Here is a 101,911-nt window from a genome sequence, read left to right as displayed (position 1 = left end):
CCCCACCCCCCCCCCCCCCCCCCCCCCCCCCGCCCCCCCCGCGGGCGCCCCCCGGCCCGGGGCCCCCCCCCCCCCCCCCCCCCCCCCCCCACAGCCGTGTCCTGGGGAATGCTCGTGCGGTGGGCACGGGAGAGGTGCGAGCATCCGGACATGACTCGCGTGCGGCCCACCTGGCCCGAGCTGCCCGAACCGGTGCGGGAGGCGATCGAGGAGCGCCTCTGCTCCACCGTCACCGGCTGGACCAGCCACGACGGCGGCTACTCGCCGGGGCTCGCCTCCACGCTGCGCACGGCGGACGGGTCCCTGTTCGTCAAGGCGGTCGCCACCTCGCACGAGGTGTCCACGCGCTTCTACCGCGACGAGGCGGTGCGCGCCGCCGCGCTGCCGGAGGGCGTCCCGGCGCCCCGCTTCCGCTGGCACCTCGAGATCCCGGCCGACGGCGGCTGGGTGGCCGTCGCGTCGGACGCGGTCGAGGGCCGCCCTCCGCGGACCGATCCGTGGGACCCCGACGACCTCGCCGAGCTGCAGTGCCTCGCCCGCCGGATCGCTGAGCACGAGGTCCCCGCGGGCGGGGCCTTCCCCGAGTTCTGGGCGGGCTGGGGCGACGGCGCACGGCTCGCCGACGAGCGGCCCGCCGGCCTCGCCACGTACGACCCGTGGCTCGCCGCCAACCTCGACCGGATCGCCGGGGTGACCACGCCCGACCGGCAGGCGGAGGCGTTCGGCGGCCCGCGCCTGGTGCACGGCGACCTGCGCGGCGACAACGCCGTCCTGCTCACCGCGCCCGGTGCGGCGCACGCGGGCGCGCACACGGGGGCGCACACGGGCGCGAGCAGCGTGGCCGTCGACTGGCCGAACGCCGTGCGCGGGGCAGCGTTCCTGGACCAGACCGGCATGCTGCCCGCGGTCCAGGTGGAGGGCGGCCCGGCGCCGGAGGAGGTGCTCGCGCGCCACCCGCTCCCCGCGGGCACCGACCCGGAGGCGCTCACCTGCTGGGTGGCGGTGCTGACGGCGTACTTCGTGGCGAGGTCGGTCGAGCCGCCGCCGCCCGGGATCCCGCATGTGCGGGCGTTCCAGCGCGCCCAGGCCGAGGCGTGCATCCCGTGGTTGCGTCAGCGCCTGGCCGCGCGAAGGGGGTGAACTCGGCGCGCCGGAACCGGAAGGCCCCCGAGGTCCCGGCTACCGAGAGGGCGGGGTGGTTTGCCCGGTGTCTCCCGGTTCAGTCATCATGCAAGCATGAACGCACAGCCGCGGCCGGGCTGGGCCGACCTGCCGCCGGTCGTGCGCGCGCGTATCACGGAGAACCTCGGCGGCCGCGTCATCGCGTGGACGAGCTACGACCACGGCATGATGCCCGGCTATGCGATGCACCTGCAGACGACCGAGGGCCAGGCCTATGTCAAGGCGTACCACGCCCCGGACCCGCTGACGAACTACGGGTTCCGCTCGGAGGCGGAGGTGACGGCTCACCTGCCCGAGGGCGCGCCGGCACCGCAGCTCCTGTGGCTGATCGACGAGGAGTTCGAGGGCTCCGGCTCGTGGACGGTCGCGGCGTACTCCATGCGCCTGCTGCGGAGGCCGGCCGACCCGTGGGAAGCGGACGACATCGCGTCGGCCGTCCGGCTCGCGCGGCGGATCAGCGAGACCCGCGCGCCCGCCCACGAGCCGTTCCGCGATGTGGCGGCGTACTTCCAGGGGGACGTGTGGGCGCGGGTGGCCGAGGAGCACGCGGACGGGCCGCCCGGCTTCACGCCCTGGATCGCCGAACGCTACGCGCTGCTCGACTCGCTCGCCGTGCAGGTGGGCGACGCGACGCGGGGCGACCGCCTCGTGCACGGCACGCTGCGCCGCGACACCGTCCTTCTCGACCCGCGACCTGGCGGGAGCGACGGGCTCGTCGTCGACTGGATACACGGAGTGCGCGGCGCGCCCTTCCTCGACCAGGTGATGATGCTCCCGTCGCTACAGATCGAGGGCGGCCCGCCGCCGGAGCGCGTCCTCGAGAGGCACCCGTTCCCCGCGGGCACCGAGCCGGACGCCGTGAACGCCTATCTCGCGGCGATCGCGGGGTATCTCGTGCACCAGTCGAGCCAGCCGCCCCCACCGGGGCTGCCGCACCACCGGCCCGCCCAGCGCGCCCACGCGCACGTCTGCGTCGACTGGCTCCGCCGTCGGCTCGGCGGCTGAGCCGACCCGTCCGCGCGGCATCACCGAGCCTGACCTGTGCCGCTGCGGCAGACTGTGCGCCATGACGTTGCCCGACGACGCAGGCTCGCCTCCCGCCGCCGGTTCGCCCGACGACGGGGCAGACCAGGCGGTGCGGTCGACTGTCGCTCCGGGGAGCGGCCTGCCCGCGGACGGGCTGGTCGACGCCCTGGACACCTTGCGGGCGCGCCTCGGCGCGCTGCGGCTGCCGCTGGAGGCGCCGGGCGCCGGGGCAGCCCGCACCGACCTGCGGCGCGCGATCGACCAGCTCGACGACTACCTGCTCCCGCGCCTGCGCGCCCACCGCGCGCCGCTGCTGGTCGTGGTCGGCGGTTCGACCGGCGCCGGCAAGTCGACCCTCGTCAACTCGGTCCTGGGGGAGCGGGTCAGCCGCCCCGGCGTCCTGCGCCCGACCACGCGCGCCCCGGTGCTCGTGCACAACCCGCTGGACGAGCGGTGGTTCTCCACCGACCGGGTGCTGCCCGGACTTGCGCGCGTGTCGACCACCGGCGGGCACGGGTCGATCGTGGCAGGCATCGCGGGCGGGGCGTCCCGGCCGGGCACAGCGGGCGTCGCCGACCCGGACGCCCCGACGCGGACGCTCCGTCTCACCCCGAGCGAGGCCCTGCCGCAGGGTCTGGCCCTCCTCGACGCACCCGACATCGACTCGGTGGAGACCTCGAACCGTGAGCTTGCCGCCCAGCTTCTCGGCGCGGCGGACCTGTGGCTGTTCGTCACGACGGCGGCCCGCTACGCGGACGCGGTGCCGTGGGACCTGCTGAAGCAGGCGTCGGCCCGCAAGGCGCAGGTCGCGATGGTGCTCGACCGCGTCGACCCCGGCGCGGAGGCCACCGCGGACGACCTGCGCGCCATGATGGCGGAGCAGGGTCTGGGCGACTCACCGCTGTTCGTGGTCCCGGAGACCGCGCTGGAGGACGGCTACCTGCCGGAACGCGCGGTCGCGGAGATCTCCACGTGGCTGACCGGCCTCGGCGGCGACCCCGGGGCGCGCGACCGGGTCATCGCCGCCACCCGCGACGGGGTGGTGGACTCGCTCGTGGACCGGGCGCTCGCCCTGGCCGACGCCGCGGACGCCCAGGAGACCGCCGACGCCCGCCTGCGGCACAGCGTGACGCGCGCCTACGAGGATGCCGTCGCCCACGTGACCGCCGCGACGTCGGACGGCGCTCTGCTGCGCGGTGAGGTCCTCGCACGCTGGCAGGACTTCGTCGGCACGGGCGAGTTCTTCCGCGCCGTCGAAGAGGGCGTCGGAAAGGTCCGCGATGCGATCGGCGCGTTCTTCCGCGGCAAGCCGCGCCAGGCACCGCAGGTGGAGCAGGCGATCGCGCACGGCCTCGAGTCCGTCGTGCTGGACGCGGCCGAGGAGGCCGCCGAGCGCTCCTACCAGGCGTGGCGCGGCGACGCCGCGGGCGAGCCGCTGCTCGAGGGGCTCGGCCTGTCGCGGGCCCCGGCGTCGCTGCGCGGTCAGGTCGGCGAGCAGATCCGCGGCTGGCAGGGCGACATCCTCGAGCTCGTGCGTGACCAGGGCGCCGCCAAGCGCGGCACGGCGCGTGCCCTCTCGCTGGGCGTCAACGGGCTCGGCGTGGCGCTGATGGTCTTCGTCTTCGCGTCGACGGGCGGCCTGACCGGCGTGGAGGTCGGCATCGCGGGCGGCACGGCCGTGCTGGCGCAGCGCCTCCTCGAGGCGGTGTTCGGCGAGGACGCCGTGCGGCGTCTCGCGGTCCAGGCGCGCGAGCGGCTGCGGGTACGCGTCCAGGCGGTCATGGACGGGCAGGCCGCGCGCTACACCGCCCAGCTCGACGCCCTCGGTTCCGCCGACGCCGGCGGCCCCGGCCTGCGCGCCGCCGCCGCGGAGGTCGAGGTGGCGGCCCGGCTCGAGCGTGCCGGGCGCCTCGTCCCGTCCGACGACGGTGGGCAGCCCGGTGTCCTCGCCCGGCCGCTGCGCGGCGTGGGGTCTGGCGGTGGGCGTCCGCACCGGCCGGGAGCGGGGGCCGTGCCGGTCGGGCGGGGCGAGGCGGCCGTGGGGATGGCCGAGGGTGGCCGCCGCCCGGGCTTCTGGGCGCGCCTGCTCGGCCTCTTCTCCGGCCCGGAGGACGCCCGGTGAGCCGGCTCGACCTCGTCGACCGAACCTCCGCCCTGGAGACCGCAGCGAGCGAGGCAGAGGGCCGGCTCGCGCAGGCGCTCGTCGACGACGCGCGCGCCGTGATCAACCGCGCCCGGGAGCGCGGCGGGCTGTCCGCCGAGCACACGGTGGTTGCCCTGGCGGGGGCGACCGGGTCGGGCAAGTCGTCGGTGTTCAACGCCGTCGCCGGCCAGGACATCGCCGTCCCGGGGGTCCGCCGTCCGACGACGTCGCACGCGCTCGCCGCGGTCTGGGGCGATGGCGCCGACCCGCTGCTGGACTGGCTCGACGTGCCACGCCGTCACCTGATGGCGGGCGGGGACCTCGCCGAGGCCGAGCCGGCCGCGTCCGGCACTGCTCCGGCACGTTCTGCCTCGCCGGGTTCTGCTGCGGCCGGTGACGACCCGGGCGACGGGGTGCACCCGGGTGACCGGCCGGCGTCGGGCAGCGTGGGCAAAGGCCTGCGCGGGCTCTTCCGCCGCAGGACGCCCGCGGGCGACGTGTCGGGACTGGTGCTGCTGGACCTGCCCGACCACGACTCCGTCATGACCGACCACCGGGTGCGGGCCGAGCGGCTGGTGGCGCGGGCGGACCTGCTGGTGTGGGTGGTCGACCCGCAGAAGTACGCGGACGCAGCCCTGCACGAGGGCTTCCTGCGGCCGCTCGCGGGCCGCGCGGACGTGGTCGTCGTGGCGCTCAACCAGGTGGACAGGCTCGCGTCCGACGAGACCGAGGCGATGCTCGCCGACCTGCGGCGGCTCCTCGCCGACGACGGGCTCGCCGGGGCGCGCGTGATGGCGCTGTCGGCCCGGACGGGGCAGGGGGTCGACGCGCTGCACGGTCTGCTGGCCCAGGCGGCGGCGAAGCGGGAGGCCGCGAACGCGCGGCTCGGCGCTGACGAGCGGTCTGTCGCCGCGCGGATCGTCGACGCCTGCGGGGCGCCGCCCCCGCAGCACGCCGGCGACCGCGCGCAGACCGCGCTGCTGGCCGCCCTGGAGGACGCGGCCGGCGTGCCTACCGTGGTCAGCGCGGTGCGGGAGTCGGCGAAGCGGGACGCGCACGCGGCGACCGGGTGGCCCCTGACCCGCTGGGTCGCGGGCCTGCGGCGCGACCCGCTGCGCCGGCTCGGCCTGCGTGCCGCCGACCGTCGCGTGCCCGCGGACAGACCCGACCTCGTCCGCACGTCGCTGCCGGCTCCCCGGCCGGCGGTGCGGTCCGCTGCGTCGTCCGCGGTGCGTCGCTACGTCGAGGAGATGACCGACGGCGTCGCCGACTCCTGGGTGCTCGCCGCGCGGTCCCGCGCGCAGGACGGGATCGACGAGCTGCCCGGTGCCCTCGACCATGCCGTCGCGCTCACGTGGCTCGAGACCGTGCGCAGGCCCTGGTGGTGGCAGGCCGTGAACGTCCTGCAGTGGGCGCTCGTGACCGTCGTCGTCGCCGGGCTCCTGTGGCTCACGGCGCTGTTCCTGTTCGCGTACCTGCAGCTCCCCTCCCTGCCCACCCCGGTGTGGACGCCGCCGATGTGGACCGGTGGCGAGGACGTCGTGTTTCCCGGCTGGACGCCGCCCTCGTCCGGTCCCGGCGAGGCGGTGGACCCGTTCCAGGTGCCGTGGCCCACGCTCATGGTGCTCGGCGGGCTCGTGCTCGGGGTGCTCGTCGCGCTCGTGTCCCGCCTGTTCGCGGCGGTCGGGGCTCGCCGCCGCGCCGCTGTGGCCCGACGTCGGCTGCGCGAGTCCGTGGCGGGAGTCGCAGACCGGCTCGTGCGGCAACCCGTCGGCGAGGAGCTCGCCGCGCTGGAGCGGTGCCGCAAGGCGGCCTCGGCCGCGGCGCGCTGACCGGTCCGGGTCAGTAGTCCGACTCGTCGTAGGCGTCCAGGGCGAGCAGCTCTCGGATGGTCGCGGCCTCGTCACCGCCAGGTGCGGTCGCCGCCTGTACCGCGGCGACGAGCGTGTCCTGCGTGGTGGCGCGGCTCGCCTCCTCCCACAGCGGGACCGCCTGCTCGGAGGCGTCGGCGAGAGCGTCGGCGTGCGGCTGCACGTCGGCCGGCCAGGTGGTGGCCCGCAAGCCGTCGATCTCCGCGCGGAGAGCTCCCGCCGTCGCGGCGGCGAGCCCGGTCTGCTCGTCGAGCGGACGGCCCTCGTTGATCGCCGTCTCGAGCTGCTCGAGCACCTCGTTGTACGGGCGCACCATCTCCACGTACCGCTCGCCCGCCTCCGCCTGGGTCAGCTCGGCCGGGCTCGCCGTGGCGCTCGCGGCGCTCGGACCGCCCTGTGAGCCAGGGGCGCAACCCGCCACGCTGATCGGCAGGGCCAGCACCACCAGGACCACACCCGCGACGATGCGGCGCATCGTTTCCTCCCACCGTCGGAACCGGACAAATAACCGGACGAATCAGACGCGGACCGTAGCACGGTGGCGCGCCCCGGCTCCCGACCCGTAACGATTAGGCGAGCACCCGGCCGAGCGACCGGCGTCGGGCCGAGCGACCGGCGTCGGGCCGAACGACCGGGCCAGGCCCGCCGGTGGGCGAAGATGGTCGCATGCGTCTGCACATCCCCGTCTCCCTGCGCTGGTCCGACCTGGACGCGTACCAGCACGTCAACAACGTCGAGATGCTCGGGCTCCTCCAGGAGGCCCGCATCACCGCGTTCTGGCACCACGAGGACGCGGAGGAGCCCTGGCCCACGGCCGTCATCGCGACGGGGCCGGGCGCGCCGAGCCACACGTTCGTCGCACGGCAGGAGATCGAGTACCTGCGGCCGCTCGCGTACACGCGCACGCCCGTGCGGGTCGAGATGTGGATCGGCCACATCGGCGGGGCGAGCCTGGACGTCTGCTACGAGGTGCACGACGGCGGGCACCGCTTCGACCGGGTCGCCCCCGCGACCGGCGGTGAGCCGTACGCGCGGGCGGTCACGACGATCGTCCTGGTCGACGCCGAGACGGGGAACCCGCGCCGCATCTCGTCCGAGGAGCGGGCCGCGTGGGAGGGGTTCGTCGGGGAGCCGCCGAAGTTCCGTCGGCGCTGAGCCGGCGGGGCGGTCCGCCGTCCCGGCGGACCCGCGAGGACCCTCTTCCACGCAGCGGCGGTCAGGCGGGAAGGCGGATCATGCCTTCCTGCGCGATCGACGCGACCAGCGTGCCGTCCTCGCGGAAGACCCGCGTGTGTCCGAGCGCTCGGCCGCCCTGCGCGGACGCCGAGCCCTGCACGTAGAGCAGCCACTCGTCGACGCGCACGTCGCGGTGCCACCACATCGCGTGGTCGAGGCTCGCCATGGGCACCGTCCCGCCCACGTCCATCCACGACTTCCCGGCGACGCGCAGGGCGGGCTCGAGCATGAGCTGGTCGCACGCGTACGCGAGCAGGGCGCGGTGCAGGAGCTGGTCGTCGCTCGCGAGCGGGCGCCGCGAGCGCATCCACACCATCTGCGTGTCGGGGGCGGGCCGGCCGTCCCGCACGGCGGCGTCGGGCCCGAGATACAGCGACCCCCCGACGTGGCGCAGCTCGAACGCCGAGGCGTCCGTCCAGAACTTCGCCGCGGGGTGGTCGATGCCGGCGAGCTCCTCGAAGGCGGAGCGGACCTCCGAGGGCGGCGGGACGTCGTCGGGCATCGGGGACGTGTGCTCGAAGCCGCCCTGCTCCTCCTGGAACGACGCGATCATCGACAGGATCGGCTTGCCGAACTGGGAGGCGTGCGTGCGGCGCGCGCTGAACGACCGGCCGTCACGCAACCGTTCGACGGCGAAGTCGATCGGCACCTCCAGCGACCCCTCCCGCAGGAAGTAGCCGTGCAGGGAGTGGATGTTGCGACCCTCGGGCACCGTGCGGCCTGCGGCGACGATCGCCTGGGCCAGCACCTGCCCGCCGTAGACGCGCCGGGCGATGCCGGGCACGCTGTCGCCGCGGAACGCGTCGTCCTCGCCACGGGGGCCCCAGCCCTCGAGGTGGCGCAGGTCGAGGACCGTCAGGAGGTCGTCGAGCGCGTCGGGCTCGCTGCCCGACGGCGTCGTGACGCCCAGCGGCGCACCGGCGGGGGCTTCGGTCAGGTTCTCGGCAGGTCGGTCCAAGGCTTCGTCATTCCTCGAAGGTTCTGGTCGGGATGATCCTGCGCTCCGCTTCGGGCGGGTGCCCCGTTCCTCGGCCCTCACCCTCCGCTTCGCTACGGATCATTCCTCGAACGTGTTGATCATGGAGAACGCCGCGCGCTCCAGGTAGTCCCAGAGCTGCGCCTCGTTCAGCGGGGCGAGCCCGAGGGTGCTGACCGCGGCGCGCATGTGCGTGAGCCAGCGGTCACGCGCGTCGGGGTTCACCTTGAACGGTGCGTGGCGCATCCGCAGCCGGGGGTGCCCGCGCTGCTCCGAGTAGGTGCCCGGCCCGCCCCAGTACTGCTCGAGGAAGAGGGTCAGGCGCTCCTTGGCGGGGCCCAGGTCCTCCTCGGGATACATCGGGCGCAGGACCGGGTCTCCGGCCACCCCGTCGTAGAACGCGTCGACGAGCCGGACGAAGGTCTCGTGCCCGCCGACGGCCTCGTAGAACGAATCTGTCACCGGGACATCTTCCCACTCGCATGTGACACTCGGTCGCGTGCAGGCCGCTCAGGGTTGTGACCCCGGCTACGTGCCAGACCCCTTGCGCGCACCGATAGGGTGGTGGCAGACCTGCAAAGACGCACGGATCGGAGATGGCACATGACCAAGGCGAACCAGATCCTCGCGGCCCTCGGCGGCACATCGAACGTCGTCGACCTGGAGCCGTGCATCACCCGTCTGCGCGTCGAGGTGAGCGACCCGGCGCTGGTGGACGAGCCCGGGCTGAAGTCGTCCGGCGCGTTCGGCGTGGTGCGGTCCGGTCGCGTGGTCCAGGTGATCGTGGGTCCGGAGGCTGACAACCTCGCCGCCGAGATGGACGTCCTGCGCGCGTCGTGAGACCCGATTCCCCGGAACTCTTGCGGGGATTGTGAAGGTGGCCTGACCTGCACGTACCACGCCGCCGCCCCCGGTAGCGTGGTGTGACGTGATGTCTTCCTTCGCCATGCAGTTCTTCGAGAGTGCCGAGGACTTCTGGCAGTGGTTCCTCGACACCCCGCTCCGGATCATCCTCATCCTCGTCTTCGGGTTCATCCTGCTCGCCGTGGTGCGCCGGGTGATCTCGCACGTCGCCGAGCGGATCGCTGCCGGTATTCCGAGGCCGGCCCGGTACGGCGAGCACGCGGCAGGGCCGGGCGGGTCGACGGACCCGGGGGCCGCGGCCCAGGTGGCGGCGAACCCTGTCGCAGCGCCCGGCACCCTCCCCGGGGGCCCGGGGGCGGGCCGCCCTCGCCCTCGCCCTCGCCCTCGCAAGGGGTTCACGCCGCAGTTCATGGCCGACGCCTTCGCGATGGCCAACCCGCTCACGACGCAGCGGCGCGCCCAGCGCGCCCGCACGGTCGGCTCGGTCCTGCGCTCGACGGCGAACGTCGTGATCGGCGCGCTGATGGTGCTGATGATCCTGGGCGAGCTGGAGGTGAACTACGCCCCGATCCTCGCGTCGCTGGGCGTGGTGGGCATCGCGGTCGGCTTCGGCGCGCAGGCCCTCGTCAAGGACGTGATCTCCGGGCTGTTCCTCCTCGTCGAGGACCAGTTCGGCGTGGGTGACAACGTGGACCTCGGCGGCGGCGTCGTCGGCACGGTGCAGGAGCTGGGCCTGCGGCTGACGCAGGTGCGGGCCTTCGACGGCACGCTCTGGTACGTCCGCAACGGCGAGATCGTGCGCGCCGGGAACCGCACGCAGGAGTGGAGCCGCGCCCTGGCGTCGGTGCAGGTGCCGGTCGGGTCGGACGTCGACGCCGTGCGCACGGCCCTCGGCCGGGCGGCGGACCGCGTGCGTACCGACCCCCGGCTCGCCGAGTTCCTCCTGGAGGCGCCGTCGGTGCGGGGGATCGACGCGGTCGACACTGCCGCGGTGACCTTCACCCTCCACGTGCAGACGCGGCCCGCGAAGCAGTGGGAGATCGAGCGCGCGCTGCGCAGCGCGGCCCACGCCGAGCTCCTGGCGTCCGGGATCGTCGCGTCGTCCGTCGTCGAGGTGCCGGGCGTGCAGTGAGGGGCGCGGACCGGGTTCCGCGGCTTCGGGCTCTTGGGATGGCAGGATCTTTCCTGTGAGCGACGAGACGACGACACCCCCGGCCGGCGGGCCCGGCCTGGCCGAGGGTGCAGCCGCCGGCGCGGGCGTGCCCGGCGAGCTGCTGGACCTGGCCGCCGCGCACGGGGTGCTGACCGGGTACACCGACCACTACGGCGTCGCTCAGCAGGTGCGTGCCACGACCCTCGTCGCGGTGCTGGAAGCGCTCGGCGTGCCCGCTTCGACCCCTCAGGCGGTCGAGGGCAGCCTGGAGCGGTCCCGGGACGACGTGTGGCGCACGGTCCTGCCGCCGACGGTCGTGGCGCGCCACGGCGTCGAGCAGCAGGTGTCGGTGCACGTCCCGGAGGGCGCCCCGTTCGACGCCTGGGTGGAGCTCGAGCCAGCCGACGGCGCGCTGTCGCCGACAGCCACGCCCTGGCGCGTGACGGCGGCGGGCACCCTCCACGGAGAGCGCGAGCGTCGCGCCCTGGCTCGGGCCGACGTGCCGGCCGAGACCCGCACCGTGGATTCCCGCACGCTCGAGCGCGCCGTCGTCACGCTTCCGGAGGACCTGCCGCTCGGCTGGCACACCCTGCACGCCCGGTGCGACTCGCTGGAGGCGAGGGCCACCCTCGTCGTGACGCCGCAGCGCCTCGAGCTGCCGCCGGAGGTGGCCGGGCGCCAGGCCTGGGGCTTCCTGGTCCAGCTCTACTCCGTGCGGTCGCGCGACTCGTGGGGGCTGGGTGACCTCGCCGACCTCGCCGACCTTGCGTGGCTGACCGCTCACAACGGCGGCGCGGACTTCGTGGCGGTGAACCCGCTGCACGCGAGCGAACCGGTGGTGCCGCTGACGCCGAGCCCGTACCTGCCGGTGTCGCGCCGCTTCCTGAGCCCGCTGTACATCCGGGTGGAGGACATCCGCGAGACGGCCTACCTCTCCGCCGCGGACCGGTCCCTCGTGGAGTGGGCCGCCGAGCCGGTCCGCGAGCTCTCGACGGACCCCGGTCCGATCGACCGCGACGCGGTGTGGGAGGCGAAGAGGGCGGCGCTCGAGGTGGTGTTCACCGCGCCCCGCTCGGCATCGCGACAGACCGCGCTCGACGAGTTCGTGCTGGAACAGGGCCGCGGCCTGGTCGACTTCGCGACGTGGTGCGCGATCGCGGAGCACCTGAACGGCCGGAACTGGCCGCCGGAGCTCGCCGACCCGACGTCGCCCGCCGTGGGCGTGCTGCGCCGGTCCCTCGCCGAACGTGTGCAGTTCTTCATCTGGCTCCAGTGGGTCGCCGACGAGCAGCTGAAGGCCGCCCAGCGCATCGGCCGCGAGGCGGGCATGCGGATCGGCCTCGTGAAGGACCTGGCGGTCGGCGTGCACCCGGAGGGCGCCGACGCGTGGGCGCAGGCCGCCGTCCTCGCCCGTGGTGTCTCCGTGGGCGCCCCGCCCGACATGTACAACCAGCAGGGACAGAACTGGTCGCAGCCGCCGTGGAACCCCGGCGCGCTCGCGCGGGCCGGTTACGCGCCCTACCGCGACATGCTCCGCACCGTCTTGCGCCACACGGGCGCCCTGCGCGTCGACCACGTCCTCGGGCTGTTCCGGCTGTGGTGGATCCCGGGCGGCGCCCGCGCGTCCGCCGGCGCGTACGTCACCTACGACCACGAGGCCCTCATCGGCATCCTGTGCCTCGAGGCGCATCGCGCCGGCGCCATCATCATCGGGGAGGACCTGGGCACCTTCGATCCGTGGGTCCGCGAGTACCTCGCGTCCCGCGGCATCCTCGGGACGTCGGTCCTCCTTTTCGAGCGGTCCGACGACGGAACGCCGCGTGACCCCTCGTCCTTCCGGCACCTGGCGCTCGCAACCGTGACGACGCACGACCTGCCGCCCACCGCCGGGTACCTCGCGGGGGAGCACGTGGACCTGCGCGAACGCCTCGGGCTGCTCACCGCGGACCCGCAGGTGCTGCGGGCGAAGGCCCGGGCGGAGCGAGAGTCGCTCGTCGACGCGCTCTCCAGGCGGGGCCTGACGACGTTCGACCCGTCCGAGCGCGAGCTCGTCGAGGGGCTGCACCGCTACCTCAAGGACACCCCGGCCGCGCTCGTCGGCGTGCACCTGACCGACGCGGTGGGGGAGCGCCGCGCCCAGAACCAGCCGGGCACCGACACCGAGTACCCGAACTGGAAGGTGCCGCTCGCCGACTCGGCCGGGGCCGTCGTCATGCTCGAGGAGCTGTTCGACAACGCACGCCTGCGGTCGCTCGTCGCGGTGATGAACGAGGCGCCGCACCCGGAGGACCTCCCGGGACCGGGCGGCTGAACCTCGCGAAGCAGAACCGGCCGAAGGAGGAGGGAGCGGAGCCACCGGCTCCGCGCCCCCCCCCATAGGGCGGGGGCGGCGGCCCACGGGGGGGTGGGTGGGGGACCCCCCCCCCCCCCCCCCCGCCCCCCCCGCCCCCCCCCCCGGGGCGCCCCCCCGCCCCCCCCCCCCCCCCCCCCCCCCCGGCACACGCTCTGCTTGGGCCCGACCTCTTCGGCCACGTTCAATGTCGGGGCCGAGGCCCGTCAGGCGTCCGCGGCCTGGGCCTTCAGGGCTCGCTCCGTGCCCGCCAGCGCCTCGATCACGAGGCGGCGCAGCGCGGGAGCGGCGTCCGCGTGGGCGTCGAGCCAGGACTGCGTCGCGTCGCGCAGCTCGGCGGAGGCGACCGGCGCCGGGTAGAAGCCCTCGATGATCTCCTCGGCCATGTGGTACGTGCGCTCGTCCCAGACGCGCAGCACGGCGTCGAGATAGGGCTGTACGAGGCCGGCCAGCACCGCGGGGTCGTTCACGTGCACCGTGCCGAGGCCCGTCTGCCGGATGATCGCGTTCGGCAGGTCGGGGGAGTCCACGACCTTCGTGAACGCGGCGACCTTCGCCTCCGTCGTCGGCACGGTCGCCCGGGCGCGGGCGGCGGACTGGCGGCCGGTGGCCGTGTCGTCGTCGGCCAGCGTGGCGTCGATCTCCGCGTCACCGGCGGCGCCGTTGAGCACGAGGCCCTCGAGCAGCTCCCAGCGCAGGTCGGTGTCGATCTCCAGGCCGCTGAGCGCGACGGACCCGTCGAGCAGGCCGGACAGCGCCGCGACGTGCGCGGGCGTGGACGCCAGGTGCGCGAAGAACTTCACGAGCTGGAACTGCAGGTCGGAGCCCGCGGGCGCCTGCTCGGCGAGCGCCCACAGCGTGTCGCCCACCTCGGCGAGGGTGGCGGCGCGGCGCTCGGGCGCCACGTACTGCTTGGTCGCCAGCGCGAGCTGGTTGAGCGTGGTGCGGATCGTCGTCGACTCGGTCTCGGTCGCGATGTTCCCGAGCACGAGGCGCACGTAGTCCGACGCCGGGGTCTCGCCGTCGCGCACCGCGTCCCAGACGGAGCCCCACACGAGGGAGCGGGCCAGCGGGTTCGCGATGCTCGCGAGGTGCTCCAGGGCGACCGGGAGCGACTCGGCGTCGAGCCGGATCTTCGCGTACGCCAGGTCGTCGTCGTTGATGAGGACGAGCGCGGGTCGGTCGAGCTCGCAGAGCTCCTTGACCTCCGTGCGCGCGCCGTCCACGTCGACCTCGACGCGGTAGGTCCGTACGAGCGCGTCACCGTCGAGAGAGTAGAAGCCGATGGCGAGGCGGTGCGGGCGCAGGGTCGGCCACTCGGCGGGCGCGGTCTGCAGCACCGTGAACGAGGTGATGCGGCCGTGCACGTCGGTCTCGATCTCGGGACGCAGGGTGTTCACGCCGGCCGTCTCGAGCCACAGGGCGGACCACGCCGACAGGTCGCGGCCGCTCGTGACCTCGAGCTCGGAGAGCAGGTCGGACAGCTCGGTGTTGCCCCACGCGTGCTTGCGGAAGTACGCGGAGACGCCGGCGACGAACGGCTCGCGGCCGACCCAGGCGGCGAGCTGCTTGAGCACGGAGGCGCCCTTGGCGTACGTGATGCCGTCGAAGTTGACCTGCACGTCCTCGAGGTCGTTGATCGACGCGACGATCGGGTGCGTGGAGGGCAGCTGGTCCTGGCGGTAGGCCCAGGCCTTCTCCATGGCGGCGAACGTCGTCCAGGCGGCGTCCCACTCGGTCGCCTCGGCGGTGGCGAGCGTCGACGCGTACTCCGCGAACGACTCGTTCAGCCACAGGTCGTTCCACCACTTCATCGTGACGAGGTCGCCGAACCACATGTGCGCGAGCTCGTGCAGGATCGTCACGACGCGGCGCTCCCGCACGGCGTCGGTCACCTTGGAGCGGAAGACGTACGACTCCGTGAACGTCACGCAGCCCGCGTTCTCCATGGCGCCCATGTTGTACTCGGGCACGAAGAGCTGGTCGTACTTGGTGAACGGGTACGGCACGCCGAACGTCGACTCGAAGAACTCGAAACCCTGGCGGGTCTTCTCGAAGATGTACCCGGCGTCGAGGTGCTTGGCGAGCGACTTGCGCGCGAACGCGCCGAGCGGGATCTCCCGCCCGTCGGACGACGTCAGGGACGACCGCTCCACGGAGTACGGGCCGGCGACGAGCGCCGTGATGTACGAGGAGATGCGGGGCGTGGGCGTGAACGTCCAGGTCGCTGCCCCCACCGCCGGGTCGCTCGCGTGGGTCGCGGAGGCGGGCTCCGGCGTCGGCTCGTTGCTCACGACCTCCCACGCGGCGGGCGCGGTCACCGTGAACTGGAACGTCGCCTTGAGGTCGGGCTGCTCGAAGACCGCGAACACCCGGCGTGAGTCCGGGACCTCGAACTGCGTGTAGAGGTACACCTCGCCGTCGACGGGGTCGACGAAGCGGTGCAGGCCCTCGCCCGTGTTCGTGTACGCGCAGTCGGCGACGACGACCAGCTCGTTGGAGGCGGCCAGGCCGTCGAGCGTGATCCGCGAGTCGGCGAACACCTCGGCCGGGTCGAGCTCGCGCCCGTTCAGGACGACGGACCGCAGCGACGGTGCCACCAGGTCGATGAACGTGGCGGCGCCCTCGGTCGCCGCGAAGCGGACGGTCGTGGTGGATGCGAACGTCGTCGGACCCGTCGTCAGGTCCAGCGCGATCTCGTACGACTCGACGGACACGACACCGGCGCGCTCGATCGCCTCTGCGCGCGTCAGGTTCTCTCCGGGCACGGACCCTCCACTCGTCACGGGCGCCAGGCGCCCCCTGTGAAACCAGGGTCGATCATGCCACGCGACTCCGACGCTCCCCTCGGCTTTTCCCCAGGCCTCTACGGCTCTGTCAGGCCGTACCGGTAACGTTGGGCCCACGTGGTCGATTCGTGCTCGCCGGTGACCAGTTCGTCCCGGATGCGATGGAAAAGATCCGATCCTGGTTCGACCAGTCCCCGTCCGACGTGACATCCTGCCCGATGGCCTTGGGCGCGCCGCGGGCGGACCCGAGCCAGACCCGAGGAGCGAGGAGTCGAGATGTCCGGCGCAGTGCCACCGCCGCCTCCGCCAGGGGCCGCACCTGGCAGGCCCGCGTACCCGTACGACGGGGCACCCGGCGAGGAACCCCGTGAGCCCACGTCGCCGACCCCGGCGCAGGAGCCGGCGCAGCGGACGCAGGCGCAGCCGACCGTGCACGCGCCCGTGCCACAGCCGCCGGACGCGGAGCCTGTCGCGCCCGTCCAGGCTGCCGGGCAGCCCGCGACGCCGCCCTCCGGGCAGCCTCCGGTACCGCCTCAGCCGCCGATGGCGTCCCAGCCCACGGGGCCGTCTCAGCCCATGGCGCCCGTGCAGCGCGTCTCGGCCGCGACGCGGATGCCCCCGGCGATCTCGCCCGCCTCTCAGTTCTCCCAGGCCGTCACGCCGGCGCCCGCCCGTCCGGGCCAGCCGGTGGTGCAGTCCCTCCACAACCATGCCCAGCCGCAGCCTCAGCAGTCGTACGAGGACGCGAGCCTGCAGCAGTACTTCCCCGAGCAGGGCGGCTATGCGCCTGCGCCCTCCCAGTACCCCCCGGCCCAGTACGCGCCGCAGCCGGGTTACGCGCCGCAGCCGTACGACCCGCAGTACTCAGGGCAGTACGCCGCGGAGCCGGCGGCCGGGTACCAGCAGGGCTACGCTCCCGCCCCGGCGCGCCGCAAGCTCACCCCGGGCTGGATCGCGTTCATCGCGATCGACGTGGTCCTCGTGGTCGCCGCGCTGATCTTCGCGATCAACCTGATCGGCAGTTCCGACGAGACGCCTGGCGGCTCCGACCCCACGTCCGTGGCGTCGGGCGGCACAGCCCCTGCCACGGGCGGACCGGAGGCCGGCGAGCCGTGGGCGGTCCCGGCAGGGTCAGCCGTGTTCGCGGCGCCCAGCGGGAACATCACCTGCTACATCACTGCCGACGAGGCCCGCTGTGGCATCGCCAAGCTCAACAACCAGCCGGCGCCCGTCGACACCTGCGCAGGCACCGTCGGCTACGTCGCGACGGTGGACGCGCAGGGCAACATCGGCTATCCGTGCATCGCGGCGGACAAGCAGCCCCAGGTGGCCGCGGCGGACGTGCAGAAGCTGGCGTACGGCCAGAGCACGTCGGCGAACGGCTTCACCTGCAGCAGCGCGGACACCGGCATGACGTGCGTCGCCGACGCCACCGGCCGGGGCTTCACCATCGCGAAGGCCGGCATCAACAGCAACTGACCGCCACGCCTGCCGACGTGGTCGGTCGGTCAGGACGGACCGACCACGTCGGCGAGAAGCCTGGACATGCGAACGGGTCGCCTCCTGCGGGAGGCGACCCGTTCGCCGTCGGGCGGCGTCACCAGATCCGGACACGCTCCTCCGGGGCGAGGTACAGCGCGTCCTGCGCACCGACCTCGAACGCCGTGTAGAACTCGTCGACGTTGCGTACGACGCCGTTGCAGCGGAACTCGTTCGGCGAGTGCGGGTCGGTCGCCAGACGGCGCACGACCTCCTCGTCGCGCCCCTTCGACTGCCACACCTGGGCCCAGCCGAGGAACACGCGCTGCAGCGCCGTGAGGCCGTCGATCACCGGCGCCTCCTCCAGCGGGCCGCCCAGTGCGATCCGGTAGGCCTTGATCGCGATGGACAGGCCGCCGAGGTCGCCGATGTTCTCGCCGATCGTCAGGCTGCCGTTGACGTGCGGGCCGTCCTGCGCGAGCTGGACCGGGCGGAACGCGTCGTACTGGGCGATCAGCGCGGAGGTGCGCTTGTCGAACTCCGACCGGTCGTCGGCCGTCCACCAGTCCTCGAGGCGCCCGTCGCCGTCGTACTTGGAGCCCTGGTCGTCGAAGCCGTGGCCGATCTCGTGCCCGATCACGCCGCCGATGCCGCCGAAGTTCACCGCGTCGTCGGCATCCGGGTCGAAGAACGGCGGCTGCAGGATCGCGGCCGGGAAGACGATCTCGTTCATGCCCGGGTTGTAGTAGGCGTTGACCGTCTGCGGCGTCATGAACCACTCGTCGCGGTCGAGGGGCTTGCCGATCTTGCCCAGCTCACGGTCCTGGTCGAACGCGTTGGAGCGGCGGACGTTGCCCAGCAGGTCCGCCGCGTCGACCTCGAGGGCCGAGTAGTCGCGCCACTTCACCGGGTAGCCGACCTTCGGCGTGAACCGCTCGAGCTTCGCGAGCGCCTTGGCCTTCGTCTCGTCGGTCATCCAGTCGAGGCTCTCGATGGACTCCCGGTACGCCGCCACGAGGGCCTCGACGAGCCGGTCCATCCGCTCCTTGTGGGACGGCGGGAAGTGCCGGGCCACGTACTCGGCGCCCACGGCCTCGCCGAGCGCGCCCTCGACGAGGGAGACGCCGCGCTTCCAGCGCTCGCGCACCTCCTGCGCGCCGGTGAGCGTGCGGCCGTAGAAGTCGAAGTTCGCCTCGACGATCTCGTCCGCCAGGTACGGAGCGCGGGCCGAGACCAGGTGGTAGGTCAGCCAGAGCTTCCAGTCCTCCAGGGGCTCCGACTCCCACAGGCCGGCGAGGCCGACCGCGTAGTCCGGCTCGCGGACCACGACGTCGTCCAGAGCACCCTCGGGAGCGCCGAGGGCCGCGACCCAGGCGGCCCAGTCGAAGCCCGGCGCCTTCTCGGCCAGCTCGGCCAGGGGCATCGGGTTGTAGGTCAGGTCGGCGTCGCGGCGCTTCACCACGTCCCAGTGGTGCTCGGCGAGGCGGGTCTCCAGGGCGACGACGCGCTCCGCGCCCTCCGTCACACCGGCGAACGCCAGCATCCGTGCGACGTGCGGCGTGTACTTCTCCCGGACCCGGGCGTACTGCTCCTCGCGGTAGTAGGCCTCGTCCGGCAGTCCGAGGCCCGACTGCACCAGGTACACCACGTACCGCTCGGGGTCCTTCGCGTCGTTGTCGACCCAGAAGCCGACGGCGTGCGCGCCGCCCGTGCGCTGCAGCGCCCCCAGGGCGGCCGTCAGCGCCGCCTTGTCCGACGCGCCCTCGATCAGGGCGAGGTCCTCGGCCAGCGGCTCGGTACCGAGCGCCTCGATGCGCTCGGTGTCCATGAAGCTCGCGAACATCGCGCCGACCTTGGCGTTGGTGCTGCCGGCCTCGGCGCCGCCGGCGGCCAGGTCCACGATGATCTCGCGGACGTGCTCCTCGGCCTGGTCGTGCAGTGCGCGGAAGGCGCCGTCCATGGCGCGGTCCGCAGGGATCTCGTGGCCGGCGATCCACGTGCCGTTGACGTGGCGGTACAGGTCGTCCTGCGGGCGGACGGCGGGGTCGAGGGCGTCGAGGTCGATGCCCGACCGGAGGCTGGCGTCGGTGGTCATGCCGCCCAGACTACGACCAGCCGCCGACACCTCCCTGCGGATGGGGGAAGATGGCGCCATGCGCCTGCACATCGCCGCCGACCACGCCGGGTACGAGCTCAAGACCCACCTGGTGAAGCACCTGATCGCCGACGGGCACGACGTCGTGGACCACGGTGCCCACGACTACGACCCGCTCGACGACTACCCCTCGTTCTGCCTCGAGGCCGGCGAGGCGGTCGTTGCCGAACCGGGGTCGCTCGGCATCGTGATCGGTGGCTCGGGCAACGGCGAGCAGATCGCGGCGAACAAGGTCGCCGGCGTGCGGGCAGTCCTTGCCTGGTCCCTCGAGACCGCGCGCCTCGGCCGCCAGCACAACGACGCCAACGTCATCGCCGTGGGCGGGCGCATGCACACGGTCGAGGAGGCGACGTCGTTCGTCGACGCGTTCGTCGCCGAGCCGTTCTCCGGCGACCCGCGCCACCAGCGCCGCATCGACCAGCTCGCCGCCTACGAGAAGTCGCGTGCCTGAGGGACACACCGTCCACCGCCTCGCGCGGACCCTCTCCACGCTCTTCGACGGCCAGACCCTGGCCGTGTCCAGCCCGCAGGGCCGGTTCTCCGACGGGGCCGCGCTGCTGAGCGGGCGCGTGCTCGTCGCGTCCGAGGCCTGGGGCAAGCAGCTCTTCCTCGGCTTCGGGGGAGACCAGGACGACGTCGTCTGGCTGCGCACCCACCTCGGCCTCTACGGGGCGTGGACGTTCTCCGGTGACGGCTCCGCGCCGGTCGCGCACGCCATCGGCGCCCCGCGGCGCCGGATCGGCGAGCGGGAGACGGTGCTGCCCGACGAACGGGTCGCCCCGGGCGCTCCTGGCACCTCTCCCTCCCTCGCGTCGCGCGGGGTCGCGGAGTGGGAACCGCCGGCGCCGCGGGGTGCCGTGCGCGTGCGCCTGCTCGGCGACCACGCCGCCGCTGACCTCACCGGCCCCGCTGCCTGCGAGGTGATCACCGGGGCGGAGAAGGTGGCGGTCGAGGAGCGCCTCGGCCCGGACCCGATCCGCGCCGACCCCGGTCCTGACGCCGGCGGAACCCCTCAGGGCGCAGCGCGTTTCGCCGCCGCCGTCGGCCGGTCCCGCGTCACGATCGGGCAGCTGCTGATGGACCAGGCCGTCGTCGCCGGGGTGGGCAACATCTACCGCGCCGAGGCGCTCCATCGCGCAGGCCTCGACCCGCTGCGAGCCGGCCGCGACGTCCCGGCGGCCGCGGTCCGCGCGCTGTGGGACGACCTCGTCGTGCTCATGCGCGACGGCGCCCGCACGGGGGCGATCGTCACGACCCGGCCGGAGCACCGGGACGCGGCGTCGCCGGCCACGGCCGTGCGGGGCGGTCGAACCCGCCAGAACACCGACGGCGAGCCCGGCTCCGTCCCGGCCGACGACGCGTTCTACGTCTACCACCGCGACGGGCTGCCGTGCCGGGTGTGCGGCTCGCCCGTGCTGGTCAAGGAGCTCGCGGGACGCAACCTGTTCTGGTGCGGCACCTGCCAGGTGTAGGGCGGACGCAGCCGGGCCGCCGTCGGAAGCCCGCGCTCAGAAGACCCAGCTGCAGACGGGCTTGACCGGCCACGCGAAGGCGGCGCTCGCACGCGCGAGCGCGCCGGGCGTGTGCTCGGCGACCAGGCCGGCGGCCGCGAGGGAGGCGAGCGTCATCCCGCCGAGGTAGGCGGCGCCGAGCTCGCGCACGTCGAGGGAGATCGCGGGGTCCTCGAAGACGCGCTCGGCCTTCGCCGGGCCCCAGGCCGTCGCCTGCAGCCGCCACGTGCCGGCGTTGCCCGGCAGGCGCATGTCCGTCACGGCGATCGTGACGTCGACGTCCGCCGCGTAGGTGCGGCCGGCGAGGGCGGCAGGGACGTCGACGATCCGCACCCAGACGTTGTCGGGTGTGCGCGGGAGTGCGGCCCGCGGGTCGAGGAGGAGGTGCTGGACCGGGTCGTCCACCGGGAGGAAGGCGATCGTGACCTCGGCCATGAGGTCCAGGTCCACGAGCACGCCCCACAGGGTGCGCGCAGCCGCTCCGTCGAGGGCGACCGCCTCGCCGACGAGCACGGTGCCGCGCGGCCCCGCGTTCTCCCAGGCGTGCTTGCGCCGGAACGTCGCGTACCCGCGCGGCTCGCCGTCGAGCTCGACGACGGCGATGCGCCGCGGCTCCCGGCCGCCCCGGTACATCGGCGGGTCGGCCCAGTACGACGCCTGCAGCTCCTCCGTCTCCCGCTCGGCCCACCCGGGGCGGTTGAGGCCCGGCGCGCCCGTGGGGGCCACACCCGCCGCACGGTGCAGGGCGTCGACCAGGGCCCCGTGCCGGTCGCGCGACGCCGCCTCGATCCGCACCGTGTGCCGCTCCGCGCCGGGGACGTGGCGCAGCTCGGCGCCGCGCGGGATCTGCAGGCGCAGGTCGTCCGCGGCGCGGCCGTACCCGAACCGGCCGTAGATGGCGGCCTCCGCGGCGAACAGCGCCGAGAGCGGCTCGCCCCGGTCCATGCAGTCGGCGAGGTGCTGGTCGATCATCGCGCTGAGCAGCCCACGACGGCGGTGCTGCGGGTGCACGCCCACCCAGGTGAGCCCCGCCGTCGGGAGCGTGCCGCCCGGCACCTGGAACCCGGTGAACGGGTAGGACGCATGGAGCGCCGCCAGGCCGTCGAACCCGTCCGCCTCGATGCCGGTCGTGCGGTCCCAGCTCAGCGGGGACGGGACGCCCAGGACGTCGTCGGTCTCGGAGGACGTGGGGAACGCCCACGCGTCGAGCTCGACGACGAGCCGCCGGTCGTCCTCGGTGAGCGGGCGGAAGCGGTAGCCGTCGGGGAGCGTCATGGGGTCGATCGTCGCCCCGGCACCACGTCCGCGCCACCAGATATCGGCCGTGGCTACGATGCCCGGGTGGCCCCTGAGCTGTCCGACGCCGAGGAGTACGTCACCGCCGTCCTCGACCTCGTGCGCAGGATCCCGCCCGCCCGCGCGATGACGTACGGGCTGGTCGCGGAGATCGTGGCCGAGACGCTGCACCGCGGCGGCCCCCGCCAGGTCGGGGCGGTCCTCGCGGGCTCCGGCGACCGGTACGCCCACCTCGCCTCCGACGGCGACCTCCCGTGGTGGCGCGTCGTCAACGCGGCGGGGTCGCCGCCCGCGCACCACCTCACCGAGGCCCTCGACGCGCTGCGCGCCGAGGGCTGCCCGCTCTCGCGCGACGGCCGCCGGGTCGACCTGCGCCGAGCGGTCTGGTTCCCGGACCAGACCTGATCCGGGTCAGGCGCGGGCGCGCTCCAGGCCGTCCAGCAGGAGGTCGAGCGTGAACTCGAACTCGGTCTGGCTGTCGCACCAGCCGAGAACCGGGTCGGTGGCGTCGTGCATCTCGGTCGTGATCATCGCCGCCGTGTACGGCAGCGCATCGACGATCGCGGCGAGCCCGGCCTCGGCGAGCTCGGGCTCGAGGCTCCCTCCCGCCTCGGCCGGGCGGAAGACCTCCTGCGTGAAGCCCAGCACCATGCTGCCGAGCGCGTGGAGCGCTCGGTGGGCCAGGCGGTACGAGAGTCCGCCACGGACCATCGCCCCGACGACGCCCTCGTAGAGGCCGTACACGACCGGCGGGACGGTCGAGCGCGAGCCCATCAGCCCCGGCGCCCAGGGGTGGCGCAGCATGACCGTGCGCGCCGTGAGGCAGCGGGCGCTGACCTCCGCGCGCCAGTCCTCGGCAGGCAGGTCGCGCCCTGCGATCTCCGTCGCCACCTCGGCCGCGACGACGTCGACCAGCCCGTCGAGCAGGTCCGCCTTGCCGGGCAGGTGGTGGTAGAGCGACATCGCCTCGACGCCGAGCTCGCCAGCGACGCGCCGCATCGTCACGGCGGCGATCCCCTCGGCGTCGGCCAGCGCGACCGCTGCCGCCAGGACGCGCTCGCGGGTCAGCGGCGCCCGCGTCGCCCTCATCGACTCGATGTTCGTCATCCGGTCCATCCCTTCCCGTGGGCCACTTTACGTCGTAAGGTCGCCTTACAACGTAAGGTTGAACCGAGAGGACCCCCATGAACTCGCTCCACCCACGCACGGCACGCACCACCGGGCTGCTCTACCTCGCGATGGCCCTCGTCGCGATACCGGGGTTCCTCGTCATCCGCCCGATGCTGTTCGACCCTGACAGCCCGGCGTCGACCCTCGCCCACATCGTCGAGAACGAGGCCCTCGCACGCCTGGGGATCGGCCTGGAGCTCACGCTCGTCGTCGTCCAGGCGCTCGTCGCCCTGTGGTTCTACAGGCTGTTCCGTGGCGTCGACGCGTTCGCGGCGGGCTCGCTGGCCGCCTTCGGGCTGGTCAACGCGGTCGCGATCCTGGCGAGTGCTGCCTGCCTCGGCGCGGCGCTGGACACCGCCCTCGCGCCGCCGTTCACCGGTGACGCGGCCGGAGGCGGGGCTGGTGGCGCCGCCGGCTCGGTCCAGCTCCTGTGGGTCCTCAGCGGCAGCTTCTGGGACGTCGCCACGCTCTTCTTCGGGCTGTGGCTCATCCCGATGGGCGTCCTCGCGCTGCGATCGGGCATGCCGCGCGCGCTCGGCTGGATCCTGGTGGCCGGCGGCGTCGGGTACATCGTCAGCGGCTTCGTCACCTACCTGGCACCCGCCGCCGCACCGGCGGCTGAGCTGCTCCCGTACCTTGCGACCGTCGGCGAGTTCTGGATGATCGGCTGGCTGTTGTGGCACGCACTCCGCGCGGCCCGGGTGGGCGCCCGGCTGAGCTAGACCTTGCGCGGCGCGATCCGCGCCAGGGCCGCCCCCGCCGCCGACCGCACGCGTCCGGCGGGGGTGCGGTCCTGCGCCGCCGCGAGCACCGCCAGCATCGAGGCCGGGTCGCCCTGGACGAGCAGCGTCGTCAGGGCGGTCGACTCCCACCGCTCCAGGTCGCGGCGCACCTTCGACGCCGGCCCGACGAGCGCGATCTCCTCGACGAGCGCCGTCGGAACTGCCGCCGCGGCCTCGTCCTTGCGGCCCGCCAGGTACAGCGCCTGGACCTCGTCCATCGCGTCCTGGTAGCCGAGCCGGTCGAGCGACGCCTTGTGGAAGTTCGCCTCCTTGGACCCCATTCCGCCCGCGTACAGCGCGATGTGGGGCCGGATCACGTCCGCGGCGGCCTCGACGTCGTCCCGCACGACGACGGGCACCGTCGCCAGGACCTCGAACCCGCTCGCGGGGGAACGCTCCTCCGAGCGTGCCGCGAACCCCTCGTCGAGCAGAGCCCGGAACTCGGCGTCCATGCGCGGGGCGTAGAAGCCGGCCATCCACCCGTCGGCGATCTCGGCCGCGAGAGCCACGTTCTTCGGCCCCTGGGCGGCGAGCACGACCGGGATCTCCTTCCGGAACGGGTGCACGGTCGGCTTGAGCGCCTTGCCGAGGCCCATGGCGCCGGGCGCGTCGGCCGGCAGCGGGAGCTGGTAGAACTCGCCGTCGTACGCGACGGGGCGCTCGCGGGCGAAGACCTCGCGCAGGATGTCCACGTACTCGCGTGTGCGCGCCAGCGGCTTGCGGTAGGGCTGGCCGTACCAGCCCTCGACGACCTGCGGGCCAGACGCCCCGAGCCCCAGCACGAACCGGCCCTTCGACAGGTGGTCCATGGTGATCGCCTGCATCGCGGTGGCGGTGGGCGTGCGGGCCGCCATCTGGGCGATGCCGGTGCCGAGCCGCACGCGGCGGGTGCGTGAGCCCCACCAGGCCAGCGGCGTGAACGCGTCGGAGCCGTAGGCCTCTGCGGTCCACACCGAGTCGAGGCCGAGGGCCTCGGCGGCGACGAGCGCCTGCTGGATGCCCTTCGGGGGCCTGCGGGACCAGTAGCCGGTCTGGATGCCGATGCGCATGGTTGTCCTCGTCGTCGAGCGGTCGCGTCCTGTTACCCGGGACGCACGGTCCCGGGTAACACCGTGCACACCCTATCGGGTGCCCGACGCAGCCCGCCCCCTCGCGGGAGAGGCGAGGGGCAGCTGTCGGGCGGACCGCCGGGGCGAAGCGAAGCGTCGGAGGCCGCTCACTCTGTGGGGGCAAAGGGGGACCCCGGTGAGGGGCCCCCCCAGCCCGCACCCGCACCCCGGGCGGCGCCGCCCCCCGGCCCCCCCCCCCCGCCCCCCCCCCCCCCCCCCCCCCCCCCACGCCAGACCTCTGCCGAGCGCCTCAGATCACGTACTCGATGAGCTGCGACGGGTCCTCGATGGCGGGGCGCGGGTGCGGGTGCGCCTCCGGGATGCGGATGCGCGCCGGCACGCCGACGGCGACCGCTCCGGGAGGGACGTCCTTGACGACGACGGCGTTCGCGCCGACCTGCGCGTCGTCGCCGATCCAGACCGGGCCGAGAACCTTCGCGCCCGCGCCGACCATGACGCGGTCGCCGAGGGTGGGGTGCCGCTTGCCCCGGCGCATCGAGCGGCCGCCGAGCGTCACGCCGTGGAAGAGCATGACGTCGTCGCCCACGACGGTGGTCTCGCCGATCACCACGCCCATGCCGTGGTCGATGAAGAGGCGATGGCCGATCCGGGCGCCGGGGTGGATCTCGATCCCGGTCGCGGCGCGCGACAGCTGGGAGAGCAGCCGCGCCGGCAGCCGCAGCGCCGGGTGCCGCCACATCCGGTGCACCACCCGGTGCGTCCACACCGCGTGCACCCCCGGGTAGGCGAGGGCGACCTCGAGGAGCGACCGCGGGGCGGGGTGGGGGCCCCGCGCGCCCAGCTGGTCCTCACGGAGGAGCTGCAGGAACGCGCGGGCCCGGGCCGGCAGCGTCATCAGTCGAGGAGGCCCTCGAAAAGAATGGTGGACAGGTAGCGCTCACCGAAGTCGGGCACGATGACGACGATCAGCTTGCCCGCGCTCTCGGGCCGCTTGCCGATCTCGAGGGCGGCGGCGATGGCCGCGCCCGAGGAGATGCCGACCAGGAGGCCCTCCTCCTTGGCGGTGCGGCGCGCGACCTCGAGGGCGGTCTCGGCGGAGATGTCGACGACCTCGTCGTAGATCTTGGTGTCGAGGATCTCCGGGACGAAGTTCGGGCCGATGCCCTGGATCTTGTGCGGGCCGGGCGCGCCGCCGTTGAGGATCGGCGACTCCTGCGGCTCGACGGCCACGATCTTGATGCCGGGGTTGCGCTCCTTGAGCACCTGGCCGACGCCCGTGATGGTGCCGCCGGTGCCGATGCCGGACACGACGATGTCGACCGTGCCGTCGGTGTCGGCCCAGATCTCCTCGGCGGTGGTCTTCCGGTGGATCGCGGGGTTGGCCTCGTTGGCGAACTGGCGGGCCAGGACCGCGCCCGGCCGCTCCGCCGCGATGCGCTCCGCGGCCGCGACGGCGCCCTTCATGCCCTCCGAGCCCGGCGTGAGCACGAGCTCGGCGCCGTACGCGCGCAGCAGCGCGCGGCGCTCCTTGGACATGGTCTCGGGCATGGCGAGCACGACGTTGTAGCCGCGTGCCGCGCCCACCCAGGCCAGGGCGATGCCGGTGTTGCCCGACGTGCCCTCGACGATCGTGCCGCCCGGCTGGAGCTCACCGGACGCCTCGGCCGCGTCGATGATCGACACGCCGATGCGGTCCTTCACGGAGTTGGCCGGGTTGTAGAACTCGAGCTTGGCCACGACGGTGGCCTCCAGGCCCTCCGTGAGCGCATTGAGCTTCACGAGAGGGGTGTTGCCGATCAGCTTGGTCGCGTCGTCGTAGATGCGGGCCATGGTGTGTCCTTCGGTGTGGTGGTGGGAGTGGTGTCTGCGCCCGCCCGGTCTGCGGGCGTGCTGCACCTGATGGGAGCGTTGGAGTCGAGCCGGAGCGTCGTGAGTTCGCCGCGGCCACGGGCGCGCGCAGGCGCGCTGGTGGTCAGGCGTCTCGCGAACGCTCTAGAGACAGCATCGACAGCGGGAGGCGACCACGCACGCCGACAGAGATGCCGGGGTGGCCGTGAGGAGGGCTCGACGGGGGAGCGGGTGATGCATGGCTTCCTCCCGGTCGTGGCGGCTTCTCCTCGTGGTGCGAGCCGACCGGTGGGAACAAGCAGGGCTTGACCCGGAGTCGGCTCGCGAGACGCAGGTTATCCACGACGTGGACACTTCGACAAGGCCTGTCTCATCTATCGAGCCTGCCGATACGAGGATCACCCGTCCGGGGGCGGGCGCCCGACGGGCGACGTGGGGTGCGATCGTCGGCCGAGCGGGCGTAGGCGCTGGTCACAGGCCCGCCCGTGTGCTGTGCTCTGCGGCATGGAACTGATCGCCACCAGCGTCGTCGCGGTCCTCGGAACGCTCCTGGGCGCAGCTTTCACCCACGCGTTCCAGCGACGGGCCGTCAAGGAAGCCAACGACCTCGCGCGAGGTGAGAAGCTCCGGCAGGAGCGCGTCGAGGCCTACAGCTCGTTCGGCGGCGCGCTGGCGAACTACCGGCGCAGCCAGCTCGACCGTTGGTACACCACGCACCGCGACGCCGCCGATCCCGACCTGGACCAGCTGCAGCGCGAGGCCCGACGTCGTCGCGACGCGGCGCTCGAGGCCTTGTTCCGGGTTCAGCTGCTCACCGATGCACCGGAGGTCGTCACGGCCGGCTTTGAGGCGTTCGACGCCATGGACCTGTTCGCCCGCGCGAGGTCCAGGGAAGAGGTCGAGAAGGCCCGCGACACCACGAGGGCTCTGATGCACACGTTCGTGCAGGTGGCGAAGCAGCAGCTGGAGCCTGGTACGCCGGCCCCCCGGCCGAGGTAGTCGCTCCGTCGGACGGAACGACTACCTCGGCCGGAGGGCCGGCGTTGATCACCTAGGGAAGCTGGACAGTGGTCGGTGAGCCGGCGACGAGCGGGGCGACCGTCACCTTGTCGATGTCGGGAGCCCATGCGGAGGGGTTCCCGAGCCGGATCGCGCCGGTGCTCGTGGTCAGGGTGATCGGTACGGTCCGCTGCCAGAAGCTGTTCCACGCGTAGGTGTAGCGGAAGAACGCGGAACCGACGGGCGTCGCCCCCGTGCCCTCGGTGACGACGACCTGCCGGTCGACCACCTGCGGGTTGTAGTCGTGCGAACCCGCCAGCTCGGCGTTCGCGTAGTGGATGACGAGGTTGTAGCTGCCGGCAGCGGCGAACCCGCCGCTACGGGGGATCGAGACGTAGTTGTTGCTCCCGTTGCCGACCCACCCCACGTACTGGCCGCCGGAGGCGTTCGAGCCGGCAGCAGGATCGACGCTCGCCACCGCCGCGCTCCCGTTGCGCGTCAGCGCCTCGCCCTCGAAGGTCGACGCCGAGGCATCTCCCGCAGGTGCGCGGGTGACGGTCACCGACTTCACGCGGACCCCGAGGTTCGACCTCAGCTCGAGCTCGTTGATCCCTTCCGTCAGGTGGGCGCGGACCGTGGTCCGGCGGTGACCGGCGTTCGGGACCTGGACCACCGAGGCGCTGCGGCCACCGAGGTCGAGGCGAAGGTCGGACGCCCCCGTCGTGTAGTACTCCACCGCGACGTCGTAGTAGCCGGTCTCCATCGCGTTGAGGTAGGCGTCGGCCCGTTGTGCCTGGCCGGCGACGCTGCCGAAGCCTCGCGTCCCCGACTGCCAGCCGAGGGCCGCCCCGCCGTGGTAGCGCAGGGTGCTGGCGGGATACGCCGTCGGCTCGCCGGTCGTGGTGTCGGTGACGACGAACTTGTCCAGGGTGATGTCCGAGCCCGGGAGAACCTGGGTCCCGTTCTGGCTCGCCCGGACGGACAGGACGTGCGTCCCCGCGGTGAGCGACACCGAGACCTCGGCGCTGCCGCGGTACTGCCACTTGGACGTCGCGTTGAGCGCAAGGTCGGCCGTGTACTGGATGGTGGTCCGGCTGGAGCCGTCGACAAAGAGGGCGTGCCTGCCGGGCTTGCCCGGCGCGGAGCCGATGACCTGGAACCGGTAGGTGCCGGTGCGGGGAACGGTGACCGTCCAGTCCGCCTTGGACGTCGGCTGGTTGAACGACCCGACGTCGTTGCTCCCCGAGGCGAGGAACTTCCAGCCCCCGCCCGCCTGGGGGTTCTGGTAGTAGGCCGTGGCGGCGGTGAGCTGGGTGGCCTCGGCCTCCACGCTCGTCGTCCACACCGGATCGACAGTGATCGCTCGATCCTGCTGAGGCGTGATCACCACCTGATAGGCGGCGTACCGGTCGTACGTCGGAACGGTGACGCTCAGGTTGCCGCCGCTGACGGCAACCCCGTCCAGGGCGTGGACGACGCGCGGAGTCGCGGCGAGGCCCTCGGCGCCGGTGAGCGTGACCTCGCGGACCTCGACGTCGACGGCGGTGCCGAAGACGGCGGAGGAGAGGCCGCGCAGGTCGACCTGGACGTCGTCCTCGGTGCCGCCGTAGAGCACGGTCGCGCGGCGGTTGGCCGCGTCGATCGCCCCGATGCCCTGGAGGCTGTCGACCGCGTTCGGCTGAGGCGGTGTCACCCGGACGGTCTGCGACCCAGCCAGGTCGCCGTACCACTTGAACATCCACCAGCCGCCGTTGGCGCCGCCCGGACGGGCGGTGTTGTCGGAGAGGTTGCCGGCGTAGTTCCAGTAGGCGGTCTGGGCGTCGACCTTCGTGTCCTCGAACATGGAGAACCACTGGACGAGCTGTCCGGGCACGCCCATGTCGCGCAGCATGCCGTACTCGGTGATGTTGACGGGGATGGGCGAGACGCCCAGCGACTGCTCGAGCGCGCGGTAGTCGGCGAAGTGCGTCCGGTAGGTGGCGAGGTTGTCGATGCCGAGCTCGTGCCAGATGAACACGTCCGGCAGGGTGCCCTGGTCCCGGGTGTACCGGAGGAAGTCGTTCGTACGGGCGGGCTGCCAGCGGGTGTCGCCGGTGCCGCCGATGCGCGCGTGCCCGAGGCCGTGGCGCTGCCAGACCTGCTGGATCTTCGCGTGGACCGCGCTCCAGTCGGCGTTGAACTGGTCGCGCTGGGTCGACCAGTTCGGGTACCAGTTGCCGCCGTCGGGCTCGTTGAACGGGATGAAGAGGTAGGACTGAGGGCGGTCGGACTGCGCGGCCACCGCTTCGGTGACGAACTCGACGACCTCGAGGTAGTCCCACACGCCGTTCGCCTGGTTGGTGAAGGCGCCGTTCGCCTGGTTGTAGGTGCGCGTGTCCCCCGGGCGCTGTCCGCCGTTGTACGGCCAGTCGGGGTAGTAGTCCTGGATGTAGATCGCCAGCTCCGTACCGTGCTTGGCGAAGAACCCGTCCTCGATCCGCAGCGAGTCACCGCTGGGGTGCTGGGTGCCGTACGGGGCACGCTGGGACGAGTTGGTGATGTGGGCGCCGTTGACGAGCGCCGACGTCGGGACACCGATGTCGCCGAACCCGTAGAGGGTGCCGGTCGCACCGCCCCGGAAGGCTCCGGTCGTGGCGCCGAAGTCCACCGTGAGGACGTCGGTCTCGGCAGCGGCCGGCTGTGCGACCGTGAGGGTGGCCGCGACGAGGGCTGTCACCACGACTCCGCCCCACCGTCGTCGGTGGCGCGACCTCCGCACGGCTGTGGTCTGATCTGCGCTATCAGGAATGCTCACCTGGGTTCCACCCCTTCGTGGATCGGGACCTCGGACGGCCTCTGTGCCGCGTGACTTCCGGCGTCGCGCGGACGAGAGACGGCGGCTGTCGTGTCGACGACACGGTGCCGGGGAACATGAAAGCGTCAATCATCCCGGTTGGCAAGGGGTACTCCGGCATCGGCACGGTGAGCGCGTAACCTGGCCCTGTGGAAAACGATCGCCCGATGAAGCCGCCTGTCATCGCCGACGTCGCGCGCGTCGCCGGCGTCTCGGTGCCGACCGTCTCGCGCGTGCTCACCGGCTCGGTGCCGGTCAGCCCGGAGCGCCGGGCCCGGGTCATGGCCGCCATCAAGGAGCTCGGCTTCCGGCCGAACGGGGCGGCCCGGGCTCTGGCGACCGGCGGTCAGCCCCTGATCGCAGTGTTCGCGGGTGACACGACGCGGTACGGCTACGCCTCGACGATCCAGGGCATCGAGGAGGCCGCGCGCCAGGCCGGCTACATGGTGGTCATCTCGGTCGTGGATGCCGACGACCGGCGGACCGTCGACGCGGCGATCGACCATGCGCTCGGCCAGCCGATGGCCGGCGCGATCGTCCTGGAGTACGACCCGCCCGGTGTGGCCGCGCTCGCGGCGATGCCACCGTGGCTGCCCGTCGTCGCAGCGGCCTCCGGCAAGCCGTCCGACGAGCAGGTCGCGCACGCGTTCATGGACGACCGCGCCGCCGCCGCCCGCGCCACCAGGCACCTGCTGGACATCGGCCACCACACCGTCTACCACGTCGCGATCCCTTCGCCCGGCCGCCCGAGCGCCCGCATGCTGGGCTGGCGCGACGCGCTCACGGAGGCGGGCGCCGTCGTCCCGCCGGTCCTGTACGCCGACTGGGCACCGGACTCCGGCTACGACGCGGGTACGCGGCTCGCGCTCTCGGACGAGGTGACCGCGGTGCTGTGCGGCAACGACGAGCTCGCCATGGGCCTGACCAAGGGGCTGACCGACGCCGGCAAGCGGGTCCCCGAGGACGTGAGCGTCATCGGCTTCGACGACCACCCGCTCAGCCACCTGTGGACACCGCCCCTGACCACGGTCCGCCAGGACTTCGTCCGGCTCGGCCAGAAGGCGTTCCACCTGCTCAGTACCCAGATCGACAGCGGGACCGTCCCGGCGTCGGTGAGGTTCGTCCCCGACCTGATCCTGAGGTCGTCGGCAGCGCCGCGCGCCGCCAGGGTGGCCGACGTCGGCTGAGCCGGAGGTGCAGCGCAGGGTGTGGGCCGAGGTACGAGGCACTCGCCCGGAGCGGAACCGCAGGCTCAGCCGATCAACAACGTCGGCTGAGCCGGAGGTGCAGCGCAGGGTGTGGGCCGAGGTACGAGGCAGTCGCCCGTAGCGGAACCGCAGGCTCAGGCGATACCCGCTGTGGCTGAAAGCGGTTACGGGGCAACTGCCAGCACGGCCCAAGCGCTTCGCCGCCGAGGCTTGCATCATCTTCTGATATGCGCTTTCATGGGCTCCGTGCAAGGGAGCCTGCCGATGACGGCGAACGACCGACCCGCAGCGACGCGAGTGACGCTGTGGGCCCCCGACGGGCTGGTGCTCGTCCTGCCTGACGACGCCCCGGCCGGTCTGTCCACCGGCGGTGCCGGCACGCCCACGCAGCCGCTCGTGGAGATCCTGGCCGTCGGACACGGGCACGCCAGCGCCAACACCCGCAACACGGCGACCTCGATCGGTGCCCGGCTGCGCGTGCTCGGCCACGACGTGGAGCGGGCGGACGGCTGCGCGATCGTCCAGGTGCGCCAGGGCGACCCGGTCACCGGCCTGCTCGTGACGTCTCACCTGCGGGTCCGGGACGGCGGCAGCTCGTTGCAGTCGTGGACGTCGGTCCGCAACGACGGGTCCGCGCCCGTCGTGCTCCAGGCGGTGTCGTCGCTGATGATCGGCCGCCCGGTCGGCACGACGCCGGTAGCCGGGACGCTGTCGCTGGAGGGCCACGGCGAGTGGGTGGGTGAGAACCGCTGGGCCTGGACGCCGCTCTCGGGCCAGGACGGGCTCGTCACGCTCGACCTGCCCGCTCACCAGCACCAGGACGCGCGCGGGGCCCGCAGCGTCGTCGGCGCCGGCTCGTGGTCGTCCGGGCGACGGAACCCGTGCGGCGTCGTCGCGTCGGAGCACGGCCGCTCCCTGGCCTGGCAGATCGAGCACAACGGCGCCTGGCGCGCCGAGCTCGGGGTCCGCCTCGACGCGAACGGCGACGAGCTGCTCGTCCTCGGCCTGCTCGGCCCCACCGACGACGACCACGCCTGGACCCACATCCTCGGGGTCGGCGAGTCGTTCGAGTCGGTCCCGGTCTCCCTCGCGGCGGCGTCGGGGTGGCAGGAGGCTCTGGGCGAGATGACCCGGCACCGCCGGGCGTCACGCCGCAACCCACGCCGGCCCGGCGTCGTGTTCAACGACTACATGAACACGCTCATGGGGGACCCCACCACGGACAAGCTCCTGCCGCTGGTCGACGCCGCGGCCCGGGCCGGGGCGGAGTACTTCTGCATCGACGCTGGCTGGTACGACGACGGCGGCGACTGGTGGGACTCTGTCGGCCTCTGGGAGCCCTCGACCTCGCGGTTCCCCGACGGCGGTCTGCGACGCGTCGTCGACGCGATCCGCGCGGCCGGCATGGTGCCGGGACTGTGGCTCGAGCCGGAGGTCGTGGGCGTGCGCAGCCCGCTGGCGGACCTGTTGCCGGACGAGGCGTTCCTGCAGCGGCACGGCACGCGGATCGCGGAGCACGGCAGGTACCTGCTCGACCTGCGGCACCGCGACGTCATCAAGCACCTCGACGAGGTTGTCGATCGCCTGATCGAGGACTTCGGCGTCGGCTACTTCAAGCTCGACTACAACGTCACGCCCGGCGCCGGCACGGACCTGGGCGCCGACAGCCCGGGCGACGGCCTGCTCCAGCAGAACCGGGCGCACCTCGACTGGATCGACGGCGTCCTCGCCCGGCACCCTGACCTCGTGATCGAGAACTGCGCGTCGGGAGCGATGCGCGCCGACTACGCGCTGCTGTCGCGGCTCGACCTGCAGTCGACGTCGGACCAGCAGAACCCCCTGCTCTACCCGCCGATCGCGGCCGGTGCGCTCGTCGCTATCGCGCCCGAGCAGGCCGCGAACTGGGCCTACCCGCAGCCGGAGATGAGCGACGAGCAGATCGTCTTCACGCTGTGCACGGGACTCGCCGGCCGGCTCTACCTCTCCGGCCGGCTCGACGACATGACGGCCGAGCAGTCGGCGCTCGTCGCTCGCGGCGTCGAGCTGGCCAAGCGATGGACGCCACGTCTGGTCGACTCCGTCCCGTTCTGGCCGCTCGGGCTCCCCACCTGGAGCGCGCCGCTCGTGGCCGCCGGCCTGCGCAGCGCCGACGAGTCGCTCGTCGTCGTCTGGTGGCGCGGACCCGAGGCCACGGCCATCGACCTCGACCTTCCCGCGGGCTCGGTCGACACCGCCTATGGACCGCCTGACGACGGGTGGGACGTCACGCGCGACGGCGACGGACCCGTCCACCTCCGCATCCCCGCGGGCCCACAGGCCCGCGTCCTGAGAGTCCGGCACGCCGGGCTCGTCTGACCGTCGGGGCCGTAGCGGCCCCGCTCGACCCGCAGTCGGCGAAGACTGCGTCAATCCCAAGGAGTCGATATGAAGAAGTATCTGACCATCACTACGGCCGTCGTCGCCGTCGGCCTCCTCGCCGCCGGGTGCAGTGACCCGACCGCGGGCGGCGGCGGTGCGGGCGGCGAGCCCGCAGCGTGGCCCGCCCAGGACACGGACCTGGACGGGACCACGCTCACGATCTGGGCCGCGCAGAACTCCAACACGGTGCCCGAGGCCGTCGTCGCCGGGTTCGAGGAGCTAACCGGTGCCGAGGTCGAGGTCGTCACGATCCCCGACCCGTACGAGCAAGGCATTCAGACCAAGGTCGCCACGGGCGACATGCCGGACCTGGCGTTCTGGCAGCCGACCGCCTCGATGCTGACCGCGCTCAACGCCCCGACCAACCTCCAGCCGCTCGACGGCGCACCGTGGGTCGACTCGTACAGCGACGGTCTCGCCGACATCACCGGCAGCCTGGACGGCACCCAGTACGCGGCGCTGATCACGAGCCCGGCGGTCGAGGGCGTGTACTACAACAAGGAGGTGTTCGCCGAGCACGGGATCGCAGAGATCCCCACCGACTGGAACACCTTCCTCGAGGTCGCCCGCGCCCTCAAGGCCGAGGGGCAGACGCCGTTCTACGAGATGGGCGAGGACCTCTGGGCCACGCAGTGGTGGATCCACGTCCTGCTCGCCGACGCGGCCAAGGATGGCTTGTGGGAGCGCGTGAACACCGGCGAGGAGAAGTTCACCGACCCGACGATCCTCGGGGCCATCGAGACGTACGAGTCGCTGATCGACGAGGGCCTCTTCAACGAGGACATCAAGACCGCGACGTTCGAGGACCAGGGGGACGCCCTGCTGGCGGGTGACGCCGCGATGGTGGTCCAGGTGACCTCCTTCTTCGGCCAGCTCCAGGCCAAGGCGGACTCGGCCGAGCTCGACGAGAAGATCGGCTTCTTCCCCATCTCGCCGTCCGGAAACGTCGGGACGTTCATCCCCGACCAGTCGAACGCCCTCGTCGCGTTCAAGACCGGTGACGCCGATCGCGAGGCGGCAGCGCGCCAGCTGCTGACGTACTGGCTCGGCGACGGGTATGCCGACTTCGTGGCCGACCGCGACACGATCTCGCTGCAGGACGGCGTCCCGACGCCGGACTCCGTGCCGCAGGCGCTCCTCGACGTGCACGCGTCCCTCGGTGAGTCGGTCGGGTCCATGCAGGTGCTCGCCGTGGCGAACCCCGACATGTACATCTCCCTGGCCGACATGGTCCAGGGCACGATGACACCGGAAGAGGTCGCGCAGGAGACCCAGGACCAGTTCGCCCAGCTCGCCCGCGCCCAGGGCGTCGAGGGCTTCTGACCCAGACCACGAGGCGCCGGGCCGGGGGGGGGGGGGCCCCCCCCCCCCCCCCCGCGGAGTCTACGGGCCGCAACAACCCCCCCCCCAGGGGGGAGTCCCCCCCCCCCCCCGGGGCGCCGGCCCGGGGGGGGGCGCCCCGGCGCCCACCCGCCGAGGACTGATCGTGACCGCACAGACCACCGCCAGAGCACCGATGCCACCCGCGAGACCATCAGCGTCGCGCCGGCGGACGGTACGCCCCACCACCTACCGTCACCGCGCCAGTCACCCGGCGCGGTACCTCATCCCGGCGTTCGCGGTGCTCGGGGTGTTCTTCTTCGTGCCGACGATCTTCAACTTCGTCTACGCGCTGACAGACTGGTCGAGCTTCAAGAGCGAGATCGGGTTCGTCGGCCTCCGGAACCTCGAAGACCTCGTCTCGAGCGGCACGCTCCTGACCTCCCTGCGCATCACGCTGGTCTACGCGGTTCTCGTGGCGGTCTTCCAGAACCTCTTCGGCCTGCTGCTGGCGCTCCTCCTCGAGCGCGACACGAGGATCAACCGCTTCGCCCGCGTCATGTTCTTCATCCCGGTCGTCATGTCCGCGCTCGCCGTCGGCTACGTGTTCCAGGCGATCCTCAAGCCGGACGGCGCCGCCAACTCCATCCTCGGCGTCGTCCTCGGTCAGGAGGTCACGATCCCGTGGCTGGGGGACACCACCTGGACGCTGGTCGTGGTCGCGCTGATCCACTCGTGGAAGTGGATGGGCCTGTCCATGCTCATCTACCTCGCCGGCCTCAAGACCATCAGCGAAGACGTGCTCGAGGCCGCCCGGCTCGACGGCGCCTCGTCGTGGACCGCGTTCCGCGACATCCGGTTCCCCCTCCTCGCACCGGCGCTGACCTTCAACGTCGCGACCGCCCTGCTCGGCTCGATGAACGGGTTCGACATCGCCCAGGCGACCACCGGGGGCGGACCGGCGCGCACCACCGAGCTGCTCAACATCTTCATCTTCCGCACCTTCGGGCAGGGCCTGTTCGCCCAGGCCACGACGATGAGCCTCGTGCTCTTCGTCGTCGTGGTGGCCCTCGCCCTCCCCGTCATCCGGACCCTGCGCAAGAGGGAGGAAGTCCTGTGACCGCCACGACCTCTGCATCGATCGTTGCCCGGCGCCGCGACGTCCGCGACGTCCGCGACGTCCGCGCCGGAAGGAGGCACGGAGCCTGGAGCCGGATCCAGCCGGTGGTGGCGCTCCTCGCCGTCGTCCTGCTCATCGGCATGCCGCTGTGGATCGTCGTCGTCACGGCGGGCAAGACCCAGGCCGAGGCCTTCAGCCCCGACCTGACACCGCCCGCGACGTGGCAGTACGCCGAGAACTTCTCCGCCGTCTGGCAGCAGGGCCGGGTCCCGGCCGCGTTCTTCGGCAGCCTGCTGGTCATGGTCCCGGCCGTCGCCGGGGTGCTCGCGCTCGGCTCGCTCGCGTCGTGGGTGCTCGCTCGCCGCAGCTCCCGTCTCATGGCCGTGCTCTACGCCCTGGCCATCAGCGGTATCGTCCTGCCGCCCGCCGTCGTGACGATCGTGCTCCTGCTGCGCCAGCTCGGCCTCGCGGGCACCGCCGTCGGGATGATCGGCGTCTACATGGGCATGTACATGTCGACCGTCATCTTCTTCGTCACCGGATTCATCCGCACGATCCCGGCCGAGCTCGAGGAGGCGGCGCGTGTCGACGGGGCCAAGCCGCTCCGCGTCTTCGGCACGATCATCCTGCCGCTGCTCGCACCCGTGCTGTCGACGGCGACCATCCTGATCTGCCTGTACGTGTGGAACGACGTCTTCTACGCGTTCTTCGTCGTGGGCGGGCGCCTGGACACCCTGCCGCTGAACCTGTTCCAGGTCGCCAGCGCCGGGCTGTATCTCGACAACTGGCACCTGATCTTCGCCTACGTGCTGCTCATGAGCCTGCCGCTGCTGGTGGTGTTCATCGTGGCTCAGCGCAGGATCATCTCCGGGATCACGTCCGGGGCGGTCAAGTAGCGGCTTCGTCCGGCGGCTGCACGTCCACGGCGACCCGGTTCGCCGCGGACGTGCGCGTCGCTACCATCGCTGCGTGACGAACCCGGACATGACGGACAACGCCCTCGGCGAGCCCAACTTCTCGCCCGACGCCCACCGCCTGGACCTCGGCCGGACCAACCTGATCGCGGTGCTGGTCGGCTTCGTGCTCACCGCCCCGCTCACCTGGGGCTGCCTCACGGTGGTCCTGGACCCCACCGCCGGCGGCGCCCGCTGGGTCGGCCTGTTCTTCGCCCTGCTGTTCGGCAGCCTGACGGTGTTGTTCGTGTTCGGCGCCCGCGCCGCGCTCCGGCCGCGCGGCGTCGTCGTCGACGTGACGGGGATCTGGTTCTGGCACGGCAAGGACTGGGACCGGATCGCCTGGAGCCAGATGGCCCGCGCGGGCGTCTCGTTCGAGCTGCCGCCGGGGGTGCCGGCCCTGACCCTCCAGGACACGGTGACCGGCTGGGCGAGCGACAAGGTCATGGAGGCGCTGCGCGTGACCGACAAGCGCCGGACAGCCTTGGAGATCGTGCCCGCGCGCGACGAGGACCTCGCCGCGCTGCCGCGCCTGATGAAGTACCGCAAGCCCGACCCGCAGCCGGCGCCGGGTCTGCCCGCCGTCCGCTGGTACGTGCCGGTCGGTCCGGCGTACCACTCGTGGAAGAACCTCATGGCGGCGGGGGAGCGGTTCGGCGGGCAGACGTGGGTGGGCTTCTTCCAGCGACCCTGGGGCAGCATCGGGAACGGCTGGGTCCTCCCGCGCGGCTGACGCGCCGGACCTCGGCGCGCCGGCCGTCCCCGCCTCACCCGTCCTGGTCGTGCCCGGCGTACTCGAAGGACCGGACGGTCAGGCTTCCTCGCGTGCAGACGAGGCCGACCATCCGGCCGGTGAAGCCGCCCGCGACCTCGGTCGAGAGGTAGCGGCCGTCGATACGGGCCAGCTCGACGGGGCCACCGGGCCCATGGACGACCGCCACGATCTGGTCGGGACCCAGCTCGTTGGTGTTCCCAGGACCGCCCGCGGGCACCGTCTGCAGCTCCAGGACCGTCCCGGCCGGCGCCGGTGAGTCGCCGAGCACCGACACGACCGGTCCGATGCGCGCCACGGCCCGGACCGTCCCGTCCTGGACCTCGAGACCGACGGCGTGGGACGGGTCGATCCGGATCTCCAGCCCGCCGACGGCGCCCCTGGTCGCCTCGACCTCTGCGCGCACGACGACGCCGGCGTGCTCCTGACGGCGTCCGACGAACGTGCGCTCGTCGGCGCGGCCCGTCATCAGCCAACGGTCGTCCGACCACGCCAGGACCTCGTCCGGGAACACCCCGGCGCCGACCCAGTCGAGCGGGATGACGCGGTCACCCAGGCCCGTCTCGACGGAGGGCACCGCGGCCGGCTGCAGCGGGCCGACGACCCGCGGCCAACCGTCGTGCCACGCCACCTCGGCGGCGTACGTCTCGCGGCCCAGGGCGTGCCACCCGGGGAAGTGGCCCCGCGGACGCACCCCGAGGAACACCATCGCCCAGGAGCCGTCGGGTCGTTCGACGAGATCGGCGTGGCCGGTGTTGTGCACCGGTCCGAGAGTGCCCCTGGCCGTCAGGACCGGGTTGTCCGGGCTCGGCGCGAACGGGCCCGACGGGGACAGGCCGCGGGCGACCGTCACGGCGTGACCATGACCGGTGCCGCCTTCGGCGACGATCAGGTACCACCATTGCCCGACGTGGTGCAGGTGCGGACCCTCGGGGTGCTGGCCACCGGTACCGCTCCAGAGGCGACGAGGCTCGGACAGCAGCTGTCCGGAGGCCGGGTCGAGGACGGCCTGACGGATCCCGGAGTCCGACCAGGTGAGGTAGCACGTCCCGTCGTCGTCCCACGCGAGGTCCGGATCGATCCCGCCGGCGGCCGTGATCCGCACCGGCTCCGACCACGGACCGGCCGGGTCGGCGGCGGACACCAGGAGGTGGCCCGGGCCGTCGGACACGTTGGTCGTCACCAGCCAGAACTTCCCGTCGTGGTGCCGCAGCGTCGGCGCGTAGACGCCGCTCGACGGGGACCCGTCCCGAAGCGCCAGCTGAGACGGTCGGTGCAGCGCGTGGCCGACGAGCTCCCACCAGACGAGGTCCGTCGACCGGAAGATCGGAACTCCCGGCGCGTACTCGAAGCTCGAACAGGCCAGGTAGAACTGATCACCCACCCGGACCACCGTCGGATCCGGATGGAAACCCGCCACCACCGGGCGAACGGGCATGGTCGGTGCATCGGGCAGCGCAGCGGTGAGCTCAGGCACGGCACGACGATGCCACACTCACGGCAGCGGCTGAAACCTTTTCGGCTGCCGGCCCACGCGCGCCTGGGCGGCCCGCTCGTAGACGAGCGCCGCGAGCGCCTCCGCCACGGCGAGCCCTGCGAACACCGCGACCAGGGAGCCGAGCCTCAGGCTCGCCACGGCGAGCGCGAACGTCGCGACCGCGACCACGGCCCGCAGGGCGGTGAGGACCCGCACCTCCCCGGCCCGGCGCAGCGCCGTGAACGGGATCGTCGTCAGCAACGACAGCGCGCGCCAGGCACACGCGACCAGCAGCGGGACCAGCGCGGTCTCGGCGTTCCAGGCCTCCCCGAACAGCAGGCCGAACCCCCGCAGGCGGTCCAGGACCAGCAGCACCACCGCAGCGCCCACGACCGCCGTGCCCGAGACGACGACGTCGAGCCGGGAGTGCTCCTTGAGAAGTCTCAGGCGCATGAAGTTGAGCGGGATGGCCAGCAGTCCTGAGACTGTCGACACCGACGTGAAGAGGACGGCCTCCACCGGCCCCAGGAACGCAAGGATCATCGCGTTCAGCAACGGCGGGATGACGCCGGTGATCACGGTGTCCGCCAGTACCCAGCGCAGCACGCCGGGGTCACGGCGCCCGGACCGGTCACCGACGGGGGCGCTCCGCACCAGCGTGGCGACGGCGATCCCCGCGAACAGCGGGACCAGGGCCCACCGCTGGCCGGCGAGGCCCGCCAGCACGCCGCCGAGCGCGCCCGCACCGACCGCGATCGAGGCGTACGCCTCCCGCCCGTCGAGCCGTTCCGCGACCGACACCCCCCGGCCGACCTCCAGCGCCGCGGCGAGCACCGGCAGGCCGACGCACAGCAGGACGGCGTCGGCCGGGAACACGCACAGCACGAGCGCCGTGGCGATCCCGAGCAGCGCGAGCCACCGCGGGAAGACGACGCGGCGGCCGGAGCCTGGAGACGCCAACCGGGACTCGACGACGACCGCGAACGCAAGCTGGCCGACGAAGGTGGCGACCAGCACGGCGACCGCGATACGGCCCTGCTCCGGCGCCGTGAAGAGCCGCGCCGAGATCGAGACCACGGCAGCGGGCACGACGGCCAGGGTTACCCCGCCGAGCAGGGTCACACCGCTCGAGCCGGCGCGGGCGAGTCGCCTCCCGGCGCTCACCGCTGCACCGCCGCCGTCTGGCCGCCGATCGTCCGGCCCGTGTACCCCTCGAGCCTGCCGAGGAACGCCCACCAGCCGTCCCCCGGCGTATGGGTGGCCGGGTTGCGGAAGCCGAACACGAGCCCGGCGAGCAGGTAGGCGGCCCGCCACCAGAGGGGGTACCCGTGCACCGTCACCAGCCGCCCGAGGCCCCGGCCATAGCTGCGGAGCTTGCGGCGGCGCTCCGCGGCGCTCAGCCCGTGCGGGTCCGGCACACCGCCCACCCGCACGTCCGGCGGCAGCCACTCGAACCGCTGCGCCAGGTCAGGACGCCGCCGGACCAGGCGCAGCAGAAAGTCGGTGGCCTCGCCCGCCTGCCACGGCGTCGGCCCGCCTGTGCCCATCGCCGCGTCGAAGCCGCCCACCTCGAGGAAGACGTCCCGCCTGACGAGGAGGCCCATCTCGATCACCGACCACACCGACCGCCGGTCGAGCACCGTACCCGCCGGAGGGAGGACGAACTTCGGCCCGTTCTCGTCGACGACGGTGAGCGCCCCCGCCTGCAGGCCCGACGCCTCGGCCGCCGAACGCAACGCCTCGACGGCGCCGTCCGGGAACCAGGTCGTGTCGTTGGGGAAGCCCAGCAGGAAGTCCCGCGCGGGCAGAGCGGCGACTCCCGTGTTCCGGCCGAGAGCGGCCCCACGCTTGGACGTGGTGACCACGACGGGCAGACCCTTGTCCGCGTACCGGGCAGCCAGCGCGCGCACCTCTGGGACGGCGCCCTGCGCCACGACCACGACCCGGTCCGACGGGCCGAGCCGGCCGTCGAGCGAGGCGAGGAGGCGGTCGAGCGCCCGGACCCGGCCGAGGGTGGAGACGACGAGGCCAAGGTCGACCCTCGTGCCGGCGACGGACGTCCGGTCTGCCTCAGCCACGGCGCGCCTGCACCTCGTCCAGCGTGCGGGCCAGCACGCGCGCGGTCCGCTCGGCCGACGCGTCCCAGGTGAACAGCGTGGCGCGGGCACGTCCGGCCGCGCTCATGAGCTCGCGCTCGGCCGGGTCGGCGACGATGCTCACGAGCGCCTTCGCCAGCGCGGCCGGGTCGGTTGCATCGGCGTACCGTGCGGCCGTGCCGCCCACCTCACGCAGGACCGGGATGTCGTTCGCCAGCACCGGGACGCCTCGCTTCATCGCGTCCGCGACGGGAAGCCCGAAACCCTCGGCGAGCGACGGGCAGACGTAGACCGTCGCCGAGGCGAAGAGCGCCTCGAGCTGGTCCTGCGTCACCCACCCGAGGAGCACGACGTCGTCCTCGAGCCCGAGCTGGCGCACCTGCTCGCGCAAGTGGACGTCCCTGCGGCTGCCCGTGACGACCGTCGTCGGGCGCTGTCCTGGGGGGATCGCGGCAAGTGCCCGGAGGAGCCCGTCGAAGTTCTTGTGCGGCATGCGGTTCCCGGTCGACAGGACGACCGGCCGGCCCGAGATCGGGGGCAGGCCGGCGAGAGCCGCCTCGACGTCGATGCCGGGACGCACCTCCTGAGCACCGTTCGGCACGACGTCGATCCGGTCCGCGGGGACGTCGAGCGCGCGGCTGATTCCGCGCGCCGCGTCCTCGCTCACCGTGAGGATCCTCGTGGCACCCCGTGCCGCGCGGCGCACGAGCCACGAGGTGACGGCCTGCGCCGCCTGGTGCAGGTCCCGGTTCGGCAGCTCGAGCATCGTGACGTCGTGCACCGTCACGAGGGTCGCCACCCGCCGCCCGGCCGGGCCGAAGTTTGCCGGGCACCAGAGCAGGTCCGCCCCGGCTCGGCGGGCCCGCCGCTCCACTGCGAGGACCTCGGCAGCCGCCCAGAGCGCGCGGCTGTCCGCGTCGAGCGCGAGCGCGTGCACCTCGCCCGGGAACCAGCCGGCCACCTCGTCCTTGCCTGTGGTGCTGGTCAGCGCCACGAGATCGACGTCCGGCAGGTGGCCCGCCGTCCGTGGCAGCAGCTCGCGGGCGTACGTCTCCATGCCGCCGCGCTCTCCCGACACGAAGAGCAGGTCGACGACGACCTTCGACCGGTGGGTCACCGCACCCCGTCGCCCACCGGGACCGCCTGCTCGGGGGCCCGGCTGTCGACCACCACCGTGTCCCGTACCGCACCGGCCGGTGTGGGCACGGCGTGCGACTCGACGTCCGTGGCGGACGGGTTGGAGCCGAAACGGGTCGGAATCCCGAGGATGCCGATGAACATGCTGGACATCAGGGTCTGAAAGCCGAGCATGAGCCCGAGGACGGCCGGAACCGCGACCCGGACCGCGGCGCGTGCGTCGAGCGCGCCGAAGCCCTCGCCACCACCCCAGCGGACCACCTGGACGATCGCGGCCACCAGGCCGAGGAGGAACAGGCCGAGGCCGGTGAGCAGGCCCCGCTCCAGGCTGAGCTTGTCGATCGCCGACCGGAAGCGTGACCCCGTCGGGATGAAGCCCTCGTGCCAGGCGTAGACCTTGGTGAGGATGGCGAACAGGATGCTCTGATAGCCGACGACCGCGGCAGCCATCGCGTAGATCATGGTCGACACGTCGAAGCCGACCGACCCGATCTCGATGGGTCCGAACAGCAGCACCAGGCTGGCGACGACGCCCAGCGTGAGCAGCGTGACGCCCGGCACCCAGAAGAGCCAGCGCGGCGAGAAGATCAGGAGGAACCGCAGGTGACGCCAGCCGTCGCGCCAGCTGCGCAGGTGCGGCGGACGGGACCGCCCGTGGGGGCTCAGCGTGGTCGGCATCTCGGCGACCGACAGCTTGGCGAGGCACGCCTTGACGATCATCTCGGAGGCGAACTCCATGCCCGAGGTGCGCAGGCCGAGGGCAAGGATCGCCTCGCGGTCGAACCCTCGCAGGCCGCAGTGGAAGTCGCCCACGCCCGGCTTGAAGAAGAGCTGGCCGATGCCGGAGAGCACCGGGTTGCCCAGGTACTTGTGCAGGGGCGGCATGGCGCCCGGTGCGATGCCGCCCTGGAAGCGATTGCCGATCACCAGCTGGAAGCCCTCGCGCAGCTTGGCGACGAACGGGTCCAGCCTCGAGAAGTCGTAGCTGTCGTCGGCGTCGCCCATGATGACGTACCGGCCGCGCGCGTCGGCGATGCCGCCAAGGAGGGCCGCTCCGTAGCCCTTCTCGGCGATCGGGACCACGCGGGCACCGCACGCCTCGGCGATCGCCTGGGAGCCGTCGCTGCTCCCGTTGTCCGCGACGAGGACCTCGCCCTGGATGCCGGAGCGTTCCAGGAAGCCGAGCGCCTTGCGGATGCAGACCTCGAGGGTCTCGGCCTCGTCGAGGCACGGCATGAGGATGGTGAGCTCGAGGCTCGGCGTAGCTGCCATGGCAGGTTCGTCCAGGGAGATCACAGGGAGGTGGCCGCAAGGAATCGCGGCCGGCGGACCAGGGTCAGGGCCGAGACCCATGATCTGCGAAGGTTGGTCCGCGCGCGCGGTCAGCGCATCCGTCGGCGCACGTCCGGGGCGCGCGCGCCGATCTGGACCAGGATCGCGAGCGCGGCCGCCTCCGCGGTACGGTGCCGCGCCGCGTCGTCGAACCACGCCCGGGCGCTGCTCCTGAGCGCCGCGCCGCCCTCGACCGCGCGGACGATCGCGGAGCCGAGGTCCTCGGGGGCGACCGACGGCGCGACATATCCGTTGACGCCGTCCTCCACGAGCTCGACGGAGGCGTTGTCGGGGGCATCGACGAGGACGACCGGGGTGCCGACGGAGCCGGCCTCGACGACGACGAGGCCGTAACCCTCGCGGCGGGACGGGTTCACGAGCACGGCGGCCGTGCGCACCCGCTCGGTCAGTTCCTCCTCGTCCACGAACCCCGGGAGGCTCACGACGCCGCCGAGACCGAGTCGCTCGATCTCCGCCGTGACCGCCTCGCGCTGCGGCCCCTCGCCGAGGATCACCGCATCCAGGCCGGGGACGCGCTCGCGCGCCCAGGCGACGGCTGCCGGTATCTCCTCGACCTGCTTGTCGGGGATGTGGCGGCCGACGAACACGACCGTCGGGGTGCGGAGGGCGTCGAGGTCTGCCGGAGCCGGTGCGTCGATCAGTTCCTGGGAGATGAGGCCGGGGCTGACGATCGGCGCGCGGCGGGCGCCCTCCGCGGCGAGGCGTCGGCCGTTCATGTCCGAGTGGCACGAGACCCACGGGCTCACGCGGACCGCCAGGTGCTGGAGCGTCCGCGCGACCCGCCCCATCACGGGGCCCGAATAGTCCAGCCACTGGTCCGGCCGCCACACCTCGAGGAAGTCGGCGCAGAACCTGGTGCGCGTGCCGAGGAGCGCGAGGCGGGCCGCGAAGACGTTGAGCGCGGGGAGCGCACTGACCAGGACCGCGTCGTAGTCCCGCCGGTGGCGGACCAGGTAGGTGAAGAGGCAGGCGGCGAACTTCAGGGCGCCCGGCGTGCGGCGTGTCCCCGTGCTGTCGTACAGCTCGAACGGGCCGCTCGCGGCGATGACGCGGACGCCCGACACCGGGGTGGGTGCCGCCCCGTCCCACTGCCGCCGGGTGAGGTAGTCGACGTCGTTCCCGGCACGGGCGAACGCGTCCGCGAAGAGGCCGTACTGCCGTTCGCCGCCCCCTGTCGTGAGCGGGAAGAAGCAGTCGTAGACAACCGCGATGCGCACCCGGCGAGGCTAGCCGATGTGGGTCCGCGGTACCCCGGATAGCATGTGGCCGGTCCTGCCGAGCAGGTTCGGGACGCGGAGACGCGAGCGACGATCCATCGAGGACCAGTCATGACGACCATCGCCGGGAATACGACCCGTCCCGCGTCCGTGACCCCTGCGCGCCCGGCGCCGGCGCGTCCGCGCGTGTACTGGACGGCATTCGCGGTGCTCATGACCCTGACGTCGCTCTGGTCGCTCGCCACACCCGTCGTCAGCGGGCCGGACGAGAACGTCCACGTCATCAAGGCCGCCGCCGTCGTCCGCGGCGACCTGTACGGGCGCTCGGCCCCGGGGAACCCGGGCGCCGGCGAGGTGGACATCCCTGCGATCTACGCGGTCACGGCGTCGTACCCGGTGTGCTTCGCCTTCCGCGGTGGGGTAGCGGCGGACTGCGCCCCCGAGCTGCCGAGGGGCGAGGCGGCCGAGCAGACCATGACGGCGAGCACGTGGGTGATCAGGAACAACCCCGCGTACTACGCCGTCGTCGGGCTCCCCACCTTCCTCCCGCCCGGTGAGTACGTGTTCTACCTCATGCGCCTGGTCAGCGCCGGCCTCTGCTCGCTGGTCCTCGCCTGGGGCTTCGTCGCCCTCGCCGACGTCACGCGACGTACCTTCGTCGCCGCGGGGGTGGCGACGGCGCTCATGCCGATGGTCGTCTACCTCAACAGCATCGTGAACTCGTCAGGGCTCGAGATCAGCGCCGCACTGACGCTCTGGATCACCCTGCTCGCCCTCGTGCGAGCCCCGGACCCGGCGCGGCTCACCTCGCGCATGGCGGGGATCGCGGTCGTGACCGTAGTGCTCCTGAACTCCCGGGGCTTGTCGCCGTTGTACATCGCCGCAATCGTCGTGATGGTCGCCGTCGTGGTCGGCCCGTGGGCCACTGTGCGGCGAACGATGCTCGACCGCAGGTCCTGGCCGTGGCTCGGCCTCGTCGTCGCCGGTACCGTCCCCGCTCTGTGGTGGACCCTGTCCGCCGGCACGCTCGAGGGCGGGGGCGGCGGGCACCCCGAGCTCGGTTTCCGCACCACTGCGAACCGGACGTTCTTCGAGACCGGGGACTTCCTCCTCGTGGCCATCGGGCGGTTCGGCTGGTTGGACACGAGCCTGCCGACGCTGGGATACGTGGCCTTCGCCGCGGTCGGTGGCTTCCTCGTGCTCCTCGCGTTCCTCCTGGGCGACCGGCGTGGGCGCGTGGCGATGGTGAGCGTCCTGGCGGTCGCCGTGCTGCTGCCGGTGATCGTCCATGCCTGGCAGGCGAGCAACGTCGGCTACATCTGGACCGCTCGCTACTCGATGCCGCTCTACGTGGGCGTGGCCGCCACGGCAGGCTTCGTGTGCCGCGACGCGTTCATCGAGCTGCCACGCCGGCTCGCCGAGCGCACCCTCAACCTCGTCGCGTCGCTCATGGCCACCGGACTCACCCTCGCGCTCGTGGTCACCCTTCGCCGGTACACGATCGGCGACCAGGGATCGTGGTGGGGTGTCTTCGACGGGCCGTGGGCGCCTCCCGTGCCCTCGGCGGTGCTCCTCGGGATCCACGTCGTAGCGTCAGCCGCCGGAGCTCGGCTGCTGGCCAGGCTGGCGCGCGACTGAGGAGCATTCGGCCCGACGGCTGCCGATTCTTGCCCGAGATCGGGCAAGAAGTTGCCGGTGCCGTCGACGAGTGTCAGTGTCGTGCCCCATGAGGACGGCATCGGACCTGGTCGCGCACGTGGTGTCGACCACCGGGATGACACCCGCCGAGGCGGCCCGGGTCATCGGGGACGTGGTGGCGTACTACGCCACGCCGGTCGAGGAGGTCGTCCGACGCCGGCACGCCGAGCTGCAGACCTACGGGGCCAAGAACCCCGAGATCTTCGCCCGGATCGCCGCCGAGCTGGAGGACCGTGTCGTCGCAGCACCCGTGCTCACCGAGCGTCAGCTGCGCCGGATGATCTACGGCTGACCGGCCGTCGTCGGGGCGTTCCACAAACGAGGAGAACCATATGTGCGGAATCGTCGGTTACGTCGGCGGGCAGCAGGCCGCGCCGCTGCTCGTCGAGGCGCTGACCCGGCTGGAGCACCGCGGCTACGACTCGGCGGGCGTCGCCGTCGTCGGCTCCCGGTTGCAGGTGACCAAGCGTGCCGGGCGCGTGCGGGACCTCGCCGCGGCGCTGCCGAAGCGGATGGCCGGCCGGATCGGGATCGGGCACACCCGGTGGGCGACCCACGGCCCCGCGAACGACGCGAACGCGCACCCGCACACGGACGCGACCGGCACCGTGGCCGTGGTGCACAACGGGATCGTGGACAACGCGGCCGCGTTGCGCCAGCGGTTGACCGACCAGGGCGTGGCGCTCGCGAGCGACACCGACAGCGAGGTCTTCGCGCACCTCATCGCCCTGTCGGACGCCGACACGCTCGAGGGCAAGGTCGTCGACGCGCTGGCCTCGATCGAGGGGACCTACGGCCTGGCCGTGCTGCACGCCGGATTCCCGGACCGCATCGTCGTCGCCCGCAACGGCAGCCCGCTGCTGGTCGGCGTCGGCGAGAAGGAGATGTTCGTCGCGTCCGACCTCGCGGCCCTCGTGCGGCACACCACCACTGTCGCGCACCTGGAGGACGGCGAGCTCGCCACCGTCACCGCGTCCGGCTTCAGGACGTTCCGCCGGGACCTGACCCGCACCGAGACGCAGGCGCGCCAGGTCGACGTCGACCCGAGCGCCTACGAGCACGGAGCGGGCGACGGCCGGCCGCGCATGTACACGGAGATCCTCGAGCAGCCGGAGAGCGTCGACCGGACGCTGCGCGGCCGGCTCGACGAGCGGTTCGGCACCGCGCACCTGGGCGGGCTGGACCTCGACGCCCGCGAGCTGCGCGCGATCCGCCGCGTGAAGATCCTCGGCTGCGGGTCGGCGTACTACGTGGGGCAGATGGGTGCCCTGCTCGTCGAGGAGCTCGCGCGCATCCCCGCCGATGCCGAGGCAGCCAGCGAGTTCCGGTACCGCAACCCGATCATCGAGCCGGACACGCTGTACGTGGCGGTGAGCCAGTCCGGCGAGACCATCGACACCCTGCTCGCGGTCGAGGAGATCAAGCGCAAGGGCGGGCGCGTCATCGGTCTCGTCAACGTGGTCGGGTCGGCGGTCGCGCGCGCCTGCGACGGCGGGATCTACCTGCACGCCGGGCCCGAGATCGCCGTCGCCTCCACCAAGGCGCTGACGACGATGTACGTCGGCTTCGCGCTGCTGGCGCTGCAGCTGGGCCGCGTGCGAGACCTGTCGGTCGCCGACGGCAAGCGCCTCGTCGCAGGCCTGCAGAAGCTGCCGGCGCAGATCGGGCAGGTGCTCGCGACCGAGGACCGGATCGCGGAGCTCGCAGCGACGCTCGCGCGGTCGGAGAGCATGTTCTTCGTCGGGCGGGTGCGCGGCTTCCCCGTCGCGCGCGAGGGCGCGCAGAAGTTCAAGGAGATCAGCTACCGGCACGCCGAGGCCTACCAGATGTCCGAGCTCAAGCACGGGCCGCTGGCCCTGATCTCACCGGACGTCCCGACGGTCGCCATCGTGCCCGACGACGAGCTCACCGACCGGAACGTGGCCGCCCTGCACGAGATCGCCGCCCGCGGCGGGCCGCTCGTGGTGGTCACGCACGCCGGGGTCGACCTGGGGGCGCTGGAGGTCGAGCGGATCGACGTGCCCAAGAACGAGACCGAGCTCGACCCCTTGCTGCTCACGGTGCCGCTGCAGCTTCTCGCGTACCACGCGGCGTTGGTGCTGGGGCACGACGTCGACAAGCCGCGGAACCTCGCGAAGTCGGTGACCGTGGAGTGATACGCCCCCGGCGAATACGCTCCGGCCCCATGACCCACGTCGCCTTCACCGGACACCGCGGCCTGCCCGACGACGTCGTGCCGCTCGTCGACCACGCTCTACGAGCCGCGCTCGAGTGCTTCGACGCGGGCGGCCTCGTCGGTACCACGTCGCTCGCCGACGGCGCCGACACGCTCTTCGCCCGTGCCGTCCTCGACGCCGGCGGGAGCCTGACCGCCGTCATCCCCGCGGCCGACTACCGGGACGCGGTCCGCGCCGATCATCGCCCCGTGCTCGACGACCTCCTCGCCCGGGCCGCCACGGTCATCACGCTCGACCATCCCGAGTCGACCGGCGAGTCGCACATGGCCGCGGCCCACCGGATGCTCGACGACGCCGACGAGCTCGTCGCCGTCTGGGACGGGGAGCCCGCTCGCGGGTACGGCGGCACGGCCGACGTCGTCGCCGAAGCCCGGCGACGCGCCATGCCGGTCACCGTCGTCTGGCCCGCAGGCGCGCGGCGGGACTGAGCCGGTCAGACGGGCCGGAGCACTTCGGGGTGTTCGACCCGGTGTCGGGGGAGTCGGACCACGAGCCGGCGTTCGTCCACCTCGTGCCGCCCCGCCACGCGCGACCGTCCTGGTGAGGCCACTCGCGACCGTCCTGGTGAGACGACCACGGCGCCGGGCTCCCTCGCTGACGAGGGAGCCCGGCGCCGCCGTCGGCCACTACTCCTCGGCGAAGTCGCCCCCGAAGAGGTCCCCGACCTCGTCGAACATCTCGCCGAGGACCATGCCGCCGACGACGCCCGCGGCCACTCCGCCGACCACGCCGCCGAGGCCGACGCCACCCCCGTGTCCGCCGTGACCGTGACCCTTCAGACCGCGGTGACCCGCGTGACCGCCGAACATGGACCGCCGCTCGGCCAGCTGCCCCACCCAGCCCTCCACCTCGTGGACCCAGTCGCGCCGCTCGTCCAGGCCGACCGTGATCCGCAGCACGGAATCCTGGCCGCCGCCGAAGTACCCGCCGCGCTTGTCGGCCTCGAGGATCACGTCCATGCTGTGCGGCCCGGCGACGAAGGTCAGCTCGACCTCGTTGATCTGCCTCGCGTACTGCGCCGGCGGCATCAGCTCGATCTCCTGGAAGAACGGCAGCTGCTGCGCGACCCCGTGCAGGCGCCCGTACTCGAGGTCGGCCGAGCGGAAGCCGAACCCGAGCCGCCAGAACGCGTCGAGGATCGCCTCCTGGATCGGCAGCGGTGCCACCCGCAGCGGGTCCAGGTCGCCCTTGTCGACCGCCTGCGCGATCGCGAGCTCCGTGCGCAGGCCCAGCCCGACGCCGATCGGCCGGCCATCCAGCTCGTTGAGCGGAGTCTCCGGGTGCAGCGGGAACGAGAACGGCACCGTCCGCTCCTCGTCGGCGCCCAACCGGAAGCCCCCGGCCACGGTGATGCGCCCGAACGTCACGGTGCCGCGGCTCTCACCGCCGCCGTGCTCGGCCTCGACGCGGGCCTCCAGCTCGAGGGTGACGTGCTGGACCTCGACGTCGGAGGCGCCGCCCTTCAGGCGCACCTCGCCGTTCACCGTCCCGCCGGGGCGCACGGCGACCGGCTCCAGCACGGTGTCCACCATGGGCCCGCCCACGCCGAGCGCACCGAGCAGCTTCTTGAAAACCATCGACGTTTCCACTCCCAACAGTCGTCCTGACATGCTCCGGCTACGGAACGTGCCGAATGCGCGGATCGTTCCGGCGGGAGTCGAACCGGCCGCACCGGCGGACCTGTCAAGGGACGATGACGGTCTTCCCGGTGGAGTGGCCCGTGCGGGCCTTGGCGATGGTGGCGGGTGCCTCGTGGAGCGGGACCTCGGCGTCGATGCGGACGCGCAGCTCTCCGGAGGCGGCGAGCTCGGCGAGCGCGGACAGCGTCTCGGCGGTGGGGCTGTTGCCGAGGTTGACGCCGAGGATGTCGCGGGCGGCCAGGGCGCCGGGATCGGTGGCGAAGTTTGTGCTGACCAGGGTGGCGCCGGCGCGGAGCAGGCCGGCCATGGGGCTCGTGTCGCCGCCGGTCGGGGTGACGAGGTCGAGGACGGCGTCGATGCCCTCGGGGTGGGCAGCGGCCACCTGCTCGTGAGTGGGAGCCACGGTGAAGTCGATGACTGCGTGGGCACCGAGGTCGCGGAGGTGGTCGGCCAGGTCCGGGGTTCCGGTGGCGAGAACGCGGGCGCCTGCCCGGGCCGCGAACTGGATGGCGGACTGCCCGACGCCGCCGCTGGCGCCGTTGATCAGGAAGGTGTGCCCCTCCTCGAGGCGCGCGGCCTCGACGGCCTGGTAGGCGGTCACGCTGGCCGTGGGGAGTGCGGCGGCGAGGGTGAAGGGCACGCTCTCGGGGATGCGGGCGATCTTGCCGTCCTGGTCGGCGAGCGTGTACTCCGCGTAGGAGCCATGGCCCTGCGGCAGGCTCATGAACTGCCCGTAGACACGGTCGCCCGGGCGGAAGCGGGTCACGCCCGGCCCCGTCTCCACGACCACGCCCGCCCCGTCCGAGCCCATGACCAGGGGGAAGGCGTGCGGTACGGCGTCCCTGAGGGCGCCGTCGGCGACCTTCCAGTCGAAGGGGTTCACGCCGGCGGCGTGGATGCGCACGAGGAGCTCGCCGGGGCCGGGCTTGGGCATGGGCAGGTCGGTGAGCAGCGGGTGGGTCCCGAAATCGGTGACGACGACGGCCTTCATCTCGATGTCCTTCGTGGCTGGTCGGTTGTTGTGCGGTGAGCGGGTTCGGCGAGGTAGCGGCTGTACACCAGGTCGCCGATGGGACGGGTCTCGGCCAGCCGGAGGGGCCGTGCGGGACCGTGGGGGAAGGGGCCGGGGCCGACGAAGCGGGGGGCCCTGGCATCGCCGATGAAGAACGGGGCGGTCACCAGGTGCAGCTCGTCGACGAGCCCTTGGGCGAGGAACTGGGTGTGGATGCTTCCGCCGCCCTCGACGAGGAGCCGCCGGATCCCGCGCGCCTCGAGGTCGGCCAGGACGGCGGCGAGCTCCAGCGGGCTTCCGGCGTCGACGACGGTCGCGGCCGAACCGAGACGGCGGCGGCTCTTGGCCGCGCCCGCGCGGTCGGAGTAGACGAGCCGGTCGGTGCCGTCCCCGGCGAAGAAGGCGGCGTCGGGGTCGATGTCTCCGGTGGCCGTCAGCACGACTCGGACAGGAGACTCCGACCGCCCCTCGGTACGGCGTTCGGCACGCAGGCGCGCCGAGCGCACACGCAGGCGGGGGTTGTCCGAGCGGAGCGTCCCGGCGCCGATGAGGATGGCATCGGCCCAGGCGCGCAGCGAGTCGACGCGCTCCCAGTCCTCGTCGTTCGAAAGGATGAGGCGCTGCTCGTCGGTGTCGTCGATGTAGCCGTCGATCGACATCGCACTGGAGAGCAGCACGCGTGGACGAGTAGCCATGAGGATCTCCGGCCTGTCCGTCCCGACGGTCAGCCGACCAGGGACGCCACAGGCGCGAGGTCGATGGTGTGGTGGGTGTGCTGGACCTTGGCGTGCAGGTAGCGCAGGTTGCTGGGGTTGGTGTGCACGCCGGTGGGGACGCTCCGGGACACCGACAGGCCGAGCGCCCGCAGCTGCTGCGCCTTGTCTGGGTTGTTGGTGAGCAGGTCCAGCTCGGCGATGCCGAGAGCGCTGAGCATCTGGGCGGCGGCGGTGTAGTCGCGGGCGTCCTCCGGCAGGCCCAGGGCCAGGTTCGCCTCGTAGGTGTCCAGTCCCGCGTCCTGGAGGGCGTAGGCGTCGAGCTTGTTGTACAGGCCGATGCCGCGGCCCTCCTGGCGCAGGTAGAGCAGGACGCCGCCGGTTGCGGCGATGCGCTCGGTGGCCTCGCGCAGCTGAGGGCCGCAGTCGCAGCGGGCGGAGCCGAATACGTCACCGGTGAGGCACTCGGAGTGCAGACGCACCAGCGGGGTGGGCGTGGCCGTCGGGTCCCCGAGGACGAGGGCGACGTGCTCGGCGCCGTCGACCAGGCCGTGGAAGGTGATCGCCTCGGTCGCCACCTCGAAGCCGTCGGGGAAGCGCAGCGGGATGCGGACCCGGGTGCGCACGGCGGCGGCGGGGGTGCTGGTGGTCATGGCGTCTCCAGATCGCTTCCGTTAGTTAAAATTCGAACGACGGCGCTACGATACGATGGTCGTTCCAATTCGAACAACCAGACGGAGCTGTGGCGTGGGTCACACGAGATGGCTGAGTGACGACGAGATGCGGGCATGGCGGGCGTTCACCAACGCTCACGCGTTGCTGTACCGCCGGCTGGACCACGGGCTCAAGGAGGAGGTCGGCCTGTCCGGCCTGCAGTACGAGATCCTCGCCCGGCTCAGCGGGGCTCCGAGCCGGGAGATGCGGATGGCGGAGCTGGCCGGTGACCTGGTCAACTCCAAGAGCGGGCTGACCTATCAGGTCGCGCAGCTGGAGAAGGCGGGGCTCGTGCGTCGGCGCTCGTGCACGAGCGACGAGCGCGCCGTCTTCGCCGGAATCACCGATGAGGGCATGGCGCTGCTGGAGCGGGCAGCCCCCGGCCATGTCACCAGGGTCAAGGAGCTGCTCATCGACGTGCTCACGCCCGACCAGCTGCAGGCGCTCGCCGACGGGCTCGGGGAAGCCGGCCGCCGCATGGCCGACGGCGCCGGATGCTCTCGGCCTGACCGGGCGACCGAGGCCGAGCCATGTGAATGAGGGGCGCCGCCGTCGCAGCCGGCCGTGCGTCCCGGGGCGCCTCCGCTACATCTGGCGCTCGACGATCTTGCGCTGGATCTGGGCCAGGCACTCGGCCAGGAGGTCCAGCTGCTGGGGGGTGAGGGCGTCGATGACCAGCTCACGCACCAGGTTGACGTGGCCGGGTGCCGCTCGGCGCATCGCCTCCATGCCGAGCGGGGTGATGGCAGCGATCACCCCGCGGTCGTCGGTGGTACAGGCCGCGCGACTGACCAGGCCCTCCTTCTCCAGCTGCACGACCTGGTAGGTCAGGCCGCTCTTGGAGACCGCCATGGCCTCGGCGAGCGCCAGCATCCGCATCGACCCACCGGGTGCATCGGAGAGGCGGGCCAGGATGCCGTACTGCACGTGGGACAACCCGGCGTCGGCGCGCAGCTGCTGATCGAGCACCCGGTTGAGCAGCACCGTGCCGCTCACGAACGTGACCCACGCCTGCTGCTCGTGCTGGTTCAGCCACTCGACTTCGCTCACGAGTCCCAACCTACTGTCGGACCGGCATCCCCAGACCGGGTGTCGTCGCCGCGTCAGGGACGGAGTGCGTGGGGAGTCCCACCGCTGCATGGACGGTGGCGTCGTCCTCGAACATCGTCAGGGGCCCGGGGGTCGTCGCCGCATCGGCGAGTGCTGTCCGTCCGCGCGCAGCCTGCGTCCCGCGCGCAGCACCGTTGCCCGGGCCAGCTCGTCGAGGGCGTCCACGAGCACGACGTCGGGCAGGAGGCCCGGAGGGGTCGCCGCCGCCGCGACCGACAGCTCGGTGCACCCCAGTACGATCGCGCCCGCCCCACGGAGGCGCAGGTTGGCGACGACGCCCTCCAGCGCGGTCAGGTCACTGCCACGGCCCGCCTTCACGCCGTCGTAGATCAGGGACGTCACGGTCGCCTGACCGACGACGTCCGGAACCAGGGCCTTGATGCCGCGCGCGCTGAAGGCGTCCACATAGACGCCCGACTCGATCGTCCCCTCCGTCGCGAGGAGGCCGACGGCCTCCGGCCGCGACCCGCTGAGGCAACCGGTCCAGGCGTCGCTCGACAGCACCGCGGACACCGTCACGTCCACGGCGGACAGCAGCGGGATCGATGTCGCCCCGGCGATCGCGCCGGCGAACGCGTGTGCCGTGTTGCACGGCAGCACGAGGAAGGCGGCCCCCGCCCCGGCGAGTCGCCGCGCGTCGGCAGCAAGCACAGGCCCCGGATCGTCGACGGAGCGCCCCAGCACGAACGCTGTCCGGTCCGGGACGGTCGCGTGCTGCAGACCCATGTCGACGTGGTCCTGGTCGCGTGCCGCGTCGGTCAACCGGACGACGCGTTCCATGAACAGGACCGTCGCGAGCGGCCCGACCCCGCCCAGCACGCCGACGAACGTTTCCGCGGCCCCGGCGCCGGGCGCGCCGACGTCAGGCAACCTCACGCTCCGCGGACGGGGCCTCAGGCTGCCCGGGCACCCCGCCCGCTTCCTGCAGCGGGTGGTACTGCGAGAACTTGCGCACCTGGTTCAGCTCAGCGAGACGTACCCAGGCGTCGCGGCGCGGCGACGGGTCCCGCCTGTACTTCAGCGGGTGCACGACGCGGGCGCGGCGCACGGCGGCGCGTACCGACTCGTCGTGCACGTACCTGTCCAGGAGGAAGCCCGGGACGATCCGGTACAGCACCTCCAGCGGCTCCGTGGCGTGCGGCCAGTGCCCGGTGAGATGGTCCGCCATCCAGTAGGCAGCGGGGTTCAGCCCGCTCGCGGTCAGGTAGTAGTTGGACCGCCCCGTGCGCGGGTTCAGCTCGAAGAAGTGCCCGACGCCGGTACGCGGGTCCACCTTCACGTCGAAGTTCGCGAACCCGGTCCAGCCCAGGTGCTCCACGAGCCGGCGGGCGTCTGCCTCGACCTGCGGAAGCCCGCCGGTGAGGATCGCCGCCGGGTTTCCCAGCGTCCCGGGCGTGCGCTCCTCGAGCAGCACGCGACCGCCCCACGCCATGCGCACCGCGCCCGTGAGATCTGAGTACGTGGTCATGATCCGCATCTGCGAGTCGTCGCCGGGCACGTACTCCTGGAGGATCATCGGCCGTCGGTAGCCCGCTTCCCCGGCCGCCTTCAGGAGCGCGGCCAGCTCGGCGCGATCCCGCACCAGGTGCACCTTCGCCTTGCCGCGGAACGACACCTGGTGCCACGCCGTGTTGTCACCGGGCTTGGCGATCACCGGATAGCGCAGGTCAAGGTCGCCGACGGGCTCCCCGCCGTCGCGAACCTCCGTGCGCGGGTGTGGGACCCCGATCTCATGGCAGAGCTCGGAGAACCGCCGCTTGTCCATCACCCTGTCGAGCAGACCGACCGGCGGGTAGGGGACGACCGCCACGTCCTCCAGACGCGCGCGGTGCTCCGCGAGCGCCCGCACGTACCAGTCCACGCAGGTGAGCGCGATGACCGGGCCCGGGGCCGTCGCGGCGGCCCGGCGGATCAGCTCGACCATGACGGCGGGGTCGTCGAGGCGCGGTTCGACGACGTTCCGGATGATGTTGGAGTGCGCGACGGTGGGCGTCGGGCGGATGGACACGACGGTCGACCTGACGCCGTAGCCCTCGTGAAAGGCGCGAGCGAGGCTGTAGGCGCCGGCGTCGCCACCGAGGATGACCGGATGTACCGCTGCGTAGTTCCTCATGCCACGTCAGACGGGCGACGCGCGAGGAAGGTTGGGGCACAGAGCGGGTGAACTGGAAAATTCGGGCGCAAGATCTCGTCCGTGGCGGCGTCCGATGGTCTGGATGTTGAGGCCTTCGGCCAGGTTCAGGACGTAGGTTCCGGCTTGGGTTCGACCGATTCCGATGTGGTGCAGGCGTCCGGCATGGTGTTCTCAGCGGGACCCGCCCGGGCCCAAGAGTCCGTTGGGCCTGCCGGGGAACCGGCTGCAGCTGGTGGACATAGAACGTTTACTACTTGACGCAACGGCGTGTTAGCGCTCACAATCTGGTCAGCCGACGAAGCCTGACTTACCGGGCAATTTGCTTCGTCGGAGCGTTGATCGGCGTGGCCACGCCAACACGGGATTGTTAGCGCTAACACTTCGAAGCATGCGCCCGGGCATGCGTCGCAGTGCGCCCTCTTCGGGTGAACCGTTCGGCTCTTGATCAAGGAGGATCATGTCTGCCTTTGCTAGCTCTTCATCGATCGCGCCGCCGTCGCGGCGACGTCGGTGGTTGATGCGGGTCGTCGCCGCTGGAGTGGCGGCGGTGATGGCCGGTGGCGGCATCGTCGCGGCCACCGGCCCGGCCTCAGCTGCCACGGTCGACACGACCGCCTGGTACGTGCTGCTGAACCGCAACAGTGGCAAGGCCCTGGACGTCAGCGGCGTGTCCACCGCCGACGGGGCCCGGCTCCACCAGTGGACCCGCACGAACGGCACCAACCAGCAGTTCCAGTTCGTGGACGCCGGCGGCGGCTACTACAAGCTGCGCGCGCGGCACTCCGGCAAGGTGGTCGACGTGTCCAGCTGGTCGACCGCCGACGGTGCCGCCATCCACCAGTGGACCGACACCGGCGGCGCCAACCAGCAGTTCCGGCTGGCCGACTCCGACAGCGGCTACGTGCGCCTGATCAACCGCAACAGCAACAAGGCGGTCGAGGTCCAGAACGCGGCGACCAACGACGGCGCCAACGTCGTGCAGTACAGCGACTGGGGCGGCAGCAACCAGCAGTGGCAGCTCGTCCGGGTCGACGGCGGGAGCGGCACGTGCACTCTTCCGTCGACGTACAACTGGACATCGACCGGCCCGCTGGCACAACCGCAGAACGGGTCGGTCGCGCTCAAGGACTTCACCGCAGTCCGCCACAACGGCCAGTACCTCGTCTACGGGTCGACTCACGACAACGTAGCCCCTCCGGGCGGCAGCTGGGGCTCGATGGCCTTCAGCCCCTTCACGAACTGGTCCGACATGGCCTCGGCCGGCCAGACCCAGATGACGAGCTTCAATGCTGTTGCGCCGACGCTTCTCTACTTCGCCCCGAAGAACACCTGGGTGCTCGCCTACCAGTGGGGTTGGCCATACACCTTCTCCTACCGCACCTCGAGCGACCCCACCAACCCCAACGGCTGGGGCCCGCACCAGGAACTCTTCACAGGGACCCTTCCCGTCGGGGCTCCCATCGACCAGACCCTCATCGCTGACGACCGGAACATGTACATGTTCTTCGCCGACGACGAAGGCAACATCTACCGGTCCAGCATGCCCCTCGGGAACTTCCCGGGCAGCTTTGGCTCGAGCTACACCAAGATCATGACCGACACGAAGGCAAACCTGTTCGAGGCGGTTGAGGTCTACAAGGTCCAGGGTCAGAACCAGTACCTCATGATCGTCGAGGCCATGGGGAACAACGGTCGCTACTTCCGCTCGTTCACGGCCACCAGCCTCGACGGCACGTGGACCCCGCAGGCCGCCACCGAGAGCAACCCCTTCGCAGGGAAGGCCAACAGTGGCGCCACCTGGACCAACGACATCAGCCACGGCGATCTGGTTCGCACCAACCCCGACCAGACCAAGACCATCGACCCCTGCAACCTGCAGTTCCTCTACCAGGGGCGCGACCCCAGCTCTGACGGTATGGACTACGGCCGCCTGCCCTATCGGCCGGGTCTGCTGACTCTGCAGCGCTAGTGGCGTGACGCAGGTCTGGTGTACCTGACGTTCGCCGGCAACAGCTCATGCCGAATCGGCTGAGCGATGTCACAGGTTGCTGCGATCAGGATCGCGTGGGGATGTAGCGGGCGGGCTCGGTGCAAGGCCGAGCCCGCCCCGCAGATCCGGCGGCAGGGACGCTGAGCGAGCTTGACGGCGGCTAGTCGGGGAATGCACAGGTCGGGACAGTCGACGCCGACCCGGACCGGCGCCGGCTGGCAACGCCCACAACGAAAATATTCCTACGCATGCCAGGAGTAAGTGATGCGAACAAGAGCAAGGTGGCTCGGGCCGATCGCGGCGCTTGGTGTCGTGGTGGCCATGGCGATGACGCCGATCGGTCCCGCGAGTGCGGAGTCCAACGGCGGGGTACGTGTCATGCCGCTGGGTGACTCCATCACCGAGGGCACACAGACGCCGGGCGGATACCGGATCGGCCTGTGGCAGCGCCTGGCCAACGCCGGGTACACCACGGACTTCGTCGGGTCGCAGTTCAACGGGCCCGCGAGTCTCGGCGACCACGATCACGAAGGCCACCCCGGCTGGCGTATCGACCAGATCGACGCAAACATCGTCGGCTGGCTGAACACCTACCAGCCGCGCACCGTGCTGCTGCACATCGGCACCAACGACATCCTGCAGGACTTCAACGTCTCCAGCGCCCCGAACCGGCTGTCCGCACTGATCGACCGCATCACCACGACGGCGCCGAACGCCGAGGTGTTCGTCGCGCAGATCACTCCGCTCGGTTGGAGCGAGGGGGATGCCGCGGTCAACAGCTACAACGCCGCGATCCCCGGCATCGTCCAGAGCAAGATGAACGCCGGCAAGAACGTGCACCTGGTCGACATGCACGGCGCCCTGACCACCGCCGACCTGACCGACGGCGTCCACCCGACCGCCGCCGGATACGACAAGATGGCCGCGGTCTGGTACGACGCACTGCGATCAGTACCCGGCAGCGTTGGCTCCGCGGGCACCACCGAGATCGTGGGTGTCCAGTCCGGTCGCTGCCTCGAGGTCACCGGGCTCGGCACCGCCAACGGTACCGGCGTGCAGCTGTGGGACTGCTGGGGTGGCTCCAACCAGCGGTGGACCTACACCGCCGGCAAGCAGCTCATGGTGTACGGCAACAAATGCCTGGATGCCTACGGGCACGGCACCAGCAACGGTACCCAGGTGGTCATCTGGGACTGCAGCGGACAAGCCAACCAGCAGTGGAACGTCAACGCCGACGGCACCATCACCGGGGTGGAGTCCGGCCTGTGCCTGGACGCCTCGGGCTGGGGCACCAGCAACGGCACGAAGGTCACTCTCTGGACCTGCGGCGGCGGACAGGTCAACCAGCAGTGGACCAGACGGTAACTCCGGCGTGGCGGCCCGCGGGTAGTTGAACACGCGGGCCGCAAGCGGGGCGAGGTGTCGGCACCAGTGCCTTGAGTCAGGAGTTCTGTTCAGATGTAGGTCCGCACGGAGGCCGTTCCTTCAGGCTCGCGGGGCGCCGACGCCGGGCGGCTGAGTCGCTGACCCAGGCTGCCCGGCGTCGGTCTTCGTGGACGGGTCAGAACCGTGTCCACTTCTGGTTGTTCGCGGCGCTGCAGGTCCAGAGGATGAGCACGCTGTTGTTACCGGTGGCGGCCTGGCGTACGTCGAGGCACTTGCCGGACTGGACGCCCTTGATGGTGCCGTCGGGCTGGAACGTCCACTGCTGGTTCGTCCCGGACCCGCAGGCCCACCAGATGACCCGGGTACCGTTGGCGGTGCCGTTGCTCTCCGCGTCGAGGCACTTCCCGCCGGTGCTGATCCGGTTGGTCCCGGTGACGGAGAAGACCAGGGAGTACCTGAACCTCCACTCACGTCGGTCGCTCCCACGCCCCTGTCGGGCGCGCCCCGGCGTGCCCGACGACGTCGGTGGCCTGATCGACCGGCTCGCGGGACTCAACGCCAGTGACAACACCTTCATGGCCTTACTGGATGTCGACCCAGTAGTTGTTGGTGTCGACGCGACCGTTGCCGTGGAAGATCTCGGTGCCGGCTTGGATGCTGGAGAGGTACTTGTCGCCGCTGAGCCATCCGCGCCAGATCAGGTGGCCGGTGAAGTCGCGCAGGTTGAGGTTGACCGAGGTGGTGTTGGAGGTGCGGATGAACGAGTAGACGTTCCAGCCGACGCCGTTGCCGGCGTCGATCCAGCCTCGGTACAGGTCCCAGGAGGCGCCGCCGATGGTGACGGTCGCCTGGTAGCTCCCGGCCGGTCCTGCCCCGCCGTCACGGTAGGGCCAGATCATGATCTCGTCGGTGGGGTTGTTCGACGAGCCGGGGTTGGACATCGGGTGCAGCCACAGGTCGTAGGCGACGTTCATCGTCCCGGCCTGGTTCACCGTGTAGTTCCACGTGGTCGGGATGGAGCGGTAGTCGCCGACGCGCACCGGAAGCTCGGTGCCCGGCCGCTGCCAGCCCCAGTGCCACCCCAGGACGACGCTGGAGTAGCTCTTGACCGAGTTCGTCTGGCCGCTCCAGTTCCAGGTGGTTCCCCACCCGATGGTGTCGCCGGACTGCCAGGAGTCCCACGAGCACTGCCAGCCCGAACCCGAGCCCGCACCCCAGAGGTTGTTGTTCACGTAGTACTTGCCCATCGCGACCGTGCCGCCCGACGAGCAGGTCGAGGCCGCCTGCGCGGGCACGACCCCGACCAGCGTCGAAGCCAGAGCGGCACTGATTGCGACGGCCGCGCCCCTGACAAGACGTCTGATGAATGAGATTCGCTTCGTTGCGAGCATTCATGTCTCCCTTCATCGAGCCCTTGGTCCGTTTGTGCGACCGGAACATCGATGTTTGCTGGGTCATGTGTCCAAACTAGGATGCATCTACACATATCACCTGTCAATAGGTCAGATGAATCCGAGGAAGTGCGGGTACCGCATACCTTCGCCGATGAGGGGCCCCGCAAGCGGTCTTCGGGGAGCGCCCTCCCTAGCGGTTCTCGAGCAGTACCTTCACGTCCCACGGCGGGACCACCACGCTGCAGGCCGGCAAGGACTACTCGCTGGACGGCACCACGTTGACGATCAAGGCGAAGTTCATCAAGCGCATCCTCGGCGACCGGGAGATCGGCACCAGCGGTCAGCTCAAGATCTACTTCTCCGACGGCATGCCCTGGAAGCTCAACTTCATCAACTCCGAGGACGTCGTCATCGAGGACGCCACCGGAACCAACGCGGGGCTGACGATCCCGACCGCGTTCAACGGCGACCGGCTGTCCATGATGGAGTCGGTCTACGCCGACGGCACCGCGGCCGGCTCCATCGACTGGACCACGTTCCTGGGGTTCTGGGAGGACTTCCGGCCTGACTACGAGAGCGGGACCATCCTGCTGACCAAGCTGTACCTGGACTGCCTCAAGGACGGCGAGCCGGTCTTCCTGACGTTCCACTTCTGGAGCGGCCAGACGATCGAGTACACCGTGACCCGCGACGGCACCGCCGTCACCGGCACCGCCTGACATGCGGACACCTTCGGGGGCGGCGTGGACGCGCCGCCCCCGAAGGCGTGGCTCCCTTGTCGCCTCCCCGAGCAGCCCGTCGACGTCGAGGAACTGCGAGTCAATTTGAGCACTCATGCGCCAGAACCCGGAAACGGATCCGACCGAGGACTTCTCGTCGGCGCCAACTACCACCCGCACGATTCCGGTCCTTCAACCTGGCGTCGCGACGTCGCGATGATGCGGGAGGCCGGCACCCAGATCGTGCGACTGGGCCATCTCGCCTGAGACACCTTTGAACCGACGGACGGCAAATTCCGGTTCGAGTGGTTCGACGAGGTCATGGACCTCATGTACGACTACGGCATACGCGTCATCCTCGACATCGCAGTGCGACCTTGCCGCTCTGGCTGTACCGCAAGTGCCCCTCGATCGGCGTGACCGACGCGAACCAGGTCGCCGGCCAGTTGTGCGCGATAGGCATCGAGAACTGACGGGCGTACGCGGAGCACCCAGAGCCTCCGGAACGCGGGGAGCGCAGGTCAGAAACTGCTTCTGACCTGCGCTCTCGCGGGGGAGAGCGGGCGACGGGAATCGAACCCGCGTAGCTAGTTTGGAAGACTAGGGCTCTACCATTGAGCTACGCCCGCACGGTGCCCGGCGACGTCCCGCGCGCCCCCGGGGACGGATCGCCCTGGGTACGCCACCGGTCGTCGGACCGCGGGCCTCACCCTAGCAAACCCCACCCGGTGGAACGTACTCCGAGGCGTGCCAGCACTGCCCGGGGCACTACACTGGCGCGGTGCGTACGGGCAGGTCGCCCATGCCGCGGGCTGTGGCGCAGGTTGGTAGCGCGTCCGCTTTGGGAGCGGAAGGTCGCAGGTTCGAATCCTGTCAGCCCGACTCGCCGGCCGCGGAAACTCAACGTTTCCGCGGCCTTTGGAGTCTGAGGCCTTGTAGAACCGCTCAGGACCTGTCCACACACCCGGTCCACGAGCGCTGCTGCGGATGGCTCGAGCCGCGCTGTCCGGTATGTCCCGCCGAGCGCTCCCACGGGCCCACGCTGCGATCCGTAACCACTAACCGGCTCTCACGCGTCTGGTGTCGTATGCCCACATCGCGATCTCGACGCGGTTGCGGGCGCCGAGCTTGGTCATCAACGATGCGACGTGGGTCTTGACCGTGCTCAGGCCGACGAAGAGCGCGGTGGCGATCTCGGCGTTGGTCCGGCCCCGGGCCACCAGCGCGAGCACCTCCTCCTCGCGCTCGGTGAGCGGGTCGATGGGCTGGACCGGTACCCCCGGTGCCTGGTCGGCGAAGGTCGCCAGCAGCCGGCGGGTGACGTTGGGGGCGATCAGCGCGTCCCCGTTGGCCGCCGCGTGGATGGCCTGCACGAGGAGCTCCGGCCCGGCGTCTTTGAGCAGGAAGCCGCGGGCGCCGGCGCGTAGGGCGCCGAGGACGTACTCATCGAGGTCGAAGGTGGTGATCACGACGACCGCCATCGGGTCCGTCACGTCTGGCCCGGCCAGGCGCCGCGTCACCTCGACGCCGTCGAGCCCGGGCATCCGGATGTCGACGAGGAGGACATCGGGACGCAGCCGGGTCGCCAGGTCGAGCGCTGCGAGCCCGTCTGCTGCCTCCCCCACGACCTCGAGGTCGGGTTGCGCGCCGAGGATCATCACCAGCCCGGTCCGGACCAAGTCCTGGTCGTCGGCCACGACAACACGGATGGTCATGCCAGCGCCTCCACCGGCAGCACGGCCTCGACCACCCAGCCGCCCTCGGGCCTCGGCCCCGCGGAGAGCGATCCGCCGAGGAGCTGGGCGCGTTCGGCCATGCCCAGCAGGCCGAACCCAGGCTCCGGGGCCGGCCCTGGCTCGGTCTGTCCATCGTCGCTGACACGCAGCCTGACGGCGTCGCCCTCCCGGCGTACGTCGATCCCGACGCGGGTCGCGCTCCGGGCGTGCCGTACGGCGTTGGTCAGCGACTCCTGCGCGAGCCGGTAGAGCGCGGCGTCCACGGGTCGTGCCAGCCGGGTCAACGAACCGTTCAGCGAGACCTCGACGGTCGGCGTCGCGTCGGCGCGCGCCAGAGCAGGCAGGTCCGCGACACCCAGCTGCGGTGAGTAGGCGACGGCTTCCTCCTCACGCAGCACCCGCACCATGGATCTCATCTCCGCCAGGGTTCGCGACGCTTCAGACTCGATCGCGGCCAGGACCTCGGCAGCCTTCTCAGGCTGGGTGCCGGCGACCACGCCACCGGCCTGCGCCTGCACCGCGATGGCCGAGACGTGGTGGGCCACGGTGTCGTGCAGCTCGCGCGCCAGCGCCACCCGCTCCTGATTGCGGATCTCGCGCTGTTGGCGATGCCAGAGGTCCGCGCGGTAGCGGAACACCGCCGCGAGGGCGACGAACAACAGCAAGAGGACGCTCCCGCCGAAAACGTCGGCCCAGCCCGCGGAGGAGGCGTACATCCCGAGCGCGACGACGACTGTCACGAACGCCGTCCCCAAGACCATCTCCCGTCCCGAGCCCCACCGCACCAGGGAGTAGAGCAGGATCAGGACGGCCATCATGGAGTAGAGGCCGAGGTTCCCGGCGTGCGCAGTCAGCTGGAGGACCGAGAGCAGCCCGGCGACGCCCCACCCGACCAGGGCGGCCATGAGGGGGCGACCCCGCCGCCAGAGCAGGGCGGGCACCAGCGCCAGGGCGAGCACCGTCACAAGGGGTCGCCAGGCCAAGCCCGGCCGAACGATGCCCTCGACCAGGGCGGCGGCCGCGAACACGCCCACCAGCAGCCAGTCGAGCCGACCGATGGGTGGGGCGTCAGCAGGCCGCGGCTCATGCCAGATGGAGCGCCGGAAGGTGACCACGGCTCCAGCCTAGGGATCGGCGTGCCTCGGCGTACCGGCCGAAAGTACGAGAGAGAGACCATGCCATCGGCCAGGTGAACTCCGGCCTCCGGGCCGGTGCGCCCGCCGCCGGGCTCAGCGAGCGTGGACCCACCGATCCTCACCACGACAACGGAGCCCATGATGAGCACACGTCAGCCCACCACCACACTGGAAGACCAGCGGATCCCGGTGAGAGCCAAGCTCGCCGCAGCGTGGACAAGCTTCATGTTCCTGTACGCCTACGTGGACATTCTCGGCTTCTTCACGCCCGGCATCGTCGAAGACATCCTCGACGGCCGGGTCTTCGAGTTCGACCTCTCCCAGACCTTTTCGACCACGGCGCTGACCCTCATGGCCATCCCGATCTTCATGGTCGTGCTGTCGATGACGCTGCCCGCCCGCGTGAGCCGCATCGCGAACCTCGCCGTGGCCGCGCTCTACGTCCCCGTCACGGTATTCAACGTGGCTGGCGGGTTCTGGCTGTACTTCTACGGCCTTGGCGTCGTACTGGAACTGATCGTTCTCGCCCTCATCCTGAGGTACGCCTGGACCTGGCCCCGCACCGCACGGTCGGCGAGCACGGCGACCAGCCCGGACCGTGAAGGCGTTTGCGCCCAGCAGCAGGCGTGAACCCAAGAGCAGTCCTCGTCCTGTTCGGAGCCATCTGCCTCGGTGCCGCGGTGCGGGCCTCGTGGCGGTGGGACACCAACTAAACCCGGCGTCGCGTAGGGGCCTTCCAAGGCCCCTACCGGCAGGTCAGGTCATCGGACCGATCCTCGGGGTCCCGTCACCTGGTTACGCGCGCTCTGCACGACGCACCTCCGCGACGCTGAGCAGCGGGACCCATGCCCAGGTACGGTCACGAGTCACGTGGGGAGAGTCAGCGTGAAGCGGCAGCCGGTGCCGCCGTCGGGCAGTGTCACGTTCTCGACGATGACGCTCCCGCTGTGCACGTCCGCTACCGAGCGCACGATCGACAGCCCGATGCCGGCTCCGCCGACTCCGGGCGTCCGCGCGGCGGTTCCGCGCCAACCGGCGTCGAACACCCGAGCCAGGTCGCCGGCCGGGATGCCGCCGCACCCGTCGGTGACCTGGACGACGGCGGTGCTCGCCGGGCCGCCGTCGGCCCCGCGCCCCGAAGCACTCACCCGTACGCGCACTGCACCGCCCACGGGGGTGTGCCGGACGCCGTTGGCGACCAGGTTGGTCAGCGCCCGGGCCACCTCACGCGCGTCGACCCGCGCCACCACGGGCGACTCGACCTCGCCAGACAGCGTCACCCTCGCGGCGTCCGCCAACGGCGCTGCGGCCGCGAGCGCGTCTGAAACAAGGTCGCCCACCGCGACCGGGTCGCGGCGCAGCTCAAGTCCCGCGGACTGCAGCCGCGACAGCGCGAGCAGGTCGTCGACCATCTCGCTCATGCGCAGGTTCTCGGCCTGGATGCCCTTGACGGCCACGGCCGGCTCGGCGACCCCGTCCTCGAGTGCCTCGGCGAGCGCGCGCACTGCGGCCAGGGGCGTGCGTAGGTCGTGCGACACCCACGCGACGAGCTCGCGCCGGCGCTTCTCGATCTCACGGTCCCGGTCTCGCGCCGCGAGTGCCGCCGTCCGCTCCGCGGAGATTCGTTGCGTGCGCACTGCCAGCGCGAGCCCGACCCCCAGCGCTACGGGCACTGCAGCGAGCAGCAGCCAGAGCACGGTCGCGGAGTCGCCCTTGGACAGGAACATTGCCCGCGCGCTGGCGTAGACGGCGGCCGCGACCGACCCGACCACCACGAGCGGCGCCAGCACCGCCGCGGACGTGGGCCGCCGTCGGCCGACGGTGAGCACGACGACGGCTCCGAGCGCGCCCACCCCCGCGGCCACCCCGGCCGACAGCGCGACGCCCTCGAGCACGGGGCTCACGGCGCACCAACCTGGGCCTGCGTGCGAGCGGGCACCGACGCGTCCCAGCGGTACCCGACGCCGAACACCGTCACGAGCCGGGTCGGGTGCGACGGGTCGGCCTCGACCTTCTCCCGCAGCCGTCGCACGTGCACCGTGACGGTCGAGCGGTCGCCGAACTCCCAGCCCCACACCTCGCGCAGCAGCGTCTCGCGGTCGTGCACCTGACCCGGGTGGGCGAGGAAATAGTGCAGCAGGTCGAACTCGCGCACGGTGAGCTGCAGCTCCCGGTCGTCGCGCAGCACGCGGTGGGCCGTGGCGTCGAGCACCAGGTCGCCGTCGCGTAGCGTGCCCGACGGCAGTACGTGCCCCGGGTCGCCGTCGGGCGTCGCGCGGGGGTCGGGATCTGGGAGCGCGCGCCGCAGCAGCGACCGCACGCGCAGCACGAGTTCGCGGGGGCTGAACGGCTTGGTCACGTAGTCGTCGGCGCCGACCTCGAGCCCGAGGATCCGGTCCTCTTCCTCGCCGCGCGCGGTGAGCATGAGCACGGGCAGACCGGGCCGGACGGCCCGCAGCCGGCGGCATACCTCGATCCCGTCGAGGCCTGGGAGCATGACGTCGAGCACGACGGCGTCGGGCGGCCGGGCGGCCGCTGCCTCGAGGGCCGTAGGCCCGTCGGCGGCGTGCTCAGCCGCGAGCCCGGCGCGCTCCAGGTAGGCCACCACCACCTCGGCGACGGTGACGTCGTCGTCCACCACGAGGACCCGGGCCACGCACCCAGCGTAGGCGCGGGCACGTGGGGTGAGGACTGTTGTCGGAGCCGGCAGGCAGGCGCGTCACCACCTTGTCAGCACGGGGTAAGACCGCCGTCATGGAACTGGCAGCCGTGCCGCGGTGAGGTGGAGGAGAGCCGGCCGCACGGGCCGGCCGGAGAGGGGAGAACCATGAACCGCACCCGAGTGTTCGCCGCCGTCGGCACGGTCGCACTCGCGGCCGGCGCCGTGCTGCCGCCCGCCGCGGCTGCCCAGGCCGGTGTGAGCGGGGAGGCGTTCTACGTCGACGGGGTGGCGTACCGAACCGTCGCGACGCCCAACGACCTGTCCGGTACCGGGGCGCCGGTCCACTCGTTCGACGTCATCTACGACCTCGGCGGCCACCAGCTCAACGTGGCAGAGGCCGCGCCCGGCGACACCGACTACAGCGGAGGTCGCTGGCTGGTCCACGCCGTGACGTTCCCGTCCGGCTACGACGCCGCGCTCGCGGCCGGTGACCTCGACGGCGACGACATCCTCGGCAGCGCCGAGACGACCAGGTAGTTGTTCACGTTCTGAGGTCCAGATCGTGAACAACTACCTGGTCGACGCCGGCAGCCTGGCCGGGCTGAGCAGCCGCGACCAGTTCAGGTCGTGTCGAGCCGCCCGTCGCTCAGCCCGACCGCCGAGAACCGGCGACGAGTGCCTCCAACGTCGCGTGGGCGCCGACGCGGTGCAGGGACCCGAGCGCGTCGAGGTACGCCTCGACGAAGCGCGGTTCCTCGGCCAGCGACCCGAACAGCGCACGGTTGCGCAGGAACGCCACCGGGTCGTCGCGCTGCGACCGGGCGAGCGGGACGAGCTCGTCCGCGAGCCGGTCGACCACGTCGATCGGCTCGCCCTGCTCGTCGACGCCCTCGGCATAGCGGGCCCAGCTCGCGACGACGGCGGCGGACCGGGCGACCTCGCCCCCGGCGACGAGCTGCTCGCGCACCACCGGCACCAGCCACTTCGGGATGCGGTCCGACGACTCAGCGCACAGCCGCGCGAGCGTGTCGCGCACCGCCGGGTTCCCGAACCGCTCGAGGAGCGTCGTCTTGTACGCGTCGAGGTCGACGCCGGGCACCGGCCGCAGCGTCGGCGTCGCCTCGCGGTCCATGAAGTCGCGCACGAACGTCGCCACGACCGGGTCCGCGACCGCCTCGTGTGCGTACCGGTAGCCGCTCAGCCACCCGAAGTACGCGATCGCCTGGTGGCTGGCGTTGAGCAGCCGCAGCTTCATGAGCTCGTACGGCTCCACGTCCTCGACGAGCTGGACGCCCGCGTCCTCGAACGGCGGCCGGCCGAGCGGGAACCGGTCCTCCAGCACCCACTGGAAGAACGGTTCCGCCACCACGGGCCACCGGTCCTCGACGCCGAGGCGCTCGCGGACGAGCTCGCGGTCCTCGTCGGTGGTCACGGGGGTGATGCGGTCCACCATCGAGCTGGGGAACGCGACGGCGTCGTGCACCCACCGCCCGAGCTCCGGGTCGCGCAGGGCCGCGAAGGCAGAGAAGACGGTCCGCGCCTTCTCGCCGTTGCCCTGCACGTTGTCGCAGGACATCACCGTGAAGGGCGCCAGGCCGCGCGCCCGGCGACGGGCCAGGGCCTCTACCACGTAGCCGAACACGGTGGTCGGGACCGCCCCCGGACGGGCGTCCGCGACGACGGCGGGCGTCGTCGCGTCGAACTCGCCGGTGACCTGGTCGAAGTTGTAGCCGCCCTCGGTGATGGTCAGGGACACGATGCGGGTCGCCGGGTCGGCGAGGCGCTCCAGCACCGCCTCCGGGTCGTCCGGCGCGAAGAGGTACTCGACGAGGCTGCCGATGACGCGGGCGTCGAGCCTGCCGTCGGGGTGCTTCGTCACGAGGGTGTAGAGACCGTCCTGCGAGTTCAGCGCGTCGCGCATCGCGGCGTCGCCGGGCAGCAGGCCGACGCCGCAGATGCCCCACTCGCGGGCCTCGCCACGGCGCAGCAGGTCGTCGATCGCCAGCGCCTGGTGAGCGCGGTGGAAGCCGCCGACGCCTAGGTGGACGATGCCCATCTGGATGCCGGAGCGGTCGTACGAGGGCAGGTCGACGCCGGGCGCGTCCGTGCCGGCCAGAGACCCGAGCGGGCTGCGGAGGTTCAGGCTCACTTGACTGCCCCCATGGCCAGGCCGCGGACGAGCTGCTTCTGGGCGAGCCAGCCGGCGAGCACGACCGGAAGGACGGCGAGGGTCGATGCGGCCGAGAGGATGGCGAGGAACTGCCCACGGCCGGAGACGAAGCTGGCCAGGAAGGGTGGGACGGTGCGGGCGTCGACGGTCGTGAGGATGTTCGCGAGGAAGTATTCGTTCCAGGCGAAGATGAAGCAGATCAGTGCGACGGCGGCGACGCCGGGTAGCACGATGGGCAGGACGACGCGGATGAGCTCGGTGCGGAGGTTCGCGCCGTCCAGGCGGGCTGCTTCGACGATCTCTTCGGGTACTTCGTTGAAGAAGGACCTCATCATCCAGACGGCGATGGGGAGGTTCATCGCGGTGTAGAGCAGGAGCATCACGTTGATGTTGTCCAGCAGGCCGAGGGTCTTGAGGATGATGAAGATCGGCAGGATGGATGCGGCGGCGGGCAGGAACCGGGTGGAGATGAAGAAGAACAGCACGTCCCGGATCTTGACGATGGGCCGGATCGACAGCCCGTACGCCACGGGGATGGACAGGGCGAGGACCAGGAGGGTGGATCCGACGCTCGCGATGAAGGAGCTGGTGAGGTAGTCGCCGATCCCGGTGTCGATCACCGCCCGGAACTGGTCCAGGGTGAGGGCGGCGTCGAACCGGGGCGGGATGGCCGCGGCGTCGTTCTCGGACTTGAGGGCGGTGATGACCATCCACGCGACCGGGAAGAAGAGCAGGAGCACGATCAGCCACGTCAGGGTGGTGATCAGGCTTTCCCTGAAGATCCGCATCAGCGCACCTTCCCTTCGACGAAGATGGAGAACGTGCTGCGCAGCGCGATCATCGCGACGCCGATGGTGACGATGACGGCGATGACGCCGAACGCGGCGGCCTGGCCGATGTCCAGGCCGATGAAGGCTCGTTCGTACAGCAGGTAGGACAGGGTCTTCGTGCCGCCGGTGCCCTTGGTCATGATCGCGATCGGGTCGAAGACCTGTAGCAGCATGATCGACCCGAGGAGGGTCGCGATCTCGGCATAGGGCCGCAGGTGGGGCAGGGTCAGGGACCAGAAGATGCGGGCCGGTCCGGCGCCGTCGACGGCTGCCGCCTCGAGCACGTCCCCGCCCTGGCTCTGCAGGCCGGCCATCAGGATCAGCATCATGAACGGCGTGTACTGCCACACCAGGACGGCGACGATGGTGACCAGCGGGAAGTTGGTGTTCCACTGCACGGGGTCGATCCCGAGCAGCCCGAGGGACCAGTTGACCATGCCGACGTTGGAGTCGAGCATGAGCCACTTCCACACGAGCGCTGCGGCGGCGGGCATGACCAGGAACGGCGTGATGGCCAGGGTGCGGGCCAGGCCGCGTCCGCGGAACTTGCGGTCCAGCAGGACTGCGAGGAACAGGCCGAACACCAAGGACAGCAGGACCGCCGAGCCCGTGATGATGACGGTTGCGCCGAGGGACGAGAGGAACTCCGGTCGGGTGAAGACGACGGCGTAGTTGTCCCAGCCCGTGAAGCGGATCTCGTCGGGACGCAGCTGGTTCCATCGCAGGAACGAGAAGACGATCGTCACGACGAACGGGATCTGGGTCAGCAGGATCGTGAAGGTCATGCCGGGCAGGACGAGGCCGCGGGCGAGCCTCGCTGTCTGCTTGGCGGCCGCGCCGGCGGCGACGGGCTGTGCGTCTCGCCTCGATCGCGCGCCGTTCCCGATCCCGCGGGGCTTGGGTGCGGTGCTCGTGTCCACAGCGGGACCTCGCGGTGATGTCGTTTCAGGGTTGCTGGTCATGTCGCCTCCGGCCGGCTCCCGGGTTCACCTGGCACCTCGTGCCAGGTGAACCCGAGAGCATCGGCCCGTCGTTGCGGACTACTTCTGCAGGTCGCCGGCGGTCTGGGCGATGTCCTGCCCGCGGTCGAGGGCGTCCTGGACCGTGGTACGGCCGGCGATCGCGTCAGCGACGAGCTGCGCCACCTGGTTGCCGACGTCCTGGAACTCCGGGATCGGGACGTACTGGATCCCGACCCACGGCTGTGGGTCCACGCCCGGCTGCTCGGGGTTCACGCTCTCCATCACCTCGAGGGTGATCGGAGCGAACGCGGCCGCTGCCTCCTGGTACTCGGGGATGGAGTAGGTGGACGTGCGCGCGCCCGGCGGGACGCGGGTCCAGCCCAGCTCCTCGCCGACGAGCTGGTGGTACTCCTTGCTCGTGGCCCACTTCACGAACGTGGTCGCGGCCTCGGGGTTCTTCGTCGTCTTCGGGATCGCGAGGTTCCACGACCAGAGCCAGCCGGACTCCTCGGTCTTGTACACGGGGGCGTGGGTGTAACCCATCTGGCCCGCGACCTCGGACGCCTCGGGGTCCTCGAGGATCGACGCCGCGACAGAAGCGTCGTACCACATGGCGACCTTGCCGGAGCTCAGGAGGTTCAGGCACTCGGTGAAGCTGTAGGACACCGGGTCCGCCTGCCCGTGCTCGGTGAGGAGATCGACGTAGAACTCGACGCCCTCCACGAACTCGGGCGAGTTCACCTGGGCGTCCCAGTTCTCGTCGTACCAGTTGCCACCGAAGGTCTGCACGACCGTGGTCAGAGGAGCGAAGAGATCGCCCCAGCCGGGCTTGCCGCGCAGGCAGATGCCCGCGTGCTCGTCGGTGTCCAGGACGGCCGCGTACTCCGCGACCTCCTGCCAGGTCGGGTTGTTCGAGATCTCGATGCCCGCCTCGGCGAACATAGCCTTGTTGTACATGAGGATCGACGACTCCCCGTAGAACGGCACCGCGTACTGCTTGCCGTCGACCGAGAGTGCGTCACGAAGCGGGGGCAGGATGTCGTCCACGTCGTACGCGGCATCCCCCTCGAGGGACTCGGTGAGGTCCAGGAGCCAGTCCTGTGCACCCCACTGCGGGACCTCGTAGGCGCCGACGGTGACGATGTCGTACTGGCCGGCACCGGAGGCGACGTCGGCAGTCACCGCTGCACGCAGGTCCCCCTCCTCCATGGTGACGAACTCGACGGTGATCCCCGGGTTGTCCTCCTCGAAGTGGCTCTTGAGCTCCTCCATGTCCTGCATCTGCGGGTTGTTCACCGTCGCGATGGTGAGCTTGACGTCGCCTCCGGCGCCTCCTCCGGCATCGCCGGAGGATGAACAGGCGGTCAGCGCCAGGGCCAGCGCACCGACCGCGAGCCCGGCGGGCGCGGCCTTGTGGCGCCAGATCCTCGTGAGCATCATTGCTTTGACCCTTCTCGTCACTTCGTCGTGGGATGGCGTGAGATGTCGTCCTGTCGTGAAACGCGGACTGGAACATGCTCAGGCGGGGCCGGAATGGGGGTCAATCACGGTGTTTTCGAAACGGTCACCGGGATTGCGGAAACGCACGCGGTATTGCGCGGCCCGACGTCGGACGCCGGAGGGTCCCGTCCTGCAGGCGGTCCGACGAGGCTTGAGGGGTGGGCCGGTCTGCCCGGGTTGCGGCGCTCCGGGGCTCGATCCTCGTCCGTTCGGGCGTGGCGGAACCGGTCTCGAACCGGGCACGAACTGGTGCCCCCCGCAGGCCAATCGGTCACGCTCGGGGAGCGCTCGTCTCACACCTGGACGATGTTCGCCCCGGCCGCGTGGAAGGCGCGCGCACGGACGGAGCTGAGCTGCGTGCCGGTGATCATCGCCTCGAAATCCTCCAGCCCCGCGAACCGGACAAAGCTGGTGACGCCGAACTTGTGGTGCGCCCCGATGAAGATCCGCCGCCGGCTCACCTCGATCGCGGCGGCCTTGACGCGCGCGACCGCGGGGTCGGGCGTGGTCAGCCCGTCCTCGATGGTGACGCCGTTCGCGCCGATCAGCCCGAGGTCGAGGCGGAACGTGCGGATCATGTCCACGGCACTGCCGTCGACGACGCCGAGCGTCTTGCCGCGCACCCGCCCGCCGATCATGATGACCTGCACGTTCGGCCTGGCCGACAGCTCCGTAGCGACCGGGAGGGACGACGTGAGCACCGTCAGCTCGCGGTCCCGCGGCAGGGCCCGCGCGGCGAGGAGCGGCTGGAAGCCCTCGTCGACGAAGATCGTCTGCGCCTCGCCCAGGTGTCGCGCCGCCTCCGCCGCGATCCGTGCCTTCTCCTCCGGGAAGCTCTGCCGGCGCTCCGACAACGCCGTCTCGAACGAGCTCGTCTCCACGGGAAACGCGAGCCCGTAGCTGCGTCGCACCAGGCCCTGCGCCTCCAGCTTGCGCAGCTCGCGGCGCACGGTCTCCTGCGAGACGGACAGCAGGCGGGCCGACTCGCTCACCTCGATCCGGCCGCGGCTGCGCACGAGGGCGAGCAGCTCCTCGATCCGGGGCGCATGCCGCACACCCCGCTCCGGCATCGTGGGCTCGGTACCGGCAGGCGCGTCGAACGCCATCGTCAAGCCTCCTGTCGTCCGGTTCCTCTCTGAGTCTGCCGCTTATCGCGACATTCGGGAATCGGCAGGCGCATCTCCTTGGTGGCCACCGCCCCTACCCGTGCCTCGAGCACGGCGTGGAGGCAGGCTTGGAGTGAGGTGGTGCGGCCATGGCCTTTGCTGATCGCGTGGACGCCGGCCGGAAGCTGGCGACGAAGCTCCTGCGCCTGCGAGACGAACCCGTGGTCGTGCTCGGCCTTCCACGAGGCGGTGTCCCGGTCGCCTTCGAGGTCGCGACGGCGCTCGGCGCGCCGCTGGACGTGATCCTGGTCCGCAAGGTCGGGGTGCCGTTCCAGCCCGAGCTGGCGATGGGTGCCCTCGGCGAGGACGGCGTCCGGATCGTCAACGACGAGATCGTCCGCAAGGTCGGCGTCTCGGAGCACCAGTTCGCCGACGTCGAGTCGCGCGAGCGGGGCGAGCTGGAGCGCCGCGCGCTGCGGTTCCGTGGCGACCGTCCGCGCGTGCCGCTGGCGGGCCGTACCGCGGTGGTGGTCGACGACGGGATCGCCACCGGCTCGACGGCCCGGGCGGCCTGCCAGGTGGCCCGGGCGCACGGTGCAGGCCGGGTGGTGCTGGCCGTGCCGGTCGCGCCGCCCGACTGGACCGCCCGACTCGGCGGCGACGCCGACGAGCTCGTCTGCCTGGACACCCCCGACCACTTCTCCGCGATCAGCGAGTACTACGTCGACTTCTCCCAGACCTCCGACGACGAGGTCATCGCATGCCTGGAGCGGGCGAGCGCAGGAGCGACGACGACGGCGCCGGGCACCGCGGGCGACGACCCGCCCTCGCAGGACGAGGAGGTCACGGTGCACGCCGGGCCCGTCCGCCTCGGCGGCCGCCTCACCGTGCCCGACGTGGCGGCCGGGGTCGTGGTGTTCGCGCACGGCAGCGGAAGCAGCCGGCGCAGCCCCCGCAACCGCTACGTCGCCACCGTCCTCAACCAGGCCGGGCTCGGCACGCTCCTCTTCGACCTGCTCACCGCCGAAGAAGAGCGGGACCGCGCCAACGTGTTCGACGTCGGCCTCCTGGCTCAGCGTCTCGTCGACGCCACCCGGTGGCTGCGCACCCAGCCCGGCCTCGACAAGCTGTCCGTCGGCTACTTCGGGGCCAGCACCGGTGCCGCGGCCGCCCTGTGGGCCGCGACCGAACCCGACGCCGGCATCGCCGCCGTCGTGTCGCGCGGCGGTCGCCCCGACCTCGCGGCCGCCCGGTTGCCGATGGTCACGGCCCCCACGCTGCTCGTCGTCGGAGGCGCCGACGACGTCGTGCTCGACCTCAACCGCCAGGCGCAGGCCCAGCTCCGGGGGTGCGAGAACCACCTCACCGTCGTCCCCGGTGCCACTCACCTCTTCGAGGAGCCCGGCACGCTCGAGACTGCCGCCGAAGCGGCCCGGGACTGGTTCACCCGCCACCTCGCTCCGGCGCCCCGGGCGGGCCGACCGTGAAGGTCGCACTGGCGGGCGACACCATGCTGGGCCGCAAGGTCGCCCAACGCCTCGCGGTCGTCGCGCCGACCACGCTGTTCAGCGACGAGCTCGTGGCCGTCGCGCACGAGGCGGACCTGTTCGTGCTCAACCTCGAGTGCGTCGTCTCGGATCGCGGCGCACCGTGGCCCGACCCGGACAAGCCGTTCTTCTTCCGCGCCCCACCGGTCGCGGCCCAGGTGCTCCGGCACCTCGGCGTGAGCTGCGTGACCCTCGCCAACAACCATGCCCTGGACTTCGGCGCGGAAGCGCTCCTCGACACGTTCGGCCACCTCGCCGATGCCGGGATCGGCTGGGTCGGTGCCGGTGCCGACGAGGCTGCCGCCCGCGCCCCGATCGTCCTCGAGGCCGCCGGCCTCAGGGTCGGGGTCGTGGCCGTCACCGACCACCCGGCCGACTACGCCGCGGGTCCCGGCCGCCCGGGGGTCGCGTTCGCGGACCTCGAGCACGGGTCGGCGACCTGGCTGCTCGACACGATCAGCGGGCTGGACACCGACGTCGTCCTCGTGACTCCGCACTGGGGCCCGAACATGGTCACCCATCCCGTCCCGCACGTGCGGGTGGCAGCGACGACCTTCCGGGTGGCCGGCGCCACCCTCGTCGCCGGGCACTCCGCCCACGTCTTCCACGGTGTCGACGACTCCGTCGTGTACGACCTCGGCGACTTCATCGACGACTACGCGACCGACCCCCGCCTGCGCAACGATCTGGGGCTCCTGTTCCTCGTGACCTTCGACGACGACGGGCGGCTCGTCCGGCTCGAAGGCGTCCCCCTGGCGCTGGACAACTGCTTCACCCGCCTCGCTGCACCGGACGAGGCTCGCTGGATCACCGACCGGTTCCGGCGCGCCTGTGCCACGTTCGGCACGGAGGTGACGCAGAGGAGCGGCCGGCTCGTCGTCGAGTGGGACCGCCCGTGAGCCGCGCTCGACGGGTCTACCCGGCCGGGTGGACCTCGTCCAGGAGCGGGCTCAGGTGGCGCGAGCGCAGGGCCCGCACGGCCTGGCGGGCGCCCGCGTGCAGGCACGCGGTCGTGCTCTCGCCTCGTAGGTGGGCGACGAGGAACCCGGCGAAGAAGGCGTCGCCGGCCCCGTTCGTGTCGACGACGTCGACCGGCTCGGCCGGGCACGTGGACCAGCCGTCCGCGGTGAGCGCGACCGCGCCGCGGGCGCCGAGCGTGCACACGACGGTCGTCGCGCCGCGGGCCAGGAGGCCCTCCATGACGGCCCTGTGGTCGGGCGTGCCGTCGTCGTTGAGGAACACGTGCGAGCAGGCGTCGGCGAACGGGCGGTGGAACTCGGCGACGCCGTCGTAGTCGTGCAGGTCTGTCCACAGCGTCGCCCCGCTCGCGCGGGCGGCGGGCAGGAGCTCCAGCCCGGCGGTGCTCAGGTCGAGGACGACGTGCCCGGCACCCGCCAGGACCTCGGCCGACGGCGGTCCGGCCGGCTCCGCCGTCGCGAGATAGATCGACACACGCTCGCCGGCATCCGTCATGAGGTTCAGGTGTTGCTCGGTGGGCCCGTCCGTGCGTCGTGCGACGAGCTCGATGCCGCCGCGGTCGAGCGCGCCCAGCACGAGGTCCGCCTCGGCGTCGGTGCCGACGGTCGTGACGAGCCGCACGCGCATGCCGAGATCGGCAAGGTGGAGCGCCTTGCCCGCGCTCGTCCCGCCGAGCGTGCGAACCGTCTCGCGGGCGAACACCGTCTGCGGGCGGGGTTCTGGAAGGCGGTCGAGCCGCACGAGGGTGTTCCACGACGCCGGGCCGGCCACCACCACCTGAGGTTCCACGAGGCCCCACTCTCTCATCCGACGGCCGGGCCGGATGTCAACCGGGGACGTCCCGCTGTGCACGATTCGCCCGCTACGCACCTCCTGCGCAGGCCGCCCCGCCGCTACTCTTCCGGGATGGACACGGTGTACGTCGTCGGTGCCGGACCGGGTGGCCTCGCGGCCGCGGCCGCGCTCCAGGCCCGCGGGTTCGGCGTGACGGTCCTGGAGCGGGACTCGGTGGCCGCATCGTGGCGGCGCCACTACGAGCGGCTCCACCTGCACACCACGCGCCGGTTCTCCGGCCTGCCCGGCCTTGCGATCCCGCGGGCGTACGGCCGCTGGGTCGCGCGGGCCGACGTCGTCCGCTACCTCGAGACGTACTCCGCGCGCCACGGGCTCGACGTCGAGACGGGCGTGGAGGTCACCCGCATCGACCCTGATCCCGCCAGGTCCGGCGGCTGGTTGCTGCGCACCGCGTCCGGCGAGGAGCGGCAGGCGCGTGCGGTCGTCGTCGCGACCGGCTACAACCACACCCCGCTCGCGCCGGACTGGCCAGGTCGCGACGGGTTCACCGGCGAGCTGGTGCACGCGAGCGCCTACCGCGACGCCGCGCCCTACGCGGGGCGCGACGTGCTCGTGGTGGGCGTGGGCAACACGGGCGCGGAGATCGCCGTCGACCTGGTCGACGGCGGGGCGGCGCGCGTCCGGCTGGCGGTGCGCACGCCGCCGCACATCGTCCGGCGGTCGCAAGGCCCGTGGGCCGCTCAGTACACGGGCATCCTGGTGCGACGGCTGCCCGTGGGGCTCGTCGACCGGATGGCCGGTCCGGTCCGGCGCGCCAGCGTCCCCGACCTGACGCACGTGGGGCTGCCGGTGCCGGCGGAGGGCCTGTACACGCGGGTGCAGCAGGGCGCGATCCCGGTGCAGGACGTCGGGCTGGTCGACGCGGTCCTCGCAGGCCGGGTCGAGGTGGTGCCGGCCGTGACGGGGTTCGACGGCGACGCCGTCCTGCTCGCTGACGGCAGCCGTGCGACGCCCGACGTCGTGCTGGCCGCGACGGGGTACGCGCGGGGGCTGGAGCCGCTGGTCGGGCACCTGGGCGTGCTCGGCGACCGCGGCGTGCCCGTCGCGACCGGCGGCCGTGCGGCGGCGCCGGGGCTCTGGTTCACCGGGTACACGAACCCGCTGAGCGGGATGTTCCGGGAGATGGCGATCGACGCCCGGCGGATCGCCCGCGCGCTCGCGCGGGGATGAGGCGCCGCAGGGGTCCGCACGACCCCGAGGCGCGGCGGCAACCGAAGACCGCCCCGCGGCCCGGTTGGGGGGCGGTCCGCGGGGCGGGGCTTGGCTCGGCCGGGCATCACCCGGCCGGCATCACCAGAGGCGGGCGCCGGGCCAGGCGGGAGACTGAGGAAGGGGCAGCAGCGCCGACATGAGCAGCTCGCGCGGCAGTTGCGCAACCCCCACGAGGGCGATCCCTGCGGCGACGAGCTGGGCCTGCTGGGGCACGTCGGTGTCGGCGAGCGTGAAGCAGACGACGGCCGCCCCGGTCGCGAGCAGACAGGTCGCGAGGAGCATCACGTCGACGTCGTCGACGGGCGGTACCTCGAGGGCGACGGCCTTCAACGGGCCGGTGCGGTGCAGCAGCGTGCCCACGTTGAGAGCGGAGCCGACGACCTCGAGGCCGGGCTGAGCGGCAAGCGCCGCCTGCGCGACGGCCGCGGAGCGCAGGTCGTGCGCGACGACGCCGGCGGACACGGTGCGGGGGCGCGGTCGTACGACGGTATCCGGCACAGAGCACCCCCTTGTTCGCTGAACACGCCGGGTCACATCATCGGGACCCGGCGTGGGAATTTCGCCTCATGCTGCGATGGACGTTACGGTCCTTATGTCGCAGGACGATCGCACAGCGGCGGGAGAGCCGCGACACGACGGCGGACGGGGAGGCGGGGTGACCAACGACGCGCGCGAGGCGGCACGGTACCTCTGCGAGCTGCTCGGCCGGCCGGGGCCGTACCGCCGCCAGTGGCAGGCGCGCGCCACACGCCTGCGCGGCGACGAGATCAACCATCGTGCGGTGTGCCGCGTGCTCGCGCCCGTGGTCTGGGCGGACGGCCTGGACATCCCGGAGGACTCGCTCAAGGACCGGGTGGCCCGCGCGCTGCGCGGGGAGGTGCTGAGCCCGCAGACGCTGACCTGGTTCGTGGACGCGTTCGGGTTCCGTCGGGACGAGGCCGAGACCCTGTGGGCCCTGCTGCTGGGGGCGGTCCCGCGCTCGCGGGTGGTCGCCGGCCGGGCGCGCGCGCCCAAGGGCAGCCCGGAGGGCTCGGGCCCGGAGCGGTATCGCTCGGTGACGGTGTACGAGACGCACCGCATCGGTCCGGACGGACGGCCTCGCGAGCACGTCACGAGCCAGGTCGTCGAGGCGCTCGTCGACGGGCTCGACGTCGTCCGCTACCGCTTCGACACCACGGACGTCGAGATCGAGGTGCTGCGGGGCGGGACCCTGAGCCCGCTGTACCGGCTGGACGACCACTTCCATGCCGTCGACATCCACCTGAGGCGGACGCTCGCGGCGGGGGAGACCGCGTCGGTCGAGTACCGCACGTCGTTCCGGTACCGGGAGCCGCCGCCGCGGGTGTACCGGCGGGCGGTGTTCGGCCGCCTGGAGAGCCTGCGGATGCAGGTCGAGTTCGACCAGGCGCTCGTGCCCGGCAAGGTCTGGTGGGCGGAGTGGGACGACCTCGAGGGCGACCCGACGTCGCTGGAGCCCGTCGAGCTCGACGACGAGCTGTCGGTGCAGCGCTTCGTGTCCGTCATGGAACGTGCCATCGTCGGCTTCACCTGGGACTGGTGACCGGTCGCCGGGCGCACAGCCTCCGGGTTCGAGTATCCACCGGTACGCGCGTACCATGGACGGGTTGCCCGTGCGCCGGTTGCACGCAATCCCATTCCCCGTCCTCTGGAGACCATCGAAGTGAAGAGCGCCGTCGAGACCCTGGATCCCACCAAGGTCAAGCTGACCGTCGAGGTGGACTACGACGAGCTCAAGCCGAGCATCGACCACGCCTACAAGCACATCGCGGAGCAGGTGAACGTCCCCGGCTTCCGCAAGGGCAAGGTCCCCCCGCGCATCATCGAGCAGCGCGTCGGCTGGGGTGCGGTGATCGAGCACGCGGTGAACGATGCCCTGTCCGGTTTCTACCGCCAGGCCGCGAACGAGGCGAGCCTGCGCCCGCTCGGCCAGCCCGAGGTCGACGTGACCGAGGTCCCCGCCAAGGCCGGCGAGGGCCAGCTGAAGTTCACGGCCGAGGTCGAGGTGCGCCCGGAGATCGAGCTGCCCGAGCTCGACGGCCTGGACGTGACCGTCGAGTCGACGAGCGTGACGGACGAGGACATCGCGGAGCGCCTCGACGCGCTGCGTGAGCGCTTCGGCACGCTGGTCGGCGTCGACCGCCCGGCCGTCGACGGCGACTACATCGTCATCGACCTCAAGGCGCTCATCGGCGACGAGGAGGTCGACTCCGTCTCCGGCGTCTCCTACCAGATCGGCTCCGGCAACATGCTGGACGGTCTGGACGAGGCTCTGACCGGCCTGTCCGCCGGCGAGACCACGACCTTCCGCGCCCCGCTGGCCGGCGGCGAGCACGAGGGCCAGGAGGCCGAGGTCACGGTCACCGCCCAGACGGTCAAGCAGCGCGACCTGCCCGAGGCGGACGACGACTTCGCGCAGCTCGCCTCCGAGTTCGACACCCTCGACGAGCTGAAGGACGACCTGCGCTCGCAGGTGGCCTCCATCAAGACGTCGAACCAGGCGGTCGTCGCCCGCGACGCCCTCCTGGAGGCGCTGATCGGCGCCGTCGAGATCCCCGTCCCGAACGGCGTGGTCGAGGCCGAGGTGCACCGCCACCTCGAGTCCGAGGGCCGCCTCGAGGACGACACGCACCGCGCCGAGGTGACCGTGGACGCCACGAAGGCGATCAAGAACCAGATCCTTCTCGACACCCTCGCCGAGAAGCTGGAGATCAAGGTCGGCCAGGGCGAGCTCGTCGAGTACCTGGTGAGCGCGTCGCGCCAGTACGGCATGGACCCGAACGAGTTCATCTCGACGCTCGACCAGAACGGTCAGATCCCGTCCATGGTCGGCGAGGTCGCGCGCTCGAAGGCGCTCGCGGTCGCGCTGCGCAAGGTCGAGGTCAAGGACGCCGACGGCAGCGTCGTCGACCTGAGCGAGTTCATCGGCTCGGACGAGGACGACGCCGCACAGGAGGCCCTCGAGGCCGCCGTCGCGCAGGCCTCCGAGGCTGCCGAGGACACCGCGACGGAGTCGGCCAAGGCCTGAGAACCGCCCTGACGATGCCCGACGCCGGTCGGTCGCCTTCCGCACGGATCGCGCCCGACGGCGTCGGGCATCGTCGTCTCTCCGGACCCGGCGTGAGGCCCCTCGCTGTGGGGGGGGGCGGGGGGGGGGGGGGGGGGGGGGGGGCCCGCCCCCCCCCCCCCCCCCCCCCCCCCCCCCCCCCCCCCCGGGGCCCCCGCCCCCCCCCCCCCCCCCCCCGGCGGCCCCCCCCCCCCCCCCACCTCGCCGGCTGTAGCCTCCCCGCATGACTGACGAGGCCGCCGCGCTGGAGCGCCGCATCAAGGCGTGGCTGATCGTGTTCGTCGTGGGCCCTGGTGCTCAGCGGGGCGACGGCATTCCCGCTGGTCACCGAGATCCGGTGGGCGGACGACCTGCTCCGCGCGTGGGGCGTCGACGCCTGGCTGCCCTCGCTCACCGAGTGGATCGCCCGGGTCCGGGAGGGGCTCGAGGCGACGGACGCCCGGTACCCCTTCGTGCTCTACGGGACGGACTGGCTCGCGTTCGCGCACCTCGTCATCGCCGTGGCGTTCTGGGGGCCGTACCGCGACCCGGTGCGGAACGTGTGGGTGATCCAGTTCGGGCTGATCGCGTGCGCCGGGATCATCCCGCTCGCGCTCGTGTGCGGGCCGATCCGCGGGATCCCGTGGGGCTGGAGCCTCATCGACATGTCGTTCGGCGTCTTCGGGGCGATCCCGCTCTGGGTCGTGCTGCGGATGGTCCGGCGCCTGGAGACCCTCACGAAGGAGCCGGTCGCCGCTCTGGCGTGAGCGGCCCCGTGGATCACCGCGCGACACCGTGGACGGCCGGGTCGGGGCCCGCGCCTGGCAGCACCGGGGGCGTGTAGTCGTAGAGCCATCCGGTGGCCCGCTCGAAGACCAGCGGCACGACGAGCGGCATCACGATCTCCTGCAGCCGCAGCGCGAGGCGACTGCGGCTCTTGGCCTCGCGGTTGTCGTCGGACGCCTTGAGCATCTCGGTCACCCGCGGCCGACGCGCCAGCTCGTAGTCCTGCAGGGCTCGGAGGACGGTTGAGGAGCCGGCCAGCGCAGACCCGAGCGCGACCGCGTCCTCCAGCGCCATCGACGCTCCCTGACCAGCGCCGACCGGGTGTATCGCGTCCCCGACCAGGACGACCGTACCGTCGTGCCAGCGGGGGACGGGCGCCAGCATGTGCTGCAGCGTGGCGAGCTCCAGCGTGTCGGTGCTCGCGATCAGGTCGGCAGGCACGGGCTCGTGCCGGAAGAGGTCACCGAGCCGGCGGCGCCACTCGTCGTCGACCTGGCCGCCGAGCGCCGGTGCCGTTCGGCTCGTGACCTGCGCCTGCCACCAGACCTCGCCGGACGGCGTCGTGACGTGCAGGAAGGCCCCGTTGCGGCAGAAGGTGATCGTGAACGTCGGGTCACCGGCGGGCTGCGGCGCGCCGGCGCGCGTGCGCCCCCACACCACGTACATCCCGGCGTATCGCGGCGCGGCCAGGGCCGGGTTGAGCGCGGTGCGTGCGGTGGACCACAGGCCGTCCGCGCCGACGACGACGTCGGCCTCCTCGGTGCGCCCGCTCGCGAACAGGGCGGTGCCACCGGTCATCCCGACCAGTCGCTCACCCGTCACGATGCGTGCGCCCGCCTCGGCCGCGGCGCCGCGCAGCTCGGCGACGAGGTCCGCACGCAGGAGGGTCACGCTGTGCTCCGCGCTGTCGCCGCGTCGTCCCCGGGGGACGTCCGCGAGCAGCCGCCCCTTGCCCGAGCGCAGGTGCTGACGGGCGACGGTGAACCCGCGGGACCGGACGCGGTCCACGCAGCCGAGCGCGCCGAGGGCGCTCAGGCCGTTCGCGGCGAGGCTCACGAACGAGCCGACCCGTCCCGCCGGGTCCTCGTGCGCCTCGAGGACCACCACCTCGGCGCCCGCCCGGCGTAGCGCCACGGCGCTCGCGGCCCCGCCGACCCCTCCTCCGACCACCACTGCACGCACAGGACGCCTCCACCGAATAGTAATTCACCGAATGTTGATTCAGTATGTTGCGTGCGACGATGGGGCGTCAAGGGAGGTCAGCGTGGGTGTGCGCAAGGAGCGGGCGGACCGGACCCGGGCCGCGCTGAAGGATGCCGCGCGCCAGGTCTTCGCCGAGCGGGGATACCTGAACACGAAGATCACGGACATCACCGCCGCCGCGGGCCGCGCGACCGGCTCCTTCTACGACCACTTCGCGAGCAAGGAGGAGCTGCTCCAGGCACTCCTGGCGGACATGGAGGACCAGGCCTCCGGCGACCTCAGGTCCGAGGAGGGCACGCCCGAGCACGACCTCACCGACCCTGCCCACCTGCGCGACCACGTCCGGGTCGCCTGGCAGGTCTTCCGCGATCATCTGCCCGTCGTGGTGGCGCTCCTCCAGCAGACGATGGCGGAGCAGCCTGGCACCGGGCGGGCCTGGCAGCGCCTGGCCGCCGACACCGAGCCGCTGCGCGAGCACCTCGAGCGGGCCCGCGAGAACGGCCGCGAACTACCAGGTGACCCGGCCCTCGTGGCCGCGGCGATGGGCGGCGCCATGAGCATGCTCGGCTACGCGCTGCTCACGGCGGGCCCGAGCGGTCCGGACGTGTCCGACGACGACGTCGTCGACACCCTCACGGCGTTCTTCCTGCACGGCCTCGCCGGCCGCGAATCCTGACGCTGTCCGACGCCGGACCGCGCGCCCGGGTGCACCGCGCCGGGCGTCAGTGCGTCGTCCGCACCTCCAGCGTGACGTCCCGCCGGCTCCCGTCCCGCAACGTGAGCCTGGCCTCCCCGGTGAGGGCCTCGGCGCCGGGCGCCCAGACCGCCCACCAGCCGCCGTCGACGGACGCCTGCGCTGTCGCTCCGTCCTCGAGGATCACCTCGATCGCGGTGACGTCGGAGCCTGCCCGGCCGAACGCTGAGGTCAGGGCGCCCGCACCGGCCGCGCCGGAGGTCCACGACGTCGTGCCGAGCTGGTACGTGAGGACGTCGTCGGCGGCCGGAAGGTCCTCGTCGAGCGGCTCCGGCAGCCGCGCCGCGTTCTCGACGACGTCCCAGGCACCCGGCGCCGCGCCGACCGTGGCCAGGCACTCGCTCCAGGCGTCCTCGCCGGCCTGGACCACGTACGTGTAGTCGCCGCGCACCTCGGTCAGGACGGGCCGCACGGGCACCTCGACGATCGGCAGGCCGGGTGCGTCGTCGTCGACCCACCGCGTGACGGGCGCGCACTCGCCGGCGAGGCCGGCGGGCAGTGCGGAGGTCACCTGGGACGGCACGCGCGTCCAGGTGGCGAACGCCGTCGGCGTGCTCCACGGCGACGCCACGACGATCGCCACCCCCGCCGCGACGGCGAGGCCGGCCGACACCAGCGCCGGCCGAGCCGCCCGCGTGTGGAGCGGTACCCGGCGCCGGGTGTGGAGGATGGCCTCCAGGGCCGCGTCGTGCGGCGTGCCGGGCGAGCGAAGTCCTCGCGCCGGGTCGAGCTCGGCGACTGCCTTCATCACGGGAGAGTGCACAGTCGTCTCCTCAAACCTTGCGGCTCGGTACGGGTTGGCGGTGCGCCATCGCGTCGAGCACCTCGACCAGGTGCCGTCGCGCGCGGGTCAGGCGCACGGAGAACGTGGACGGGCGCAGCCCGAGGACCCGGGCCGCCTGCTCCGTCGTCAGCCCGTCCCAGGCCACGAGGGCGATCACCTCGCGCTCGCCTGCCGTGAGCCGGAGCCAGGCGTCCTCGAGCTCCAGCCGGTCGATGGCGACGTCGTCCGCCGACGGGCTCACCTCGACGGGCTGCCGAGCCATCCGAACGCCCAGGGCCCGCCAGCGTCCCTCGCTGCGGGTCCTGGTCGCCACGACGTTGCGCGCGACGCCGAACAGCCACGGCCGTGCGTCGTCGGGCACGTCCTCGAGCCGCCGCCACGCCACGAGGAACGTCTCGGACACCGCGTCGTCGACGAGCGCGGAGTCGAGCCGGCGCGCGACGAACCGCGTGACGTCCTCGTGGTTCGCCACCCACAACCGGGTCAGCCGGTCAGCGGCGTCACCCTGGTCCAAGCCCGCTTCTCCTTTGTTCTCCTGCGCGTACATTGCCGCCACCTGCACCTGAACTACACCACGAACGTCTCATTGTCCGGTTCGTTCGGTACCTTGGATCCACCCAAAGGGGATCAGATCGACCGGGGAGGATCGACGATGACTCGAAGACTGACGGGAAGATCGGTACTGCGGCTCGCCGCTGCGCTGGTGGGAGCGTGCGGGCTCGTCGCCGTGGCCGGCGCGACGGCGACCGCAGGGACGTCTGCGGCACGCGGGGACGGCACGGCGAGGTACGAGGTCGAGCCCGTGCCCGGAGTGCCCGTTGCGGGCAGCCCCGACGGTGTGTGGCAGGCCTGGGCGGCCGCCGACCGGCAGAAGGCGGCGAGCACCGACTGGGCTGCGGCGGCGGCCGCGCGCGGCTGCGTCCTGACGGGCGTCGAGATCGTCGACGAGGTGGACGTCGCCTACAACCGCGCGATGGGGGCGCCGGCCGACCTGGTCACCACGCGCGTGGACACCACGGAGGACTGCTCCGGCTCGCCCGCCATGGCGCCGGCCACGAAGCCGGAGGCGCAGCGAGCGACGACGGCGGACGGGATCAGCGTGCTGAGCCTCCCGTCCGGGACGCAGTGCGCCACGACAACCGGACCGGGCACGATCTGCATCTACAAGGGTTCCGGTCTGATCACGACATCCTGGGAGTACCGCGGCTCGGGCAGCGTGACGGGCTTCCTCCGCATCTACCAGATCAGCACCTCGTCCTCGGGCTGCCCGACCGGCGGTATCTGGCACACCGGCCCGAGCTCGACGTGGAGCAGCGGCCAGACCCGCTCCACCTCCAAGACGCAGACCCAGAACGGCGGGTACTCCGCACACATCTGGAAGCAGGTCACGATCGGGCACTCCGACTGGGGCTCGACCTGCGCGGTGCTCTGACGGCGTCGGCCCGGGGCCGGGCGCAGGCACGAGGTCGAGACCAGGTGGCGAAGGCCGCTACGGTTTCGGGGTGACTGCCGCCCGGCGCCTTGCCGTTGTCCTGACCTGGCTCGTCGCCCTCCCGGTCCTCGGGGTGGGCGTGGCCCGGGCCCTGCCGACCGACGAGTTCCTGCCGTTGCCGCAGGTGGTGGGGCTCGTGCCGTGGGCGGCGCTCGCCACCGTCCCGGTGCTCCTGCTGGCCGCCATCACCGGGCGACGCTTCCTCGTGGTGCTGCTCATCGTGGCGCTCGGCACCTTCGCGTTCTGGGTGTCGCCGTTCTGGTGGCCGTCGACCAGCGTGGCCGCCGACCTCGACCCGGAGGACCCCGGGACCCTGCGCGTCCTGACGGTGAACGCGCTCTACGGCAGGGTCGACGCGGACTCCGTGGTGGCCGTGGTGCGCAACGAGCACGTGGAGGTGCTCGCCGTCCAGGAGCTCACCCCCGAGCTGCGCGACCGGCTCGCCGAGGCGGGCCTGGACGAGCTCCTGCCGTACAACGTGACCGACCGGCTCGACGAGCCCGCGGCCGGCACCGGCCTGTGGGCGTCCACCGAGCTGCGCGAGGTCGATCAGGTTCCGGGCACGGCGTTCGCCATGCCGTCGGCGCTCGTGGACGCGGGCGGGACGGACGTCCGCGTCACGGTCGTGCACCCGGTGCCGCCGCTGCCGGGCAACACCGGGCAGTGGCACAGCGAGCTCGCGGCCGTCGGCGACAGCGCCCACGCGGAAGAGACGCCGCAGATCCTCCTGGGCGACTTCAACGCCACCTACGACCATGCGTCGTTCCGCGCCGTCCTGGGCGACCGCTTCCAGGACGCGACGCGCGCGTGGGGCACGGGCCCGACCGTCACCTGGCCCGTCGGCAGACAGCTCCCACCGCTGCCGCTGTTCGCGCTCGACCACGTCGTCGTGGAGCGGTCGATGCAGGTCTCCGACGTGGTGACCGTGACGGTCCCGGGGACGGACCACCGGGCGGTGCTCGCGACTGTCGGCGTCTCCTGAGCGGCACGACGCCGGTCGCTCGCCCCGGGCGCGGGAGCGTGCCTCCGGCGTCGGCCGCCTGAGACATGGCCCTTACGGGCCCCCAAGATCTACGCTGGAGATGACCCGTTCTGCCGATGACGACGCGGCGGTGACACGTCATGAGCTGGACCTTCCTCACGCGGCCGGCGCGAGTGCCCGACCCGCTGGTCACGCTGCGCCTGCAGATCCGGCTCGGCGAGCTCGCGGCCGAGCTGCGTCGCATCGAGGAGGACCCCGGCGTGTACGCCAGGGCCCACCACTGGCTCGCCGCGCAGGGCGCGTACGACGCGCTGCTGCGCGAGGCCTGCCGCCTCGCCGGCCTGCCGACGCAGGCGGCGCCCCTGCGCGCCGACGAGCGGGCCGCCGCCGACGAGCGGCTGCGGGAGGAGCTCGAGCTCAGCTCTCGCGGCTGGTCCTGGTGAGCGGCGTCGCGTAGCCCTGAGCCCTGCGCGCAGCGTGTCACCGGACGCAGCGCACGGCAGCGCGGGCGAATCGGGGCCATCCGTTCTATGTTCGGTCCCGTGCCGACACGTCAGATGCGCCTCGCGCCCGCCACCCCTCGCGCGCTGCCTGACGAGGTAGTGGGAGCCCTCGCCGCGCTGCGCACGGAGGTCGGCCTGCCGGCCATGTTCCCGCCCGAGGTGCTCGACGAGGCCCGCGAGGCCGCCGAGCGGGACGTGACCGCCGACCGGCAGGACCGCCGCGACGTCGAGCTCGTGACGATCGACCCGCCGGGGTCGATGGACCTGGACCAGGCCGTGCACGTCGCGCACTCGGGCGACGGGTACATCGTCCGGTACGCGATCGCCGACCTCGCCGCGTTCGTGACGCCGGGCGGTGCCCTCGACGCCGAGGTGAACGCCCGCGTCCAGACCGTCTACGGCCCCGACGCACGCACGCCCCTGCACCCGGTGGCGCTCTCGGAGGGCGCGGCCAGCCTGCTCCCGGACGAGGACCGCCCCGCGGTCCTGTGGACGATCGGCCTGGACGCGCACGGTGAGGTCACGTCCACGACTGTGGCCCGCGCCCTGGTCCGCAGCCGCGCCCGCCTCACCTACGACCAGGCTCAGGCGAGCCTCGACGACGGCACCGCGGCCGAGTCGCTCCAGCTCCTCGCGGACGTCGGCCGGCTGCGGCAGTCGCTCGAGCGCGAGCGGGGCGGGGTGTCGCTCGACGTGCCGGAGCAGCAGGTCGAGCAGGGGGAGGACGGCTCGTTCGCGCTGACGTTCCGCCGCACGCTCCCTGTCGAGAGCTGGAACGCCCAGATCTCCCTGCTCACGGGCATGGCGGCCGCGCGCCTCATGCAGGAGGCGGGCGTGGGGATCCTGCGCACCCTGCCCGACGCGGACCCGCGCGACCTCGCCCGCCTGCGCCGCACCGCCGCGGCTCTCGACATCGCGTGGCCCGAGGGGGTCCCGTACTCCGCGCTCGTGCCCACCCTGGAGTCACGCCTCCCGGAGCACGCCGCGTTCCTCAACGAGGCCACCTCGCTGTTCCGGGGTGCGACCTACGCGCCGTTCGGCATGCCCGGCCCGGACGGCACGCCCGTGCCGGTGCCCAAGCAGTCGCGGCACGCCGCCATCGCCGCGGACTACGCCCACGTGACGGCGCCGCTGCGCCGCCTCGTCGACCGCTACGGCACCGAGGTGTGCCTCGCCGTCGCCGCCGGGAAGTCCGTCCCGGAGTGGGTCCTGACGGCGCTCGCGGACCTGCCCAGGAGGATGGCCGAGGGCGGCCGCCGCACGTCCGGCTTCGAGCGCGCGTGCATCGACATCGTCGAGGCGGCGCTCCTGACGGGCCGCGAGGGCGAGGAGTTCGAGGGCTTCGTCGTCGACGTCGACGAGCCGCGCGCCACTCACACGCACGAACCCGGGGCGTCCGTTACCAACGAGCGCGGCCAGGTCGTCCTGCGGGACCCGGCCGTCCGCGCACGGGTCGAGGGGCCGATCCTCCCGCTCGGCGAGGAGGTCCGGGTCAAGCTGTACGAGGTGTCCGTCGCGGACCGGAAGGTCCTCTTCAGCCTCCTCGGCGGACGTCCTGCGGCACCCGCCCGGGAGGTCCCGGTGCCCGACGACGTCCGGGTCGCCCCGGGCGACCAGGTTCCCCTGGCGGGCGGTCCGGGGCGTGGAGTGCTCCCGCCCGGGACGGTGCTGCCGGCGCCGCCGGCCACGCCGCCCGGGATTGCTGCGCTCGGGATCACGCCCCCCGGGATCGCGCCGCAGGCGGCGTTCGCGGCGCCCGTCCACCCGGGAACTGTGCCGGGCCTGCCGCCGGTGCACCCGTCCGGCGAGATGCCGCTGGCGTCCTTCGACATGCCGCTGGAGGACCCGGGCGAGCTGCCCGCTTCTTTCCACTGGTGATGGCTTCACCAGCCTTGAGCGAGCCGGCCGTGCTCGATCACGAGCCGTAGCTCGGCCTCGTGAGCGAGCGCGTCGCCGGGCGAGACCCCGTCTCGAGCGGGCGAGTTTCCGCGGACCAGGAGCGATCCGGCATCTCGTGATGCAGGTCACTCATATCTCAATTCCGTAACTATAACGTTTTCCAACGACATACCCCCTCCCGCTCGTCGCCAATCTTTAGTTAGGTCTCCTTCCGTACGAACGGTGGAACCGCGCGACGCCGTCGCGCCGCCGACGCGAGAGGAACGACATGACCCGACCACGTGCCCGCAGGGGGATGCTCCTTGCCGCCGCGCTCACCACTGTCACGCTTCTGGCCGCCGGCTGTTCCGGCCCTGCGGAGTCCGACGAGGGACCCGTCGACACCACGCTGAACGTGTGGGCCGGCAGCCAGACCCCCATCACCGCGAACTTCAACCCCTACGCGCCCACCGTGCTGCACGGCGCGCTCGGCCCGGTCTACGAGACGCTCTTCTTCTACAACAAGGCCGGCGGCGGCGACCCCGTGCCGATGCTCGGCGAGTCGTTCGCCTGGAACGAGGACGGCACCGTCCTCACGATCACGATCCGTGAGGGCGTCCAGTGGAGCGACGGCGAGGACTTCACCGTCGACGACGTCATCTACTCGCTGACGAACGAGGTCGGCAGGTCGGCGAACCTCGTCTCCGCCGAGGCGAGCGACGACACCACCGTCGTCGTCACGTATGACTCGCCGCAGTTCACCAACGAGGCCGCGATCCTCGGCGGCGCGTGGATGCTGCCCGAGCACGTCTGGGCCGAGAAGTCGGTCGAGGAGGCCACCACCTGGGCCAACGAGGCGCCCGTGGGCACCGGCCCCTACACCGTCGACACCGTCTCCGAGGCGTCCTACACGCTCGTCGCCAACGAGAACTACTGGCAGGAGGGCAAGCCGGCGGTCGCGAAGGTGCGATACCTCGGCATCGACGCCAACGCCTCCGCCGAGGACCTGCTCAAGTCGGGTGACCTCGACTGGACCGGCATGTTCGTTCCCGACCCCGAGGGCGTCGCCGCTGCCGGCGGCCCCACGGGCTACGTGAACACGCCGCAGGACCCGACCGTGCTGTACACCTGCGCGAACGCGGACCTCGGCTGCAAGGGCCCGCAGACGGACGTGGCGGTGCGTCAGGCGATCAACATCGCCATCGACCGCGGCACCATCAACGACAAGGCGTTCGTCGGCCTGGCCGCCCCGATCTCGCCCACCTACGCGCTCCTCGGCCGGGACGACCAGTGGATCGCCCCCGACGTCGAGAAGGAGAGCCCGCAGAGCGGCGACCCGGAGGCCGCTGCGGCGATCCTCGAGGAGGCCGGCTACACCCTGGGCGCCGACGGCGTCTACGAGAAGGACGGGGTCAAGGTCGAGCTGACCCTCACGTCCGTCGAGGGCTGGACGGACTACAACGACGCCGCGAAGCTGATCGCGGAGCAGGTGGCGGCCGCCGGCATCAAGGTCACGGCGAGCACGGCCACGTGGCAGGAGTTCTCCGACTCGCGCCAGTCGGGCAACTTCCAGCTCATCATGGGCGGCATCATCGGCACGGCTGTGGCCGACCCGTTCCAGATCTACCGCGACTGGTTCTCGGGCGAGTACACCCAGCCGGTCGACACGCAGCTCGAGGCCGGCGAGTGGAACTTCACGCGCTACTCGAACCCCGTGGTCGACGCGGCGGTCGCGCAGGCCGCGGCCGCGTCCGACGAGCAGACCAAGATGGACGCGTACGCGGAGATCCAGCACGAGATCACCCGAGACCTGCCGTACATCCCGCTCGTGATCAACGCGACGCAGACGTTCTACAACGACACCGAGTTCACCGGCTGGCCCACCGACGAGGACCTCTACGCGTTCCCGCCGTCGTGGGGCTCCGTCTCCGCCGGCTTCATCCTGGCAAACCTGGAGCCGGTCGAGTGATGACGAGGACCCGAGGAGGAGCCGCGACGGTGCGGACGGATGGGAGCGACACGTGAGGTACTACCTGCGACGGGCCGCCTTCTACGCGATCACCGTGTGGGCCGCCATCTCCCTGAACTTCCTGATCCCCCGGCTCATGCCGGGCGACCCCGCCGACATCATGCTGGCCAAGATGGCCCGCAGCGGCGAGGTCGCCCCCGGCGTCGAGCGCACCATCCGGCTCCTCCTCGGGTCCGACACGAACCAGACCCCCTGGGAGCAGTACGTCGCGTACTGGGGCAGCCTGCTCCGGGGCGACCTGGGGGTCTCGGTCACCAAGTTCCCCACCCCGGTGACGGAGCTCATCAGCGCCGCCCTGCCATGGTCGATCGGGCTGCTCGGCCTCGCGACGGTCATCTCGTTCGTCCTCGGCATCGCGGCGGGTGCGTGGATCGGCTGGAGGCGCGGCACCTGGGTGGACCACATCATCCCCGGCTCCACGCTGCTGCAGTCTCTGCCGTACTTCTGGGTGGCGCTGCTGCTCGTCTACGGCTTCGCGGTGGTCAACCCGTGGTTCCCCCGCATCGGCGGCTACGACGTGTTCACGTTCGACGGACCTGAGGCCACCGCGGAGTTCGTGGGATCGGTCATCTACCACGGCGTCCTGCCGGCGCTGACCGTGGTGCTGTCGTCGTTCGGCGGCTGGCTCCTCGGGATGCGCAACATGATGGTGTCCACCCTGTCGGAGGACTACATCACCACTGCCGAGGCCAAGGGCCTGCGGCGCTCCCGGATCCTGATCGGGTACGCCGTCCGCAACGCGGCCCTCCCGTCCATCGCGGGCTTCGGCATCTCGCTCGCGTTCGTGGTCACGGGCGCGATCGTCATGGAGCAGGTCTTCACCTACCCCGGCCTCGGCAAGCTCATGATCACCGCCGTCCAGGGCAACGACTTCGCCCTCATGCAGGGCCTGTTCCTGGTCATCACCCTCACCGTGCTCGCGGCGACGTTCCTCATGGACATCGTCTACGGCTTCGTCGACCCGAGGACGCGTCTCAATGGCTGAGTACCGGATCCTTCCCCCTCGCTCCGAGAAGCTCCTCGCGGGGCTCTTCATCACCGGCGGCATCGTGCTGTTCGCCGTCGTGGCGCCGTTCCTCGTCCAGGACCCCCGGTTCTCCGGGAACGACGCGTTCCTGCCGCCCAGCGCGGACCACCTGCTCGGCACCACGAAGCTGGGCTACGACGTGCTGGCGCAGCTCGCGCACGGCGCCCGCGGCTCGCTCCTCGTGGGCCTCGCCGCCGCCGCCATCGCGATCGCGCTGTCGCTGATCTTCGGGATCTTCGCCGGCTACGCGGGCGGCTGGACCGACGAGGTCCTCACCATGGTCACCAACATCATGCTCGTCATCCCCGGTCTGCCGCTGGTCATGGTGATCGCCGTCTACGCGCAGAGCCGCAGCCTCTGGCTCGTGGCCTTCATCCTCGGCATCACCGGCTGGGCCGGCTCCGCGGTGGTGCTGCGCTCGCAGGCCCGGTCCCTGCGGTCTCGCGACTACGTCGAGGCGTCGCAGGTGGCCGGCGAGCGGACCTGGCGGATCCTCCTCGTCGAGATCCTGCCGAACCTCCTGCCGCTCCTCGCGGCCCAGTTCCTGTTCGCCGTGGTGTTCGCGATCCTCGGCGAGGCGGGCCTGTCCTTCATCGGGCTCGGCCCCAACGGCTCCATCACCTGGGGGACCATGATCACGGAAGCGTACGGCGGCAACGCGATGTCCGCGGGCGCCTGGTGGTGGTTCGTACCGCCGGGGCTGCTCATCGCCGTCTTCGGCGCCGGCCTCTCGCTCGTCAACTTCTCCATCGACGAGGTGGTCAACCCCAAGCTCCGCGTCGTCGCGGAGACGGGCGACCGGCGTCGGGCACCCGAGGCAGCCGCCCCCGCCGCCGCTCCCGTGCAGCCCGCCGAGCCGAAGGCGGAGGTGACCGCATGACCACCCCCGTGCTGACCGCCCAGGGCGTGTCGATCGAGTACCGGACCACGCCCGTGGTCCGCGCGGTGCGCGACGTGTCGCTCACCCTGCACCGAGGCGAGATCCTCGGGCTCGCCGGCGAGTCCGGGTGCGGCAAGACCACGTTCGCCTACGGGCTCACGCGCCTCCTGAAGTCCCCGGCCGTCCTGACGTCGGGCGAGGTCGTGTTCCACGACCGCGTCGGAGGCGACGTGGACGTCGCTGCGCTCGACGGCGACGCGCTGCGCGCGTTCCGCTGGGACAAGGTCTCCATGGTGTTCCAGGGCGCGATGAACTCGCTCAACCCGGTCATCACCGTGCGGGCCCAGATCGACGACGTCCTCACGACGCACCGGCCCGGGATGCCCCGCGCCGAGCGCGCGGAGCGGGCCGCCGAGCTCCTGCGCCTCGTCGGCGTGGACCCGGGGCGTCTCGACAGCTACGCCCACCAGCTGTCGGGCGGAATGCGCCAGCGCGTCATGATCGCCATGGCCCTCGCGCTGAACCCGCAGGTCATGATCATGGACGAGCCCACCACCGCGCTCGACGTCGTGGTCCAGCGCGAGATCCTGCGCGAGATCATGCGCCTGCGCGAGCAGTTCGGGTTCGCGGTCGTGTTCATCACCCACGACCTGCCGCTCCTGCTCGAGATCAGCGACCGGATCGCCGTGATGCTCGACGGCGAGATCGTCGAGCTCGACACCGCCGAGAACATCTACGAGCGTCCGCAGCACGCGTACACCCAGCGACTGCTGGAGTCGTTCCCCAGCCTCACGGGCGAGCGAGGCGGCTTCGTGCGGACGGGTGCCCCGGCCGGATCGCCGAGCACGGCCGACATCACCGTCGAAGGGACCGTCTGATGGGAACGCTCGAGGTCCGCAACCTCGTCAAGGACTTCCGCGTGGGCCACGGCTTCCGGCGCTCGCGGCTGCGCGCGGTGGACGACGTCTCGTTCACGCTGGAGGCGGGAAAGACCGTCGCGCTCGTGGGCGAGTCCGGGTCGGGCAAGTCGACGGTGGCCCGCACGCTCGCGCGGCTCGAGACCCCGACGTCCGGGGAGATCCTGCTCGACGGCCGCCCGGTGTCGGGCAGCCGCACCGCCATGCGTGCGTACCGGCACGACGTGCAGATGGTCTTCCAGGACCCCTTCGCCTCGCTCAACCCGTTCCACACGGTGGCGCACCACCTGGAGCGACCGCTCGAGCTGCACGGTGTGGCGCGCGGGCGCGGGGCCGTGGCCGAGCAGGTCGCCGGCCTCCTCGAGCGCGTGTCCCTCACACCCGCCGACGTCTATGCGGCGAAGCGGCCGCACGAGATGTCGGGCGGCCAGCGCCAGCGCGTCGCGATCGCGCGCGCCCTGGCGCCCGGCGCCCGGTTCCTCGTGGCCGACGAGCCCGTCTCGATGCTGGACGTCTCGATCCGGCTGGGGGTGCTCAACCTCCTGGCATGCCTGCAGCGGGAGGAGAACCTCGGCGTCCTGTACATCACCCACGACCTCGCGACGGCCCGCCACTTCAGCGACGAGATCCTCGTGATGTACCGGGGCCAGGTGGTGGAGCGGGGGCCGTCCGACCAGGTCATCCTCGATCCCCAGCACGCCTACACGAAGACGCTGCTCGCAGCGGCGCCGGACCCGGCGCGGCACGGCAGGCTCCGGGACGAGGTCCGGGCGGAGCTCGCCGGGGAGCGCGCCTAGGCTCTTGCCGTGCCTGCCCGACGCCGGACTCCTCCCCCCGTAGGTCGCCTCGCCCTGGGTGCGTGGTCGCGGGGGGAGGCGACCCGCACCGACCTGACGACCGCCGTCCGCTTCACGCTCGAGGAGCTCGCGGACGTGGCTCCCGGCTCGTCCGTGGAGGTGCGGGTCCCGCCGGCCGGCGCCGTGCAGGCCGTCGAGGGACCCCGGCACACCCGGGGGACGCCGCCCAACGTGGTGGAGACGGACCCCGAGACGTGGCTCGGACTCGTGACCGGCCGGGTGGCCTGGGCCGACGCCGTCGACGACGGGCGGGTCCGGGCGTCGGGGGAGCGCGCGGACCTGTCGGGACTGCTGCCACTGCAGGCGGCCCGGGAGCGGTGACGCGCCGCCGCGCGCCCGGTGCGGGGTGCGTCGGCGCCGCCGCGCGTTCTTCACCCGCGTGTTGGTCCGTGCGTGTCGGTGGCCGCCGATACCCTCGGGCTCACACCCCGCCGTGGTGCTCCGGCGGGCGGAGCTTGACTCGTTCCGGCGACGTCGAAGAAACAGCGTTTCCGGGATGGTGTCCCGCCCGTAACCAGCGGTTCACAGCGCTGTGGTTGGTTGGTGCCGCCTCTGACCGGCCCCTACTCTCCCTTACTGAAGAAGGAGTCAGCGTGACACCCAGCACGCTCCGATCCTCGCGACAAGGGCGGGCCGTCTCAGCGGCCCTGTCCGCGTCGCTCGCCCTGCCCGCGACGCTGGTGCTCGCGCTGCCGGCGGACGCCGCTCCGTCACCCGGCTCCCCCCTTGTGATCAACGAGGTGTACGGCGGCGGCGGCAACAGCGGTGCGGCCTTCAACCAGGACTTCGTCGAGCTGTACAACCCGACGGACGCTCCGCTGTCCCTGGACGGCTGGTCGCTCCAGTACGCCTCCGCCACGGGCACATGGGCGAACGGCTCGCAGACCAACCTCACCGGTACGGTCGCGCCCGGCGGCTCCTTCCTCGTCGCTCAGGCCCTCGGCTCCAACACGGCGCTGCCTTCGCTCCCGACGCCGGACGCCACGGGCACCATCGCGATGTCGGGCACGGGTGCCAAGGTGGCCCTGGTCAGCTCGACGACCCGGCTCGGCTGCGCGGGTCTCGCCTGCGCCACGGACCCCGCAGTCGTGGACCTGGTGGGCTGGGGCGCCACGGCGAGCTCGTACGCCGGCTCGGCGCCGGCCCCCGCGACCACGAACGCCACGTCGGTCTCGCGCGACGCCGCGCACACCAACACGGCCGACAACGCCGCCGACTTCACGGCGGGCGCGCCCACCCCGGCCAACGCCGGTGACGGCGGCTCGGAGCCGACGCCGACGCCCACCCCGACGCCGACCCCCACCCCGACGCCCACGCCGACCCCGAGCCCGACCGAGCCGGCCGGCGTCACGCCGATCGCCGACATCCAGGGCACGGGTGCCGCCTCCCCGCTGGTGGGGCAGACCGTCACCGCCGAGGGCGTGGTCACGGCCGCGTACCCGTCGGGCGGCATCAACGGCTACGTCATCCAGACGGCCGGCACCGGCGGCGCGATCGACCCGGCGACGCACACGGCGTCGGACGCCGTCTTCGTCTTCTCGTCCTCGACCGACGACCTGGTCGCCGTGGGCGACCTGGTGCGCGTCACCGGTGCCGTGAGCGAGTTCAGCGGGCTCACCGAGATCACGGTGACGAGCACCGCGGGCCTGCAGGTCGTGGGCACCGGCTCCGTCACCCCGGCCGTGCTGCCGTGGCCCGCCACGGGCGCCGTCCGCGAGTCGCTCGAGTCGATGCTGTACGACGCCGGCGACGACTGGACCGTCTCCAACACCTTCAGCACGAACCAGTACGCCGAGGTCGGTCTCGCCTTCGGCGACGGCCCGCTGCTCCAGCCGACCGACGTGGCCCGCCCGAGCACGCCGGAGGCCGCGGCCCAGGCCGCCGAGAACACCGCCCGTGCGGTGACCCTCGACGACGGCGCGTCGGTGAACTACCTGTCGGCCGCCAACTCCGGCCTCACGCCGCCGTACGTCTCCCTGAGCAGCCCGGTCCGCGTGGGCGCGTCGGTGGACTTCACGGAGCCGGTGATCGTCGACTACCGCAACAACGCGTGGAAGCTGAACCCGACGCGTCAGGTGACGGCCGGCGGCGCCGCTCCGGCGGCCTTCGAGAACGACCGCACGGCCGCCCCCGAGGCGGTGGGCGGTGACGTCTCCGTCGCCTCGTTCAACGTGCTGAACTACTTCACCACGCTGGGTGAGCAGGTCACCGGCTGCACCTCGTTCAACGACCGCACCGGCGACCCGGTCACGGTCAACTCCTGCCCGGGCTCCGGCCCGCGCGGCGCCTACGAGGCCGAGGACCTGGCACGTCAGCAGGCCAAGATCGTCGCCGCGATCAACGCGCTCGACGCCGACGTGGTCGGCCTCCTCGAGATCGAGAACTCGGTCAAGGTGGACGGCGTGGCGGACGAGGCCACGGCCACGCTCGTCGCGGCCCTCAACGCCGCCGCGGGCTCCGAGAAGTGGGCGTACGTGCCGTCGTCGGCCGAGCTGCCCGCCGCCTCGGAGATGGACGTCATCACCAACGCGATCATCTACCAGCCGGCCGCCGTCGAGCGGGTCGGCGAGTCTCGCGCGCTCGGGACGCAGAGCTCCGCGGGCGGCGCGTTCGACAACGCACGTGAGCCCCTGGGCCAGGCCTTCGCCCCCGTGGGCGGTGGCGCGACCGTCTTCGTCTCGGTCAACCACTTCAAGTCGAAGGGCTCGGCCGGTCCGTGGCCCGGCGACGCCGACGCGGGCGACGGCCAGGGCGCGTCCAACGAGTCTCGCGTCCGCCAGGCCACCGCGCTGCGGGACTGGGTCGCCTCCGTGACGGAGCCGGGCCAGCCGGTCGCGCTCGTCGGCGACTTCAACGCCTACACGAAGGAGGACCCGCTGCAGGTCCTCTACGACGTGGGCTACACCGACGCCGAGTCGACCCTGGCCGCGGGCCAGCACTCCTACTCCTTCAGCGGCCTGTCCGGCTCGCTCGACCACGTGCTCCTCAACGGCGCGGCCCTCGAGCTGGCCACCGGCGCGGACGTGTGGGAGATCAACGCCGAGGAGTCCATCGCGCTGGAGTACAGCCGGTACAACTACCACGGCACGCTGTTCTACGACGAGAGCCCGTTCCGGTCGTCCGACCACAACCCGGCGGTCGTCGGGCTCGACCTGGTGCCGGACCCGGTCGACATCGACGTCGTGAACATCAACGACTTCCACGGGCGGATCGACGCCAACACGGTGAAGTTCGCCGGGACGGTTGAGGGCATCCGGGCGCAGAACCCCGAGGGCACGGTCTTCGTGTCGGCCGGTGACAACATCGGTGCCTCGCTGTTCGCCTCCGCGTTGCAGCAGGACACCCCGACGCTCGACGTGCTGGACGCGCTCGACCTGGCCACGTCCGCGGTGGGCAACCACGAGTTCGACCAGGGCTTCGCGGACCTCACGGGCCGTGTCGAGGAGAGCACCGACTTCGACCATCTCGGCGCGAACGTGTACCTCGCGGCCACCGGTGAGCCGGCCCTGCCGGGCTACGAGGTGGTCGAGGCCGACGGTGTCCGGATCGGTTTCGTCGGCGTCGTCACCGAGGAGACGCCCACCCTCGTCACGCCGTCCGGCGTGGCGGGGCTGGCGTTCGGCGACCCGGTCGCGGCGCTCAACCGCGTGACGGGTGAGCTGCTCGACGGCGACCCGGCCAACGGCGAGGCCGACCTGGTGGTCGCCCTGGCGCACGACGGCGCGAGCGCCGGCACGCCCGACGGCTCCACGATCGAGGAGGAGATCGCGGCCGGCGGCCCGTTCGCCCGGCTCGTCACCGAGACCGACCCGCGCGTGGCAGCCATCCTCACCGGCCACACCCACAAGCAGTACGCGTGGGACGCCCCGCTCCCCGGTGTCGAGGGAGCGACCCGCCCGATCATCCAGACGGGCAATTACGGCGAGTTCCTCGGTCACATCTCGCTGACCGTCGACCCGCAGACGTTCGAGGTGCTCGACTACACGGTCGCGAACGTGGCCCGCACCACGACCGCGGACGCGACCCTGGTCGCCACCTACCCGCGCGTCGCCGAGGTCAAGACGATCGTCGACGCCGCGCTGGCCCAGGCGGCCGTCATCGGCGCCCACCCGGTCGGCAAGGTCACGGCCGACGTCACGACCGCCTTCGCCGGCGGCTCGTACGTCGACGGCGTGTGGAGCGGCGGGGGGCGTGACGACCGCGCCTCCGAGTCGGCGCTCGGCAACCTGGTCGCGAGCTCGCTCCGCGACACGCTCGCCGACGAAGCCCGCGGCGGCGCCGACATCGGCGTCGTCAACCCGGGTGGCCTGCGCAACGAGCTGTACTTCGGGGCGGACGGCGTCATCACGTACGCCGAGGCGAACGCGGTGCTGCCGTTCGTGAACAACCTGTGGACCACCACGCTCACGGGCGCCCAGCTCGACGAGCTGCTGGAGCAGCAGTGGCAGACGGACGCGGCGGGCAACCGCCCCTCGCGCCCGTACCTGGCGCTCGGCCTGTCGGACAACGTGTCCTACACGGTCCGTACCGCGGACCGGCTGGCCACGCCGGGCGACAACGTCACGTCGATCACGATCGACGGCGTGCCGGTGGACCCGACGGCGGAGTACCGCGTCGCGACGTTCTCCTTCCTGATCTCCGGTGGCGACAACTTCCGCGCGTTCACGGCAGGCACGGACGCCCGTGACTCGGGCCTCGTCGACCGCGAGGCCTGGATCGACTACCTGCAGGACAACTCGCCGATCACGCCGTCGTTCGCCCGCACGCGGGCCGTCGTGGACGAGCTTCCCGGCACCGTCACCGCCGGCGAGAGCCTCTCGGTGGCGGTCTCCGGCCTCGACCTCACGTCACTGGGCGCCCCGGCGAACACCTCGGTCGCGGCGTTCCTCGCCCCGGCCGGCGGCTCCGTGGCCGACGGCGTGGCGCTGGGCTCCTTCCCGGCGTCCGGCGGCGCGGCGGCGGTGTCCGCCGTCGTCCCGGAGGGGACCGCGGCGGGCGCGTACACGCTGTACGTCGACGCCGACCCGAGCGGCACGCTGGTCAGCCTGCCCGTGACCGTCGCGGCCCCGCCCGTCCCCGAGTGGGACCGCAAGGCCGTGTACACGGCGGGCGACCAGGTCACGTACGACGGGAGCGTCTACACCGCGCTGTGGTGGACGCGGAACCAGGTCCCGGGTGCCTCCCCGTGGGGCGCGTGGGCCGAGGTCGGCGCGTCCGTGACCTGCGCGTCCGGCACGTACCTCGAGTGGACCCGGTCGTGGGTGTACCGCGGTGGCGAGACCGTGGTGCACGCCGGTCACCTGTGGCAGGCGAAGTGGTACAGCCGCAACCAGGAGCCGGGCACCTCGCCGTGGGGCCCGTGGCAGGACCTGGGCGCCTGCTGACCCAACCAGACTGCGGACCCACGTGCTGAAGTAGTCGGGATGTCGTCGCGCCAGGCGACCATCCGGCCGCTCGTTCCTCGCGGCCTCCCGCCAGGCCCATCCAGCCTGGCGCGACGACATCCAGAC

Annotated in this window: 88 protein-coding genes, 2 tRNA genes and 1 pseudogene; 50 read left to right on the top strand and 41 right to left on the bottom strand. The window is 72.2% G+C overall.

From position 1 onward, the window contains the following. Positions 1 to 150: 150 nt before the first annotated feature. The 4 genes from L1785_RS01900 (at position 151) to L1785_RS01885 (ending at position 6,183) form a co-directional block, all read left to right on the top strand. Positions 151 to 1,140 carry a phosphotransferase gene (locus L1785_RS01900; protein ID WP_236087436.1) on the top strand — a complete coding sequence of 330 codons (990 nt, stop codon included), beginning with the start codon at positions 151 to 153 and terminating at the stop codon, positions 1,138 to 1,140. Positions 1,141 to 1,236: 96 nt separating this feature from the next. After that, entirely contained in the window at positions 1,237 to 2,187 is a 951-nt protein-coding gene (locus L1785_RS01895) for an aminoglycoside phosphotransferase family protein (protein ID WP_236087435.1), read from the top strand. A 61-nt stretch (positions 2,188 to 2,248) separates the two neighbouring features. Further along, a complete protein-coding gene (locus L1785_RS01890) occupies positions 2,249 to 4,330 on the top strand; it encodes a dynamin family protein (protein ID WP_236087434.1) in 2,082 nt (693 codons plus the stop codon). Beyond that, on the top strand, positions 4,327 to 6,183 hold the full coding sequence (locus tag L1785_RS01885; protein WP_236087433.1) for a GTPase family protein: 1,857 nt from the start codon (positions 4,327 to 4,329) through the stop codon (positions 6,181 to 6,183). The genes L1785_RS01890 and L1785_RS01885 overlap by 4 nt, the downstream gene beginning before the upstream one ends. 10 nt (positions 6,184 to 6,193) lie before the next feature. Here the strand turns inward: L1785_RS01885 and L1785_RS01880 are convergent, their stop codons facing one another. Further along, complete coding sequence (locus L1785_RS01880; RefSeq protein WP_236087432.1) at positions 6,194 to 6,697, bottom strand: hypothetical protein; 504 nt, start codon at positions 6,695 to 6,697, stop codon at positions 6,194 to 6,196. 191 nt (positions 6,698 to 6,888) lie between these two features. On the opposite strand from L1785_RS01880, the gene L1785_RS01875 reads away from it, so the two are divergent. After that, positions 6,889 to 7,377, top strand: coding sequence for an acyl-CoA thioesterase (locus L1785_RS01875; protein ID WP_236087431.1), 489 nt, complete (start codon positions 6,889 to 6,891; stop codon positions 7,375 to 7,377). Positions 7,378 to 7,438: 61 nt separating this feature from the next. Here the strand turns inward: L1785_RS01875 and L1785_RS01870 are convergent, their stop codons facing one another. After that, the gene (locus tag L1785_RS01870; RefSeq protein WP_372461773.1) at positions 7,439 to 8,368 is read right to left on the bottom strand and encodes an acyl-CoA thioesterase; all 930 of its coding nucleotides are present in this window, start codon (positions 8,366 to 8,368) and stop codon (positions 7,439 to 7,441) included. Positions 8,369 to 8,515: 147 nt separating this feature from the next. Continuing rightward, entirely contained in the window at positions 8,516 to 8,896 is a 381-nt protein-coding gene (locus L1785_RS01865; RefSeq protein WP_236087430.1) for a globin, read from the bottom strand. A 141-nt stretch (positions 8,897 to 9,037) separates the two neighbouring features. Between L1785_RS01865 and L1785_RS01860 the strand changes: the two genes are divergently transcribed. The 3 genes from L1785_RS01860 to malQ all read left to right on the top strand — a co-directional run bounded on the left by L1785_RS01860 (position 9,038) and on the right by malQ (position 12,762). Beyond that, a complete protein-coding gene (locus L1785_RS01860; RefSeq protein ID WP_236087429.1) occupies positions 9,038 to 9,274 on the top strand; it encodes a PTS sugar transporter subunit IIB in 237 nt (78 codons plus the stop codon). A 91-nt stretch (positions 9,275 to 9,365) separates the two neighbouring features. After that, positions 9,366 to 10,430 carry a mechanosensitive ion channel family protein gene (locus L1785_RS01855; protein WP_236087440.1) on the top strand — a complete coding sequence of 355 codons (1,065 nt, stop codon included), beginning with the start codon at positions 9,366 to 9,368 and terminating at the stop codon, positions 10,428 to 10,430. A 127-nt stretch (positions 10,431 to 10,557) separates the two neighbouring features. Next, complete coding sequence (malQ, locus tag L1785_RS01850) at positions 10,558 to 12,762, top strand: 4-alpha-glucanotransferase (RefSeq protein ID WP_372461772.1); 2,205 nt, start codon at positions 10,558 to 10,560, stop codon at positions 12,760 to 12,762. A gap of 245 nt (positions 12,763 to 13,007) precedes the next feature. On the opposite strand, the gene pepN is transcribed toward malQ, so the two are convergent. Then, positions 13,008 to 15,569 carry an aminopeptidase N gene (pepN, locus tag L1785_RS01845; RefSeq protein WP_236087428.1) on the bottom strand — a complete coding sequence of 854 codons (2,562 nt, stop codon included), beginning with the start codon at positions 15,567 to 15,569 and terminating at the stop codon, positions 13,008 to 13,010. Positions 15,570 to 15,866: 297 nt separating this feature from the next. Between pepN and L1785_RS01840 the strand changes: the two genes are divergently transcribed. After that, positions 15,867 to 17,069 (top strand): hypothetical protein, encoded by a 1,203-nt coding sequence (locus tag L1785_RS01840; protein WP_236087427.1) that lies wholly within the window; start codon positions 15,867 to 15,869, stop codon positions 17,067 to 17,069. A gap of 118 nt (positions 17,070 to 17,187) precedes the next feature. On the opposite strand, the gene L1785_RS01835 is transcribed toward L1785_RS01840, so the two are convergent. Beyond that, on the bottom strand, positions 17,188 to 19,164 hold the full coding sequence (locus L1785_RS01835) for a M13 family metallopeptidase (protein WP_236087426.1): 1,977 nt from the start codon (positions 19,162 to 19,164) through the stop codon (positions 17,188 to 17,190). Between the two features lie 58 nt (positions 19,165 to 19,222). On the opposite strand from L1785_RS01835, the gene L1785_RS01830 reads away from it, so the two are divergent. Beyond that, complete coding sequence (locus L1785_RS01830) at positions 19,223 to 19,675, top strand: ribose-5-phosphate isomerase (RefSeq protein ID WP_236087425.1); 453 nt, start codon at positions 19,223 to 19,225, stop codon at positions 19,673 to 19,675. Beyond that, positions 19,668 to 20,696: an Fpg/Nei family DNA glycosylase gene (locus tag L1785_RS01825; RefSeq protein ID WP_236087424.1), complete on the top strand. Its 1,029-nt coding sequence runs from the start codon at positions 19,668 to 19,670 to the stop codon at positions 20,694 to 20,696. The genes L1785_RS01830 and L1785_RS01825 overlap by 8 nt, the downstream gene beginning before the upstream one ends. A gap of 36 nt (positions 20,697 to 20,732) precedes the next feature. On the opposite strand, the gene L1785_RS01820 is transcribed toward L1785_RS01825, so the two are convergent. After that, the gene (locus L1785_RS01820) at positions 20,733 to 22,010 is read right to left on the bottom strand and encodes a GNAT family N-acetyltransferase (RefSeq protein ID WP_236087423.1); all 1,278 of its coding nucleotides are present in this window, start codon (positions 22,008 to 22,010) and stop codon (positions 20,733 to 20,735) included. A 66-nt stretch (positions 22,011 to 22,076) separates the two neighbouring features. Between L1785_RS01820 and L1785_RS01815 the strand changes: the two genes are divergently transcribed. Next, positions 22,077 to 22,436, top strand: a complete 360-nt coding sequence (locus L1785_RS01815; protein WP_308113228.1) for an MGMT family protein — start codon at positions 22,077 to 22,079, stop codon at positions 22,434 to 22,436. Between the two features lie 6 nt (positions 22,437 to 22,442). Here the strand turns inward: L1785_RS01815 and L1785_RS01810 are convergent, their stop codons facing one another. After that, positions 22,443 to 23,138, bottom strand: coding sequence for a TetR/AcrR family transcriptional regulator C-terminal domain-containing protein (locus L1785_RS01810; protein ID WP_236087422.1), 696 nt, complete (start codon positions 23,136 to 23,138; stop codon positions 22,443 to 22,445). 77 nt (positions 23,139 to 23,215) lie between these two features. Between L1785_RS01810 and L1785_RS01805 the strand changes: the two genes are divergently transcribed. Continuing rightward, entirely contained in the window at positions 23,216 to 23,923 is a 708-nt protein-coding gene (locus tag L1785_RS01805) for a DUF4386 domain-containing protein (protein WP_236087421.1), read from the top strand. On the opposite strand, the gene L1785_RS01800 is transcribed toward L1785_RS01805, so the two are convergent. The 3 genes from L1785_RS01800 to cysK all read right to left on the bottom strand — a co-directional run bounded on the left by L1785_RS01800 (position 23,920) and on the right by cysK (position 26,883). After that, complete coding sequence (locus tag L1785_RS01800; RefSeq protein ID WP_236087420.1) at positions 23,920 to 25,032, bottom strand: LLM class F420-dependent oxidoreductase; 1,113 nt, start codon at positions 25,030 to 25,032, stop codon at positions 23,920 to 23,922. The two genes, L1785_RS01805 and L1785_RS01800, sit on opposite strands and share 4 nt — an antisense overlap. Before the next feature lie 310 nt (positions 25,033 to 25,342). After that, the gene (gene epsC / locus L1785_RS01795) at positions 25,343 to 25,948 is read right to left on the bottom strand and encodes a serine O-acetyltransferase EpsC (RefSeq protein ID WP_236087419.1); all 606 of its coding nucleotides are present in this window, start codon (positions 25,946 to 25,948) and stop codon (positions 25,343 to 25,345) included. Next, positions 25,948 to 26,883: a cysteine synthase A gene (gene cysK, locus L1785_RS01790; RefSeq protein WP_236087418.1), complete on the bottom strand. Its 936-nt coding sequence runs from the start codon at positions 26,881 to 26,883 to the stop codon at positions 25,948 to 25,950. The genes epsC and cysK overlap by 1 nt, the downstream gene beginning before the upstream one ends. A 522-nt stretch (positions 26,884 to 27,405) precedes the next feature. Here cysK and kilB point away from each other — a divergent pair. Next, on the top strand, positions 27,406 to 27,900 hold the full coding sequence (kilB, locus tag L1785_RS01785; RefSeq protein ID WP_236087417.1) for a plasmid transfer protein KilB: 495 nt from the start codon (positions 27,406 to 27,408) through the stop codon (positions 27,898 to 27,900). Positions 27,901 to 27,952: 52 nt separating this feature from the next. On the opposite strand, the gene L1785_RS01780 is transcribed toward kilB, so the two are convergent. Then, entirely contained in the window at positions 27,953 to 30,616 is a 2,664-nt protein-coding gene (locus L1785_RS01780) for a carbohydrate-binding protein (protein WP_236087416.1), read from the bottom strand. A gap of 284 nt (positions 30,617 to 30,900) precedes the next feature. On the opposite strand from L1785_RS01780, the gene L1785_RS01775 reads away from it, so the two are divergent. From L1785_RS01775 to L1785_RS01750, 6 genes are all read left to right on the top strand, one after another. Further along, positions 30,901 to 31,920, top strand: coding sequence for a LacI family DNA-binding transcriptional regulator (locus L1785_RS01775; protein ID WP_236087415.1), 1,020 nt, complete (start codon positions 30,901 to 30,903; stop codon positions 31,918 to 31,920). A gap of 285 nt (positions 31,921 to 32,205) precedes the next feature. After that, positions 32,206 to 34,296 (top strand): glycoside hydrolase family 36 protein, encoded by a 2,091-nt coding sequence (locus L1785_RS01770; protein WP_236087414.1) that lies wholly within the window; start codon positions 32,206 to 32,208, stop codon positions 34,294 to 34,296. 69 nt (positions 34,297 to 34,365) lie between these two features. Further along, positions 34,366 to 35,682 carry an ABC transporter substrate-binding protein gene (locus L1785_RS01765; protein ID WP_236087413.1) on the top strand — a complete coding sequence of 439 codons (1,317 nt, stop codon included), beginning with the start codon at positions 34,366 to 34,368 and terminating at the stop codon, positions 35,680 to 35,682. Positions 35,683 to 35,845: 163 nt separating this feature from the next. Next, on the top strand, positions 35,846 to 36,799 hold the full coding sequence (locus L1785_RS01760) for a carbohydrate ABC transporter permease (RefSeq protein ID WP_236087412.1): 954 nt from the start codon (positions 35,846 to 35,848) through the stop codon (positions 36,797 to 36,799). Beyond that, the gene (locus L1785_RS01755) at positions 36,796 to 37,695 is read left to right on the top strand and encodes a carbohydrate ABC transporter permease (protein WP_236087411.1); all 900 of its coding nucleotides are present in this window, start codon (positions 36,796 to 36,798) and stop codon (positions 37,693 to 37,695) included. Before L1785_RS01760 ends, L1785_RS01755 begins: the two co-directional genes overlap by 4 nt. Before the next feature lie 73 nt (positions 37,696 to 37,768). Continuing rightward, complete coding sequence (locus L1785_RS01750; protein WP_236087410.1) at positions 37,769 to 38,485, top strand: hypothetical protein; 717 nt, start codon at positions 37,769 to 37,771, stop codon at positions 38,483 to 38,485. A gap of 34 nt (positions 38,486 to 38,519) precedes the next feature. Here the strand turns inward: L1785_RS01750 and L1785_RS01745 are convergent, their stop codons facing one another. The 6 genes from L1785_RS01745 to L1785_RS23110 form a co-directional block, all read right to left on the bottom strand. Continuing rightward, a complete protein-coding gene (locus L1785_RS01745) occupies positions 38,520 to 40,001 on the bottom strand; it encodes a glycoside hydrolase family 43 protein (protein ID WP_236087409.1) in 1,482 nt (493 codons plus the stop codon). Positions 40,002 to 40,019: 18 nt separating this feature from the next. Continuing rightward, complete coding sequence (locus L1785_RS01740; protein ID WP_236087408.1) at positions 40,020 to 41,165, bottom strand: hypothetical protein; 1,146 nt, start codon at positions 41,163 to 41,165, stop codon at positions 40,020 to 40,022. Further along, entirely contained in the window at positions 41,162 to 42,079 is a 918-nt protein-coding gene (locus L1785_RS01735; RefSeq protein WP_236087407.1) for a glycosyltransferase family 2 protein, read from the bottom strand. Before L1785_RS01735 ends, L1785_RS01740 begins: the two co-directional genes overlap by 4 nt. After that, positions 42,072 to 43,214, bottom strand: a complete 1,143-nt coding sequence (locus tag L1785_RS01730) for a glycosyltransferase family 4 protein (RefSeq protein WP_236087406.1) — start codon at positions 43,212 to 43,214, stop codon at positions 42,072 to 42,074. The genes L1785_RS01735 and L1785_RS01730 overlap by 8 nt, the downstream gene beginning before the upstream one ends. After that, positions 43,211 to 44,506 carry a glycosyltransferase family 2 protein gene (locus tag L1785_RS01725; RefSeq protein WP_236087405.1) on the bottom strand — a complete coding sequence of 432 codons (1,296 nt, stop codon included), beginning with the start codon at positions 44,504 to 44,506 and terminating at the stop codon, positions 43,211 to 43,213. Before L1785_RS01725 ends, L1785_RS01730 begins: the two co-directional genes overlap by 4 nt. A 110-nt stretch (positions 44,507 to 44,616) precedes the next feature. Next, positions 44,617 to 45,804, bottom strand: a complete 1,188-nt coding sequence (locus L1785_RS23110) for a glycosyltransferase family 4 protein (protein ID WP_236087404.1) — start codon at positions 45,802 to 45,804, stop codon at positions 44,617 to 44,619. Positions 45,805 to 45,915: 111 nt separating this feature from the next. Here L1785_RS23110 and L1785_RS01715 point away from each other — a divergent pair, with 111 nt between their 5' ends. The 4 genes from L1785_RS01715 to L1785_RS01700 all read left to right on the top strand — a co-directional run bounded on the left by L1785_RS01715 (position 45,916) and on the right by L1785_RS01700 (position 50,167). Next, entirely contained in the window at positions 45,916 to 47,442 is a 1,527-nt protein-coding gene (locus L1785_RS01715) for a DUF2142 domain-containing protein (RefSeq protein WP_236087403.1), read from the top strand. An 88-nt stretch (positions 47,443 to 47,530) separates the two neighbouring features. Next, the gene (locus tag L1785_RS01710) at positions 47,531 to 47,794 is read left to right on the top strand and encodes a hypothetical protein (RefSeq protein ID WP_236087402.1); all 264 of its coding nucleotides are present in this window, start codon (positions 47,531 to 47,533) and stop codon (positions 47,792 to 47,794) included. Positions 47,795 to 47,834: 40 nt separating this feature from the next. Further along, on the top strand, positions 47,835 to 49,658 hold the full coding sequence (gene glmS / locus L1785_RS01705; RefSeq protein ID WP_236087401.1) for a glutamine--fructose-6-phosphate transaminase (isomerizing): 1,824 nt from the start codon (positions 47,835 to 47,837) through the stop codon (positions 49,656 to 49,658). A gap of 29 nt (positions 49,659 to 49,687) precedes the next feature. Then, the gene (locus L1785_RS01700; protein ID WP_236087400.1) at positions 49,688 to 50,167 is read left to right on the top strand and encodes a hypothetical protein; all 480 of its coding nucleotides are present in this window, start codon (positions 49,688 to 49,690) and stop codon (positions 50,165 to 50,167) included. 198 nt (positions 50,168 to 50,365) lie between these two features. Here the strand turns inward: L1785_RS01700 and L1785_RS01695 are convergent, their stop codons facing one another. From L1785_RS01695 to L1785_RS01680, 4 genes are all read right to left on the bottom strand, one after another. Next, on the bottom strand, positions 50,366 to 51,316 hold the full coding sequence (locus tag L1785_RS01695; protein ID WP_236087399.1) for a sporulation protein: 951 nt from the start codon (positions 51,314 to 51,316) through the stop codon (positions 50,366 to 50,368). A gap of 106 nt (positions 51,317 to 51,422) precedes the next feature. Beyond that, positions 51,423 to 52,370, bottom strand: a complete 948-nt coding sequence (locus L1785_RS01690) for an NADP-dependent oxidoreductase (RefSeq protein WP_236087398.1) — start codon at positions 52,368 to 52,370, stop codon at positions 51,423 to 51,425. After that, complete coding sequence (locus L1785_RS01685; protein WP_236087397.1) at positions 52,367 to 53,086, bottom strand: RibD family protein; 720 nt, start codon at positions 53,084 to 53,086, stop codon at positions 52,367 to 52,369. The genes L1785_RS01690 and L1785_RS01685 overlap by 4 nt, the downstream gene beginning before the upstream one ends. Positions 53,087 to 53,115: 29 nt before the next feature. Further along, complete coding sequence (locus tag L1785_RS01680) at positions 53,116 to 53,757, bottom strand: GTP cyclohydrolase II (RefSeq protein WP_236087396.1); 642 nt, start codon at positions 53,755 to 53,757, stop codon at positions 53,116 to 53,118. Between the two features lie 94 nt (positions 53,758 to 53,851). Here L1785_RS01680 and L1785_RS01675 point away from each other — a divergent pair, with 94 nt between their 5' ends. Further along, complete coding sequence (locus tag L1785_RS01675; RefSeq protein ID WP_236087395.1) at positions 53,852 to 54,358, top strand: MarR family winged helix-turn-helix transcriptional regulator; 507 nt, start codon at positions 53,852 to 53,854, stop codon at positions 54,356 to 54,358. Positions 54,359 to 54,403: 45 nt separating this feature from the next. On the opposite strand, the gene L1785_RS01670 is transcribed toward L1785_RS01675, so the two are convergent. The 3 genes from L1785_RS01670 to L1785_RS01660 form a co-directional block, all read right to left on the bottom strand. After that, entirely contained in the window at positions 54,404 to 54,868 is a 465-nt protein-coding gene (locus L1785_RS01670) for a MarR family winged helix-turn-helix transcriptional regulator (protein WP_236087394.1), read from the bottom strand. Positions 54,869 to 54,985: 117 nt separating this feature from the next. Then, entirely contained in the window at positions 54,986 to 55,804 is an 819-nt protein-coding gene (gene cuyB / locus L1785_RS01665) for a cysteate racemase (protein ID WP_236087393.1), read from the bottom strand. Further along, a complete protein-coding gene (locus L1785_RS01660) occupies positions 55,791 to 57,041 on the bottom strand; it encodes a carboxylate--amine ligase (protein WP_236087392.1) in 1,251 nt (416 codons plus the stop codon). Before L1785_RS01660 ends, cuyB begins: the two co-directional genes overlap by 14 nt. A gap of 478 nt (positions 57,042 to 57,519) precedes the next feature. Here L1785_RS01660 and L1785_RS01655 point away from each other — a divergent pair, with 478 nt between their 5' ends. Then, positions 57,520 to 59,031: a non-reducing end alpha-L-arabinofuranosidase family hydrolase gene (locus L1785_RS01655; protein ID WP_236087391.1), complete on the top strand. Its 1,512-nt coding sequence runs from the start codon at positions 57,520 to 57,522 to the stop codon at positions 59,029 to 59,031. A gap of 285 nt (positions 59,032 to 59,316) precedes the next feature. Beyond that, positions 59,317 to 60,417 (top strand): RICIN domain-containing protein, encoded by a 1,101-nt coding sequence (locus L1785_RS01650; RefSeq protein ID WP_236087390.1) that lies wholly within the window; start codon positions 59,317 to 59,319, stop codon positions 60,415 to 60,417. Between the two features lie 196 nt (positions 60,418 to 60,613). Here the strand turns inward: L1785_RS01650 and L1785_RS01645 are convergent, their stop codons facing one another. Together L1785_RS01645 and L1785_RS01640 are read right to left on the bottom strand one after the other, a co-directional pair. Further along, entirely contained in the window at positions 60,614 to 61,015 is a 402-nt protein-coding gene (locus L1785_RS01645; RefSeq protein WP_236087389.1) for a ricin-type beta-trefoil lectin domain protein, read from the bottom strand. A 4-nt stretch (positions 61,016 to 61,019) separates the two neighbouring features. After that, a complete protein-coding gene (locus tag L1785_RS01640; RefSeq protein WP_236087388.1) occupies positions 61,020 to 61,733 on the bottom strand; it encodes a GH12 family glycosyl hydrolase domain-containing protein in 714 nt (237 codons plus the stop codon). Between the two features lie 338 nt (positions 61,734 to 62,071). Here L1785_RS01640 and L1785_RS01635 point away from each other — a divergent pair, with 338 nt between their 5' ends. Together L1785_RS01635 and L1785_RS23365 are read left to right on the top strand one after the other, a co-directional pair. Next, positions 62,072 to 62,551, top strand: coding sequence for a hypothetical protein (locus L1785_RS01635; protein ID WP_268914720.1), 480 nt, complete (start codon positions 62,072 to 62,074; stop codon positions 62,549 to 62,551). Positions 62,552 to 62,836: 285 nt separating this feature from the next. Then, positions 62,837 to 62,971: pseudogene (locus tag L1785_RS23365) on the top strand (beta-galactosidase); the annotation flags it as partial. A 138-nt stretch (positions 62,972 to 63,109) separates the two neighbouring features. Here the strand turns inward: L1785_RS23365 and L1785_RS01630 are convergent. Continuing rightward, a tRNA-Gly gene (locus tag L1785_RS01630) sits at positions 63,110 to 63,180 on the bottom strand. A 179-nt stretch (positions 63,181 to 63,359) separates the two neighbouring features. Between L1785_RS01630 and L1785_RS01625 the strand changes: the two genes are divergently transcribed. Beyond that, positions 63,360 to 63,433: transfer RNA gene (locus L1785_RS01625), tRNA-Pro, on the top strand. A gap of 176 nt (positions 63,434 to 63,609) precedes the next feature. Here the strand turns inward: L1785_RS01625 and L1785_RS01620 are convergent. Both L1785_RS01620 and L1785_RS01615 read right to left on the bottom strand, forming a co-directional pair. Then, on the bottom strand, positions 63,610 to 64,266 hold the full coding sequence (locus tag L1785_RS01620) for a response regulator (RefSeq protein ID WP_236087386.1): 657 nt from the start codon (positions 64,264 to 64,266) through the stop codon (positions 63,610 to 63,612). Next, a complete protein-coding gene (locus L1785_RS01615) occupies positions 64,263 to 65,402 on the bottom strand; it encodes a sensor histidine kinase (RefSeq protein WP_236087385.1) in 1,140 nt (379 codons plus the stop codon). Before L1785_RS01615 ends, L1785_RS01620 begins: the two co-directional genes overlap by 4 nt. A 162-nt stretch (positions 65,403 to 65,564) precedes the next feature. Here L1785_RS01615 and L1785_RS01610 point away from each other — a divergent pair, with 162 nt between their 5' ends. Next, on the top strand, positions 65,565 to 66,053 hold the full coding sequence (locus tag L1785_RS01610; RefSeq protein WP_236087384.1) for a DUF6326 family protein: 489 nt from the start codon (positions 65,565 to 65,567) through the stop codon (positions 66,051 to 66,053). Between the two features lie 236 nt (positions 66,054 to 66,289). On the opposite strand, the gene L1785_RS01605 is transcribed toward L1785_RS01610, so the two are convergent. Together L1785_RS01605 and L1785_RS01600 are read right to left on the bottom strand one after the other, a co-directional pair. After that, positions 66,290 to 67,327: a sensor histidine kinase gene (locus L1785_RS01605; RefSeq protein WP_236087383.1), complete on the bottom strand. Its 1,038-nt coding sequence runs from the start codon at positions 67,325 to 67,327 to the stop codon at positions 66,290 to 66,292. Beyond that, a complete protein-coding gene (locus L1785_RS01600) occupies positions 67,324 to 68,079 on the bottom strand; it encodes a response regulator (RefSeq protein ID WP_236087382.1) in 756 nt (251 codons plus the stop codon). Before L1785_RS01600 ends, L1785_RS01605 begins: the two co-directional genes overlap by 4 nt. A gap of 171 nt (positions 68,080 to 68,250) precedes the next feature. Here L1785_RS01600 and L1785_RS01595 point away from each other — a divergent pair, with 171 nt between their 5' ends. Continuing rightward, the gene (locus L1785_RS01595) at positions 68,251 to 68,622 is read left to right on the top strand and encodes a hypothetical protein (RefSeq protein WP_236087381.1); all 372 of its coding nucleotides are present in this window, start codon (positions 68,251 to 68,253) and stop codon (positions 68,620 to 68,622) included. A gap of 109 nt (positions 68,623 to 68,731) precedes the next feature. Here the strand turns inward: L1785_RS01595 and L1785_RS01590 are convergent, their stop codons facing one another. The 5 genes from L1785_RS01590 to L1785_RS01570 all read right to left on the bottom strand — a co-directional run bounded on the left by L1785_RS01590 (position 68,732) and on the right by L1785_RS01570 (position 74,653). Further along, positions 68,732 to 70,228, bottom strand: a complete 1,497-nt coding sequence (locus L1785_RS01590; RefSeq protein ID WP_504861687.1) for a mannitol dehydrogenase family protein — start codon at positions 70,226 to 70,228, stop codon at positions 68,732 to 68,734. A 2-nt stretch (positions 70,229 to 70,230) separates the two neighbouring features. Continuing rightward, positions 70,231 to 71,043: a carbohydrate ABC transporter permease gene (locus tag L1785_RS01585; protein ID WP_236087380.1), complete on the bottom strand. Its 813-nt coding sequence runs from the start codon at positions 71,041 to 71,043 to the stop codon at positions 70,231 to 70,233. Further along, on the bottom strand, positions 71,043 to 72,005 hold the full coding sequence (locus L1785_RS01580) for a carbohydrate ABC transporter permease (RefSeq protein WP_236087379.1): 963 nt from the start codon (positions 72,003 to 72,005) through the stop codon (positions 71,043 to 71,045). The genes L1785_RS01585 and L1785_RS01580 overlap by 1 nt, the downstream gene beginning before the upstream one ends. 120 nt (positions 72,006 to 72,125) lie before the next feature. Continuing rightward, positions 72,126 to 73,487: an ABC transporter substrate-binding protein gene (locus L1785_RS01575; RefSeq protein WP_236087378.1), complete on the bottom strand. Its 1,362-nt coding sequence runs from the start codon at positions 73,485 to 73,487 to the stop codon at positions 72,126 to 72,128. 353 nt (positions 73,488 to 73,840) lie between these two features. Next, positions 73,841 to 74,653: a DeoR/GlpR family DNA-binding transcription regulator gene (locus L1785_RS01570; protein ID WP_236087377.1), complete on the bottom strand. Its 813-nt coding sequence runs from the start codon at positions 74,651 to 74,653 to the stop codon at positions 73,841 to 73,843. A gap of 149 nt (positions 74,654 to 74,802) precedes the next feature. Here L1785_RS01570 and L1785_RS01565 point away from each other — a divergent pair, with 149 nt between their 5' ends. Next, entirely contained in the window at positions 74,803 to 76,140 is a 1,338-nt protein-coding gene (locus L1785_RS01565) for a phosphoribosyltransferase family protein (protein ID WP_236087376.1), read from the top strand. After that, positions 76,137 to 77,099, top strand: a complete 963-nt coding sequence (locus tag L1785_RS01560) for a CapA family protein (RefSeq protein WP_236087375.1) — start codon at positions 76,137 to 76,139, stop codon at positions 77,097 to 77,099. The genes L1785_RS01565 and L1785_RS01560 overlap by 4 nt, the downstream gene beginning before the upstream one ends. A gap of 16 nt (positions 77,100 to 77,115) precedes the next feature. Here L1785_RS01560 and L1785_RS01555 read toward each other — a convergent pair whose 3' ends face one another. Beyond that, positions 77,116 to 77,967, bottom strand: a complete 852-nt coding sequence (locus L1785_RS01555) for a carbohydrate kinase family protein (protein WP_236087373.1) — start codon at positions 77,965 to 77,967, stop codon at positions 77,116 to 77,118. A 117-nt stretch (positions 77,968 to 78,084) separates the two neighbouring features. On the opposite strand from L1785_RS01555, the gene L1785_RS01550 reads away from it, so the two are divergent. Further along, entirely contained in the window at positions 78,085 to 79,203 is a 1,119-nt protein-coding gene (locus L1785_RS01550) for a flavin-containing monooxygenase (protein ID WP_236087371.1), read from the top strand. A gap of 120 nt (positions 79,204 to 79,323) precedes the next feature. Here the strand turns inward: L1785_RS01550 and L1785_RS01545 are convergent, their stop codons facing one another. Further along, positions 79,324 to 79,743 carry a hypothetical protein gene (locus tag L1785_RS01545; RefSeq protein WP_236087370.1) on the bottom strand — a complete coding sequence of 140 codons (420 nt, stop codon included), beginning with the start codon at positions 79,741 to 79,743 and terminating at the stop codon, positions 79,324 to 79,326. Between the two features lie 157 nt (positions 79,744 to 79,900). On the opposite strand from L1785_RS01545, the gene L1785_RS01540 reads away from it, so the two are divergent. From L1785_RS01540 to L1785_RS01530, 3 genes are all read left to right on the top strand, one after another. After that, a complete protein-coding gene (locus L1785_RS01540; protein ID WP_236087369.1) occupies positions 79,901 to 80,806 on the top strand; it encodes a hypothetical protein in 906 nt (301 codons plus the stop codon). 120 nt (positions 80,807 to 80,926) lie between these two features. Continuing rightward, positions 80,927 to 82,291 (top strand): trigger factor, encoded by a 1,365-nt coding sequence (gene tig, locus L1785_RS01535; RefSeq protein ID WP_236087367.1) that lies wholly within the window; start codon positions 80,927 to 80,929, stop codon positions 82,289 to 82,291. Positions 82,292 to 82,623: 332 nt separating this feature from the next. Further along, positions 82,624 to 83,076, top strand: coding sequence for a hypothetical protein (locus L1785_RS01530; RefSeq protein WP_236087366.1), 453 nt, complete (start codon positions 82,624 to 82,626; stop codon positions 83,074 to 83,076). Positions 83,077 to 83,089: 13 nt separating this feature from the next. Here the strand turns inward: L1785_RS01530 and L1785_RS01525 are convergent, their stop codons facing one another. Next, the gene (locus L1785_RS01525) at positions 83,090 to 84,277 is read right to left on the bottom strand and encodes an FAD-dependent oxidoreductase (RefSeq protein WP_236087365.1); all 1,188 of its coding nucleotides are present in this window, start codon (positions 84,275 to 84,277) and stop codon (positions 83,090 to 83,092) included. 82 nt (positions 84,278 to 84,359) lie between these two features. On the opposite strand from L1785_RS01525, the gene L1785_RS01520 reads away from it, so the two are divergent. Further along, positions 84,360 to 84,974: a TetR family transcriptional regulator gene (locus L1785_RS01520; protein ID WP_236087364.1), complete on the top strand. Its 615-nt coding sequence runs from the start codon at positions 84,360 to 84,362 to the stop codon at positions 84,972 to 84,974. 46 nt (positions 84,975 to 85,020) lie between these two features. Here the strand turns inward: L1785_RS01520 and L1785_RS01515 are convergent, their stop codons facing one another. Both L1785_RS01515 and L1785_RS01510 read right to left on the bottom strand, forming a co-directional pair. Next, entirely contained in the window at positions 85,021 to 85,800 is a 780-nt protein-coding gene (locus tag L1785_RS01515; protein ID WP_236087362.1) for a hypothetical protein, read from the bottom strand. A gap of 25 nt (positions 85,801 to 85,825) precedes the next feature. After that, positions 85,826 to 86,350 carry an RNA polymerase sigma factor gene (locus tag L1785_RS01510; protein WP_236087361.1) on the bottom strand — a complete coding sequence of 175 codons (525 nt, stop codon included), beginning with the start codon at positions 86,348 to 86,350 and terminating at the stop codon, positions 85,826 to 85,828. A 138-nt stretch (positions 86,351 to 86,488) separates the two neighbouring features. Here L1785_RS01510 and L1785_RS01505 point away from each other — a divergent pair, with 138 nt between their 5' ends. From L1785_RS01505 to L1785_RS01455, 11 genes are all read left to right on the top strand, one after another. Next, positions 86,489 to 87,268: a hypothetical protein gene (locus L1785_RS01505; RefSeq protein WP_236087360.1), complete on the top strand. Its 780-nt coding sequence runs from the start codon at positions 86,489 to 86,491 to the stop codon at positions 87,266 to 87,268. A gap of 70 nt (positions 87,269 to 87,338) precedes the next feature. Next, the gene (locus L1785_RS01500; protein ID WP_236087359.1) at positions 87,339 to 88,310 is read left to right on the top strand and encodes an endonuclease/exonuclease/phosphatase family protein; all 972 of its coding nucleotides are present in this window, start codon (positions 87,339 to 87,341) and stop codon (positions 88,308 to 88,310) included. Positions 88,311 to 88,450: 140 nt separating this feature from the next. Continuing rightward, complete coding sequence (locus L1785_RS01495; protein WP_236087358.1) at positions 88,451 to 88,753, top strand: hypothetical protein; 303 nt, start codon at positions 88,451 to 88,453, stop codon at positions 88,751 to 88,753. A 99-nt stretch (positions 88,754 to 88,852) separates the two neighbouring features. Then, the gene (locus tag L1785_RS01490; RefSeq protein ID WP_308113225.1) at positions 88,853 to 90,691 is read left to right on the top strand and encodes an RNB domain-containing ribonuclease; all 1,839 of its coding nucleotides are present in this window, start codon (positions 88,853 to 88,855) and stop codon (positions 90,689 to 90,691) included. Between the two features lie 289 nt (positions 90,692 to 90,980). Then, a complete protein-coding gene (locus L1785_RS01485; RefSeq protein WP_236087357.1) occupies positions 90,981 to 92,660 on the top strand; it encodes an ABC transporter substrate-binding protein in 1,680 nt (559 codons plus the stop codon). A 52-nt stretch (positions 92,661 to 92,712) separates the two neighbouring features. Next, a complete protein-coding gene (locus L1785_RS01480) occupies positions 92,713 to 93,705 on the top strand; it encodes an ABC transporter permease (protein WP_236087356.1) in 993 nt (330 codons plus the stop codon). Beyond that, positions 93,698 to 94,627: an ABC transporter permease gene (locus L1785_RS01475; protein WP_236087355.1), complete on the top strand. Its 930-nt coding sequence runs from the start codon at positions 93,698 to 93,700 to the stop codon at positions 94,625 to 94,627. The genes L1785_RS01480 and L1785_RS01475 overlap by 8 nt, the downstream gene beginning before the upstream one ends. Then, the gene (locus L1785_RS01470) at positions 94,624 to 95,505 is read left to right on the top strand and encodes an ABC transporter ATP-binding protein (RefSeq protein ID WP_236087354.1); all 882 of its coding nucleotides are present in this window, start codon (positions 94,624 to 94,626) and stop codon (positions 95,503 to 95,505) included. Before L1785_RS01475 ends, L1785_RS01470 begins: the two co-directional genes overlap by 4 nt. Beyond that, on the top strand, positions 95,505 to 96,341 hold the full coding sequence (locus L1785_RS01465; RefSeq protein WP_236087353.1) for an ATP-binding cassette domain-containing protein: 837 nt from the start codon (positions 95,505 to 95,507) through the stop codon (positions 96,339 to 96,341). The genes L1785_RS01470 and L1785_RS01465 overlap by 1 nt, the downstream gene beginning before the upstream one ends. A gap of 9 nt (positions 96,342 to 96,350) precedes the next feature. Continuing rightward, the gene (locus tag L1785_RS01460) at positions 96,351 to 96,722 is read left to right on the top strand and encodes a sterol carrier family protein (protein WP_236087351.1); all 372 of its coding nucleotides are present in this window, start codon (positions 96,351 to 96,353) and stop codon (positions 96,720 to 96,722) included. 272 nt (positions 96,723 to 96,994) lie between these two features. Continuing rightward, positions 96,995 to 101,785, top strand: coding sequence for an ExeM/NucH family extracellular endonuclease (locus L1785_RS01455; protein WP_236087349.1), 4,791 nt, complete (start codon positions 96,995 to 96,997; stop codon positions 101,783 to 101,785). Positions 101,786 to 101,911 lie beyond the last annotated feature (126 nt).

Origin of the sequence: Antribacter soli, assembly GCF_021568775.1 — a bacterium.
Taxonomy (GTDB): Bacteria; Actinomycetota; Actinomycetes; order Actinomycetales; family Cellulomonadaceae; genus Antribacter; species Antribacter soli.
The sequence above is the reverse complement of the archived record's forward strand: the minus strand, read 5'-3'. Positions and strand labels throughout refer to the sequence as shown.

Excerpts from the sequence above, each read along its gene's own strand:
- L1785_RS01800 (WP_236087420.1), bottom strand. The coding sequence starts at position 25,032 with ATGCGCATCGGCATCCAGACCGGCTACTGGTCCCGCAGGCCCCCGAAG.
- L1785_RS01690 (WP_236087398.1), bottom strand. The coding sequence starts at position 52,370 with ATGAAGGCCGTCGTCGTCACCGATTTCGGGACCCACCCGCTGCTCACC.
- L1785_RS01725 (WP_236087405.1), bottom strand. The coding sequence starts at position 44,506 with ATGGCAGCTACGCCGAGCCTCGAGCTCACCATCCTCATGCCGTGCCTC.
- L1785_RS01470 (WP_236087354.1), top strand. The coding sequence starts at position 94,624 with ATGACCACCCCCGTGCTGACCGCCCAGGGCGTGTCGATCGAGTACCGG.
- L1785_RS01550 (WP_236087371.1), top strand. The coding sequence starts at position 78,085 with ATGGACACGGTGTACGTCGTCGGTGCCGGACCGGGTGGCCTCGCGGCC.
- L1785_RS01770 (WP_236087414.1), top strand. The coding sequence starts at position 32,206 with ATGACGGCGAACGACCGACCCGCAGCGACGCGAGTGACGCTGTGGGCC.
- L1785_RS01610 (WP_236087384.1), top strand. The coding sequence starts at position 65,565 with ATGAGCACACGTCAGCCCACCACCACACTGGAAGACCAGCGGATCCCG.
- kilB (WP_236087417.1), top strand. The coding sequence starts at position 27,406 with ATGGAACTGATCGCCACCAGCGTCGTCGCGGTCCTCGGAACGCTCCTG.
- L1785_RS01620 (WP_236087386.1), bottom strand. The coding sequence starts at position 64,266 with ATGACCATCCGTGTTGTCGTGGCCGACGACCAGGACTTGGTCCGGACC.
- L1785_RS01775 (WP_236087415.1), top strand. The coding sequence starts at position 30,901 with ATGAAGCCGCCTGTCATCGCCGACGTCGCGCGCGTCGCCGGCGTCTCG.
- glmS (WP_236087401.1), top strand. The coding sequence starts at position 47,835 with ATGTGCGGAATCGTCGGTTACGTCGGCGGGCAGCAGGCCGCGCCGCTG.
- L1785_RS01485 (WP_236087357.1), top strand. The coding sequence starts at position 90,981 with ATGACCCGACCACGTGCCCGCAGGGGGATGCTCCTTGCCGCCGCGCTC.
- L1785_RS01890 (WP_236087434.1), top strand. The coding sequence starts at position 2,249 with ATGACGTTGCCCGACGACGCAGGCTCGCCTCCCGCCGCCGGTTCGCCC.
- L1785_RS01495 (WP_236087358.1), top strand. The coding sequence starts at position 88,451 with ATGAGCTGGACCTTCCTCACGCGGCCGGCGCGAGTGCCCGACCCGCTG.
- L1785_RS01660 (WP_236087392.1), bottom strand. The coding sequence starts at position 57,041 with ATGAGGAACTACGCAGCGGTACATCCGGTCATCCTCGGTGGCGACGCC.
- L1785_RS01880 (WP_236087432.1), bottom strand. The coding sequence starts at position 6,697 with ATGCGCCGCATCGTCGCGGGTGTGGTCCTGGTGGTGCTGGCCCTGCCG.
- L1785_RS01830 (WP_236087425.1), top strand. The coding sequence starts at position 19,223 with ATGCGCCTGCACATCGCCGCCGACCACGCCGGGTACGAGCTCAAGACC.
- L1785_RS01570 (WP_236087377.1), bottom strand. The coding sequence starts at position 74,653 with ATGGCGTTCGACGCGCCTGCCGGTACCGAGCCCACGATGCCGGAGCGG.
- L1785_RS01810 (WP_236087422.1), bottom strand. The coding sequence starts at position 23,138 with ATGACGAACATCGAGTCGATGAGGGCGACGCGGGCGCCGCTGACCCGC.
- L1785_RS01860 (WP_236087429.1), top strand. The coding sequence starts at position 9,038 with ATGACCAAGGCGAACCAGATCCTCGCGGCCCTCGGCGGCACATCGAAC.
- L1785_RS01585 (WP_236087380.1), bottom strand. The coding sequence starts at position 71,043 with ATGCGGATCTTCAGGGAAAGCCTGATCACCACCCTGACGTGGCTGATC.
- L1785_RS01700 (WP_236087400.1), top strand. The coding sequence starts at position 49,688 with ATGACCCACGTCGCCTTCACCGGACACCGCGGCCTGCCCGACGACGTC.
- L1785_RS01515 (WP_236087362.1), bottom strand. The coding sequence starts at position 85,800 with ATGAAGGCAGTCGCCGAGCTCGACCCGGCGCGAGGACTTCGCTCGCCC.
- L1785_RS01710 (WP_236087402.1), top strand. The coding sequence starts at position 47,531 with ATGAGGACGGCATCGGACCTGGTCGCGCACGTGGTGTCGACCACCGGG.
- L1785_RS01805 (WP_236087421.1), top strand. The coding sequence starts at position 23,216 with ATGAACTCGCTCCACCCACGCACGGCACGCACCACCGGGCTGCTCTAC.
- L1785_RS01655 (WP_236087391.1), top strand. The coding sequence starts at position 57,520 with ATGTCTGCCTTTGCTAGCTCTTCATCGATCGCGCCGCCGTCGCGGCGA.
- L1785_RS01900 (WP_236087436.1), top strand. The coding sequence starts at position 151 with ATGACTCGCGTGCGGCCCACCTGGCCCGAGCTGCCCGAACCGGTGCGG.
- L1785_RS01685 (WP_236087397.1), bottom strand. The coding sequence starts at position 53,086 with ATGGCTACTCGTCCACGCGTGCTGCTCTCCAGTGCGATGTCGATCGAC.
- L1785_RS01505 (WP_236087360.1), top strand. The coding sequence starts at position 86,489 with ATGACTCGAAGACTGACGGGAAGATCGGTACTGCGGCTCGCCGCTGCG.
- epsC (WP_236087419.1), bottom strand. The coding sequence starts at position 25,948 with ATGACGCTGCCGGCCCGGGCCCGCGCGTTCCTGCAGCTCCTCCGTGAG.
- L1785_RS01835 (WP_236087426.1), bottom strand. The coding sequence starts at position 19,164 with ATGACCACCGACGCCAGCCTCCGGTCGGGCATCGACCTCGACGCCCTC.
- L1785_RS01840 (WP_236087427.1), top strand. The coding sequence starts at position 15,867 with ATGTCCGGCGCAGTGCCACCGCCGCCTCCGCCAGGGGCCGCACCTGGC.
- L1785_RS01765 (WP_236087413.1), top strand. The coding sequence starts at position 34,366 with ATGAAGAAGTATCTGACCATCACTACGGCCGTCGTCGCCGTCGGCCTC.
- L1785_RS01475 (WP_236087355.1), top strand. The coding sequence starts at position 93,698 with ATGGCTGAGTACCGGATCCTTCCCCCTCGCTCCGAGAAGCTCCTCGCG.
- L1785_RS01855 (WP_236087440.1), top strand. The coding sequence starts at position 9,366 with ATGTCTTCCTTCGCCATGCAGTTCTTCGAGAGTGCCGAGGACTTCTGG.
- L1785_RS01465 (WP_236087353.1), top strand. The coding sequence starts at position 95,505 with ATGGGAACGCTCGAGGTCCGCAACCTCGTCAAGGACTTCCGCGTGGGC.
- L1785_RS01645 (WP_236087389.1), bottom strand. The coding sequence starts at position 61,015 with ATGAAGGTGTTGTCACTGGCGTTGAGTCCCGCGAGCCGGTCGATCAGG.
- L1785_RS01820 (WP_236087423.1), bottom strand. The coding sequence starts at position 22,010 with ATGACGCTCCCCGACGGCTACCGCTTCCGCCCGCTCACCGAGGACGAC.
- L1785_RS01575 (WP_236087378.1), bottom strand. The coding sequence starts at position 73,487 with ATGATGCTCACGAGGATCTGGCGCCACAAGGCCGCGCCCGCCGGGCTC.
- L1785_RS01565 (WP_236087376.1), top strand. The coding sequence starts at position 74,803 with ATGGCCTTTGCTGATCGCGTGGACGCCGGCCGGAAGCTGGCGACGAAG.
- L1785_RS01715 (WP_236087403.1), top strand. The coding sequence starts at position 45,916 with ATGACGACCATCGCCGGGAATACGACCCGTCCCGCGTCCGTGACCCCT.
- L1785_RS01875 (WP_236087431.1), top strand. The coding sequence starts at position 6,889 with ATGCGTCTGCACATCCCCGTCTCCCTGCGCTGGTCCGACCTGGACGCG.
- L1785_RS01595 (WP_236087381.1), top strand. The coding sequence starts at position 68,251 with ATGAACCGCACCCGAGTGTTCGCCGCCGTCGGCACGGTCGCACTCGCG.
- L1785_RS01895 (WP_236087435.1), top strand. The coding sequence starts at position 1,237 with ATGAACGCACAGCCGCGGCCGGGCTGGGCCGACCTGCCGCCGGTCGTG.
- L1785_RS01680 (WP_236087396.1), bottom strand. The coding sequence starts at position 53,757 with ATGACCACCAGCACCCCCGCCGCCGCCGTGCGCACCCGGGTCCGCATC.
- cysK (WP_236087418.1), bottom strand. The coding sequence starts at position 26,883 with ATGGCCCGCATCTACGACGACGCGACCAAGCTGATCGGCAACACCCCT.
- L1785_RS01650 (WP_236087390.1), top strand. The coding sequence starts at position 59,317 with ATGCGAACAAGAGCAAGGTGGCTCGGGCCGATCGCGGCGCTTGGTGTC.
- L1785_RS01695 (WP_236087399.1), bottom strand. The coding sequence starts at position 51,316 with ATGGTTTTCAAGAAGCTGCTCGGTGCGCTCGGCGTGGGCGGGCCCATG.